The 115,343-nt window shown below is 52.9% G+C and carries 106 protein-coding genes, 10 tRNA genes, 1 rRNA gene and 3 pseudogenes (1 of these 120 running past the window's edge); 106 read left to right on the forward strand and 14 right to left on the reverse strand.

Going from position 1 to position 115,343, the window contains the following annotated elements:
• The first annotated feature begins 150 nt into the window (after positions 1 to 150).
• From rrf to glmS, 18 genes are all read left to right on the forward strand, one after another.
• Positions 151 to 267 (forward strand): 5S ribosomal RNA (gene rrf / locus H7B67_RS04055).
• A gap of 15 nt (positions 268 to 282) precedes the next feature.
• Positions 283 to 358 (forward strand) — tRNA-Thr (locus tag H7B67_RS04060).
• An 11-nt stretch (positions 359 to 369) separates the two neighbouring features.
• A tRNA-Glu gene (locus H7B67_RS04065) sits at positions 370 to 444 on the forward strand.
• A gap of 36 nt (positions 445 to 480) precedes the next feature.
• Positions 481 to 556, forward strand: a tRNA-Val gene (locus H7B67_RS04070).
• A gap of 12 nt (positions 557 to 568) precedes the next feature.
• Positions 569 to 643 (forward strand) — tRNA-Gln (locus tag H7B67_RS04075).
• A gap of 7 nt (positions 644 to 650) precedes the next feature.
• Positions 651 to 726, forward strand: a tRNA-Lys gene (locus tag H7B67_RS04080).
• An 11-nt stretch (positions 727 to 737) separates the two neighbouring features.
• A tRNA-Leu gene (locus H7B67_RS04085) sits at positions 738 to 820 on the forward strand.
• A 7-nt stretch (positions 821 to 827) separates the two neighbouring features.
• A tRNA-Gly gene (locus H7B67_RS04090) sits at positions 828 to 902 on the forward strand.
• A 6-nt stretch (positions 903 to 908) separates the two neighbouring features.
• A tRNA-Arg gene (locus tag H7B67_RS04095) sits at positions 909 to 985 on the forward strand.
• A 16-nt stretch (positions 986 to 1,001) separates the two neighbouring features.
• Positions 1,002 to 1,078 (forward strand) — tRNA-Pro (locus tag H7B67_RS04100).
• Positions 1,079 to 1,084: 6 nt separating this feature from the next.
• A tRNA-Gly gene (locus H7B67_RS04105) sits at positions 1,085 to 1,158 on the forward strand.
• A gap of 387 nt (positions 1,159 to 1,545) precedes the next feature.
• Positions 1,546 to 4,344, forward strand: coding sequence for a phosphoenolpyruvate carboxylase (gene ppc / locus H7B67_RS04110; protein ID WP_185118532.1), 2,799 nt, complete (start codon positions 1,546 to 1,548; stop codon positions 4,342 to 4,344).
• Between the two features lie 262 nt (positions 4,345 to 4,606).
• Positions 4,607 to 5,164, forward strand: a complete 558-nt coding sequence (gene sigW / locus H7B67_RS04115; RefSeq protein ID WP_425353924.1) for an RNA polymerase sigma factor SigW — start codon at positions 4,607 to 4,609, stop codon at positions 5,162 to 5,164.
• A 106-nt stretch (positions 5,165 to 5,270) separates the two neighbouring features.
• A complete protein-coding gene (locus tag H7B67_RS04120) occupies positions 5,271 to 5,882 on the forward strand; it encodes a zf-HC2 domain-containing protein (RefSeq protein ID WP_185118534.1) in 612 nt (203 codons plus the stop codon).
• A 184-nt stretch (positions 5,883 to 6,066) separates the two neighbouring features.
• On the forward strand, positions 6,067 to 6,897 hold the full coding sequence (gene cdaA, locus H7B67_RS04125; RefSeq protein WP_185118535.1) for a diadenylate cyclase CdaA: 831 nt from the start codon (positions 6,067 to 6,069) through the stop codon (positions 6,895 to 6,897).
• Entirely contained in the window at positions 6,890 to 8,434 is a 1,545-nt protein-coding gene (locus tag H7B67_RS04130) for a CdaR family protein (protein WP_185118536.1), read from the forward strand. Before cdaA ends, H7B67_RS04130 begins: the two co-directional genes overlap by 8 nt.
• A gap of 71 nt (positions 8,435 to 8,505) precedes the next feature.
• Positions 8,506 to 9,846: a phosphoglucosamine mutase gene (gene glmM / locus H7B67_RS04135; protein ID WP_185118537.1), complete on the forward strand. Its 1,341-nt coding sequence runs from the start codon at positions 8,506 to 8,508 to the stop codon at positions 9,844 to 9,846.
• Between the two features lie 589 nt (positions 9,847 to 10,435).
• On the forward strand, positions 10,436 to 12,271 hold the full coding sequence (gene glmS / locus H7B67_RS04140) for a glutamine--fructose-6-phosphate transaminase (isomerizing) (protein ID WP_185118538.1): 1,836 nt from the start codon (positions 10,436 to 10,438) through the stop codon (positions 12,269 to 12,271).
• Positions 12,272 to 13,038: 767 nt separating this feature from the next.
• Here the strand turns inward: glmS and H7B67_RS04145 are convergent.
• Positions 13,039 to 14,139: a hypothetical protein gene (locus tag H7B67_RS04145; RefSeq protein WP_185118539.1), complete on the reverse strand. Its 1,101-nt coding sequence runs from the start codon at positions 14,137 to 14,139 to the stop codon at positions 13,039 to 13,041.
• Positions 14,140 to 15,216: 1,077 nt separating this feature from the next.
• Between H7B67_RS04145 and H7B67_RS04150 the strand changes: the two genes are divergently transcribed.
• The 10 genes and pseudogenes from H7B67_RS04150 (at position 15,217) to H7B67_RS04195 (ending at position 24,488) form a co-directional block, all read left to right on the forward strand.
• Positions 15,217 to 16,734: a hypothetical protein gene (locus H7B67_RS04150; protein WP_185118540.1), complete on the forward strand. Its 1,518-nt coding sequence runs from the start codon at positions 15,217 to 15,219 to the stop codon at positions 16,732 to 16,734.
• A gap of 649 nt (positions 16,735 to 17,383) precedes the next feature.
• Positions 17,384 to 18,021 (forward strand): annotated as a pseudogene (locus H7B67_RS04155) (Vat family streptogramin A O-acetyltransferase).
• Between the two features lie 21 nt (positions 18,022 to 18,042).
• Positions 18,043 to 18,948: a Vgb family protein gene (locus H7B67_RS04160; protein WP_185118541.1), complete on the forward strand. Its 906-nt coding sequence runs from the start codon at positions 18,043 to 18,045 to the stop codon at positions 18,946 to 18,948.
• A 131-nt stretch (positions 18,949 to 19,079) separates the two neighbouring features.
• Positions 19,080 to 19,361 carry an ArsR/SmtB family transcription factor gene (locus tag H7B67_RS04165; RefSeq protein WP_185118542.1) on the forward strand — a complete coding sequence of 94 codons (282 nt, stop codon included), beginning with the start codon at positions 19,080 to 19,082 and terminating at the stop codon, positions 19,359 to 19,361.
• 62 nt (positions 19,362 to 19,423) lie between these two features.
• A complete protein-coding gene (locus H7B67_RS04170) occupies positions 19,424 to 20,470 on the forward strand; it encodes an Atu2307/SP_0267 family LLM class monooxygenase (protein WP_185118543.1) in 1,047 nt (348 codons plus the stop codon).
• An 84-nt stretch (positions 20,471 to 20,554) separates the two neighbouring features.
• Complete coding sequence (locus H7B67_RS04175; RefSeq protein ID WP_185118544.1) at positions 20,555 to 21,724, forward strand: MFS transporter; 1,170 nt, start codon at positions 20,555 to 20,557, stop codon at positions 21,722 to 21,724.
• A gap of 96 nt (positions 21,725 to 21,820) precedes the next feature.
• Entirely contained in the window at positions 21,821 to 22,459 is a 639-nt protein-coding gene (locus tag H7B67_RS04180; RefSeq protein ID WP_185118545.1) for an HD domain-containing protein, read from the forward strand.
• 82 nt (positions 22,460 to 22,541) lie between these two features.
• Positions 22,542 to 23,006, forward strand: coding sequence for a VOC family protein (locus tag H7B67_RS04185; RefSeq protein WP_185118546.1), 465 nt, complete (start codon positions 22,542 to 22,544; stop codon positions 23,004 to 23,006).
• A gap of 156 nt (positions 23,007 to 23,162) precedes the next feature.
• Entirely contained in the window at positions 23,163 to 23,609 is a 447-nt protein-coding gene (locus tag H7B67_RS04190; protein ID WP_185118547.1) for a GNAT family N-acetyltransferase, read from the forward strand.
• 54 nt (positions 23,610 to 23,663) lie between these two features.
• On the forward strand, positions 23,664 to 24,488 hold the full coding sequence (locus H7B67_RS04195; RefSeq protein ID WP_185118548.1) for a PPK2 family polyphosphate kinase: 825 nt from the start codon (positions 23,664 to 23,666) through the stop codon (positions 24,486 to 24,488).
• 74 nt (positions 24,489 to 24,562) lie between these two features.
• Here the strand turns inward: H7B67_RS04195 and H7B67_RS04200 are convergent, their stop codons facing one another.
• The gene (locus tag H7B67_RS04200) at positions 24,563 to 26,257 is read right to left on the reverse strand and encodes a M3 family oligoendopeptidase (RefSeq protein ID WP_185118549.1); all 1,695 of its coding nucleotides are present in this window, start codon (positions 26,255 to 26,257) and stop codon (positions 24,563 to 24,565) included.
• A 135-nt stretch (positions 26,258 to 26,392) separates the two neighbouring features.
• On the opposite strand from H7B67_RS04200, the gene H7B67_RS04205 reads away from it, so the two are divergent.
• The 7 genes from H7B67_RS04205 to H7B67_RS04235 all read left to right on the forward strand — a co-directional run bounded on the left by H7B67_RS04205 (position 26,393) and on the right by H7B67_RS04235 (position 33,110).
• Positions 26,393 to 27,373, forward strand: coding sequence for an arsenic resistance protein (locus H7B67_RS04205; RefSeq protein ID WP_185118550.1), 981 nt, complete (start codon positions 26,393 to 26,395; stop codon positions 27,371 to 27,373).
• Between the two features lie 86 nt (positions 27,374 to 27,459).
• On the forward strand, positions 27,460 to 28,083 hold the full coding sequence (locus tag H7B67_RS04210; protein ID WP_185118551.1) for a GyrI-like domain-containing protein: 624 nt from the start codon (positions 27,460 to 27,462) through the stop codon (positions 28,081 to 28,083).
• Positions 28,084 to 28,110: 27 nt separating this feature from the next.
• Positions 28,111 to 28,443, forward strand: coding sequence for a winged helix-turn-helix transcriptional regulator (locus tag H7B67_RS04215; RefSeq protein ID WP_185118552.1), 333 nt, complete (start codon positions 28,111 to 28,113; stop codon positions 28,441 to 28,443).
• Between the two features lie 187 nt (positions 28,444 to 28,630).
• Positions 28,631 to 29,353, forward strand: coding sequence for an NAD(P)-dependent oxidoreductase (locus H7B67_RS04220; protein ID WP_185118553.1), 723 nt, complete (start codon positions 28,631 to 28,633; stop codon positions 29,351 to 29,353).
• A 193-nt stretch (positions 29,354 to 29,546) separates the two neighbouring features.
• Positions 29,547 to 29,951 (forward strand): VOC family protein, encoded by a 405-nt coding sequence (locus tag H7B67_RS04225; RefSeq protein ID WP_185118554.1) that lies wholly within the window; start codon positions 29,547 to 29,549, stop codon positions 29,949 to 29,951.
• 268 nt (positions 29,952 to 30,219) lie between these two features.
• Positions 30,220 to 30,978, forward strand: a complete 759-nt coding sequence (locus tag H7B67_RS04230; RefSeq protein ID WP_245364093.1) for a formylglycine-generating enzyme family protein — start codon at positions 30,220 to 30,222, stop codon at positions 30,976 to 30,978.
• 239 nt (positions 30,979 to 31,217) lie between these two features.
• Positions 31,218 to 33,110, forward strand: a complete 1,893-nt coding sequence (locus H7B67_RS04235; RefSeq protein WP_245364092.1) for a transglycosylase domain-containing protein — start codon at positions 31,218 to 31,220, stop codon at positions 33,108 to 33,110.
• Between the two features lie 182 nt (positions 33,111 to 33,292).
• On the opposite strand, the gene H7B67_RS04240 is transcribed toward H7B67_RS04235, so the two are convergent.
• Complete coding sequence (locus H7B67_RS04240) at positions 33,293 to 33,793, reverse strand: MarR family transcriptional regulator (protein ID WP_185118556.1); 501 nt, start codon at positions 33,791 to 33,793, stop codon at positions 33,293 to 33,295.
• A gap of 272 nt (positions 33,794 to 34,065) precedes the next feature.
• On the opposite strand from H7B67_RS04240, the gene H7B67_RS04245 reads away from it, so the two are divergent.
• The 10 genes from H7B67_RS04245 (at position 34,066) to H7B67_RS04290 (ending at position 44,201) form a co-directional block, all read left to right on the forward strand.
• Positions 34,066 to 34,509, forward strand: coding sequence for an SgcJ/EcaC family oxidoreductase (locus tag H7B67_RS04245; RefSeq protein ID WP_185118557.1), 444 nt, complete (start codon positions 34,066 to 34,068; stop codon positions 34,507 to 34,509).
• Between the two features lie 166 nt (positions 34,510 to 34,675).
• Positions 34,676 to 36,622 (forward strand): multicopper oxidase family protein, encoded by a 1,947-nt coding sequence (locus H7B67_RS04250; protein WP_245364091.1) that lies wholly within the window; start codon positions 34,676 to 34,678, stop codon positions 36,620 to 36,622.
• A gap of 407 nt (positions 36,623 to 37,029) precedes the next feature.
• Positions 37,030 to 37,506, forward strand: a complete 477-nt coding sequence (locus tag H7B67_RS04255) for a hypothetical protein (protein WP_342592633.1) — start codon at positions 37,030 to 37,032, stop codon at positions 37,504 to 37,506.
• Entirely contained in the window at positions 37,503 to 38,531 is a 1,029-nt protein-coding gene (locus H7B67_RS04260) for a CehA/McbA family metallohydrolase (protein WP_185118560.1), read from the forward strand. Before H7B67_RS04255 ends, H7B67_RS04260 begins: the two co-directional genes overlap by 4 nt.
• Positions 38,528 to 39,241, forward strand: a complete 714-nt coding sequence (locus tag H7B67_RS04265; protein ID WP_185118561.1) for a glycerophosphodiester phosphodiesterase — start codon at positions 38,528 to 38,530, stop codon at positions 39,239 to 39,241. Before H7B67_RS04260 ends, H7B67_RS04265 begins: the two co-directional genes overlap by 4 nt.
• A gap of 5 nt (positions 39,242 to 39,246) precedes the next feature.
• Positions 39,247 to 40,248: a LacI family DNA-binding transcriptional regulator gene (locus tag H7B67_RS04270; protein ID WP_185118562.1), complete on the forward strand. Its 1,002-nt coding sequence runs from the start codon at positions 39,247 to 39,249 to the stop codon at positions 40,246 to 40,248.
• 21 nt (positions 40,249 to 40,269) lie between these two features.
• Positions 40,270 to 41,094 (forward strand): ABC transporter permease, encoded by an 825-nt coding sequence (locus tag H7B67_RS04275; RefSeq protein WP_185118563.1) that lies wholly within the window; start codon positions 40,270 to 40,272, stop codon positions 41,092 to 41,094.
• A 12-nt stretch (positions 41,095 to 41,106) separates the two neighbouring features.
• Complete coding sequence (locus H7B67_RS04280; protein WP_185118564.1) at positions 41,107 to 42,150, forward strand: ABC transporter ATP-binding protein; 1,044 nt, start codon at positions 41,107 to 41,109, stop codon at positions 42,148 to 42,150.
• Positions 42,151 to 42,165: 15 nt separating this feature from the next.
• Positions 42,166 to 43,359: an extracellular solute-binding protein gene (locus H7B67_RS04285; RefSeq protein ID WP_185118565.1), complete on the forward strand. Its 1,194-nt coding sequence runs from the start codon at positions 42,166 to 42,168 to the stop codon at positions 43,357 to 43,359.
• Positions 43,356 to 44,201: an ABC transporter permease gene (locus H7B67_RS04290; RefSeq protein ID WP_185118566.1), complete on the forward strand. Its 846-nt coding sequence runs from the start codon at positions 43,356 to 43,358 to the stop codon at positions 44,199 to 44,201. The genes H7B67_RS04285 and H7B67_RS04290 overlap by 4 nt, the downstream gene beginning before the upstream one ends.
• A gap of 271 nt (positions 44,202 to 44,472) precedes the next feature.
• Here the strand turns inward: H7B67_RS04290 and H7B67_RS04295 are convergent.
• Both H7B67_RS04295 and H7B67_RS04300 read right to left on the reverse strand, forming a co-directional pair.
• A pseudogene (locus H7B67_RS04295) lies at positions 44,473 to 44,814 on the reverse strand (carbohydrate ABC transporter permease); the annotation flags it as partial.
• A gap of 112 nt (positions 44,815 to 44,926) precedes the next feature.
• Complete coding sequence (locus tag H7B67_RS04300) at positions 44,927 to 46,414, reverse strand: MDR family MFS transporter (RefSeq protein WP_185118567.1); 1,488 nt, start codon at positions 46,412 to 46,414, stop codon at positions 44,927 to 44,929.
• Between the two features lie 170 nt (positions 46,415 to 46,584).
• Between H7B67_RS04300 and H7B67_RS04305 the strand changes: the two genes are divergently transcribed.
• From H7B67_RS04305 to H7B67_RS04325, 6 genes and pseudogenes are all read left to right on the forward strand, one after another.
• Positions 46,585 to 47,481, forward strand: a complete 897-nt coding sequence (locus tag H7B67_RS04305) for a TetR/AcrR family transcriptional regulator (protein ID WP_185118568.1) — start codon at positions 46,585 to 46,587, stop codon at positions 47,479 to 47,481.
• 244 nt (positions 47,482 to 47,725) lie between these two features.
• Positions 47,726 to 48,295 carry a dihydrofolate reductase family protein gene (locus H7B67_RS04310; RefSeq protein WP_185118569.1) on the forward strand — a complete coding sequence of 190 codons (570 nt, stop codon included), beginning with the start codon at positions 47,726 to 47,728 and terminating at the stop codon, positions 48,293 to 48,295.
• Positions 48,296 to 48,557: 262 nt separating this feature from the next.
• Positions 48,558 to 48,950, forward strand: a complete 393-nt coding sequence (locus H7B67_RS04315; protein WP_343069197.1) for a MerR family transcriptional regulator — start codon at positions 48,558 to 48,560, stop codon at positions 48,948 to 48,950.
• The gene (locus tag H7B67_RS31240) at positions 48,947 to 49,312 is read left to right on the forward strand and encodes an SDR family oxidoreductase (RefSeq protein WP_342592632.1); all 366 of its coding nucleotides are present in this window, start codon (positions 48,947 to 48,949) and stop codon (positions 49,310 to 49,312) included. The genes H7B67_RS04315 and H7B67_RS31240 overlap by 4 nt, the downstream gene beginning before the upstream one ends.
• 12 nt (positions 49,313 to 49,324) lie before the next feature.
• A complete protein-coding gene (locus H7B67_RS31245; protein WP_342592631.1) occupies positions 49,325 to 49,777 on the forward strand; it encodes a Rossmann-fold NAD(P)-binding domain-containing protein in 453 nt (150 codons plus the stop codon).
• Between the two features lie 10 nt (positions 49,778 to 49,787).
• Positions 49,788 to 50,135, forward strand: a pseudogene (locus H7B67_RS04325) (copper amine oxidase N-terminal domain-containing protein); the annotation flags it as partial.
• Between the two features lie 263 nt (positions 50,136 to 50,398).
• Here H7B67_RS04325 and H7B67_RS04330 read toward each other — a convergent pair.
• A complete protein-coding gene (locus H7B67_RS04330; RefSeq protein WP_185118572.1) occupies positions 50,399 to 51,607 on the reverse strand; it encodes an IS110 family RNA-guided transposase in 1,209 nt (402 codons plus the stop codon).
• A gap of 589 nt (positions 51,608 to 52,196) precedes the next feature.
• Entirely contained in the window at positions 52,197 to 52,778 is a 582-nt protein-coding gene (locus tag H7B67_RS04335) for a TetR/AcrR family transcriptional regulator (RefSeq protein ID WP_185118573.1), read from the reverse strand.
• Between the two features lie 162 nt (positions 52,779 to 52,940).
• Here H7B67_RS04335 and H7B67_RS04340 point away from each other — a divergent pair, with 162 nt between their 5' ends.
• The gene (locus H7B67_RS04340; RefSeq protein WP_185118574.1) at positions 52,941 to 53,807 is read left to right on the forward strand and encodes a ketopantoate reductase family protein; all 867 of its coding nucleotides are present in this window, start codon (positions 52,941 to 52,943) and stop codon (positions 53,805 to 53,807) included.
• A gap of 171 nt (positions 53,808 to 53,978) precedes the next feature.
• The gene (locus H7B67_RS04345; protein WP_185118575.1) at positions 53,979 to 54,281 is read left to right on the forward strand and encodes a hypothetical protein; all 303 of its coding nucleotides are present in this window, start codon (positions 53,979 to 53,981) and stop codon (positions 54,279 to 54,281) included.
• 477 nt (positions 54,282 to 54,758) lie between these two features.
• Here H7B67_RS04345 and pdxR read toward each other — a convergent pair whose 3' ends face one another.
• Together pdxR and H7B67_RS04355 are read right to left on the reverse strand one after the other, a co-directional pair.
• Positions 54,759 to 56,198, reverse strand: a complete 1,440-nt coding sequence (pdxR, locus tag H7B67_RS04350; protein WP_185118576.1) for a MocR-like pyridoxine biosynthesis transcription factor PdxR — start codon at positions 56,196 to 56,198, stop codon at positions 54,759 to 54,761.
• A gap of 46 nt (positions 56,199 to 56,244) precedes the next feature.
• Positions 56,245 to 56,910 (reverse strand): GntR family transcriptional regulator, encoded by a 666-nt coding sequence (locus H7B67_RS04355; protein ID WP_185118577.1) that lies wholly within the window; start codon positions 56,908 to 56,910, stop codon positions 56,245 to 56,247.
• A gap of 177 nt (positions 56,911 to 57,087) precedes the next feature.
• Here H7B67_RS04355 and H7B67_RS04360 point away from each other — a divergent pair, with 177 nt between their 5' ends.
• The 24 genes from H7B67_RS04360 (at position 57,088) to H7B67_RS04475 (ending at position 79,721) form a co-directional block, all read left to right on the forward strand.
• Positions 57,088 to 57,618, forward strand: coding sequence for a YbhB/YbcL family Raf kinase inhibitor-like protein (locus H7B67_RS04360; protein ID WP_185118578.1), 531 nt, complete (start codon positions 57,088 to 57,090; stop codon positions 57,616 to 57,618).
• 170 nt (positions 57,619 to 57,788) lie between these two features.
• On the forward strand, positions 57,789 to 58,496 hold the full coding sequence (locus tag H7B67_RS04365) for a metal ABC transporter ATP-binding protein (protein ID WP_185118579.1): 708 nt from the start codon (positions 57,789 to 57,791) through the stop codon (positions 58,494 to 58,496).
• Complete coding sequence (locus H7B67_RS04370) at positions 58,442 to 59,335, forward strand: metal ABC transporter permease (protein ID WP_185118580.1); 894 nt, start codon at positions 58,442 to 58,444, stop codon at positions 59,333 to 59,335. The genes H7B67_RS04365 and H7B67_RS04370 overlap by 55 nt, the downstream gene beginning before the upstream one ends.
• A gap of 56 nt (positions 59,336 to 59,391) precedes the next feature.
• Positions 59,392 to 60,384: a metal ABC transporter substrate-binding protein gene (locus tag H7B67_RS04375; protein ID WP_185118581.1), complete on the forward strand. Its 993-nt coding sequence runs from the start codon at positions 59,392 to 59,394 to the stop codon at positions 60,382 to 60,384.
• Between the two features lie 93 nt (positions 60,385 to 60,477).
• Positions 60,478 to 61,650 carry a GTP-binding protein gene (locus tag H7B67_RS04380; RefSeq protein ID WP_185118582.1) on the forward strand — a complete coding sequence of 391 codons (1,173 nt, stop codon included), beginning with the start codon at positions 60,478 to 60,480 and terminating at the stop codon, positions 61,648 to 61,650.
• A 40-nt stretch (positions 61,651 to 61,690) separates the two neighbouring features.
• On the forward strand, positions 61,691 to 62,140 hold the full coding sequence (locus tag H7B67_RS04385) for a Fur family transcriptional regulator (RefSeq protein ID WP_185118583.1): 450 nt from the start codon (positions 61,691 to 61,693) through the stop codon (positions 62,138 to 62,140).
• Between the two features lie 94 nt (positions 62,141 to 62,234).
• Entirely contained in the window at positions 62,235 to 62,384 is a 150-nt protein-coding gene (gene rpmG, locus H7B67_RS04390) for a 50S ribosomal protein L33 (RefSeq protein WP_136369992.1), read from the forward strand.
• Positions 62,385 to 62,424: 40 nt separating this feature from the next.
• Entirely contained in the window at positions 62,425 to 62,694 is a 270-nt protein-coding gene (rpsN, locus tag H7B67_RS04395; protein WP_185118584.1) for a 30S ribosomal protein S14, read from the forward strand.
• Positions 62,695 to 62,727: 33 nt separating this feature from the next.
• The gene (locus H7B67_RS04400; RefSeq protein ID WP_185118585.1) at positions 62,728 to 63,060 is read left to right on the forward strand and encodes a DUF3024 domain-containing protein; all 333 of its coding nucleotides are present in this window, start codon (positions 62,728 to 62,730) and stop codon (positions 63,058 to 63,060) included.
• A gap of 92 nt (positions 63,061 to 63,152) precedes the next feature.
• Positions 63,153 to 64,361, forward strand: a complete 1,209-nt coding sequence (locus H7B67_RS04405; protein WP_185118586.1) for a GTP-binding protein — start codon at positions 63,153 to 63,155, stop codon at positions 64,359 to 64,361.
• Positions 64,362 to 64,374: 13 nt separating this feature from the next.
• Complete coding sequence (locus tag H7B67_RS04410) at positions 64,375 to 65,364, forward strand: CobW family GTP-binding protein (protein ID WP_185118587.1); 990 nt, start codon at positions 64,375 to 64,377, stop codon at positions 65,362 to 65,364.
• Positions 65,365 to 65,398: 34 nt separating this feature from the next.
• Positions 65,399 to 66,526, forward strand: coding sequence for an NAD(P)/FAD-dependent oxidoreductase (locus H7B67_RS04415; protein ID WP_185118588.1), 1,128 nt, complete (start codon positions 65,399 to 65,401; stop codon positions 66,524 to 66,526).
• The gene (locus H7B67_RS04420; RefSeq protein ID WP_185118589.1) at positions 66,520 to 68,172 is read left to right on the forward strand and encodes a nucleoside recognition domain-containing protein; all 1,653 of its coding nucleotides are present in this window, start codon (positions 66,520 to 66,522) and stop codon (positions 68,170 to 68,172) included. The genes H7B67_RS04415 and H7B67_RS04420 overlap by 7 nt, the downstream gene beginning before the upstream one ends.
• Positions 68,173 to 68,355: 183 nt before the next feature.
• On the forward strand, positions 68,356 to 69,240 hold the full coding sequence (locus H7B67_RS04425; protein ID WP_185118590.1) for a histidine racemase CntK family protein: 885 nt from the start codon (positions 68,356 to 68,358) through the stop codon (positions 69,238 to 69,240).
• Positions 69,203 to 69,997, forward strand: a complete 795-nt coding sequence (locus tag H7B67_RS04430) for a class I SAM-dependent methyltransferase (RefSeq protein WP_185118591.1) — start codon at positions 69,203 to 69,205, stop codon at positions 69,995 to 69,997. Before H7B67_RS04425 ends, H7B67_RS04430 begins: the two co-directional genes overlap by 38 nt.
• Positions 69,998 to 70,022: 25 nt before the next feature.
• Positions 70,023 to 71,333, forward strand: coding sequence for an opine metallophore biosynthesis dehydrogenase (locus H7B67_RS04435; protein WP_185118592.1), 1,311 nt, complete (start codon positions 70,023 to 70,025; stop codon positions 71,331 to 71,333).
• A 1-nt stretch (position 71,334) separates the two neighbouring features.
• Positions 71,335 to 72,957, forward strand: a complete 1,623-nt coding sequence (cntA, locus tag H7B67_RS04440) for a staphylopine-dependent metal ABC transporter substrate-binding lipoprotein (RefSeq protein WP_185118593.1) — start codon at positions 71,335 to 71,337, stop codon at positions 72,955 to 72,957.
• Positions 72,958 to 73,018: 61 nt separating this feature from the next.
• Positions 73,019 to 73,951, forward strand: a complete 933-nt coding sequence (opp1B, locus tag H7B67_RS04445; protein WP_185118594.1) for a nickel/cobalt ABC transporter permease — start codon at positions 73,019 to 73,021, stop codon at positions 73,949 to 73,951.
• Positions 73,952 to 74,845, forward strand: a complete 894-nt coding sequence (gene cntC / locus H7B67_RS04450; RefSeq protein ID WP_185118595.1) for a staphylopine uptake ABC transporter permease subunit CntC — start codon at positions 73,952 to 73,954, stop codon at positions 74,843 to 74,845. It begins immediately after the preceding gene.
• Between the two features lie 7 nt (positions 74,846 to 74,852).
• Positions 74,853 to 75,674 carry a staphylopine uptake ABC transporter ATP-binding protein CntD gene (gene cntD / locus H7B67_RS04455; protein ID WP_185118596.1) on the forward strand — a complete coding sequence of 274 codons (822 nt, stop codon included), beginning with the start codon at positions 74,853 to 74,855 and terminating at the stop codon, positions 75,672 to 75,674.
• Positions 75,661 to 76,404: an ABC transporter ATP-binding protein gene (locus H7B67_RS04460; protein ID WP_185118665.1), complete on the forward strand. Its 744-nt coding sequence runs from the start codon at positions 75,661 to 75,663 to the stop codon at positions 76,402 to 76,404. Before cntD ends, H7B67_RS04460 begins: the two co-directional genes overlap by 14 nt.
• A gap of 22 nt (positions 76,405 to 76,426) precedes the next feature.
• Positions 76,427 to 77,620 (forward strand): staphylopine family metallophore export MFS transporter CntE, encoded by a 1,194-nt coding sequence (gene cntE / locus H7B67_RS04465; protein WP_185118597.1) that lies wholly within the window; start codon positions 76,427 to 76,429, stop codon positions 77,618 to 77,620.
• 153 nt (positions 77,621 to 77,773) lie between these two features.
• Positions 77,774 to 78,679: an alpha/beta hydrolase family protein gene (locus H7B67_RS04470; protein ID WP_185118598.1), complete on the forward strand. Its 906-nt coding sequence runs from the start codon at positions 77,774 to 77,776 to the stop codon at positions 78,677 to 78,679.
• 169 nt (positions 78,680 to 78,848) lie between these two features.
• Positions 78,849 to 79,721: a YitT family protein gene (locus H7B67_RS04475; RefSeq protein ID WP_185118599.1), complete on the forward strand. Its 873-nt coding sequence runs from the start codon at positions 78,849 to 78,851 to the stop codon at positions 79,719 to 79,721.
• A 315-nt stretch (positions 79,722 to 80,036) separates the two neighbouring features.
• On the opposite strand, the gene H7B67_RS04480 is transcribed toward H7B67_RS04475, so the two are convergent.
• Complete coding sequence (locus H7B67_RS04480; protein ID WP_185118600.1) at positions 80,037 to 80,408, reverse strand: DUF1801 domain-containing protein; 372 nt, start codon at positions 80,406 to 80,408, stop codon at positions 80,037 to 80,039.
• A gap of 177 nt (positions 80,409 to 80,585) precedes the next feature.
• On the opposite strand from H7B67_RS04480, the gene H7B67_RS04485 reads away from it, so the two are divergent.
• From H7B67_RS04485 to H7B67_RS04520, 8 genes are all read left to right on the forward strand, one after another.
• Positions 80,586 to 81,608 carry an ROK family transcriptional regulator gene (locus H7B67_RS04485; RefSeq protein ID WP_185118601.1) on the forward strand — a complete coding sequence of 341 codons (1,023 nt, stop codon included), beginning with the start codon at positions 80,586 to 80,588 and terminating at the stop codon, positions 81,606 to 81,608.
• 12 nt (positions 81,609 to 81,620) lie between these two features.
• Positions 81,621 to 82,832, forward strand: a complete 1,212-nt coding sequence (locus tag H7B67_RS04490; protein ID WP_185118602.1) for an MFS transporter — start codon at positions 81,621 to 81,623, stop codon at positions 82,830 to 82,832.
• Between the two features lie 101 nt (positions 82,833 to 82,933).
• Positions 82,934 to 83,449, forward strand: a complete 516-nt coding sequence (locus H7B67_RS04495; RefSeq protein ID WP_185118603.1) for an RNA polymerase sigma factor — start codon at positions 82,934 to 82,936, stop codon at positions 83,447 to 83,449.
• Positions 83,446 to 84,603: a DUF4179 domain-containing protein gene (locus tag H7B67_RS04500; protein WP_185118604.1), complete on the forward strand. Its 1,158-nt coding sequence runs from the start codon at positions 83,446 to 83,448 to the stop codon at positions 84,601 to 84,603. The genes H7B67_RS04495 and H7B67_RS04500 overlap by 4 nt, the downstream gene beginning before the upstream one ends.
• Before the next feature lie 46 nt (positions 84,604 to 84,649).
• Positions 84,650 to 86,797: a winged helix-turn-helix domain-containing protein gene (locus H7B67_RS04505; RefSeq protein WP_185118605.1), complete on the forward strand. Its 2,148-nt coding sequence runs from the start codon at positions 84,650 to 84,652 to the stop codon at positions 86,795 to 86,797.
• A 67-nt stretch (positions 86,798 to 86,864) separates the two neighbouring features.
• The gene (locus H7B67_RS04510) at positions 86,865 to 87,545 is read left to right on the forward strand and encodes a DUF4386 domain-containing protein (protein ID WP_185118606.1); all 681 of its coding nucleotides are present in this window, start codon (positions 86,865 to 86,867) and stop codon (positions 87,543 to 87,545) included.
• The gene (locus tag H7B67_RS04515; RefSeq protein WP_221468670.1) at positions 87,542 to 88,405 is read left to right on the forward strand and encodes a protein phosphatase 2C domain-containing protein; all 864 of its coding nucleotides are present in this window, start codon (positions 87,542 to 87,544) and stop codon (positions 88,403 to 88,405) included. The genes H7B67_RS04510 and H7B67_RS04515 overlap by 4 nt, the downstream gene beginning before the upstream one ends.
• 14 nt (positions 88,406 to 88,419) lie before the next feature.
• Positions 88,420 to 88,800 (forward strand): glyoxalase superfamily protein, encoded by a 381-nt coding sequence (locus H7B67_RS04520; protein WP_185118607.1) that lies wholly within the window; start codon positions 88,420 to 88,422, stop codon positions 88,798 to 88,800.
• A gap of 121 nt (positions 88,801 to 88,921) precedes the next feature.
• On the opposite strand, the gene H7B67_RS04525 is transcribed toward H7B67_RS04520, so the two are convergent.
• Positions 88,922 to 89,809 (reverse strand): LysR substrate-binding domain-containing protein, encoded by an 888-nt coding sequence (locus H7B67_RS04525; RefSeq protein ID WP_185118608.1) that lies wholly within the window; start codon positions 89,807 to 89,809, stop codon positions 88,922 to 88,924.
• A gap of 113 nt (positions 89,810 to 89,922) precedes the next feature.
• Here H7B67_RS04525 and H7B67_RS04530 point away from each other — a divergent pair, with 113 nt between their 5' ends.
• Positions 89,923 to 91,314, forward strand: a complete 1,392-nt coding sequence (locus tag H7B67_RS04530; protein ID WP_185118609.1) for an MFS transporter — start codon at positions 89,923 to 89,925, stop codon at positions 91,312 to 91,314.
• On the opposite strand, the gene wrbA is transcribed toward H7B67_RS04530, so the two are convergent.
• The gene (gene wrbA, locus H7B67_RS04535; RefSeq protein ID WP_185118610.1) at positions 91,285 to 91,905 is read right to left on the reverse strand and encodes an NAD(P)H:quinone oxidoreductase; all 621 of its coding nucleotides are present in this window, start codon (positions 91,903 to 91,905) and stop codon (positions 91,285 to 91,287) included. The genes H7B67_RS04530 and wrbA overlap by 30 nt on opposite strands.
• Positions 91,906 to 92,045: 140 nt before the next feature.
• Here wrbA and cdaS point away from each other — a divergent pair, with 140 nt between their 5' ends.
• Genes cdaS through H7B67_RS04550 form a run of 3 tightly spaced genes read left to right on the forward strand, consistent with a single transcriptional unit; the run spans position 92,046 to position 93,769 of the window.
• Positions 92,046 to 92,666: a sporulation-specific diadenylate cyclase CdaS gene (gene cdaS, locus H7B67_RS04540; protein ID WP_185118611.1), complete on the forward strand. Its 621-nt coding sequence runs from the start codon at positions 92,046 to 92,048 to the stop codon at positions 92,664 to 92,666.
• Between the two features lie 13 nt (positions 92,667 to 92,679).
• Positions 92,680 to 93,297, forward strand: a complete 618-nt coding sequence (locus tag H7B67_RS04545; RefSeq protein WP_185118612.1) for a diadenylate cyclase — start codon at positions 92,680 to 92,682, stop codon at positions 93,295 to 93,297.
• Between the two features lie 25 nt (positions 93,298 to 93,322).
• Positions 93,323 to 93,769: an SRPBCC family protein gene (locus tag H7B67_RS04550; RefSeq protein WP_185118613.1), complete on the forward strand. Its 447-nt coding sequence runs from the start codon at positions 93,323 to 93,325 to the stop codon at positions 93,767 to 93,769.
• Between the two features lie 133 nt (positions 93,770 to 93,902).
• Here H7B67_RS04550 and H7B67_RS04555 read toward each other — a convergent pair whose 3' ends face one another.
• Positions 93,903 to 96,068, reverse strand: coding sequence for a carbohydrate-binding protein (locus H7B67_RS04555; RefSeq protein ID WP_185118614.1), 2,166 nt, complete (start codon positions 96,066 to 96,068; stop codon positions 93,903 to 93,905).
• Positions 96,069 to 96,271: 203 nt separating this feature from the next.
• Here H7B67_RS04555 and H7B67_RS04560 point away from each other — a divergent pair, with 203 nt between their 5' ends.
• The 7 genes from H7B67_RS04560 to H7B67_RS04590 all read left to right on the forward strand — a co-directional run bounded on the left by H7B67_RS04560 (position 96,272) and on the right by H7B67_RS04590 (position 106,636).
• Positions 96,272 to 98,077: a sensor histidine kinase gene (locus H7B67_RS04560; RefSeq protein WP_245364090.1), complete on the forward strand. Its 1,806-nt coding sequence runs from the start codon at positions 96,272 to 96,274 to the stop codon at positions 98,075 to 98,077.
• Entirely contained in the window at positions 98,074 to 99,669 is a 1,596-nt protein-coding gene (locus H7B67_RS04565; protein WP_185118616.1) for a response regulator, read from the forward strand. The genes H7B67_RS04560 and H7B67_RS04565 overlap by 4 nt, the downstream gene beginning before the upstream one ends.
• Positions 99,670 to 99,876: 207 nt before the next feature.
• Positions 99,877 to 101,202 carry an extracellular solute-binding protein gene (locus tag H7B67_RS04570; RefSeq protein WP_185118617.1) on the forward strand — a complete coding sequence of 442 codons (1,326 nt, stop codon included), beginning with the start codon at positions 99,877 to 99,879 and terminating at the stop codon, positions 101,200 to 101,202.
• 80 nt (positions 101,203 to 101,282) lie between these two features.
• Entirely contained in the window at positions 101,283 to 102,194 is a 912-nt protein-coding gene (locus H7B67_RS04575) for a carbohydrate ABC transporter permease (RefSeq protein ID WP_185118618.1), read from the forward strand.
• Positions 102,195 to 102,208: 14 nt separating this feature from the next.
• Positions 102,209 to 103,039, forward strand: coding sequence for a carbohydrate ABC transporter permease (locus H7B67_RS04580; RefSeq protein WP_185118619.1), 831 nt, complete (start codon positions 102,209 to 102,211; stop codon positions 103,037 to 103,039).
• Positions 103,040 to 103,074: 35 nt separating this feature from the next.
• Positions 103,075 to 105,282 (forward strand): alpha-galactosidase, encoded by a 2,208-nt coding sequence (locus H7B67_RS04585; RefSeq protein WP_185118620.1) that lies wholly within the window; start codon positions 103,075 to 103,077, stop codon positions 105,280 to 105,282.
• A 43-nt stretch (positions 105,283 to 105,325) separates the two neighbouring features.
• Positions 105,326 to 106,636, forward strand: a complete 1,311-nt coding sequence (locus H7B67_RS04590; protein ID WP_185118621.1) for an ABC transporter substrate-binding protein — start codon at positions 105,326 to 105,328, stop codon at positions 106,634 to 106,636.
• A gap of 83 nt (positions 106,637 to 106,719) precedes the next feature.
• On the opposite strand, the gene H7B67_RS04595 is transcribed toward H7B67_RS04590, so the two are convergent.
• The gene (locus tag H7B67_RS04595; protein WP_185118622.1) at positions 106,720 to 107,451 is read right to left on the reverse strand and encodes an alpha/beta fold hydrolase; all 732 of its coding nucleotides are present in this window, start codon (positions 107,449 to 107,451) and stop codon (positions 106,720 to 106,722) included.
• A gap of 279 nt (positions 107,452 to 107,730) precedes the next feature.
• On the opposite strand from H7B67_RS04595, the gene H7B67_RS04600 reads away from it, so the two are divergent.
• The 10 genes from H7B67_RS04600 to H7B67_RS04645 all read left to right on the forward strand — a co-directional run.
• Positions 107,731 to 108,510, forward strand: coding sequence for an IclR family transcriptional regulator (locus H7B67_RS04600; RefSeq protein WP_185118623.1), 780 nt, complete (start codon positions 107,731 to 107,733; stop codon positions 108,508 to 108,510).
• A 159-nt stretch (positions 108,511 to 108,669) separates the two neighbouring features.
• A complete protein-coding gene (locus H7B67_RS04605) occupies positions 108,670 to 109,659 on the forward strand; it encodes a carbon-nitrogen hydrolase family protein (RefSeq protein WP_185118624.1) in 990 nt (329 codons plus the stop codon).
• A 29-nt stretch (positions 109,660 to 109,688) separates the two neighbouring features.
• The gene (locus H7B67_RS04610; protein ID WP_185118625.1) at positions 109,689 to 110,015 is read left to right on the forward strand and encodes a nitrile hydratase; all 327 of its coding nucleotides are present in this window, start codon (positions 109,689 to 109,691) and stop codon (positions 110,013 to 110,015) included.
• Positions 110,015 to 110,368 (forward strand): hypothetical protein, encoded by a 354-nt coding sequence (locus H7B67_RS04615; protein ID WP_185118626.1) that lies wholly within the window; start codon positions 110,015 to 110,017, stop codon positions 110,366 to 110,368. Before H7B67_RS04610 ends, H7B67_RS04615 begins: the two co-directional genes overlap by 1 nt.
• A gap of 47 nt (positions 110,369 to 110,415) precedes the next feature.
• The gene (locus tag H7B67_RS04620) at positions 110,416 to 110,817 is read left to right on the forward strand and encodes a RidA family protein (protein WP_185118627.1); all 402 of its coding nucleotides are present in this window, start codon (positions 110,416 to 110,418) and stop codon (positions 110,815 to 110,817) included.
• A gap of 21 nt (positions 110,818 to 110,838) precedes the next feature.
• Positions 110,839 to 112,338 carry a monooxygenase gene (locus tag H7B67_RS04625; protein WP_185118628.1) on the forward strand — a complete coding sequence of 500 codons (1,500 nt, stop codon included), beginning with the start codon at positions 110,839 to 110,841 and terminating at the stop codon, positions 112,336 to 112,338.
• A gap of 15 nt (positions 112,339 to 112,353) precedes the next feature.
• Positions 112,354 to 113,268, forward strand: coding sequence for a DMT family transporter (locus H7B67_RS04630; protein WP_185118629.1), 915 nt, complete (start codon positions 112,354 to 112,356; stop codon positions 113,266 to 113,268).
• Between the two features lie 35 nt (positions 113,269 to 113,303).
• The gene (locus H7B67_RS04635; RefSeq protein ID WP_185118630.1) at positions 113,304 to 113,789 is read left to right on the forward strand and encodes a MarR family transcriptional regulator; all 486 of its coding nucleotides are present in this window, start codon (positions 113,304 to 113,306) and stop codon (positions 113,787 to 113,789) included.
• 101 nt (positions 113,790 to 113,890) lie between these two features.
• A complete protein-coding gene (locus H7B67_RS04640) occupies positions 113,891 to 114,124 on the forward strand; it encodes a TIM-barrel domain-containing protein (RefSeq protein ID WP_185118631.1) in 234 nt (77 codons plus the stop codon).
• Positions 114,125 to 114,330: 206 nt separating this feature from the next.
• Positions 114,331 to 115,343, forward strand: the 5' portion of a protein-coding gene (locus tag H7B67_RS04645; RefSeq protein WP_185118632.1) for a sensor histidine kinase. It continues 757 nt past the right edge of the window; only the first 1,013 of its 1,770 coding nucleotides appear in the window; it begins with the start codon at positions 114,331 to 114,333; its stop codon lies beyond the right edge, outside the window.

Here is a 115,343-nt window from a genome sequence, read left to right on the forward strand (position 1 = left end):
AGCCAGCACGGCAAGTGAGATGCTAATGAACGCTAACTCGTTTCGTATCCGGTTATCAGGGCGCAATAAAGTGCCTTGAAAAAAAGAAATAAAAAAGCTTTACAACAACGTGATGATGTGATAAGATATTATCCGTTGCTGAAAATTCGGTCCGGTGATGATGGCGGAGGGGTTCCACGCGTACCCATCTCGAACACGACCGTTAAGCCCTCCAGCGCCGATGGTACTTGGACCGCAGGGTCCTGGGAGAGTAGGACGTCGCCGGGCCGGATCACAAAGCTTGCTCTCATAGCTCAGTAGGTAGAGTGCATCCATGGTAAGGATGAGGTCACCGGTTCGATCCCGGTTGAGAGCTCCAGAAATTCTCGTGGCCCGTTGGTCAAGCGGTTAAGACACCTCCCTTTCACGGAGGTAACAGGGGTTCGATTCCCCTACGGGTCACCATTCACCTTAATAAGTGAATAATCGCTAGCGTGTCATGGAGGCTTAGCTCAGCTGGGAGAGCATCTGCCTTACAAGCAGAGGGTCGGGGGTTCGATCCCCTCAGCCTCCACCATGATCTTATCGCTGGGGATTAGCCAAGCGGTAAGGCAACGGACTTTGACTCCGTCACTCCAAGGTTCGAATCCTTGATCCCCAGCCAACTTCATGAGCCATTAGCTCAGTTGGTAGAGCACCTGACTTTTAATCAGGGTGTCGAAGGTTCGAGTCCTTCATGGCTCACCATCGTAAGACATGCGCGTGTGGCGGAATTGGCAGACGCACCAGACTTAGGATCTGGCGGGCAACCGTGGGGGTTCAAGTCCCTCCACGCGCACCACTTATATGCGGAAATAGCTCAGTGGTAGAGCATCTCGTTGCCAACGAGAAGGTCGCGGGTTCGAATCCCGTTTTCCGCTCCATCATATGCGCCCTTAGCTCAGCTGGATAGAGCGTCAGACTACGAATCTGAAGGCCGGGAGTTCGAATCTCTCAGGGCGCGCCACTTAACTTAATATTGTCGGGACGTAGCTCAGCTTGGTAGAGCACCTGGTTTGGGACCAGGGGGTCGCATGTTCGAATCGTGTCGTCCCGACCATCTTTCGCGGGTGTAGTTCAATGGTAGAACTTTAGCCTTCCAAGCTAATAGCGTGGGTTCGATTCCCATCACCCGCTCCATTAAGTAAACGACGAACCTTCTGTCTTGGACAGGAGGTTTTTTTGCGTTCTTGGATAATGGATTGGGTTCATCATGGGCAATGCCGGGTAATCCATGATGGCGGGATATCGGAGTCGATGCCTATAAAGCGGATAGCGAGGCAGCGAGGGCCGTCCTGCAACCGTTGAGGAGAAGAACGCTGCCTTCCGGTCGGAATGGATCTGGAAGGAAGGAAAGCCCCTCAGAGCGGCGATGGAACGGTCAACTGGCTGAAAGCTCTCCATTTTCCAACAATTCGTGACCTTCTCCCAACATCATTTTTGCCCCGGGGGCAGATTTTCGGGTTTATTTGTAGTATGATAATATGAAGAACTTGTGACAGAGACGCTTTTCATGGGGTGAGTGAGATGACTGAACTGGCTACTGCTAGCCGGCCGTCCTCGAACCATCTGCTTCGCCGCGACGTTCGTTTCCTAGGAAACATTCTGGGCGAAGTTCTGGTTCACCAAGGCGGTCGTGAATTGTTCGACAACGTTGAGAAGATTCGCGAAACAAGCAAAGCCCTCCGCGCGGATTTCGTGCCGGAGCTGTACGAAGAATTCCTAACCACCATCAACAAGCTGAATCCGGAGATCCGACACCAAGTCATTCGGGCGTTCGCGATCTACTTCCAGCTCGTTAATATCGCGGAACAGAACCATCGGATCCGCCGCAAGCGCGATTACGAAAGATCGGCCGGAGAAGCGGTTCAACCGGGCTCGATCGAGAGCGCCATCCAGGATCTTAAGACGAAGAACCTTCCTATCGAAGATGTCCACAAGCTGCTTAACGGCATATCCCTCGAGCTTGTGATGACAGCCCACCCGACCGAAGCCATGCGCCGCGCCGTATTGGATATCCATAAGAGAATCGCCGATCAGATGATGGAGCTGGACAATCCTTCCCTTACCTTCCGGGAAAGGGAGAAGCTGCGCGATCAACTGCTGAACGAGGTCCTGACTCTGTGGCAGACCGACGAGCTGCGCGACCGCAAGCCTACGGTCATCGACGAAGTCCGCAACGGCATGTACTTCTTCAACGAGACCCTGTTCGACGCTCTGCCGGACGTTTATGACGAGCTGGAACGCTGCCTGGGCAAGTATTATCCGGAGCACGACTGGCATGTTCCGACGTACCTTCGCTTCGGCTCCTGGATCGGCGGAGACCGCGACGGCAACCCTTCGGTTACGGCTAACGTCACCTGGCGCACGCTGAACATCCAACGCGGCTTGGTCATTCATAAGTACGAGAGCGTGCTAAAGAATCTCATCCGCAAGATGAGCTTCAGCACGAGCATCGTCGAAGTGACGGACGAGCTTCTTCAATCGATCGAACAGGACCGCGAGGCGGTCGAGCTGCGCACGATCGATCCTTGGACGAACGAGAAGGAGCCATACCGCATCAAGATTACGTACATGCTGCAGAAGCTGCAGAATATGCGGGGCGAACAGTTCAAGGGGACGAACCAGCGCTACAATTCCGTCGGCGAATTCATCTCCGAGCTGCAGCTGATCGAGAGAAGCCTGCGCCACCACTACGCGGACTTCGTGGCGGACAGCTACCTGAAGAAGCTGATTCGCCAAGTCGAGCTGTTCGGCTTCCATCTGGCGGCGCTGGACGTTCGGCAGCACAGCAAGGAGCACGAGAACGCGATGACCGAGGTGCTGGCGAAGGCCGGCGTCGCAAGCGATTATCCGTCCCTCAGCGAAGAAGCGAAGATCGAGTTGCTGAACAAGCTGCTGTCCGATTCCCGTCCTCTGCTCCACGAGAACGCGACCTTGACCGATTCGACGAAGGAGATCCTGGACGTCTATCGGACGATTTACCGCGCTCAGCAAGAGTTCGGACGCGATTGCATCAACAGCTATCTGATCAGCATGACCTGCGGCGCGAGCGATATGCTCGAAGTGATGGTATTCGCGAAGGAAGCGGGCCTGTTCCGCCGCAACAGCGACGGGTCCATCGAATGCACGATTCAATCGGTGCCTCTGTTCGAGACGATCGACGACCTTCATGCAGCGCCTCAAATCATGAGCACGCTGTTCGAGCTGCCGATTTACCGCGAGACGGTCGCGGCGATGGGCAACCTGCACGAGATCATGCTCGGCTACTCCGACAGCAATAAGGACGGCGGCATGGTGACGGCGAACTGGGAGCTGCGCGTCGCGCTGAACGAGCTGACCGCGATGGCCGCCAAATACGACGTGAAGCTGAAGTTCTTCCACGGACGCGGCGGCGCTCTCGGACGCGGCGGAATGCCGCTGAACCGCAGCATTCTGGCTCAGCCTCCGCATACGGTAGGCGGCGGAATCAAGATCACCGAGCAAGGGGAAGTACTCACTTCCCGTTACTCCATGCAAGGAATCGCGTACCGCAGCTTGGAGCAGGCGACAAGCGCGCTCGTGAAGTCGGCTTACCTGGCGATGAAGCCGGAGGAAGCGCAGGACAACTCGCAGGAAGCGTTCTGGGATGAGCTTATGCCGTCCATCTCCGAGACGGCCCAGACGAAGTATCAGGATCTGATCTTCCGCGATCCGGGCTTCATGTCCTTCTTCAAGGAATCGACCCCGCTGTCGGAGGTAGGCGAGCTGAACATCGGCTCCCGCCCGTCGAAGCGGAAGAACAGCGAGCGCTTCGAGGATCTGCGGGCGATTCCGTGGGTGTTCTCTTGGACGCAGAGCCGCTATCTGCTGCCGGCTTGGTATGCGGCGGGTACGGCGTTCAAGAACTTCGTGGGCGGCGATGCGGCCAAGCTGGAGACTCTTCGCGACATGTACCGCAACTTCTCCTTCTTCGGAACGCTCATCGACAACCTGCAGATGGCGTTGGCGAAGGCGGACCTGCTGATCGCAAGCAAGTATGCGGACATGATCAAGGACAGCACGATCAAGGATCGGATCTTTACGCTGATCTCGGAGGAGTTCGAGACGACCAAGGAGATGATCCTGGCGATTACCGGACAAGAAGAGATTCTGGACAACGTTCCGGTTATCCAAGAGTCGATTCGCCTGCGCAATCCGTACGTCGATCCTCTTAGCTACATGCAGGTTCAACTGCTGAGCGAGCTTCGGGAGAAGCGCGCGAACGATCAAGACGATGCCGAGCTGCTTCGCGAAGTGCTGCTGACGATCAACGGCATTGCCGCCGGCCTTCGCAATACGGGCTGATAAGAGATAATAAGAAACATCCGGGGACGCCAAGCAGAAGCGACTTGCTGCCGCGCGACCATGGCGGAATCTGGAGCTGTCCTCAGGCCTTGAAGGCCTGCGGGGCGGCTCTTGTTCTTTTCTCCGAAGGATGCGGGCGCCCAAACTGGCGTAATAACGTCGTACCCTTGCTTTTTGGAGAGGGGTCGTTTACCATTTTGATAGAGGATACAGGCGTTGCTGCTTGAGAGTGCTCGTATGTGGAGGATTGACGGTGAAGCCAATTGAGACGCGGCTGGCTCGGTTAGCCCGCAAGGGAGACCAGCGCGCATTCGCGGAGATCGTGGATTTATACAAGGATAAGCTTTATCACCTCGCCTACCGGATGATGAACAATCGTCAGGAAGCCGAGGATGTGGTCCAGGAGACATTCCTGCGGGTCTATAAGAACTTGGATCGCTACGACGAGGATCAGAAGTTCTCTACCTGGATTTACCGGATCGCCACGAACTTATGCATAGACAGACTGAGAAAACGCCGTCCCATCTATTCCCTCGACGCGGAGTCCGCGGATCACGAAGGGCTTGACGGCTATGCGATGATGCCGAGCGACGATCGCACGCCGGAGAGCGAGCTGATCCTGTCGGAAACTCAGCGCATTATTCGCGATGCCATCGAGACGCTGCCGGCCAAATATAAGTCCGTCATGGTCTTAAGGTATCTGCAGGACATGTCTCTTCAGGAGATATCGGACGTCCTGGACATGCCGGTGACGACGATCAAGACGCGCGTGCACCGCGGGCGCGAATTCATGCGGAAGAAATTGGAGAACAAATTGTGAGGGGACGGAGCCCGCAATTGTTGAAACCGGAGCTCTTCTTCAGCGTAGAGTATAGAAGCATTGCTACGGAGTTTAAGCTCCGGGGGAGAAAGGGATGGCTTAGCCTATGAATTGTAAAGTCGCCATCGCATTCATGCACGATTATTTGGACAATGAGCTGTCGCGCGAGCAATCCGCGGAGCTGAGTCGGCATCTGGAGCAATGTCCGGAATGCCGCAAGCGACTGGAATCGCTCGAGAGGACGGACGCTCTGCTCCATTCAGTCCCTGCTGAACGCGCGCCTAACTATATGGCTTACCGCGTGATGAAGTCGCTGCCCAAGACGCGAAGCCCCAAGGCTTGGACAACTTGGGTTCGCCGTCACCCGGCGTTCTCGGCAGCGGCGATGTTCCTTGTCGTCATGGTGTCCAGCTTCGTCGCCATGTGGAACCAGAGCGAACAGCTTACGGTCCGCGGAGCCGATCTGGAGCACGTCGTCATCGAAGGCAATACCGTCATTATCCCGGCGGGTCAGAAGGTTGCGGGGGATCTGACGATAGAGAACGGAGTCGCCCAGGTGCTTGGAGACGTAGAGGGGAACCTGACGATCATCGACGGCAACGTAACGCTAGCTTCAACCGCTCATATCGCAGGGAAGGTCAAGACCATCGATCGGGCAATGGATTGGGCATGGTACAAGGTCACTTCCTGGTTCGACACGCTCGCGTACGGATCCTGATTCGAATTCGCTTCTAGCGGAAGTCCGCTTCGATTCGGGAGGCCTCCCTAGGACTTAGGGAGGTTTTTTTGCGTTCTTGACAGGAATTCGGTATAGGAGTAGAGAAGTGAATAAAGATATATCCTAAGCGTATATTGACAAGAATCGGGAAATCCGATCGAGACGCCAAATCGGGGGGTGCGTCTTGGAAGCATATTTTCAAACGTTAACCTTAAGCAAAGCCATCAAGGATGCCATCGACATCCTGATCGTAAGTTATTTAATCTATAAGATGTTCCAGCTCGTCAAAGGAACGAGAGCGGTACAGCTGCTCAAAGGGATTTTCCTTCTCGTGATCACGTGGGCGCTCAGTACCTGGTTGAATCTGTACACGCTGAAGTGGCTGATGAATCAGATGTTTACCTTCGGCGTTCTGACGATCGCGGTTATTTTCCAACCGGAGCTCAGGCGGGCGCTGGAGCAGCTGGGGCGCGGCAAGCTGTTTAACCGCTCCGATGCCGATTCCGACGTCAGCCAGCAGATCAACGGGGTTATTAAGTCTATTAACCATATGGCGGAGAGAAAAATCGGAGCCCTGATCGTGTTCGAACGCAAAACGGGACTGACCGATTACATCGAGTCCGGAATCAAGATGCAATCGACGATCAGCTCCGAGCTGCTCATCAACATCTTCATTCCGAACACGCCTTTGCATGACGGGGCCGTCATCGTGCGCGAGTCCCAGATCATGGCCGCGGGCTGTTATTTGCCTCTGTCCGAGAATCCTTTTATCAGCAAGGAGCTGGGGACTCGGCACCGGGCGGCGATCGGGATCACCGAGGTGTCGGACGCGATCTCCGTCATCGTGTCGGAGGAGACGGGACAGGTCTCCCTGGCGATGAACGGGCAGATCGTTCGGGACATCAAGGAAGAGTCGCTTATCTCGAAGCTGTTCGAGGAGCTGCGTCCGCAAGCGAAGAGCAATACGCAGAACTGGGCCTTCTGGAAGCGGAAGGAGGGCGATCGCCGTGGATAAATGGCTGAACCATCCGACCGCGATGAAGATCATTTCCCTGGCGCTCGGCATCATCCTGTGGGCGGTCGTGCACTTCGATGAATCCCAGCCGACGACGACGGTGCCTACTTCCAATTACGAATACAAGACGGTCAACTCCGTCAGGATTCAGGCAACGGGACTGAACGCTCAGAATTACGTTCTCCAAAGCATGAGCGCGGATAGCGTTAAGCTCTATGTTCGGGGCAGCAAGACGGATCTGCTTCGGGCAAGCTCGGACGACTATACGGTATACGTCGATTTAAGCACCGTGACGGAAGGCCAGCATACGCTGAGATTACAGACGGAGCTGCCGCGGGGCGTGGAGCAGGTCTCCATTACGCCTAGCACGGTCACGGTGGCAGTGGAAGAGCTCCAGACGAAGGAATTCGAAGTGGAGGTCACAACGAAGGGAACCCCCGCGAAAGGATATAAGGCGGGCATTCCCGTCCTCAGCCCGACGAACCGGGTGCACGTCACGCTGCCGTCCAGCGGTCTCGCCAAGGTGGAGCGGGTAGGCGGAACGGTGTCCGTCGAAGGGGAGAGCAAGACGATCAAGAGCAAGAGCGTCAAGCTTGCGGCCTACGACAGCGAAGGCAACGTCATCGAAGGGGCGGTGCTCGATCCGGCCGTTCTCGAGGTGGAAGTGCCGATTACGAATCCGTACAAACTGGTGCCCCTGCAGTTTAAGCTGATCGGACAGCTGCCGTCGGGATTAAGCATCGCGTCCTTCAAGCCGGAGACGGAGCAAGTGACGATCTACGGTCCTCAGGACGTTCTGGATACGATCGAATTCGTGGAAGCCGACGTTAATCTAAGCGAATTGACTCAGACCGGCGAATTCGCGGTTCCGATCAAGGGAGTCGCTTCGATCACCGAATTCTCGCCGGCGGAAGCGAAGGTAAGCGTCGAGATCGTGCTGTCGCAGATTCGATCGCTGCAAGGCTTGCCGGTGACGATCGAAGGAGTCGGAGACGGGCTTGCGGCCAAGATCGTGGAACCGGCGACGCAGGTGGTCGATATCACGGTCAGAGGGGCGCCTGCGATTCTGGATAAGCTTCAGCCGGGCGACGTCGACGTGGTCGCGGACCTGAGCGGACGAGGGCTTGGAAGCTACACGGTGCCGCTGACGGTCAACTCGCCGAGGTTCGTCGACCAGGCAGGAGGCAACTTGACCATTACCGTGGAGATCACGGAGGCGGCAACGGAGGAGCCTACCGACGAGACGGCGGCGACGGATGGCACGGAGACCGGCGCAGGCGAGACCGGAAGCACGGGTTCCGGAGGCGCAGGATCCGGAAGTACGGGCTCCGGAGGCGCGAGCTCGGGCAACTCGGGTTCGGGCAGCACGGGGACGGGGACATCCGGCTCGGGTGGCGCCAGCTCGGGAAGCTCGGGCTCGGGCAATGCCGGCGCCGGGAACGAAGCTTCGCAGGCGGACGGCGCGTCCGGAGCGGGCGGAGCCGAGACCGATCAGCCGACTACGAATCAGGAATCCCAAGCCCCGGCTAGCCATTAGGACGTATTCGTTAGAGCCTGGTTATAGCGGGTGCACGGGAAGACAGAATGTGAAGGAGAATATACGAAGCTATGGGCAAATATTTCGGAACAGACGGCGTTAGAGGTATCGCGAATCAGGAGCTGACGCCGGAATTGGCATATAAAATCGGCAGATGCGGAGGGGTGGTCTTGGCCGGGCGCGCGGAGCGTCCGCGGGTGCTCATCGGAATGGATACCCGGGTATCCGGTCCTCTCTTGGAGAGCGCGCTTATCGCGGGATTGCTCTCGATCGGCGCCGATGTCATTCGCCTCGGCGTGGTAAGCACGCCGGCCGTCGCTTACCTGACGAGAACGATGGGAGCCGACGCGGGAGTCATGATCTCGGCTTCCCACAATCCGGTGCAGGACAACGGCATTAAGTTCTTCGGCAGCGACGGCTTCAAGCTGCTCGACGAGACGGAGGCCGAGATCGAACGGCTGATGGACGCGGAAGAGGATGCTCTTCCGAGACCGATCGGCGGCGGGATCGGAACGGTCACGACAGATCTGGAGCTTAAGCATCAATACGTCGACTTCTTGAAGACGACGGTTCGCCATTCCCTGTCGGGTCTCAAGATCGTGCTGGATTGCGCGCATGGCGCCGCTTACGAGCTGGCTCCGGAAGTATTCCGCGAGCTGGGGGCGGAGGTTATCGTCTATGGAGCCAAGCCTAACGGCCTTAACATCAATGATGGAGTCGGATCGACCCATCCCGAGATGCTGGCCGAGAAGGTGAAGGAGCATGGGGCCGACCTCGGCCTTGCGTTCGACGGCGATGCCGACCGCTTGATCGCGATCGACGAGAACGGCGAGGAAGTCGACGGAGACTACGTTCTGTGCATCTGCGGAGATGCGATGAAGCGGGAAGGAAGACTGAAGCACGACACGGTCGTGACGACGGTCATGAGCAACATCGGCTTCTTCAAGGCAGCGGAGAAGATCGGCCTTAAGACCGCTCGAACCGCGGTCGGAGACCGTTACGTCATGGAGGAGATGGTTCGCGGCGGGTATAACCTGGGCGGCGAGCAATCCGGCCATGTGATTTTCCTCGATTACAACACGACCGGAGACGGCATCCTGACCGGCTTGCAGCTGGCGGATACGCTTAAGGCATCCGGAAGCAAGCTGAGCGAGCTCAAATCGGTCATGCGCAAGTACCCCCAGGTGCTGGTCAACGTTCGGGTCGCGGACAAGTCGCGTTATCCGGGCAACCTGGCGATCTCCGAAGCGGTCGCGACGGCGGAAGAGGCGCTTGGCGACAACGGGCGCGTCCTGGTGCGTCCTTCCGGAACGGAGGCGCTGATCCGCGTCATGGCGGAAGGGCCGGATCGCTCCGAGATCGAAGAGCACGTGGAGAAGATAGCGAACGTCATTCGACAAGAGCTTGTATAAAGCGCGTAGAGGGTCCCTTGGTATCTAAGATGCCAGGGGACCGTGTCATTTCCTGGGGAATAAGCAGGTTTCAGTTGCAAGACGGCATGAAAACGAATATGATAAATAGATATTCCAGAATGGAAAGGCAGGGTAGGGACGAATAAGCACGAAAAGCGCCAGAACTTGTCGGCTGCACGAGGGCGGTTGCCGGAAAACGGAATTCCGCGCAACATGCGTTTATGCGCTCGGGGTTATGCGGCAAGTTGACGAGGTGGAGGTGTTCGGAACGTTCGGCGGGGACCTCCCGGCCCGCATCGGGGCCGTAAGACGGAAGACAAAACGCTCAGGGCAACCGGGCGGCCAATATTCCGAAGAAGATGAGAGCAAACTATCGCCAAAAGCGGTTTTAGCGTCTTGGAACGCTGAAGCGGGCGGGACGGCGAGAAAACGTTCAAGGATCGAGAATGTCCGGCGGGCCGAGCCAGGCCGCTTGCGGACCTGTTAAATGATGTTTAATTAGGTGAGTACAACTGCATGCGGCTGCGACTCGGAGCGTCTACGGGCATGGCTCGGACGACAATCATCCGAATCGGAGGTCTATTTAACTATGTGCGGTATCGTTGGATATATTGGCAATCGGGAATCTCAACCCATCCTGTTGGAAGGGCTCAAGAAATTGGAATATCGCGGCTATGACTCGGCCGGAATCGCGGTATTCACGGAGCAAGGCCTGGAAGTGACGAAGACGGTCGGCCGTCTGGCGAACCTGGAAGGACGTCTGCAGGACGATCCTCTTCGCGGTACGGTGGGCATCGGCCATACCCGTTGGGCGACGCACGGCAAGCCGTCCGACGTGAACTCTCACCCGCATACGGATAACTCGCTGAAGTTCTCCGTCGTGCACAACGGCATTATCGAGAATTATCTGGAGCTTAAGGAAGAGCTCATGCATCAAGGGCACCGCTTCCTGTCCGAGACGGATACGGAAGTGATCTCCCACTTGATCGCCGTCGAATATGAAGGCGACATCGTCAAGGCCGTTCAGAAGGCCGTCCGCAAGATGCGCGGCGCGTTCGCGCTGGGCGTGCTAACCGAGCATGAGCCGGACCGCTTAGTTGCAGTACGTTATGCCAGCCCGCTGATCATCGGGGTCGGCGATGGCGAGAAGTTCATCGCGTCCGATATTCCGGCCATTCTGGAGCATACTCGCGACATCTACATTCTGAACGACGGAGAAATGGCGGTTCTGACCCGCGACGGCGTCGAGCTGATGACGATCGAGGGCAACTTTATCGCCAAGGAAGTTTTCCACGTGGATTGGGATCTGATGACGGCCGAGAAGGCGGGCTTCGATCACTTCATGCTCAAGGAGATCCACGAGCAGCCGAAGGCTTATCGCGACACGATGCGCGGCCGCGTCAGCGAGGACGGCAAGTCCGTCTCGCTCAGCGAGCTGACGACGATTACTCCGGAAGAGCTTCGCAAGTTCAATCGCGTGCATATCGTCGCTTGCGGCACCGCGATGCACGCCGGCATGGTCGGCAAGACGATCATCGAGCAGCTCGCCCGCGTTCCGGTCGAGACCGACGTCGCGTCCGAGTACCGCTATCGTTCGCCGATCATCACGCCGGAGACGCTCGTCATCGTCGTGAGCCAGTCCGGCGAAACGGCCGATACTTTGGCCGCCCTGCGCGAAGCGAAGCGCAACGGCGCCCGCGTTCTCGCGATCACGAACGTCGTGGGCAGCTCCGTCGCCCGCGAAGCGGATGACGTGATCATCACGCTCGCCGGTCCGGAGATCGCCGTCGCTTCGACGAAGGCGTACACGTCCCAACTGATCGCGTTCTACCTGTTCGGCTTGCACTACGCGCAGGTGCTCGACACCAAGGACGAAGCGTTCGTATCCGGCGTCCTGGCCGCGATGGATTCGCTGCCGGAGCAAGTGGAGAAAATTCTCTCCCAGGCCGAAGTCATCAAGAAGATCGCCGAGTCGATCTCGCGCCACTCGAATCTTTTCTTCATCGGCCGCGGACTCGACTATGCCGTCGCCCTCGAAGGCTCCCTGAAGCTGAAGGAGATCTCGTACATTCACTCGGAAGCCTACGCGGCCGGCGAGCTGAAGCACGGCACGCTCGCGCTGATCGAGGAAGGCATTCCGGTCATCTCTCTGATCACGCAAGAGGACCTGCAGGAGAAGACGCTTAGTAACATCAAGGAAGTCAAAGCCCGCGGCGCCGACGTGTTCGCGATCGTGAACGACGGCAACGAGGAAGAAATCTCGAAGTCGGTGGACTCTGTGTTCTCCATCCCTCGCACGCTGAGCTTGCTGACTCCGGCTCTGTCGGTCGTGCCTCTGCAATTGCTGTCTTACTACGCTTCCCTGGCTTTGGGGCATGACGTAGATAAGCCGCGGAATTTGGCTAAGAGCGTTACGGTGGAGTGAGGCTAGGGCGATAGCGAACAAGATGTTCAGTGAGATTAAACTTAGTGACTTTGCAATATAGTCAGTACCTTTGCAAAATAGATGGTTCTTTACCAATATAGTTGGTTTTTGTACCTAGAAGCACATTCTAAAAACACCATGAGGCAACCTGAATTGATAAGGGGTTGCCTCCTTTTTTTAGAGGTCGATTAAAAATGGACTCAATTGGAAAACGTGTGAAAAGATACGTAAAGAGAACGAAATGATTCAGGTTGAATTCTCTTCGGCATTAGGAATATCGCAAGGAAGACTGATTGAAATTTAAAAGGATATTACTAAGCCTTCGGCAGATACTTTAATCGCCCTAAGAAAGCGATTTGAGGTTGACTTAAATAAACTTTTGCTTGATGACAGTTGAGTGGGTGATTGAATTGAAATCAGCAGACATATTAGAAAAAATATTTAAGAAAAGTGCAATCTCGGTGGTGCATTGTAACATTCGAGGCTTTTTATAGTGTTTAAAGAAGTCTTTAGGCGATTAAACTAACGGAGAACGTTAGTTAAATAAACAGCAGCAGTCTAGGACGTTATTTTCTCGTCGATGATTGCTGCTGTTCAGTATTCAGGGGGCAGTCAAAGTCTGAAGGTTTTGCAGTTAGATTCACTGTACGAATTCAATACATCCAGTCTAATACTTTATTTTATTAAGATAATGTGTAAATAAACAATTGTAACAGGCTTCTAGCACCACGAACAATCTAGGTCGATCTGTTTAAGCTGATCCTTTATTACATTGGTTTTCTTTGTTTCAAATCGAGGAGAACCATGTTTGCAGTACTTTTGATTCCATGAGAGACAGTGTCTTCTTGAACAATTTCATCCGAGCTGCAGCTGTAATAATCTGCAATTTCACGAAGGCTCCATCTTTGTATTTGATAATGAAGAAGCCATTTAAAGTGGTTTAGATTCCTTTTTTCTTTTTCCTTTACGTATCCTCTACTCAATAGAAAATCTTCTGCACGTTTACGATACAACTCTTTGTATTCTGCAAAAGCCTGATCAATTCGATTCTCAAATTCTTGCCAAGTGTCTGTCCTTGGATCCCATGCGAGTCCAGTAAAGCTGGGAAGTGTAAATGGTTCGTTTTTTTGAAGCGCCTCTTCCTTCTTTCTGTCATATATACTAAGCATTAATTCATAGTGGTTTCGTATTTCTTCATACATATATTCGTTTTTATCTTTCGTGTATGCCAACATAGTATCCGGGGAGAAAACAAAGGGATTCGTTGTTTGAAAAAAGGAATCATGAATGGATTCGCCACGATCAATGCTTTTACTTAGTTCTATATTGTCAGGCTCATCTTCATGAAATACATTTTCCGCCAAAACAAGCCTTTCTTCATATGGCCAAGTATTTCTGAACCGCTGCGAATTACGAACAACTTCCAATGAAACATTATACCGTTTGGCAAGCTCCTTATACTCGTTTATTCTCTTTTTCCGTTCGGATTCTTTGCAGTCGTTATAGAAGAATGAAAGTGATACCAGACCCAAAGATTTATAGAAATCAGACTCCCCTAAAAGATTAAACTTGTGGGCCCAAGCATTAATTGCTTCTTTCAATGGAATGTAATTTGGACAATTGTCGCTGCTAGCTTGGCTAACGATTCCCCACTCAGACGGCCATAATTGACTTCCTTTGTGATGCTTACGGAACCAGCGATCAGCTTCAGCATAAATATCATAGATTTCCCTGAGCTCATCTAATACTTCGGGTGTGGTTTCCTCGAGTAATTCCAAAAAGTATTTGATAGCTAAATATGTGCCGCTGTCCGTAATCGTTGACCCACCGTATGTAACTCTCTTTGGATGATAATATAAACCCTTCATATTCAATCAACTCCTATGATAGTCTTAACATGACTCATCATATAGAAACCACTTTATAGTTTACATGAAATAAGCAACGGTTGCTTAAATTCAATAAACTAAGTCCAAACCAACCGGCATAAAGAAAAAGAAGAACAGAGCAGTACTCCGTTCTTCTCCTTGAATCTATATTGGGTTTACTCGCTTAAGAGGTTAGCCAGATTAACGAACAACATGGGCAGCAATAGTAGGTCCAAAAGCCTATTTGACTGCACCGTCTACGCCAAAACGCCCCGTATACACTTTCCCGGCCTTTGTCTTATAAGTCTTGGTATACTGCTGAACGAAATTATACAAATTTTGAAAAATGAGAACGCCTGGATTCGACCGCATTGCGTTTGCTGCACGCTCATTCACGGTATTACCTGGATACGGAAATGAGCCCAGAAGATATTAAACAAATGAAAGAAATTTCCAAAGACAAATCCTATCACTGTCCGGAGCCAATTTTACTTATTATCGGAGGAAACCCCAATAATGCTTACTCAATAAGTATTACTGTTTTTAATAGTAATGGTGGATCGGTCGTACTAACAGAGCACACTATAGAATACTTGTAGTTCTAGTTCTCTAAAAATAGTGAAGGATCTTCTAAAGAATTAAGCATAAACGGCAATAATCTCCACTTTTTTATGGGTTGCTCATTTTTTAATGCGGTATCAATAACATTCTATCTTTGAAAGATCTTCAACGGAATTTCTTTGTCGAGGTAAGTGTTCGAAGAAAATAAAAGTGTTGGACAGAAAAATAGGGAAAATAACGTTGTAAACGTGCTCCTAGCATAATTGGCGGTACTCGTGGGATAAAGTCGGCCGGTTTGGACTTAGAATATGTACTACCAAAAAGTAAACGACCTGTGACCTGCATCTCTATTATGGAGCGATGCAGATCGCAGGCCAAGTGAATTTTCATTCATGGTGGTGACCACTAGGCCATGGTGGTTTGGTACAGCCTCTACTAGATTTAAGGTTGGAGTCTTTAAAAAAGAGTGTTAATCTATGATATATGTAGCTATTATGGCATATCGGTGGTGTTTTTTTGGAGGAGACAAAAGAGCGTGCGTTATTAAAGTTAAAAACGGAGATTGATAATGATATTTCAAAGATCGTGGGCTATGCAAAAGAATGTACATCAGTAGAGTTATATTTTCTTATTTACTTACTTAGAAATGTAAGAATTTTAAGGTTAAATCCTTCAGATCATCCTCCATTTCGGGCTGTATATATTAGTGCAGTGACAGCTGTATATGAAGAAGCTTTGAAATATTCCATTCAGCTCGTTTATAAATATGGCAATCATGCTCCCTCTATCGAGGAGGAAGGTCTGCCACGTTTCAATAACCCACTTTCTATTGCAGTGCATAAAACGGCTTCGATATTGAACAGCAAATTCGAAACGACATCATTCTTTGAACTTTTTGACATAAAACTTAATGGTGATCAAGATCGGTACGCTGAAATCAATATGAAAGCCTTATTCGAAAATGATGATGTTAAGAAATTCTTTGATTATTTTCTACGCATTGATTTGTCTTCCCAAAAGGAAACACTACGCACACTTAATGATCATCTTGAACATTTTCGGTCTGAATTCGATGGTGTTTCCGATCTATTTCGAGCGGAGTTTGGAGTAACATTTGAAACATATATCCGTTTTTACTATTATATCGGAAATAAGTTATTGAGGAAGTTAACCGAGTTTTTTGCTTCAGCGCCAAAACTGGAAAATGGAAATATGGCACCATTTGCATTAAGTTCAATCTTAATGTTTACGCCACACATAATGATAAGTGAAAAAGAGATAACAGACGCTTTAGGAGAAAAGATACGCCCTCTCATTAATCGTCTCATACTTTCACCAGAGGAAATAAATGAGAAAGAATTACGATTCTATGCTCTCAATAGAAAGCCACTATTACGAGCAATTACAGGACATTTGATTGTTTCTCCTGAACTTTTTTTAGATGGATTATTCACAAATACGCACTATTCTTTCTTGGAAGGCAAACATAAGGAAGCTTACAAAGCTAAAACAAGTGATCTTTTTCTTGAGCGTATAATTAATATCTCCCGTAAATTTGGTTATCGAGTACTCAGACGAAATCTGGAACTTTTTGAAGGAAAACAGCAGATAGGTGATCTCGATATTGTACTTAGGAATCGCGACGGGCATACCTTATTGATTGAGGCAAAGAAGCATTCATTGCCTTTAGAAGTGTATTTTAAAAATGTACAAGCTGTAGCAGATCGGCTAAGCTATCTTCATAAGGATTGGGAAAAAAAGGTGAATCGAAGAATTGCTCATCTTTCTTCTAATTACAGTCGTTATAAAATCGAAAAATCTTTCGCATATATAATCGTAACGAAGAATCCAGAAATTATATCCCACTACTCAAATCTGATGTGCTTAACTATTGAAGAGCTTGAAGTATACTTATCTAGCGGTAACTTAACATTATCATTCAACGATGTGTTTAATATTATGAATAGACAAAGTGAACTTAATGAAGCGGAGCTCGAAATGATAAGACAAGAAGATTTAACGTCATTTATCTAAAATGCATTTGAAAGCGATGCGTATTATAACGAAATCGATCAATACTATGGCGGCCATATGCATATTTCCTCACAACTATTGAAGGTGCATCGGCATAAGTCGTGCTATATGAGCCCCCAAGGAAAAGGCCTTTTACAGCCTTTCAGTGTGCCGCCAGGCTTTATCTCGATCGCCTGATTAAATGAAGAACCAATTTTAATGTAAATATGAGACAAAAACATTAATGTAATCGAGGTTGAAAGAGGTTTTTCTGAGACACCAACAATAATGTAACTTTAAAAATAAGCTAAAATTACTAAAATCCTTGTTATTGCTGGATTCTTTAGACACCAACAATAATGTCACTGAACAAAGATTTGTTAGAAGAAAATCTAGTTGTAGACTATGCGTTTATGGTATGATTCTGGTAATTAAAGGCGAAAGGGTGATTTAGCCCATGATCTATTAATCCTATCCGTTAAGAAAACCTCGGCAATTATTGGTTTTCTGGATAGGAGAGGTCTGGGCTTTTTGCACCCTTTGAAAGGGTAAATGCCGCTGTTTGTATTCGCAAAAGCGCGCATTTTCTTTCGGTGCTACGACCTCCTGTCCATGTGGACCAGGAGGTTTTTTTGATGTTTAAAATTCCCATTGAAAAAGGAGAGTGATTATTGTGCTAGGGCCGAATCCGAATGAAAAGTACCCTATACCGGGAAATCGCAATGTACAATTTATCAGTAATACGATTACTAGACCCAACATAGTAGCGGGTGAATACTCATACTATGATGCCAAAGATGGTGAATTGTTCGAAGAGCAGGTGTTGTACCACTATGAAGCAGTCGGCACCAAGTTAGTGATCGGGAAGTTTTGCTCAATTGCTGCCGAAACGACATTTATTATGGGAGGCGGCAATCACCGGATGGATGGCTCGACCTACCCTTTCAACATTTTTGCTCATGGTTGGGAGGCATATGTGCCTATGATGGAACAGCTATCCATCAAAGGAGACACCATAGTTGGAAATGACTATGGGTCGGTCGAGGGGCAACGATCATGCCGGGTGTCTCGATTGGGGACGGAGCAATTATTGGCGCACGTGCCGTCGTAGTTAAAGATGTACGACCCTATACCATCGTCGGCGGAAATCCAGCGAGAGAAATTCGACAACGATATTCTTCGGAAGTGATTGACGAGCTTCTGAAGATCCGATGGTGGGATGCCAAGATGGAGCTGATTAACCATTATATGGGGGCTATTGTTAGCGGCAATCTGGACAAGCTTTTGGAGATGAAAACAAAGATGTAAAGGGCAAAGGAGTGTTAGCGCATGGAAGCCAAAATTTTAGAGTTCAAGGTTCCCGAACCAGACTCAGGGCCATATGGGATCACATTTGGACCGGACGGGGCATGTTGGTTCACAGAGCAGAGAGGTAATCGAATTGGACGTATGACGGTCCAAGGAAAATATTCTTCTTACCCGGTTCCGACGCCCGAGGCCGGTGTCATGTCGATTGTGGCCGACAGGAAGGGGGACTTATGGTTTACGCAATATAAAGCGAACAAGATCGGCCATTTAACCCCAAATGGCCGTCTGACTGAGTTCGAAGTCCCGACACGCTCCGCATCGCCGTTTGGCATCGCAGTAGGACCGGATCAATCCGTTTGGTTTACGGAAATGTCGGGCAATAAAATCGGTAAAATATCTATCGATCACAAGATCATCGAGTATACCCTGCCTCAGGAAAACTGCTACCCCTCATTCATAACAAAAGGGGCTGATGGCGCCATGTGGTTTTCGGAGAACCAAGCCAATCGGATCGGACGCATCACTCCGGATGGAGAAATTCATGAGTTCCCAATCCCGACGGCAAACGCCTGTCCTGTCGGCGTAGCATGCGGTTCAGACGGGGCGGTGTGGTTCGTCGAAATCCAAGGCAATAAAGTAGGAAGGATAACGACGGATGGGCAAATAACCGAGTATGAGATTCCAACCAAAGAAGCCCGACCTCATGCAATCACGCCAGGCAAGGAAGGCGAATTGTGGTTCACGGAATGGGGGCGAAATCAAATCGGCCGTATTACCACTAGCGGCGTGATTACGGAATACTCTATTCCGACTCCGAACGCGGAACCTCACGGCATTGTTTTCGGGCTGGACAACGCCGTTTGGTTTGCCGAAGAGTGCGACCAGATAGGGAAGCTCATCCCTCCAAACGCAGCGACTTTCGACTAACGGGGAACGTGGTTCAAAAATAGGCAGAAGTTTCATGACTCATGTCGAGTCCCTTTACATTTACTCAATAAGGTGCTAAGATCAGTTCTACACTTATAGAAATGTAGAGCTATGCCAGGAAGGAGATCGTCATGGCAGAAAATGAAATGGAAATGGGTCAGGCTGTCAAAGTATATAAAGCTTTAGGCGAACCCACGCGTTTAAAAATCGCATTGATGCTGGCGAAGGAAAGCAATCAATGCTTTACTGCTATCGGCGAGAGACTGGAGACGGTAGCCGGTTCAACGTTGTCGCATCACTTGAAGCAATTAACCGACTCCGGCATCCTCAATTCCCGCAAAAGTGGATCCTATATTCACTATAGCGTGAATCAGGAAGTGGCCGAGAAATTTGCGCCTTATTTGTTGGCGTAAATTTTTTTGACCATCATTTCTACATTTCTAGAAGTGATGAAATTAAAAGGAGTGGACTAAATATGAAAGAGAAGCCAATGATGGAGTTGGGAATAACCACCTTTCTCCATACAAAGCCCGAACATGGCGGCGTCTCGCCGGCAGAGAGGCTGCGCCAAGCGATCGAGGAGATTCGATTGGCCGATCAGGTCGGGCTCGACGTGTACGCTATTGGGGAGCATCATCGGATCGACTACGCCAGCTCGTCGCCGGCGGTCATTCTTGCCGCCGCAGCACCAGCAACCAAGCGGATTCGGCTATCTAGCGCGGTAACGGTGCTCTCCTCGGATGATCCGGTCCGTGTTTATCAGGACTTTGCAACGCTGGATTGTCTATCCGAAGGTCGAGCCGAGATCATGGCGGGGCGCGGCTCCTTCGTGGAGTCGTTCCCGCTGTTCGGGTATGACCTAAACGATTACGAAGAGTTGTACGAAGAGAAGCTTGAACTTTTATTAAAAGTACGGACTACGGAGAAGGTCACCTGGGGGGGCGGACACCGTCCTGCCATTCATAATATGGGCGTATATCCCCGAGCGCTGCAGGAACCGCTGCCGGTTTGGATTGGCACAGGCGGCAGCCCGGAGTCAGCTGTTCGGGCCGGCACGCTGGGACTTCCTGTTATCTTCTCGATTATCGGCGGGATGCCGGAGCGGTTCGCCCCTTTGGTGAAGCTCTATAAGGAAGCCGCCAAGAGGGCAGGGCACGATCCCGACATGCTGCAGATTGCAACGCATTCCCATGGTTTCATTGCGGATTCGTTTGAAACGGCCGCTGAACGGTATTTTCCCGTTATGGCCGGGCAGATGAACCAGATTGGCCGGGAACGCGGGTGGCCGCCTTACACTCGCGACACGTTCCATGCAGCTTGCGACCTTCATGGAGCTCTATATGTCGGAGATCCGGAATATGTGGCGGAGAAGATTCTGCTTGCGCAGAAGAATTTAAGCCTGACCCGGTTTCTTATGTACGTCGATTTCAGTTCGCTGCCTCATCGGGAATTGTTGCGGACGATCGAACTTCTCGGTACTAAAGTCGCCCCTATAGTCCGTAAAGAACTGGCAAGACAATAAGGACTTGGATCCTGAAAAGGTGAGTTTTTTTAATCATTAATTCCACATTTCTAGAACAGTGGAACCGAATTGGGAGGGACTTATATGATAAATTCATGGAAAATATACATTCTGGCCATCGCCAGTTTCTTAGTAGGGACATCTGAGTTTGTTATCGCCGGCATCTTGGATAGGGTAGCAAGCGATGTCGGAGTAACGCTGGCAGCAGCTGGGCAACTTATCACCGTCTACTCGCTCGCATACGCGATCGGCACGCCGATTCTGATCGCCATTACGGCAAGAATAGATCGAAGAACGCTCATGCTGGCTGCATTAGCGCTATTTTTCATAGGGAATCTGGCCACGATTGCTTCGACCGGCTTCGCCATGCTGATGGGAGCTCGAATTATTCTGGCGATCGGCACAGGCGTCTTTATGGTGGTTGCCCTAACCGTTGCGGCTAGCCTCGCTCAGCCCGGCAAGCAAGGCAGCGCGATTGCCACGGTTCTCTTAGGCTTTAACCTGGCGCTTATTCTCGGTGTGCCTCTCGGAAGAGTAATTGCCGGGTCCTATGATTGGAAGATCATATTCACGGGGATCGGCGTGCTCAGCCTGATAGCAATGGTTGTTCTTCGGTTGACCATCTCCAAGTCAAAGGGAGAGACTCCTGTTCCCATACGGGAGCAGCTTTCCCTGCTTAGGACCCCTCGAATCTCTATCGCCTTGTCCATAAGCTTTTTCTGGATACTTGGTTATACCGTCATTTACACTTATATTTCTCCATTCCTTCTGGACATTACCGGAATGAGCGACCGGATGATCAGCGTCGGTCTGTTCGCATTCGGAATTGCCAGTCTTCTTGGATCGCAGGTTGGCGGCTACGGCGCGGATAAATGGGGCATTCCCCGTACGATGATCGGGGGCCTGCTTTTCCACTCCGGGATTTTGCTTCTCATCACGGCATTCGCCCATTCTTCCGCGTTCGTGCTGCCTTTACTGATGTTGTGGTCCTTTTTTGCCTGGTCGACAGGCCCTGTCCAACAGGTCTATCTGATTGGCATGGCACCGAAAGCCTCGGGAATCGTCCTGAGCTTAAACACTTCTATCGTACAATTGGGGATGGCCGTTGGTGCCGTAATCGGGGGGATGGTGGTGGAAAACATATCGCTTCAAGCCGTCGGTTGGATGGGCGCCATCGGCGTTGCGATCGGAATCCTTCCGGCAGCGGTATCTTTATCCATGCGTAGCCAAGTTAGCGTAAACTCCAAAAATTAATTGTCACGGATAGGTTCCTATAGTTGTCTTATTTTATGTATAAACTAAAAGCAAACTGGAGGAACCATTTCATGAGAATGAAGGAGGATGTTGTCGATGACGAATTTTGTCGCTGATATAAAGATTCCCGATAGTCAACTAGCCAGGGAAGCTGCCGAATTATTGCGCGAGCATGGCGACGAGCTTCTATGGAACCACTCGAACCGGGTATTTCTGTTTGCGGCTATGAAGGGGAACCTGAATCAAATCCAATACGATTCGGAATTGCTTTATATCAGTTCGCTCTTCCATGACATCGGTCTTACTCCCGCATACCGAAGCGCGGACAAACGCTTTGAGGTCGATGGGGCTAATGCAGCCCGCGATTTTCTTAGAAGTCGCGGCGTCCCGGAGGATTCCGTTCGGCTGGTATGGGATGCGGTTGCCCTGCATACGACCATCGGTATCGTCGAGTATAAGGAAGCCGAAGCGGCGCTTATGAATTTCGGCGTCGGCTATGATGTGGTCGGGAAGAACTTCGATCTTATCTCGGCGGAAGCGCGTCAGAAGGTCGTCGAGGCTTTTCCACGCGATCGGTTTAAACACGACATCTTGCATGCCTTCTTGGAAGGCTTCAAACACAAACCGGAAACGACATACGGGACGATTAACGCCGACGTGTGCGAATGGCTTCTTCCGGGATATAAGCGCCCCAACTTCTGCCACCAGGTCCTTCATTCCAAATGGGATGAGTAATGGACTTGTGCAGGAAAATATAGGAACAATATTGAATATATCTCTCGCGGTTTATGTTCGAACGTAGAGGGAGGAAACGGATGTGCGGGCGAATGGGGAAATCAAAGGGGAAGCAAGACTGGAAGACATTACGGGAATAACTTGCATTTACGTGCCGGTAAACGATGTTTACGAGTCTATGAAATGGTACCAAAAGAATTTAGGGTATCGGCCTGCAAACGAAGAGCGCGTTGAGCCTGGGATGGCGACGGCCGTATTGAATGTTCCCGATCGGAATGGCAACCTGCCCTCGCCCGGATTAAGGCAAGTCGTACCCGCCCTATTCCTTCACAAATCGGATGAAGAAGGCGGTCGATTACGCTTCTCGTGGTCATTGGACAGCGGCAGACCCCACGCCATCGCCTGTTTCATTACTCCGCGGATCGAGGAGCTGCTTGAGCGTTTCAAGGCGAACGGAGTGAATATTTTAGGAGAACGGATGACCAGTGGACCCAACATAACGTTCGCCGATCCCGACGGCAACATATGGGAGGCTTGGCAGCCCTAATCGATTAAACTGATCTATTACGCTAACGAGGAATGCTTAGAATGTTCACTACGGCAGCTAAGGACTATTTTTAGTCCAAAGCTGCCTCTTTAATTATTTAGTTGACGTTAGGTAAAGCTTAAAGGAAAATTTAACTAGGCTGAAGGAGGTTGGACTATGCTAAACCAAATTGTCCCTTATCAAGAAAGCTACCATGACAAGTTGATCGATATTTGGTACCGAGCGGTGAAGCTTACCCATACCTTTCTCACGGATGAGGATATTGAGTTTTATCATCAGATGCTTCAAAGCGGAGCGTTGAGGCAAGTCGAGATTTGGTTGGAATTAAGCGAAAATAAGGAACCATCCGGGTTTATCGGGCTTGATGGAACGAAGATAGAGATGTTATTCATCGATCCCGACTATCATAGGAAGGGGATCGGCAGTCGGCTGATCAAGCATGCAGAAGCAATAAAAGGCAGTCATCTCCAAGTCGATGTAAATGAGCAAAATGATGCGGCCTACGCATTCTATAAGGGATCGGGTTTCGTACAGACCGGAAGATCGGAGCTGGACGGCTCGGGACGCCCTTTTCCATTGCTGCATTTAGAATTAAAAAGTTGAGCCGGCACGACAGTATTTTTGAAGACTGGGGTTTAAACTCAAGGAGGGTTTCTCATGTTGAGTGACTACCGGCTGACCAAAGCGGACAAGCGCGGTCTGAGCCGCTTCGATCCGAATGATACGGGCGGCTTCGCAAGTAAAAAAGAGATTCAAGACGAGTTTGAACAAATGGAACGGAAGCTTCGCAATCTGCAGGACAAGCTGTTCGCCTCGAAGACGAACGGCGTGCTTGTCTTGTTCCAGGGGATGGATTGCAGCGGCAAGGACGGCGTCATCAAGAAGGTTCTGTCCAACCTGAATCCTCAGGGCTTTCGAGCGGAGAGCTTCAAGAAACCGACGGTCGAGGAATCCGCTCATGACTTCCTGTGGAGAACGCACAAGGTTGTCCCGGCTAAAGGCTATATTACCGCGTTTAACCGTTCTTACTATGAGGATGTGCTCATTACCCGGGTGCACGGCCTGATTCAGGACGAGGAAGCGGCAGCCCGAATGAAGCATATCCGGCATTTCGAGAAGCTTCTAACGGACAATGGCGTGCTGCTGATCAAAATTTTCTTGCATATTTCGCCCGAATTCCAGCTCGAGAAAATCCGCGAACGGCTGAGCAACCCGGAGAAGCTCTGGAAGTTCGATCCGAGCGATCTTAACGAGCGGCATTATTGGGATTCCTACATCGACGCATACGAAGATGTCTTCCGGAACACGTCAACCCCTCACGCCCCGTGGCATATCGTCCCGGCCAATGAGCGTTGGTTCCGCAACTACCTGGTGCTCCGAATTATTTTAAGCTCCCTAGAGAAGCTGGACCTCTCTTATCCGGAACCGGATATCGAGACGCGAAAGCTTCTGGAGCAGCTTCAAGCCAACGATCTCCTGTAAAAATTAAAGCACCGGACAACCGTTTGAAGAAGAAAAGGAACCCAGGCGGGTTCCTTTTTTGCCTGCGAATCGCCTTACAGAGATTTGTCGTCGACGCTGTCCAGCCACGCCTCGATGGTGCCGATGACGGAGGCGACGCAGCCGTCTTCGAACGGCGAGATCAGGCCGGCCGCGTTAACGAGCTCCGTGAAGGAGAGGCTGCCGCCGAGACGGCATAGGCCGAGGTAATCGTTCCACGCGGCTTCGCGGTCTTCGCGGGACTTCTTCCAGAACTGGAACGCGCAGAGCTGGGCCAGCGTGTAATCGATGTAGTAGAACGGCGAGTTGAAAATATGCCCCTGCTTGTGCCAGAAGCCGCCTGCCGCCAAGTATGAGTTGTCCGCGTAATCGCGGTGAGGAAGGTACTTCTTCTCGAGCTCGCGCCACGCTTGCTTCCGCTCGGTCGGCGTCGCCTCCGGATTCGCATAGACGTAATGCTGGAATTCGTCTACGGTTACCCCGTAGGGAATGAAGATCAGCGAGCTGGCGAGGTGATCAAACCGGTATTTGTCCGCTTCCTCCTTGAAGAATAGCTCCATCCACGGCCAAGTTAGGAACTCCATGCTCATGGAGTGGATTTCGCAGGCTTCATAGGTAGGGAAGGCATACTCGGGCACCGCATAGCCGCGGCTCTCGTACACCTGGAACGCATGCCCGGCCTCGTGCGTCAGCACGTCGATATCGCCGGAGGTGCCATTGAAGTTGGAGAAAATATACGGCGCCTTGTGCTCGCTGATATACGTGCAGTAACCGCCGCTTTGCTTGCCCTTCTTGGCGACGAGGTCCATCAGCTCGTTGTCCTGCATGAACCGGAAGAACGCGTCCGTCTCCGGCGACAGCTCCGCGTACATCTTCGCTCCGCCGGCCACGATCCATTCCGGATCGCCCTTCGGCGTCGCGTTGCCGGACAGGAAGGCAAGGTTCTCGTCGTAATAGAGCAGATTGTCGACCTCGATACGTCTCCGCTGGCGTTCCTTGAGTTTCGTCGCGGCCGGGACGATATGGTCCTGCACTTGCTTGCGAAAGTTAGCGACCATGTTCGCGTCGTAGTCGGTCCGGCTCATGCGGGCATAACCAAGCTCGATGAAGTTGCCGAAGCCGAGCTTCTTGGCGATGCGAGTGCGGACCTTGACCAGATCGTCATAGATGCGGTCAAAGGTCGATTCGTTCTCCGCCATGAAGCCGGAGGACGCTTCGGCGGCGCGTCTACGCATATCCCGGTCGGTCGATTGCTGGAACGGCCCGAGCTGGGCGAGCGTTCGCTCTTCGCCTTCGAACGGGATTTTTGCGGAAGCGATCAGCTTGGCGTATTCCGTCGTTAATTTGTTCTCCTGCTGGAGATCCTCGATAACCTCCGGGCTGAACGTCTTCAGCGACAGCTCGGCGAGCCGGAACAGCTGCCGTCCCCACTTGGCCTCCAGCTCGGGACGGAACTTCGAGCCGACGAGCGCCCGGTAATAATCCGTCACGAATTCTTGCACGACCGGGCCGTTCTCGTCGAAGAAGTCCTGCTCGGCTTTGTAGAATTCGTCGTTCGTATCGATGGAGTGGCGAATGCTCGCGATCGTCTGCATCGTTTCGAACTCACTGCGGAGCTTGTTCATTCCCGCCATCGCCGCGTCCTGCTTCTCGTAGCTGTCAGCCGCGGAGAACACGCCAAGCAGCTCCTTGAATTTCGCCTCGAACGCTTTTACGTCCGGCCTCTCGTATGTATATTCGCTAAATCTCATGCTCCATGCACCGCCTTCCAGTTATTAAGACTAAAGCGGCTGCGCCCAGCCACGATTCCATTATACCCCATTCCCTTATCAAGGCGGGTTGAATATATGATATAGTCAAGCGTAGGCTAAATGTTGGAGGAAAAGATGAATTCAAGGGAAAAGTTAGAGGAGAATCAAGTTTGGCTATATGCAATTACGCTGGTAATTGCAACTGGCGTTGGTTTGCTCTTTTCTGATTTAGGCTCAAGCTTGGATAAGCTTATATCCTACGTGCTCGCTGTTTTGATGTATGGGATGTTTACGCAAATTCCATTTCTCAGGCTGAAGGAATCGTTGTCCAATCGCCGTTTCCTGTATGCCCTGCTCACCATGAATTACATCGTCGTTCCCATTGCGGTATGGGCTCTGACTCGATTCCTCCCGAACGATTCCGCTTTACTATTGGGTGTATTCTTAGTATTGCTGACACCGTGCATTGACTATGTCATTGTCTTTACCCAACTGGGCCGCGGCAATGAAAAACTCATCCTAGTATCCACGCCGCTCCTTTTTATATCGCAAATGATCTTGTTGCCCGTTTATTTATGGCTTTTCCTAGGCAAGGAGGCCATGAGAATCATTCATGTCGAACATTTTGTCGAAGCCTTTCTCGGCCTTATTTGTCTTCCTCTAGCATTGGCGCTTATCACTCAACTGTGGGCAGGCAAACATAAGTCGGGCGAACGGTTCCTTAACGCGGCTGCGTGGCTTCCGGTACCTTTTATGGCGTTAACCCTATTTGTTATTGTCGCCTCGCAAATCAGCCGATTGTACGATTCTTTCGATGTCATTGTTAAGGTCATTCCGATCTATGCTGCCTTTATGATTATCATGCCGATCCTTGCCCGTATTTGCTCTCGACTATTCAGATTGGATACGGGTGCAGGACGCGCTCTCATATTCAGCTCAGGCACGCGTAATTCCCTGGTCGTTCTTCCCTTTGCACTGGCTCTCCCCGAGCCGCTCAATAGCTTAGTTCCTGCTGTCATCGTGACGCAGACCCTTGTGGAGTTAATTGGCGAACTCCTGTACGTACGCCTGGTTCCGAACGTTTTACTTCGAGGAACTATTGCTCAAGATAACTGACAACCTGTTGTCAGTAACGGCCATGTATTCTGAGAACGAAGGTTCCATTAACCCATTCCGGAATCGGATAAAGGGAGAGGTTGGCGTTGGGTAAAAAGGTAGAGTATAAAAGAGATTTTAAGCACCTCTATATAGCGAAAACGAATCCAGAGGTGGTGGAAGTGCCGAGGATGCCCTTTTTTACCGTCAGCGGTTCAGGAGATCCTAACGGCGAGGAGTTCGCCAAGGCAACGGAAGCTTTGTACAGCATGAGTTATGCCGTGAAAATGTCCTACAAAAGCGAGGATGTACCCATAGGTTATTATGAATATACGGTGTTCCCTCTTGAGGGGGTATGGGACTTGATCGATTACTCAAAGCCCTCAACGGACAAAAGTAATTTTAAGTACACTATCATGATACGCCAACCCGACTTTCTGACCGAAGAGGGGTTCGAACGGTTCTTGGAACGGACGAAGCGGAGGAAGTCAAACCCGTACCTGGACGGAGTTCGCTTTGAATATGTCGAAGATGGGCTGAATTGCCAAATGATGCATTTAGGCCGTTTTGAAGACGAACCGGCAAGCTTCGCGCGAATGGAAGCCTATTGTACGGAACATGGCTATCTCCGCGCAAGCAAAATACATCGGGAAATTTATTTATCCGATCCTCGCAAGACGGAACCGTCAAAGTTGAGAACGGTGTTAAGATTCCCTGTCGTAAAGACCTGATATCGAAGTGGAAGGGGATGATTGATTATGATTCATCAACGCGAATGTCCGGTGGAGACGATCCTTCATGTTCTGGGCGGCAAATGGAAACCGATGATTTTATGGAACCTGATCCAATCCAATAAGCGATTCAACGATCTGGAGAAGCTTATACCGGATGTTTCTCAAAAAATGCTTTCCCAGCATCTGCGGGACTTGGAACGAGAGGGCATAATCGATAGAACGGTCTACCCCACCGTCCCTCCCAAGGTAGAATATTCCCTTAGCGAATATGGCAAGACATTGATTCCTGTCGCGGAGGTCATGTGCACTTGGGGAGAAAACCATAATAAACGGAAAAATGAGGAGTCTGCTTCTTAAAGCGGGTGCCATACAAAAGCTGCCAAGGGATTTTTCCTGGCGGCTTTTTGCTTTTTACCGCAATGCTTACTTTTAAGTAAGGACCCTACTTTAAAGTGGGTTCTTATAAAGAGATTTAAACGATGCTAAGCTTGAGTCATTCCAGAGATGAAATATCGGGAGTCAAGGATAAAAGGAGGAACAAACGATGAAAATCATTGTTTTCGGAGCAACGGGAAATACGGGGAGAAGAGCGGTGGAGCAAGGGCGCAGAATGGGGCATGAAATGACCGCCTTCGTGCGAAACTCCGAGAAGTTTTATGAACAACAAGGAGAGCGAGCCGAACAGGTAAAGGTGGTCGCGGACGATATCCTAAACCCGGTAAGCGTCGCCGAGGCGCTCTCGCATCAAGACGCCGCTATTATTGCTGCCGGCCATGCGGGTCAGGGAGAGGAGTTCGTTCGTCTCGTGGATAACATTATTAGCCAATGCGAGATCCACCCTAGTTTCGCCGGGAGGGTATGGGTAATGGGAGGCGCCGGCCTGCTGGATATTCCATATACCGATCATATGGGCAACAACCTGCCCGGATTCCCGCCCGCTTTTCAAAATCACAACCGGAATTATGAACGACTGCTGCGGTCCGAGCTTGATTGGTCCATTATGTGTCCGGCAACTATGCTTGATTCGATAGCATCTCCGGCGTCGGTTCATCTGCATGTAACAACGGATACCTTGCCCCTATCCGTACCGAAGACGATCAAGGAATTATCCGAGGCCGATATAGCCGGTTACTTGTTCAGCAGGCTTCAAGAGATGGATGTTGCTTATGAGGATGTCGTGCAATGCATGCTGGACCATATGGAGCTCGGAGGACCTTTTCATAGGAAAAGGGTCGGGCTCGCCTATCAAAGCGAGATTCCGCAGTGACTACGGAGCCACGAGGGAGATGGTGAGTTTGTTTGGTTGGATCCATAACCGTACTAATGGTCCTTAAGCCATTCTGAAGAAGCCTCAACCCATTCGCCAAACGCTACTGACATAACGTTGTCAGTAGCGTTTTTTTATAATCGGTCATGTAAACGTAAACGAATAAATTAAAGATTTGGAAGGATGATATTTTGTGAATTTCGCTTCTGTACGCATCATTACGGACGACGTGGATCGTCTCGTCGAGTTCTATGAGAAAGTCATGGGGGTTTCGGCGGAGCGGCCCGCGCCCGTATTTGCCGAACTCGTTATGCCGTCCTGCACCCTTGCCATCGGCCACTCCCAGACGGCGCAGCTATTCGGCGCCGGCTCCGTAGCGGGGGCTAACAACCGCACGGTCATCATCGAGTTCCGCGTCGACGATGTCGAGGCCGAATACGTGCGCTTGAAGCCGATTGTCGATAATTGGGTACAGGAACCGACCACGATGCCGTGGGGGAACCGTTCAATGCTGTTCCGCGATCCCGACGGCAACCTTCTTAACCTCTTCGAGCCGGTGACCGAGGATGCGATTAAACGGTTTAGAGGCAGACATTGACGGGCAGTAAAGATGGCCATTAAACTTGCCGTTACAGTCAGGGCGGGGAACCGATTCATAAATGACGCGATTTAGGCGGTTGAAACGATCGATTCCTTGAAAAAACAGGCGTAAAATAGCAATAAGACCACCCGAATCGAGGATGGTCTTATTGTTATTTTCGATAGAATGATCTAGATAGGTGTACCGTAGCGGAGAAGTAAGCAGGAAAATATCATTTCCGGGTGGAATTTGTTGGCGACAAGTTAGAGTGGGGGTCAATAAGATCATGGAAAAGTACGGAAGTGACAAATCCCGTTTTCTAAAAGAAATAATGGATTTAATGGTATCAATAAAAGGCGGAACAATTGAACTACGCGATTTTCATAATACGGATAAGTGGCTTAGTACTGATTACACTTTATCGAACCCAGGAAGTAATAAAGAGGCTATAACATGGACGGAAACGATCGAGCCTTTCCATGTAATGAAGTATCCGGTAACCCGGCAGTTGTATCATTTTGTCATGCATGAAGAAGAAATAGAGCCGAGCGTGAGCAAGTTGCCCATTACGGAAGTTTCGTGGATGGACGCTATTGCCTTTTGTAATGAATTATCTAGAAAGCTTGACAGGACGGAATGCTACACAATCACAAATGAAAGCGAGAACACAATATATAACAAAACAGCGAATGGATTTCGATTATTATCAGACGCTGAATGGCAATATGCGTGCAAAGCTGGAACCGCGGGATATCGGTATGCAAGAATCGATCAAATTGCATGGTATCAAGAAAACTCCAATGGAACTGTTCATCGGGTAGGACAACTGCTTCCTAATCCATGGGGACTTTATGATATGATTGGGAACGTATGGGAATGGTGCTGGGATCTATATGATACTGAGCGATATGGGAACTACAGAGTTTTCCGGGGAGGCAGTTGGGCCGAAGTGGAGAACAATTGTGGTTCTACGAGTAGAAGGAAAAGCATGCCCGATTTCAAAATAGATGATCTCGGCTTTAGAATAGCACTTACAAATCCTTGAATAACGACGAACGATAGTCGAACAACCCAGCTATACGTACAGAAAAACGATCTCGCATCCGAAATACTATCCTCATGAGATCAATCCTTAATCAAAAAAGCAGAAAACCAAAGACAGTATGGAAGTGGAAAAAGACCTTAGTTGCCCTCCTGCTGGGTGCAGTTGCGCTGGCCCTTGCGTGCATCGTCATCTTTAACATACTGGTTGCCCGTCAGGATGTGTCCCTACTGGAGGAGCCATTGCCCGCGTCAACCATCGTCTATGATCAGAACAAGGTAGAAGTGCTCCGTCTCTCGCCGAGCAAGGCCGAAGCCGTCAGCTACGATAGCTTGCCCGATTCGTTGATCGAAGCGGTCGTAGCCGTTGAGGATAAGCGATTCTTCGAACATAGCGGTACGGACCTCCAAGGCATCGCCCGAGCTCTGATCGCCAATATGTCGAGCGGCAGAACGGTACAAGGGGCGAGTACGATAACGCAGCAGCTGGCCAAGAACGTTTTTCTATCGCAAGAACGAACCTGGACGAGAAAATGGAAGGAGCTTCTGCTTGCCGAGAAAATAGAAAGGAATTACGACAAGCAGCAAATTATAACCTTCTATCTGAATCAAATCTATTTTGGCGAAGGAGCTTGGGGGATCAAGAAAGCGGCCGAAGTTTATTATGGCAGGCCGGTTCATAAGTTGACGCTGTCGGAATCCGCGTTGCTTGCGGGAATCATTAAAGCGCCGTCAGCTCTGTCCCCATACCGACATCCGGATGAAGCCAAAGCCCGCAGGAACGTTGTCCTGCAGCTCATGAAGAATCAAGGGAAAATCGATCAAGCCGCTTATTCCGCTGCCATAAACGAGCCGCTTTCTATTCTCGCTTCTAAGCCGGACAGCGGCAATGGGATGAAGTATCCCTATTACATCGATCAGATGATTCGCGAAGCCGGCGATAAATACGGACTCACGCAGAATGAAGTTCTTCACGGGGGACTTCGCTTCTATACGACTCTAAATAGCCAAATGCAAGAAGCCGCCGAGCGCGTTTATGCGCAGGATAGTAATTTCCCGGCAAGCGGTTCCGACCAGCTCATTCAAAGCGGCGCCGTATTGGTAGACCCTCGGGACGGAGGAATTAGAGCGCTTGTCGGCGGCCGCGGCGAGCAGCCTTTCCGTTCGTTTAACCGCGCCGTTCAATTAAAACGTCAACCTGGCTCGACAATGAAGCCCATATCGGTGTACACGCCGGCTCTAGAGCACGGTTACTCTCCGGATGATACTCTGATCGACGAACCGGTTAACTTTAATGGCTACCAGCCGCGAAACGCGGGCGGTAGCTACCATGGCGAGGTCTCGATCTATGAATCGGTTATTCATTCCTATAACGTACCGGCAGTCAAGCTGCTGAATGAGTTGGGAATTGACGCAGGGATGGAATCGGCTAACCGATTCGGATTAGAGCTCACGGAGGCAGACCGGAACCTGGGGCTTGCTCTTGGCGGTCTCCAGGAGGGGGTATCTCCGCTTGAAATGGCCGAAGCCTTCAGCGTATTCGCGAATGACGGGACGCGAATTCCAGCCCACGCCATTACCCGTATCGAAACAGCCGATGGAGAGATTGTGGCGGAGCACGATCCGGATGACGGGATAAGCGTAACCGATCCCGCGGTAGCCAGAACGATGACCTCCCTGTTGGAAGGCGTCGTGACCGAAGGAACCGGAGTCGCGGCGGCGCTGGAAGGCCGACAGGTAGCCGGCAAGACGGGGACGACCGAAATGCCCGGAACGGGCGGACAAGGAATGAAGGACAACTGGTTCGTCGGATACACGCCCCAGCTCGTCGGCGCGGTATGGCTCGGTTATGACCGCACGGACGCAAGCCATTACTTGACGACAACCTCCAAGGCTGCAGCCGCCGTATTCCGAACGCTGATGAGCGAAGCGCTTAAGGATGAACCGGTTATGAATTTTCCTAAAGTGCCGGGGACGGCGAAGAAAAACGATAATCCGAAGAAGCAAGAGAAACCTAAACCCGATAAAAAAGATAAGAAGGACAAAGAAAGCAAGAGCGATGATAAAAAACACGGAGATGGACCGGGGAAGGGAAAAGGGAAGGATAAGGAAAAGGATAAGGATAAGGACGACTAAATAAAACGAAGAGTTCAATAAGCAAGCTCCCAATCGGCAAATGGAATTTCCATTCAAGTCGATTCGGAGCTTATTTGCGTTAAAATCTCCAACTAATTGACCACCGACTAACGACACCCGCTTTGTTTTCGGGATTTTTCTTTTCTGGCTGGTACGTCCGCAGCACTAGCCCTTTTTTGGGGCTAATCGCTGTTGGAATCTGCCTGATTCTTCAATTTATCCATTTCAGCAAGCGTCATTTCGTTGCACAGGCGGATGAATTCAAGGATCAGAGACGTTTGCTGCTCATCATACCGGGACAGGATCTGAAGCGTGGACTGCATAACCGATTGGAACAGAGGGGAGATTTGGGCCGAACGCCCTTCCGCAGGCTTGACAACCACTCGTCTCCGATCGTTCGGATCCTTATCCCTGGTGACATAGCCGGCCTGCTCTAACCGATCGATAACATTGGTTACGGCGCCTGTCGTCAAACCGGTTAATTGGGCCAATTGTCCGGCGGTTACGGCTCCGGTACGGTTTAAAAAGTCCAGACACTTGTGATCGGTCGCATTCAACCCCAATTTTTCCGAAATGAGTTGGTGAAGCATAACGGCTCGCGCGCTGTTTTGGCGCAATTCGTTAAGCAAAGCCTGTTGCGATGGAGATAGGTCATGAAATTCAAGGGAACTGCCTCTTGACATAGCGAAACCCCCAAGGTAAGATTAACTTATCTTAATGAATTAAGATATATAATTGATTAAGAAAATCAGTTAATTAAGAATTGTTATGAAGTCAGTATATCACAATGTCAAATGTCCGCAAAATATTTTTGATGAAGAACGGAGGGATTGGGACCAGCCCGGATAACGTCGCGAATCTGATCCTTTCTCTGGGATCGGCGGCGAACAGCTTTCTAAATGGTGAAGAAATCCGCGTCACCGCCGGAAAATAACAATGAGGAGCGTGCATAATCATGGAAAATCGCAAAGTACAGGGCGTAAGCGAGATCGAATATTTGTTTGAGAAGCTAAAGCTGGCCTGGGACAGAGGGGATGGAGAGGCCTATGGGGCTTGTTTCACGGAAGATGCCGACTATGTCACGTTTCAGGGGGAGCATCTGCAAGGAAGAAAAGCGATTGCCGATACGCATCGGCAGCTCTGGAACAGCGTGCTGAGAGGATCGACTTTGGAAGGCGAGATTAAGAAGATTCACTTCATTACGCCGGAGTTCGCCATTTTTCATGGATTGGGCGCGGTCAAACTGAGATGGCAAAAGACGGCGCCGAAGAAAAGAGACTCCATTAACACGAATGTCGCCGTAAACCAAAACGGCGAGTGGAAAATAGCCGCTTTCCAGAATAGTCGAATCTCGGGTCCGGGCCTTATGCAAAAAATATTTACTAAGCTCAGCAAATAAACTCTGCCCGTAGAGAGGAAGAAACGCATTGTTCGTAACCGTTGCGAGTATGATGGTAACCTATGCGATGACGGTACTATGGTCTATCGCAGGTATGGGAGTCACGGGACTTCCTTATGTTAAAAGCCATACTCGACTGAAAACCTCGAGAATGCTGTTGCTTTGGATGAGTTACGCAGGGGCTTTGTTGGCCTCGATATGGCTCGCTCTGATCATCATTCTGTACGTTAGGAGCGGCTGGTGGTCCGTTGAAGGCATCGTGAAGACGATTCTGCCCGTCGTGCTGGTCGGCTATGCTCCCGTGTTCTTGTATGCACTGCCTCGGTTAAGAGGCTTGCGCAGATCCGTTCCCGACCAAGAGACGCTGATCCGAACAGCCCATCCGATGCTGATCATCCCGAATTACGCAGCAGCGCTTGCATCCGGAATTGCCGCATACCATACGGTCTTCTCGCAACCGACTCTTCCGAGTCTGTTGGAAACGCTGGGCATACTTCTTCTTTTTCTGCTTGTGCTAGTTGTCCCGTCTCTATTCGTTTTTAGAAGATACCAGGCGATCCGGGAAGGAACGTTCACGGCGTCTCCTGCATGGAAAAGGCTGTTGAAATTCGCCCTCGCAGGAGCGACGACGGCGGTTGTGGCGATCGCGATCCTGGCTGTTCAGGCATGGACAGACTACCGTACATCCATCCTGCCGGAAGCTTCGGGCATGATGAATCACGAGCGGATAGACACGGGAGGCGGGGCGCCGGCGATGATGCTCGGTCATCAGGCCCGGCATAACCATACCGGTATGGTTGCAGTGGCTGCGTTGACGGGAGATTTGTCTGCGCCTGTAGATATCCAATACGAGCTCGTCGCGCAGAAACGCCAAATCACGCTTGCTTCTGGCGCCAAAGTCGAAGCTTGGACGTACAACGGCGAAGTTGCTCCCCAGCTTCGCGCGCGGCAAGGAGAGAATGTGGAAGTGAAGCTGATCAACCGGGATATCGACAAAGGCGTAACGATCCACTGGCATGGATACAACGTGCCTAATGCGATGGACGGCGTGCCCGGCATGACCCAGAATGTCGTCCGTCCCGGGGAGTCCTTCACGTATCGATTCCGCGCCGAACAAGAGGGGACGTACTGGTTCCACTCTCACCAGCAGGCGGCAGAGCAAGTACGCAACGGCTTGTTCGGATCCTTTATCGTCGAACCGCAAGAGGAGACGGCGAACAGCGACGAAGAAGTCATCCTCATCAATCATAACTGGACAACCGATCGAGGGGAGAAGACCGCATTCGGAGACCAGGATCTTATGCAGCGGAAGCAGATAATGCCCGGGAAAACCGTAAAGCTAAGACTCATCAATGCCAATAATCAATCCCAAAAATATATGCTGCTGGGAAGCGACTACAGCATCACGAGCATTGACGGCACTCCCGTTCGGCAGCCTGATTCGTTGTCGGGTCAAACCGCATTCCGGCTCGCGGCCGGCGGAAGGTACGACGTATCGTTTACGATGCCGGATCATCCCGTCCAGTTCAAACTGGGAGAAACAATCGATCTTGAGGGGCCGGGCATCCTTTTTTACACGAATTCGCTGCCGAACCGGCCGAGCTTTCAAGCGGCAACCGGCCTGTTTGATCCGTCCGAATACGGAGAGCCGGCCGTAAACGAAGTGACCGCCGCAACCGAGTTTGACAAGGAGTTTAGGATGATATTGGGCAACCGAATGGGATTCTACAACGGGGAATTCCATTTCCTATGGACCGTTAACGGGGAAGTTTATCCGCATACGCCGACCTTTGTCGTCAAAGAAGGCGAGACCATTAAAACGACCTTTATCAATAAAAGTTTATCGGAGCATCCGATGCACCTTCACGGACATCATATGACGGTGCTTAAGAAAAACGGCAAACGCGTCAAGACGCCATGGGTGACCGATACCTTAAATGTCGAGCCGGACGAATCGTACGAGGTGGCGTTCCTTGCCGACAATCCGGGCATGTGGATGGATCACTGTCATATCCTGGAACATGCGGCAGTGGGAATGGTCCTACATCTCATGTATGACAATGTCATGCCTTCCTATGAAGCGGGCATGCGATCGGGAAATTTGCCGGAGTAGCGCGGCGCACTCTATGTCCGGCGGCTCCGCGGGCGATTTATGAACTGGACGTAATCCAAATTGAATATAATGGATGGAATGGATGCGGCTAGATATACATCGGCCAATCCGCACATTCAGAAACCCCAGGAACCCTAAATCCGGAAGAAGTAATTTAACCAGGTCGAACATTGGGTATTCCTCCCAGGAACCAAGATAGGTGAGGGGGAAAATAGATTCTCTTAACGGCAGCCGACCAATGAGTCGGCTGCCGTTTCTTAGGTATGTGAAGGGGAGCGCCATGATTTACACAAAGTTATTACTTCGGACACACTGCACGAACACTCGGGCTTTAAAGTGATAGATGTGAGATCGTTCCCATGTGAGATCGATCCCATAGACCAGGCCATCGGGAGGTTATGTCGAGAGTGTCCATCGATCTGCTTATCGACCGAACCGGTTCCTTATCGCCGGACGATTCCAAGACGCATCTGCGTTTCCCGTTTCGCTTGGACAGGGAATGCGCGAATCTTCATATCGAGTTCGACTACTCGCCGAAGCTGCTGGAAGACGAGGAGCGGGCAAGGGAGCTGCTGGACGCCGCCTTCGAGCTTTATGTCGAGCCGGCACGCAGAGCCGCGGCAAGAGCGAACGCGGAGCGTTATCTGCCGCTAGCCAATCTAGTAACCGTATCGGTAGACGATCCGAATAGGTACCGTGGAGCCTGCCATCGCCAAGATCCTATGCAACGCCTCCATTTGTCCGCAGTCGAAGCCTCGCCCGGTCTTCTGCCCGGCAGGATCGAAGAGGGAGAATGGACCTTGACGCTTAGCGTTCACGCCATCGTCACGGAGTCGTGCTCATACCGGCTCAAGGCGTGGGCGACCGGGGAGGACAACGAATGAGATGGCTCGCTTGCGAACTTCATACTCATACGCTTCATAGCGACGGCAAGCAGACGCTGCGAGAATTGGCGGACGGCGCCGCGAAGCTAGGCTTCGAATGCATCGCCCTTACCGACCACAACACCATGTCGGGTCTCGCGGACAAGGATGCCGTCGAACGGGAGACGGGGCTCGTCATCCTTCCCGGCATGGAGTGGACGACGTTCCACGGCCACATGGTCACGATAGGGGCGAGCGAGTTCGCGGATTGGCGGCTGGCCGAGCCCGGCAATCTGCGGGAAGGAACGGCCGCGGTTCGCCGGCGGGGAGGCCTCGCCGGTCTAGCCCACCCGTTCCGCATCGGCAGCCCGGCTTGCACCGGCTGCTTCTGGGAGTTCGAGATCCGGGACTGGTCCGACTTGGACTATATCGAGGTCTGGTCCACGACGTTCGCTGCGATCAAGGAAGACAACCGCCGGGCGTTCGAGCTTTGGACGAGCCGCTTGAACGCGGGAGACCGGATCGCCGCCACGTCGGGCCGGGACTGGCATGAGCAGAAGGAGACCGACGATCCGCTGTCGGTCACGTATCTCGGTCTCGCCGACGAATCGGCGCCCTTACAAGAAGAAGCGCTGCGGGCGCTGCGGGAAGGCCGAGTCGCCGTGACGATCGGGCCGTTGCTGACGCTGACGGTCGTCGAAGAGGGCGACAACGGCGCGGTCTACGCGCTCGGCTCCGAAGTTCCGCTTGCAAGCGGCGCGGGCGCGCGGCAGCCCCTCAAGGCCTGCGCCGACTTGCGAGCCTCCGTCCGCGAAGGGCTATGGGAGCTGCATCCGCAATCCGGCCGGCTTGTGCTGACGAGCAACAAGGGCGACCTGCTGGAGCTCTCCGTCCATCTCGCGGAAGGGGACTCGCGACATTCGTTCCCGTTCGATCGGGAAGGCCTGCTCTGGATCCGCGCGGAGCTGTGGGGCGTCGTCCGCGGCGTCCATGCGCGAATCGCCTTTACGAACGCCATTTATTTCGAACGGGGGGACGGACGATGACCTTTCCGCTTATTACCGCCCATACGGGCAACATGGGCACGGAGGACAACACGCTGGCGTCCGTCCTCGCCGGGTTGGCGCACGGAGCCGACATCGTAGAAGACGACATTCGAACCGACCGCGACGGAACGCTCGTATTGGCCCACGATGAAGAGGTTCGGCTGCCCGGGGGACGAATCGGCCGGTTGGCCGATCTGACCCTGGAAGAGCTGGCGGAGCGACCGACCCTGTTGAACGAGGCGATCGGGCCGGTGCTGGAAGCCGGCAAAACGATGAATTTAGACGTGAAGACGGACGCCTGCCTGGAGCCGATCGCGGAATGGGCGTCGAAGCTGGGGCTGTACGACCGGGTGTTCCTGACCGGTTGCGGCTACGCGAGAGCCGCCCTCGCCAACCGGATCGATCCGCGTCTCCGCAAGCTTCTTAACGTCGACGCCGATTCGTTCTCGCGGCTGCCATTCGCGGAAGCGACCCGCGAGGCTTGCGCGGCCGCACTTAACACAGGCTGCTACGGGCTGAACGTGCCTTACCCGCTGGCTATGCCTTCGTTGCTCGAATACGCGGCCGATCGGGGCTTGCCGGTCTACGTGTGGACGATCGACGACCGGCAGCAACTGGAGCGTTTCGCGGACCTGGAAGTGCGCTCCATTACGACGAGGGATGTGGCCATGCTTGCGGATATCAAACGAAATCGAAGTCGGGAGCGCTGAGACGGATGGGTTCCAACATCAAAGAGATTGCGACGCTGGCGGGCGTATCCCGCTCGACCGCGTCGCGGGTCATCTCCGGGAAGGGCTATGCCAGCCCGGAGGTGCGCGAGCGCGTCATGGCGGTCGTGGAGAAGCTGCAATACAAGCCCAGCGCCGTTGCGCGGGCCATGGTCAACCAACGGACCCACAACATCGGAGTGATCGTCTTCCGGGAGCAGCAGCCGATCGTCTCCCACCCGCTGTACGGCAAGCTTATCGATTCCATCCTGGCGGCGAGCGAGGCCTGCGGCTACTCGGTCTTCTTGAAGACGGATCAGGAGATGTCGCTTCGCTCGACCGACTATTTGCTGGAGCAGCGGGTGGACGGACTTATTCTGATCAGCCGGTTCCGCAAGAACGTCATCGATCACGTCAAGAAGTTCGGCGTTCCGTATCTCATGGTGAACGGAACGACCGACGATCCGGACGTCATCCAGCTCGTCAGCGACGACGAGGAAGGCGGGGCCAGCGCGGCCGCCCATCTTCATCGGCTCGGCCATCGCAGATTCCTCGTCATCGCGGGACCCCAGGAGCACCGCAGCCACAACCTGCGGCTGGAAGGATTCCTGCGCGGCCTCGGAGGCTTCGGTCCGAGCGTCGATTGCGAGGTCGTGCTGTCCTCCGACTCGACCTTCGACCAAGGCCGCCGGCTGATGAGCCGGCACGCGGAAGAGTTCTTGCGGGCCGGCCGAACCGCCCTGTTCGCCACCAACGACATGCTGGCCCTGGGCGCGATGAGGACGCTTCTCGGACTCTCCGTCCGGGTGCCCGAACAAGTCGCCGTCATGGGCTTCGACGACATCGGCCCGGCGGCGATGTACACCCCGGCGCTGTCGACGGTTCGCGTGGATACCGATCGGATCGGGAAGGACGCGGTGGCGATGCTCGACCGGATCATCCGCGGGGAGAAGGATTTGCCCAAGCTTAATGTATACGCGAGCGAGCTGATCGTTCGCCAATCGACTTGACGAATCGGGGGGATCACCGCTATGGGTTGGTATTTTCGCGCGGTCGGGACGAGAAGAATCGTCGAATTTCTGCTGCTGACCGCGTTCGTCGCGTTTTTCGCCGGACCGCTTCTGAATTTGGCCGTGCTCGCCTTCAGCGGGCAATGGAGCTATCCGGACCTGCTGCCCCATCAATGGTCGCTCAAGTGGTGGAGCTTCGTCCTGAGCAAGGACGACATCGCGAAGTCCATCGGCTTGTCGTTTCTGATCGCCGCTATCGTCACCGCGCTGTCCATCGTGATTTGCATCCCGGCCGCCTATGCGTTCGCGCGAATCCGGTTCCCTCTCAAACGCTTCTTTCTGTTCTCGTTCCTGCTGACGCACGCTTTTCCGAAGATGGGCCTGTACGTCTCGATCGCGGTTCTATTCTACCGGCTTGGCCTGATGAACACGCTGCTCGGCGTCGTCCTCATCCATATGATCAACGTGCTCATGTTCATGACGTGGATTCCGACGGCGGCGTTCCGCAACGTTCATGCCGCGCAGGAGGAGTCCGCGAGGGATGTCGGAGCTACCCCGTTCCGCGTCTTCCGCAGCATTACGCTGCCGATGGCGATGCCGGGCATACTCGTCGCTTCGGTCTTCACGTTCCTGAATTCGCTTGACGAGGCGCAGGGGACGTTCCTGGTCGGCATTCCGGATTACAAGACGATGCCGATCGTCATGTATTCGATCATCTCGGACTTCCCGAGCAGCGCGGGCGCCGTGTTCTCCATCATTCTGACGGCGCCGACGATCCTGTTGCTGCTGGCGGCGCAGCGCCTCGTGAGCGCGGATGTCATGGCCAGCGGCTTCCAAGTCAAATAAGCAGGAGGAATCATGAGTCTTCAATTATCCGTTCGAGATGTGACGAAGCGGTTCAAGACGGGCGAGGGCGTGACCGGCATCAGCCTCGATGTGACGAAGGGGGAGCTCGTGACCCTGCTCGGTCCGTCCGGCTGCGGCAAGACGACCGTGCTGAGAAGCATCGGAGGCTTCCTGAAGCCGGATTCGGGCGACATCCTGATCGAAGGCCGAAGCGTCGTTGCGCTCCCGCCGGAGAAGCGTCCGACCTCGATGGTGTTCCAGAGCTACAATTTATGGCCGCATATGACCGTTTATGAAAATCTGGCCTTCGGCCTTAAAATACGCAAACTCCCCAAAGCGCAGATCCGTGAGGCGGTCGCGGACGCGCTTCGGCTCGTGCAGCTGCCGAACTCGGAGAAGAAGCTGCCCGGCCAACTGTCGGGCGGCCAGCAGCAGCGCGTCGCCTTGGCCCGCTCCTTGCTGCTGAAGCCGGCGGTGCTGCTGCTGGACGAGCCGTTCTCCGCGCTGGACGCGAAGCTTCGGCAGGAGATGCGGGAGGAACTGCGGGAGATTCAGACGCAGACCGGCCTTACGATGGTCTTCGTCACGCACGACCAGGAGGAGGCGCTGGCCTTGTCCGACCGGATCGTCGTCATGAACCATGGGCACATCGAGCAGGCGGCCGCTCCGCGGCACATTTACGACCGTCCGTCCACGTTGTTCGTCGCGCGCTTTATCGGGAAAATGAACTTTTTGGAGGGGGTGGTGGAGGGGAGCGGAATCCGGGTCGGCCCGTTCGTCTTGCCTAACGAAGATCGAATCGAGGGCGAGACGCTCGTCGGCGTAAGACCGGAGGACGTTATCCTCAAAGCGGCGGAAGCGGGAGAAGGCATGAAGGGCCTTATCAAGCAGATCATGGTGCTGGGTCATTATGCAGAGATATCGGTTGAGCTGGAAGGCGGCGGCACCGTCCGCTCGTTCCAGCCGAAGGACGCCGTCCGGGAACTGACAGCGGGACAACAAGTGGCTGTCGCATTTACCAAATCGATTGCCTATCCGAAGATAGGCGACAATTAGGAGGATGAACCATTCATGATCCGAGTGAAAAAAGGGTTGACCGCTGTATCCGCAATGACTCTGTCTCTGGCCGTTCTGGCCGGCTGCGGCGCCAATAACGACAACACGAACGACGCCTCGTCTCCGTCCGCATCCCCATCCGCCTCGCAAAGCGCCTCCGCGCCGGCTTCCGGCGAGCCCGTCGAATTCCAGTTTTATTTTACCGGGTCTCAGAACGTTAAGGATCTATGGGATACGCTTATCCCGATGTTCGAGAAGGAGAATTCGAACGTCAAGGTGAAGCCGGTCTACATTCCTTCCGGCACGGGCGCCCAACCGACGTACGACCGGATTCTGGCCGCCAAGCAGGCGGGCAAGGGCTCCGGAGACATCGACCTGTACGAGGACGGCGTCAACTACGTCACCCTGGGCGGCAAGGACGACGTCTGGCAGACGCTTGACGCTTCGGCCATCCCGAACTTGTCCAACATCGACCCGAAGACGATGCAGGACGTGACCAATCTCGCCGTTCCGTACCGATCCTCCGCCGTCGTTCTCGCGTACAACAGCGAGAAGGTGACGAACCCGCCGACGACGCTCGACGGGCTGCTCGACTGGATCAAGGCGAATCCGGAGAAGTTCGCGTACAACGACCCGTCCACCGGCGGCGCGGGCAGCTCGTTCGTCTCGACGGTGCTCTACAAGGACTTGCCGGAGGACGCGATCCACGACTCCGATCCGGCCATCATGCAGCAATGGGACTCGGGCTTCAATACGCTGAAGGACCTGGGCAAGTACGTCTACGGCAAGGGCATCTACCCGAAGAAAAACCAAGGCACGCTCGATCTTCTTCAGAACGGCGAAGTGGACATGATCACGGCGTGGTCCGATATGGTGCTGCAGCAGCAGAACGAAGGCCTGCTGTCCAAGAGCATCAAGATGCAGCAGATCACTCCCGGCTTCAACGGCGGCCCGACGTACCTCATGGTGAACAAGCTGTCCGACAAGAAGGACGCCGTCTATCAGTTCCTGAACTTCGTCCTGTCGCCGGAAGCGCAGGCCGTCATCGTCGACAAGATGAACGGGTTCCCGGGCATCGAGCTGTCGCGCATGTCCCAGGAGATGCAGGATAAGTTCAAGGGCGTGTCCGAAGGCTTCCGCACGTTCAACCTGGGCGACCTGGGCACCGAGATCAACAAGCGCTGGCAAAGCGACGTCGCGGCGCAATGAGCAAGGGACAGGGGCGCAAGCAAGCGATTCTGGGGCTGATTATGGTCAGCCCCTCGTTCCTTCTTCTGCTGATCGTCGTCGTTCTGCCGATCGCGCAGTCGTTCGTCGTCAGCCTCCGCGAGGAGTCCGGGGGGATCGGGCTGGGCCGGTACGCCTACCTGTTCGAGGACAAGGGGATGCGCGACAACCTGATCTTCACGCTGCGAATCACCCTCGTCTCGTGCGCGCTCGTGCTTGCCGTCAGCTACGCGATGGCGCTGTACATGCGCTTCAGCGACGGGCGGCTGGTCGATTGGATCCGCCGAACGTACATGATTCCGTTGTTCATCCCCGGCGTGATCGCCACCTACGGTCTGATGAACCTGCTCGGCAATCACGGCTGGCTATCCCGGTTTCTGCTGGTTTTCGGGATCGAGCTGCCTCGCATCATTTTCGACCAGAAGGGCATTATCATCGCGAATTTATGGTTCAACATCCCGTTCGCCACGATGCTGCTCAGCTCCGCCATGGCGGGCATTCCGGCGTCTGTCATCGAGAGCGCGAGGGACGTGGGAGCGGGCAAGCTCGCCATCTTCTTCCGGGTCATCTTCCCGCTGTCGTTCAAGACCTTCCTCGTGGCGCTGACGTTCGTCTTCATGGGTGTGATCGGGTCGTTCACGGCGCCGTTCCTGCTCGGACCGAACGCCCCGCAGATGCTCGGGGTGTCGATGGAACAAATCTTCGGCGTGTTCCGGGAGCGCGAGCAAGCGGCGGCACTGGCGTTCTTCACGTTTCTGCTGTGCTCGGCGCTCGGTTACTTCTATATCCGCTCGATGGCGCAGGAGGAGGCCTCCCGGTCCTGACGCTCGCGAGCAAAGAAAGACGCGCCTGACGGCGCGTCTTTTAGATAGTCGAAAAAATCGACTAACGGAGCATCGAAGGAGACAGGTGAAGGCTAGATAGTCGAAAAAATCGACTAACGGAGCATCGAAGGAGAAAGGTGAAGGCTAGATAGTCGAAAAAATCGACTAACGGAGCATCGAAGAGGATCGTTCCGGGCGCTGCCGCCCCGCAACCAACAACAAGCAGGCCGCCTCCCCGAGGGAGACGGCCTGCTTGGGCAGAACGTTGCGATCAGCCCTTAACAGCCCCGGCAACAACGCCTTTGACGATGTACTTCTGCAAGAAGATAAACACGATGATCGAAGGCAGGACGGCCAGCACCATGGCGGTCATCGCGTACTGCCAGTCGGACGTGTATTGACCGACGAAGGTGTACGCGGCGAGCGTCAGCGTCTTGGTCGAAGGCGAGCCGTTGACCATGAGCAGCGGGAGCAGGAAGTCGTTCCGGATCCACATGACGCCGATGATGATGATCGTCGTCGTGACCGACTTCAGTTGCGGGAAGATGACGGAGAAGAACAGGCGGAAGCCGGAGGCTCCGTCGATCGTCGCGCTCTCGTCGATCTCGCGCGGGACTTCGTTCTCGACAGCTTGAAAGACGCGCCCGACGGCGCGTCTTTCTTTATCTTTTTATAAATCATCAGAGTCCGTCAGCTTCTGACCATTCTTAATCGAGCGTTCGGCGTCAGTGTCCGGCCAGCATGCTCTCCTCCGCCCGTACTTCGCCGGATCCGCTCTTCTGCGCGGCCGGTTTGACGCGGCGGATGAACAGGCTGAGCACGAAGCCGACGATCGCGAAGCCCGAGGTCAGAAGGAACGTGTCGCCGAACGCGCCGACGGCCGCCTCGAGCGGGTTAGGGCCTTTGTAGGCGGCCATGACCTTATCGCTATGCGTGGACAGATAGCCGGTCAGACCGGCGACCGCGAAGGAGACGATGACCTGCTGGGCCGAGTTGGTGAGCGGCGTGACGCGGCCGACCAGATCCTTGGGCGCCGTATTGAGGATGTAGGTGTTCATCGTCATCATGGACAGCCCCATGCCGCAGCCGAGCAGGAACAGATTCAGCATGATAACGTAAAGCGGACGGTCGAGCGTGATTTGCGACATGATCAGCAGCGCCGCGGAGATGAACAGCGTGCCGGTGATGACGATCGGGCGCGCGCCGATGCGGTCGAACAGACGGCCGCCTATCGGCATGCAGAGCATGGAGCCCAGTGCCTGAGGCAGCAGGATGAGACCGGTCTCAAGCGGCGTGTAGCCCTTGACTTGCTGCAGCATGAGCGGGAAGAGAATGATGGAGCCGAACAGCGCCGCATATAGAATCCAGGACAGGATAATGCCCTGCGTGAACGCGAAGGTGCGGAAGACGCGCAGCTCCAGCAGCGGCTGACGGTGCCTCAGCTCGACGAAGATGAACAGCAGCAGACTGACGCCGCCGACGATCAGGCCGGTCAGCGTACGGGAGGAGCCCCAGTCCGTGCCGCCCTCGCTGACGCCGAACGCGAGCATGGCGAAGGCGACCGGGCCAAGGATCATGCCGAGAATGTCGAGCGCCGGCGGTTTGCCGCGTTCGAATACGGGCAGGTAGCGCCATGCGACGATCACGGCGGCGACGCCGATCGGCAGGTTGATCAGGAAAATCCAGTGCCAAGAGACATACTCGACGAAGTAACCCGACAAGACCGGTCCGAGCGCGGGCGCGAGCAGAATCGGGATGCCGAGAACGCCCATGACGGCGCCGCGCTTCTCGGGCGGCGAGATGCGGAAGACGAGCGCCATGCCGATCGGCGCGACCATGCCGCCGCCGATCCCCTGGATGATGCGGAATACGACGAGCTGCTCCGTGTTCGTCGCGAGCGCGCAGAGAGCGGAGCCGAGCGAGAACAGCACGATCGTCGCGATGAAGATGCGCTTGGAGCCGAACTTGTCGGTCATCCAGCCCGCGAGAGGGATAACGGCCGACAGCGCCAGCGTATAGCCGGTGACGGCCCACTGCAGATGATGCAGGGTCGTGCCGAAGTCGTCGACCAGCGTCGGGATCGCTACGTTGACGACGGTCGTATCAAGGATAACCATAAACATGCCGATAATAACGGCGAGGAGCGGCGGCAGCAGCTTGAGCAGCGAGAAGGGCGCTGCGACGTCAGGCGAAGCCGAACGCGAGTTTGCCATATGAATTCCATCCTTTCCCAAATAACGGACTGAACCTTGACGGAAGCATGATTTTCCGTTAACGTTATGACTAATCAGTTTTAACAAAAACCCTTCAGTCATAAAAGGCTACAGGCCTATTTGTATCGCGTTTGGCAACCTTTGTCAATCCTTATTTTTCGGGAGGGCCTATGAGTATTCTCAAAAATAAAATCGTGGAGTCGGCCGAGCGGCTGTTCGCGGAGAAGGGCTACGAGGCGACGTCCATCCAGGATATTGCGGACGATTGCAGCATCGCCAAGGGCTCGCTGTACAAGTTTTTTCCTTCCAAGGAGGACCTCTACATCGAGATCATGGAGGTGCATTTCGCGCGGATCATGGAGGAATCCGCGCGGATCCGCGAGCAAAAGGAGCTGTCGCCGCGCGAGCTGTTCGTCGAGGAGATCCGGCACCAGCTCGATTATTTCTTCCATCACGGCTTGTTCGTGGCCAATTCGCTGAAGGAGAAGCCGCCGATCTCCGGCGACAAGCTCGGTCCGCTGCTCTTCCGCAAGCGCGCCAGACTGCTCAACTTCAATCGCGGGGTGCTGCAGCGCCGCTATGGGGAGGCGCTCGAGCCGCACGTCTGGGATGCGGTCATGATCCTGAACGCGATGGCGAAGGAGTACCTTCACCTGATGAAGACGTCCGCCAAGCCGCTCTCGATTCCGGCGCTGGCGGCGTACTTCGCCGATCGGATGGACGATCTGGTTGCGGGCTTGCTCGCGCGGAAGGCGGAGCCTTTGCTCCCTGCCAGCCTGATGAAGGAATTCGAGTCCGAGCAGCCGGAGACGCTGCGGGAATCGATCGAGCGCTGCGGCGCCGTGGTCCTCGAGCGGGCGGCCTCCACGATCCGCGAGCTGAGCGTGCCCAACGCGCGCAAGCGGGAATTGGAGCAGATCCTGGAGCTGCTTCGGGAAGAGGGGGAGAAGGACGAGCCGAGGCGCTTCCTCGTCACGGCGCTGCTGAACGAGCTGGCTACCGAGCACGAGCTCGCGCCTTATGCCGCGCGCATGCGTCTATGGTCGGAGCAACTGCTTAAGTCTTAGGGCAGCTTATCAAGAACATACCTGAAACATTAGAATCCGCGCCATGCGCGGGTTTTTTTGCATCCAAGTCGGCAATAAACGAACGGGCAGTTTGGCGCAACATGGCTGTCCGCAATTAATTTCAGGTTTACCCCTTGAACCTTACGTAACGTAATGATTTATTGTGAACGTAACAGCAGGACAAACACAGGACAACAGACCAAACATTGCACAAGATAAATTCGAAAGCGGAGGAGAAACGGACATGAGAAAACTCGTATTGTTCATGCATGTATCGCTCGATGGGTATGCGTCGGATTCGAACGGAGGACTGGATTGGATTCCGTACAACGAGGAATTAGAGAAATACGCCGAGGAGGTCGTAGCCGAAGTCGGCTCTCCCGTATACGGGCGTACGACGTATCGGATGATGGAGAGCTACTGGCCCGCGGTGCTGGAGGATCCGAATGCGTCGAAGCACGAGTTGGAGCATGCCAAATGGCTGCAGGATGTTAAGAAGATCGTCATCTCCGGCACGATGGACAAGGCGGAATGGAACCATACGATGCTGATCAAGGACAATATCGCAGAAGAAATCAAGGCGCTAAAGGAGCAGCCTGGCCAAAATCTCGTTATCTTTGGCAGCCCGGGGGCTGCGAAGACGCTTCTTGAGCTCGGCCTGATCGACGAATTCCTGCTGACGATTTGTCCGGTCGTCCTGGGCGGAGGAAAATCAGTATTCGACGGCGGCGTCGAGAAAATCAGGCTCAAGCTGCTGTCCAGCCGAACGTTCAAGTCGGGCATTATCGCGACCCGCTATGAGTTGGAGAAATAGTCGTGCCGTACAAGGTGTTCCGCTCTAACGGGAGCTATAGCTCAAAATGCACCACGGCAGCCAGCCAACAAGCGCGGCTGCCGTTTTCATTCAACTAACGGGCAGTTTAACACAGCAAATATTATGAAACCGAACAACATCCTGCGAGTTATGACTAGACTAATTGCCTTCCCCTAAAGGGCTATTTTTTATTTAATCTTTTTTCTTGACCTTTACATTAATGTGAAGCTTTATAGTTAAGCTAACGTTCCCAATCGATGAGGTGATCGTTTTGAAGATCGGAAAGGTAAGAAAAATAACTGGCGTTAGTGCCCGTTCGATTCGTTATTATGAGGAGAAAGGATTGATCCAAACATCTCGTCAAGAAAATAATTATAGAGAATATGACGAGAAGACAATCGAATCCATTAACACAATTCAACTTTATTTAGGATTAGGGCTGACAACTGACCAAATTCGGGACATTATCTTCTGTAGATTTCCTGAGCGACAGGAGCATAAAGATAAAGACGTCTATTGTGAGGAATTGCTGCTTATGTATCAGTCGAAAATGCACGAGATTAACCAACAATTAGAGGCTTTAACCAAAGCGAAGTTCAATTTGGCTGAAAAAATCAATCGGATGGTGCAAAAACGGAAGGAGGATAATGAATGACTATATTAGTTGCTGGGGCAACGGGAACCGTAGGGCGGCATGTCGTGGACCAACTTCTTCAAAGGGGGCAAAAGGTACGTGCATTGACACGTAATCCGCAGCTAGCCAATCTTCCTCATGGTGTAGAGGTTGTCGCGGGAGATTTAAGTGATCCAAATACGCTAGTTTCTGCGTTGGTTGGCATCAGCGGCATGCATTTAATTACAACAGGTGCCGAATATGCCCCGTTACAAACAGGACCAGAAATCGTTGAGCTTGCTGAGAAGGCCGGGGTGCGAAGGGTTACAGTTTTGTGGAACGGAGAGAAGGGCCCTTTTGAGAAGGCGGTTGAGTCAAGCAGTCTGGAGTGGACTCAGCTTTAAGCTTTTGAATTTATGGCAAACGCACGGAAATGGGCGAACTCTATACGCTCCGAGGGGGTTGTTCGAGACCTGTTCGGAGGAACACTGATTGCTCCTGTTCATGAAGCCGATATTGGAAGAGTCGCAGCAGTTGCACTAACTGGGGAAGGTCATGCAGGTCATATATATACATTAACAGGGCCTGAGAGTTTGTCGGTTCAAGATAAAGTTCGGATAATCAGTGAGGTTATTGGACGTGAAATTCAATTTATCGAAAGCTCTGAAGAAGAAGAACGTGAACAGATGAGGAAAATGGGTGTTCAGGAGGATGCAATAGATTACGTGATTCGTTGGCACCTTAATCCGCCTAAATCTGCTTATACCGTTATGTCGACAGTGGAGGAAGTAACAGGACACAAACCGTATACGTTCGCAGAGTGGGTTAGGGAGAATGCAGGATTTTTTATCAATTCGGATAATGCTTGAATCTATGTAAAACCGAACTATGGTACCTCTGCGTGTTATCAGTGAAAATCTGGGAGTTACGGTCAACTGGTTGGATTCGGCAGTCGTGCTCACAAAAAGCAATGTGGAGGTAATTTTACAGCTGAATAGCAATAAGGCAGTCATAAATGGTAAAACGGTGCTGTTTGATGCTAAACCCTATCTAAAGAATAATCGCACGATGGTTCCGCTTCGTTTTATTGCAGAGGCGTTCGGTTGCGATGTCAGTTATAGCAACAATGCAGTAACCGTCGAAACCAAGCCATTGATTATCGATGGTGTGACGGTCAAAGCATTGCAACAAGAATACTATCTGACTATGGGGAGCGTAGTAAATCAAGGGTACGACAGCTTAATGACCCAAGAAAACGAGGCTGCCGATGGGATTGATCAGCGGCCATTGTTGCGCTAACGGGAACTATAGCTCAAAATGCACGACGGCAGCCAGCCAACAAGCGCGGCTGCCGTTTTCATTCAACTATACCAGCTAATAGCTTGTCAACATTACCAGTAAAGTTAACTGAGTTCATATGATATATTGAAAAATAAGCACGTCAAATAACCCTCCAACTTGACTTGGAAGGTTATACCAATGGTTTTTTGTTATGCATCACGAAAGGTCTTTTTGCTTTTTAGAATGGCGTGTAACCAATGAACTAGCTTATTAGCGCATGCAACTAGAGCCACCTTGTGAGGCTTTCCCTCAGCTCTTTTACGTTCGTAGAACTCTTTCAGGCGCGTATTACGTGAACGAATCAGTCCGCACTGTACAGCCATAACTAGGGCATAACGAAGTTGTCGTGAACCACGTTTGGTGATTCGGTTTCGAGTTGCTGTGAATTTCCCTGAAGCAAAGACACTTGGATCAATTCCAGCAAAAGCGACTAGTTTTTTGGGATGATCAAATCGGTCGATTTCCCCAACTTCGGATAAAATTGTTGCAGCAATTTTATGGCCAATACCGGGAATCGACTGGATTAAATCATATTCTTCAATTTCTTTTGCCAGGGCATCTATGTTCTGTTCCAATTCAGCGAGATGCTCTTGGTATTGAAGAATAATTGAGATTAAGATCTTCAAATTAATTAAGTGGCTTGCATATAGTGTTTGTTGAAACGGATTTTGTTTTGCAGCATCTAGCATCCGCTGAGCGCGTTCGTTAATCCAGTTCTCTGAACGCCCTCGTTTAGATGGGAGAAGTGCTTTAATCTTCGTTTTAATCGTCTCTTCATCGGATTGCAAAACCGAGTACGATGTTGGGAATTCATATAATAATCGCAGTGAAACACTTGAATACATAGCCCCAAAGACGCCCTTGTAGGCAGGGAATACTTGATCTAAAACAGCTTGGAATTGTAATTTAGTCTGCACGCACATCTTCGAGAAGGATTCAAATTGCCGCGTCAGATAGCGCAAATCAAGTAACCGCACGCCTCTTTTTCTAAACGGTTCGAACTCTTCTTTGTAGTGAAGCTCACCAAGAAGATAAGCATCGGCAGCATCCGTTTTTACTTTACGGAGATTTGTTTTTCTTAGTCGATTTGAAATGAGCGGGTTAATCACGATGTAAACATACTGGTGCTCCTCTAAGAATTGAACAACAGGACTTTGATAATGTCCGGTCGCTTCAAGAATAAGCGTTGGACGTTGACCAGATTCGCGCTCAACATCATGAATAGCTTGAAGCAATTGCAAAAGTCCATCTCGTGTATGAGCGAATTGAAAGGTCCCTCTGAAAGGTTTTCCCCGATCTAAAAAGGCCTGTCCATGGCTTTCTCCTTTTGAAATATCTAGCCCTATTACAGGATTCATTCGATCTCTCCTTGATGTGAATTTACCGGTAGCCCCTATGACTTTGCTTGTCGCTCCATAGCATCGCATGTGATACGGGATCCATGTCCCAACCAGCCTCAATCATGGTCATGACAAGTAGGGGTGAACATTATAGCGCTCGGGATCAAGTCCCACGGGCAGGTACGTTCGACCCGGCCACCTTCAATCCTCCAACCAAAACAAAAAAGGATCAACCAGTAAGAATTGGTTGACCTCATAATACGAACGGGCAGGATAGTTCAGCAAAGAAATGTAGTTCTTAGAGGTCGAGGCTGTCCAGAAAGTCCGTTTTGGAGGGGGGCGGGGCGGCTAACGGACACCAGAGACGCTTAAAATCTTAAAACCAACCTACGAAAAATCTAACGGTCACCAGGAACCCTTAGAGCTCAAAAATGGCTGTCCAAAGCAGGAAAACACACTCTAAGCGTCGCTAATGTCCGTTATATTTTGAAAATGTCTTTTTTGCGCTTCTAAGCGTCTCTTATGTCCGTTAGACTGTGAATTCACTTCTTGGAGCCGCAGGAATCCTGCCGAAGCGAATGAATTCCAAATGAAAAAAGCCTCCGACTCAGAGGCTTTTTCCTTTTGCCTGTTCATTTGGCATCGCTCCATCAGCTATAGACGATATTCCCGATGTAAATAGCCTTTCTATCAAACGAATTAATTGATCCGGGGGCAAATCTTTTTGCCTGCGTTGCCAAAGACGAAGAAGTGAAATAGAAGTTGAGAGGTGAAACTCTAATAAATAGGGGGTGACTGGACTATCTTCAGGCGAACAATAGTTCCGCCCATCGCTAAAAAATTCGTTTTTCAACTTTTCTATAAAGCGGATATTGCCGTAATCGCCTAGTAAAGCATTTAGGTATGCCCCTTTTTCCTCGAAAAGCAGGAGCAAATCTTGCGGTTTTATATCCGCTTGCTCTGTGTTTTTCAATTTCTCCCGGATAAAATCCACTATTTCGCTTTCGACGATTCTAAGCAAATCGTAAACATCGGTAAAGTACTGATAAAAGGTGCTTCGGTTATATCCGGTCTTGTTTGCAATTTCCCGTACGGTGATTTTCTCTATCGGTTTTTGGCCATAAAGTTCGCAAAAAACGCCGATAAAGGCTTGCCTTGTTTTTTCCGTTATTTCAGGCTGCTTTTTCATCTCTTGCTCCTTTCGCAAGCAAAATATCATCCGACAAACGAGATGAAATTGTTGGTTGTTGAGTTTGTAACAAAGTCGTATGATTCATCATACAACGCGTTGTCTTATAGTCAATAGAGGAAGATATCGTTTAGAAAAGAACGTACGAAAGTAGGTTGTCATATGAAACTGCTAGTCTACGGCGCGGGGGTTCTCGGCAGCCTGTACTCCGCCCGCCTGCATGAGGCCGGGCACGATGTCTCGCTCCTCGCCCGGGGCAAGCGCCTGGCCGCCCTGCGCAGGCATGGAGTGCAGCTCGCCGAGGGAGACAGCCCGATCGTCAGGAGCGTACCGGTGCCGGCGGTCGAGCACCCAGTCGGCGGGTATGACCTGATCGTCGTCTTCGTCCGCACCCATCAGGTGGATGCGGTGCTGGAGTCGCTCGCCGGTCTCGAAGGCGACGTGCTGTTCATGCTCAACTGGGCAGCCGGCGCGGAACCGCTGGGCGCGGCGATCGGCCGAGAGAGAGTGCTGCTCGGCTTCCCCACGGCCGCCGGCACGATGGACGGCGACGTGGTCCGCTACCGCCCGACCAACATCGCGACCCGCCTGTTCCCGACGCCGATCGGCGAACCCGACGGCCGTACCACCCCGCGACTGGAACGGATCGTACGGGAGTTCCGAACCGCCGGGATTAATGCCAAGGCAGAGCCGCAGATGGATACCTGGCTCAAGACGCACGCCGCGTTCGAGGTGCCGCTCTTGCAGGCGGTCAACGCGGCGGGCGGCCCGGTGGCGCTGGCCGACGATCCTAAGGCGGTCCGCGGCATGATCCGCCTCATGCGGCAGAACCTGACCGCCTTGCCGACGCCGCCGGTCCCTCGCGGGTTCGCTGCGTTGCGGATTCTGCCGGAAGGGCTGCTCGCGGCCATGCTGCGACGCTTCTTGCGGAGCCGGACGGCCGCGCAGCTCGACAATCCCTCGCCTGCGGCGACGGCCGAACTCGAGCGGCTGGACGAACAGGTTCGTGCCTATGCGAGGGTCCAGTAGGCGAGGTAGGCGGCTGCGCCTTCCCGGCGGGGGCCTAGGCGGCGCTGCGCACGGGATTCTTTGGATTGCCTCTCACTTCCAGGATCGAGCGGCATTTGCTTCCTTTGCCAACCAAGCGACGTTCGGCTACAATGAAGCTTCGCAGAAATTGCAAGGCGGAGGAGCAGGAACGTGAGCATTAAAAGCAAGGATCAAGCGGAACTTATGGGGCTCGTCAAAAATATTCGATTGGGCATGGCAACGGCGGAGGCGTCCGCGCTGCGACTAAGAAAAAGCGGCGACACGCGTTTCGAGGACAAAATGATCGGTCTTTTTCTACATGAAATCGGAGGGCGGATTCGCCAAAGCTACGGCCAAGCGTTCAAAAAGGAGCTGGACCGCTACTCCAATTTGGATCTGGTCCAATTTTATATTAGCGCCGGCTTTGATAGAGAAGTCGAGGAGCTGCTTACGTTAGATGACCGCCTATCCTAGGCGGTTTTTTTTGCCCATGGGGTGAAATCGAGAAATTGGATGGTGAGAATTAAGCCGAGATTGGATGGTCACGCTCCGAGGAAATGTTGCTATATTAATGGTGCTTCACCGAGGATAACGATCCGCGGTCATTTCCCGAGAGGAGGGCTTATTATGTATTACTTAATAGGTCTAGTAATCATTGTGATAGCGGCAGCCGCGGTTGCGACTATTTTAATCGGACATTCTTCGGAGAATAAAAGAGAGCATACGGGCTACGGCCGCGGAACGACGAGGAAATGGCGACGGCTTCTTGTTATTTACGTTCTTGGCACCCTCCTTGTTCTTGTCGCGTTCCTGTTGCTTTTAACTCGTTAAGGATTGGAAAGGTTGTGAACATTATGTTTTATATAACGATGATTTCGCTTCTCATTGTTGCAGGTATCGTTGTTATTTACGTTGGCGGCAAATCGGCAATCCAAGCGGAAGAAGACTGACTTACGGAGCCATTAGCTTCCTGACAGACCGGGCGAATCCGGCAATCCCGGTTTGAATATCTTGACTATTCGGCCTTGCGTAGGTGAATCGGGCAAACCCTGAGTTCGATCCATACACGCTGCCGGGAACGTAGACGACCCCGTTTTTGATCGCCTCATCGAGCAATTTGCCTTCATGAACGTAAGGAATCAGTTTGATCCATAAGTGTATGCCCCCTTGAGGAGCGTTATAGGCAACCAAGCCGGAAAGCTCGTTCTGCAAAGCTTCGATAAGCAAATCGCGATTAAATTGCAATTGGATCCTTAAACGCTCTAAATGGGCCACGAAAGAATCGGATTGAAGAAATCGCGCGACGACTCCTTGGGGAATAACGCTAGGTCCGAAGTCCATCTGCTGCCTAGCGTCCGCAACCCTTTGAATGACGGAGTGCGGAGCAACCATCCAACCGATGCGCAACCCCGAAGCGGCGATTTTGGAAAAGGAACCGATATATATGATGCCGCCGTTCGAATCCATCGATTTAAGCGACGGAAGCGGGAGCCCATCGTAGGCAGTCAAACTGTAGGGGTCATCCTCCACGATAGGAAGACCCAGCTCGCTTGCGATATCCAGCAGCTTTTTCCGACGTTCTTGGGCTAAAACCGTGCCAGTAGGATTTTGAAAATTAGGATTCAAAAAGATCATTTTAATACGATTTTCTTTAAACAAACTGCGAATATCATCCGGGCTAATTCCTTGATCGTCCATGGGCAATGGATATATTCGAAGCCCTGCCGATTGAAACAGAGGGAGCGAATAGCTATAGGAAGGATCCTCTATGGCAACGGCATCTCCCGGAGACGTTAAACACTGCGTAATCAGAAATAAAGACTGCTGGGAACCCGATGTAATCATGATCGAAGACTCGCTCGTACGAATCCCCCTATATTGGTAAAGATACTCTACTAACGCTTGCCGGAGCGGAAGATACCCTTGAGGATTGTCGTATCCGAAATAGGCAAAGTTGCTTTGTTTGTTTAGGATGGCATTTATTTCATCGATGGGAGCTAAATCCGCCGAAAGCTCGCCGCTTGCAAAATCGATCATGGAAGGATCCTGAAGCAGAGCCTCCCGAATTTTCCGCAAGAAGGGCAAATTAGGCAGAAAGCCGCCATTCTCCGCGTATCGTTTCCAGTTGGGCGTATGTCTCGTTATATTCCCCCTCCAAGCATCGGCTACGCGCGTTCCGCTTCCCGTTCTGCTCTCGACGATCCCCATCGAACGAAGCTCCGCGAACGCGAGAATAACGGTACTTCGGTTGACGCCCAATTGATTCGCAAGCTTCCTCTCGGATGGAAGCAAGCTGCCGGGCGGGAACTCTCCGGTGGCAATCCGCTGCTCGATATGATCGGCAATTTGTTCATATAGAGGCTTCTTGCTCTTCCGATCGAGAGTCCACATCGTTTCACACATCCTTTATTGATTCCATCGAACATATCCAAACCTCTTATGGATTGTTGAACAGGTTGTCCGCGGTGAGTTGGATGTGCGCCCTGAAGATCTTGACGGCACGATCGCTGTCGCGGCTAAGAACGGCATCCATTAAGGCCTTGTGTTCGGCACGGCCATCGCGAGTTTGCTGATGCGGGGTCGGATAATGCCGATAAAATTCGCTCAAATCCCAAAGGCGCCTGCAGATATCCAGAAGAACCGGATTCGGACATGCGGCGATAAGCTCGTAATGAAACTGACGGTGGATGTCGGACCACTCTTCGCTAACGGCAAGCTTCTGGTTCACTTCCCTGTACTCGGCCGTCTGGGACAATTTGTGGTGAACGGCGATGACATTGGATTCCCATGTGAGATCGCCATAGGCGATGGATAGGCGCAAGGCTTCGGATTCATTGAGCGACCGTGCCTGAATGATGTTATTCAGTTCTTCTTCCGACGCCGTCTTCACGGAGAATCCGTGGTTCGGGTTTTGCAGGACGAGGCCATGGGTGGCCAACCGGGTCAGCGCTTCCCGAACGACGGCGACCGAGACCTCGAAGCCTTTGGCAAGCTCCGACACGGTTAAGGGAGAGCCCGGTTCATATTGTCCGGCCAGAATATCGGACTGCAGCTTCTTCGTGACATTTTCGCTTAAAGTGGACGAACCGTTTCTTTTGGCCATGAAGCCAGCACCATCCTTCATGCGCATAGGCATTATACACGTTTCATTAATTTACATCGAATAGGATAAAAAAACAAGTTGAAATTCGACAACGATTAAAATAAACGATTTATATTTACAGAATCGATTCTAAATAATATAATCGAAACTGCATTCGACAAAAGGAGGTAGTTTACAGTGAGCAACAACCCATTTGCCAAATTGGCGGAAGTCGCAAGCTTTCAGGTGACCAGCAACGATATTTCGGAGGGCCTTCCCCTACCGCCCCGGCACTACTCGTCGGGAATAGAGGGCGGCCAAGATCTGTCGCCCCATTTGAAGTGGTCGGGCGCGCCCGAAGGGACGAAGAGCTTCGCCGTTACCGCGTATGACCCGGATGCCCCGACCGGATCGGGCCTCTGGCATTGGGCCGTCATCGACATCCCTGCCGACGTCACGGAGCTTCCGACCGGAGCAGGCGACGAGCAGGGCAGCGGACTGCCGCAAGGCGCTATGCAACTGCCGAACGACGTGCAGCTCAAACGGTTCATCGGCGCGGCTCCGCCGGCGGGTCACGGTCCTCATCGGTATTATTTTGTCGTTCATGCGCTGGATGTCGAGAAAATCGGCGTCGGCCCGAATGCCACGCCGGCTCTCTTAGGCTTCACCATGCAGAGCCATACGTTAGGAAGAGCGGTGCTCATGGCGACGGGAGAGACCGATAAATAAGTTAGCTAGGTAAGAATGCGGGTTGACGAATGTCAACCCGTTCTGGTATTCTTCCTTAAGTGTAATAATTACGTACAACGAGGTTGGTTCTTTTATTTGACCATTAATCGTAATTATTACATACATCTCAAGGCGATTGATTTAACTTCCGAGAGGAGGACGGGAAGGATATGAGACTAGCCACCCTCCAAGATGTCATGTTCGGGTACGACGACGTTCCATGTCTTGAAGACGCGAATGTCGAAATCAACTCCGGCGAGTTTATCGCCGTCACCGGCCCCAACGGAGCTGCGAAGTCAACGCTTCTTAAGCTGACGCTGGGCTTGCTCCAGCCATGGAGAGGAAAGGCCGAGCTTTCCTCGCATAACAAGGACGGGAACAAGCTTGCCATTGGGTATGTGCCGCAGCAGATCGCATCGTTTAATGGAGGTTTTCCGAGCAACGTACAGGAATTCGTTTTATCGGGGCGATACGGCGCGGGCTCCTGGTGGAGAAGAATGGGCAGGAAGGATCTGGAGGCGGTAGAGCGGGCGTTACTACATACGGATACGCTGAATCTGCGAAACCGCAAGATCGGGGAGCTGTCTGGCGGACAGAAGCAGCGGATCTGCCTGGCAAGAGCTCTTGCCATGTCTCCCGATTTATACGTGCTGGATGAGCCGACGACCGGAATGGATCAAGAGAGCCGGGAACGGTTTTATGATTTGATGCGGAACGAGGTTCGGGCGATGGGCAAAACCGTCGTCATGGTGACGCACAACCTGACGGAGGTCGAGCGCGATTTGGACCGCGTCGTAACGTTGGTAAGAAAGGAGGAAAGCGGATGGAAATGCTGCACTACGACTTCATGCAGCGGGCATTTTGTGCCGGCGGGTTAATCGCGCTGTTGGCTTCGGCGCTAGGCGTATACTTGCTGCTTAGGCGTCAGGCCTTGATGGCCGATATGCTGTCCCATGTGTCATTGGCAGGCATAGCGGGAGGGGCATACTTCCAGGTCAATCCGACGATGACGGGATTCCTCGTTGCCGTTTGCGGCGCCGTCGTTGTCGAGTACCTCCGAAGGGCCTATCGCACGTATAGCGAAATATCCGTGGCCATTATTATGGTCGGAGGATTATCTTTATCCGTCATCTTAATGAGTTTAAATAAATCGATAAATATCAGCTTCTCGTCGTACTTGTTCGGTTCCGTCGTGGCGGTGAACCGGACCGAACTGATTATCATGCTGGCTACGGCCGTAATCGGCGCGTTGTTCTTCTACTTTCTTCGAAGGCCGCTTTATTTAATTTCATTCGATGAAGAGACGGCCAGGACAAACGGGATTCCCGTCCCTTGGATCTCCCTCGGCTTCAGTATCCTCACCGGAATGATCGTTGCCGCGGCCATGCCGATTGTCGGCGTTCTGCTCGTGTCTTCGCTGATCGTGCTGCCTGCCTCGTTGGCCATCCGAATATCCCCTAGTTTCTCCGCCGCGATATTTATCTCGATGGGAATCGGGTTGTTAGGCGTATTTACAGGATTAACGGCTTCTTATGAGTTAAGCACCCCTCCGGGAGGAACGATTGCCTTCGTTCTGCTGACGTTTCTCGTTATCGGGATAACGGTCAAAAAAACGATCCATAAGCTTGGAGCGAAAGCTCGAATGACTGCCAAGCAAGCGGAAATGCCCGTCACTCGCCATAGGGCAACCAGAGCAGAAGAATGGTCGAACCCTTGAAGGAAGCGACGTACGGATTTCATACAACAATTTATATATGGAGGTTTTAAGCAATCATGAATTCTTGGGTAACCAAAACAATGGTATTGGGTACGGGACTGGCACTGGTGCTGTCCGGTTGCGGCAATAAGAACGAGGAAGCTCAGGCGGACAAAATCAAAGTCGTCACGACGTTCTATCCGATGTACGAATTCAGCAAGCAAGTGGCGGGAGAACATGCGGACGTCGTAGCGCTTATCCCGTCCGGCGTCGAGCCTCACGATTGGGAGCCGAGCGCGAAGGACATGGCTGCGATCAAAGAAGCCGACGTGTTCGTTTACAACGGCATCGTGGAGGGCTGGGTAGACGATGCGCTATCGAGCGCGGCAAACGACGATCGCCTTGTCGTCGAAGCGAGCCAAGGAATTTCGCTGATGGAAGGCGTAGAGGACGGACACGATCACGGGCACGAGGAAGACGCCGAGCATGCCGAAGAGGAAGAACATGCGGAGGAAGAGGGGCATGAGGAAGAAGGCCATGACCATGAGTCGGACCCTCACGTCTGGTTAAGTCCGGTATTGGCCCAGAAGGAGGTTGCTGCGATCCAGGCCGCGCTCGAGCAAGCCGACCCCGCGCATAAGGACGATTATAAGAAAAATGCCGAGGCTTATATCGCCAAACTGAAGGAACTCGACCAAGAATACCGGGATGGGCTCAAGGAGGTTAACCGCAAGGAATTCGTCACTCAACATGCCGCATTCGGTTACTTAGCCAAGGAATACGGACTGACGCAGGTTCCGATCTCCGGCTTGTCGCCCGAACAGGAGCCGTCGCCTGACGAGATGGCCGAGGTTGTCGAGTTCGCCAAGGAACACCAGGTCAAAACGATTTTCTTCGAAACGCTGGTCGATCCCAAGGTAGCCCAAGTCGTCGCGGACGAAATCAACGCCAAGACGGACGTTCTCAATCCGCTTGAAGGACTGACGGACGAGGATCTCAAGAATAATCTGGACTACATCGGCGTTATGAAGCGGAATCTGGAGGCTCTCCAAAAAGCGCTGAACGAATAGTTCCCGATATTCGGAAGAATCGATAATCGATATACGCTGGGCTCGGCGGAATATAAATTCGTAATAATTACAATATGGATTGGAGTCATGTAAATGAATAAAATACCGGTAACCGTACTAAGCGGTTATCTGGGCGCCGGCAAAACGACCGTTCTAAACCACGTGTTGAACAACCGGGACGGCCTAAAGGTCGCCGTCATCGTCAACGATCTAAGCGAAGTCAATATCGATGCGGAGCTCGTAAGGGAAGGCGGCGGGCTATCGAGAACGGAAGAAAAATTGGTCGAGATGTCCAACGGCTGCATCTGCTGCACCCTTCGGGAGGATTTGCTGCGGGAAGTGGAGAGGCTGGCCCGCGCGGGTCGATTCGATTACATTTTGATCGAATCGACCGGAGTCGGGGAACCGGTTCCGGTTGCCCAAACCTTCACGTATATGGACGAAGAACAGGGGATCCATCTCACGGAGCTATGCCGGCTCGATTGCATGGTAACCGTAGTCGACGCTTATCGATTCTGGCATGATTTCTCCTCCGGAGAATCGCTGCTCCAAAGAAACCAGGCCGTTGGCGAGGACGACTCCCGGGATGTCGTGGACTTGCTCATCGATCAGATCGAATTCTGCGATGTGCTCCTGCTTAACAAATGCGACATGCTCGAGAACGACGAGCTTAATCAACTGGAGGCCGTACTCCGCAAGCTGCAGCCGCGCGCCAAGCTGATCCGAACCGTTAAGGGGGAGGTCGCCCCCGCGGAGATCCTGAATACCGGATTGTTCAGCTTCGAGGAAGCGAGCCGATCCGCCGGTTGGCAGAAGGAGCTGGAGAAGCCGGTTCACGTGCCGGAGACCGAAGAGTACGGGATCTCCTCCTTCGTATTCGAGAGAGCGAGACCTTTTCACCCAAGCAGACTGATGGATTGGATGGAAAATTGGCCTGCGGAGGTTGTTCGCGCCAAGGGGATCATGTGGGTGGCGACCCGGAACGATATGGGCCACAGCATCAGTCAGGCCGGACCATCCATTCAATTCGGTCCTTCCGGCTACTGGTTGGCCGCGCTGCCGGAGGAAGAACAAGAAGCGTACCTGCGTGATGACCCCGAGCTGGGCAAGAACTGGTCGGAGCCGTTCGGGGATCGAATCAACAAGGTTGTGTTTATCGGCATTGACTTAGATACCGAGCAATTAACCGCTTCGCTCGATGCCTGCTTGTTGACGGATGCCGAAATGAGGAGCGATTGGAGCCGGTTTACCGATCCGCTGCCTTAATCCTAGCCATATCACTGAATTGCCGGGCGGGTGATGACGGTTGAATGCCAGGAAATACGTGGATAGATGTCTGATGGAGCTGTTCAATAACGGGATGCGCGTCACCGAGCAGCGGAAACGAATGCTCTCGCTCGTCGCGAACTCGAAACACCCGCAAACCGCCATGGAGCTTTACAGGAAGATGAAGAGAACGTTCCCGGGCCTGAGCTACGAAACGATCTATCTCAACCTCAAACTGTTTATGGACTTGCGATTTATCGAGACCATTTTATTGGGGAACGAGGTTCGGTACCGGGCCCTCCCAGCCGTTCATGCCCCTCTTGTCCAATACATCTGCATGGATTGCAAGAAAGCGATTCAGGTTTCCTTCGATCCGTCCCATCCGGCATTTCCGATGCCGGAGCAGTTTAAATCTGTCAATTATAAGCTGGACATATTCGGTTATTGCAGGGATTGCTGCGATAGGGGAGGGTCTCCGGCCGTGCAATAAGGTTGCTACTGTACGCGCCTTTATCGTAATAATTACGTTTTGACCCGATCTGAACAAATACAAATCCGCATTTACATGAAGGGAGGCACCGAACATGAGAGTAACCGTTACCCTTGCTTGTACCGAAACGGGAGATCGAAATTACACGACGACAAAGAACAAAAGAACTCACCCGGAGCGCTTGGAGTTAAAGAAATATTGTCCGCGGCTGAAACGCTATACCTTGCATAGAGAAACCCGTTAATAGATCATTTTTTCCATTAGGAATTGAGGAGGCAAATAGAATGGCCAAAAAATCGAAAGTGGTTAAAGAGCTGAAGAGGCAAGCGACTGTTGCTCATTTCGCGGAGATTCGAAAGCAACTAAAGGCTAATAAAGATTATGAAGGCTTGAAAAGATTGCCCAGGGACGCATCGCCGACCCGGCTTCATAACCGATGCGAGCTAACGGGGAGACCGCATGGGTATCTTCGCAAGTTTAAGGTGTCGCGGATCGCGTTTCGGGAATTGGCTTATAAGGGGCAAATTCCCGGCGTGAAGAAATCCAGCTGGTAACTTCGGCAGGTGTCGTTATGAGGAGATGAAGGAATGGATGCCTTTACGGTTCGCAGAATAGAGAAGATTCTTCAATGGTACATCGGTCAAAAGATTCCTCTGCGCATGCGTTCGTCCGTTCGATTGGCATACGAGTGGGAAGGAACCAACCTGACTCTTTGCGAGGAAAGACCCGATCAGAGGTATCGAGAATGGATAGGGCTGCCGATCGTGCAATTTCGCTTCCTGCAGGATAAGTGGCATGTTTATGCGATATCCAAAAAAGGAACGTGGGAGAGTCCGGCAACGATAAAACCGCATGAGGATTTCGAACGTCAACTGGAACTGGTGGAGTTGGACCGGGAAGGCATATTCTGGACCGCATGACCCCCATCCGTTTCATGTTGTACATTAGTCGTAATAATTACGATTAAATGAAGCTGATTTTCTATGAAGATACTCATTTGGAGGAATCGATCATGAATCTTCAGGCCCCGGACAACAAAATTCCCGTAACCGTTCTTAGCGGATATTTAGGCGCAGGGAAAACGACGATATTAAATCACGTGCTTAATAACCGCGACGGATTGAAAGTAGCCGTCATCGTGAATGACCTAAGCGAAGTTAACGTCGATGCCGATCTGGTCAGGGACGGCGGAGGTTTGAGCCGCACGGAAGAGAAGCTGGTCGAGATGTCCAACGGCTGCATCTGCTGCACGCTTCGAGACGACCTTCTCAAGGAAGTCGAGCGCTTGGCCAAGGAACGGAAGTTCGATTATATCCTTATCGAATCGACCGGCGTCGGAGAACCTCTGCCCGTGGCCCAGACGTTCACCTATGTGGATGAGGATCTGGATATCGATTTATCCAAGCTGACCCGCTTGGATTGCATGGTAACCGTCGTAGACGCGTACCACTTCTGGAAGGATTACCATACGCGCGAGACCTTGAAGGATCGTAATCAGGAAGCCGGAGAGGACGATATGAGGGGCGTCGTCCATCTGCTGACCGATCAAGTGGAATTCTGCGACGTGCTCATCATCAACAAATGCGACATGGTCGGCGAAGAAGAGCTGACGAAGCTGGAAACGGCCCTGCGGGCGATGCAGCCTCGCGCCAAGATGATACGCGCCACGCACGGCAAGGTCGATCCGAAAGAAATTCTAGATACCCGCTTATTCGATTTCGAAGCCGCGAGCCAATCGGCCGGATGGATTCGAGAGCTGGAGAAGGATCACCATACGCCGGAGACGGAGGAGTATGGCATTTCTTCGTTCGTCTATCGGAGAAAAATACCGTTCCATCCGGAGAGGCTCCTGAAGTGGGTGTCCGATTGGCCGAAGGAGATCGTTCGTTCAAAGGGGATCCTATGGCTCGCCACCCGCAACAATATGGCTTTATCGTTCAGCCAGGCGGGAGTCTCCCGGCAATTGTCTCCGGCTGGGCTGTGGGTGTCTGCTTTAACGGACGACGAGAAGTACGCGTACTTCGGAAGCGGCGAGGTTCCCCGTTCCCCCGATTGGGATGAACGATGGGGCGATCGGGTCACGAAGCTCGTCTTTATCGGAATCGGAATCGATCGGGAGAAGATTGCCTCCTCTCTCGACAAAGCTTTGCTTACGCCGGAAGAAATGAGAGGCAATTGGCGCGAGCTGAAGGATCCGCTGCCCAAATTCGGACAGAGGTGAGCGAGGGAAGAAGATGACGAGCCCAATTCCTATGTACATCCTCTCCGGATTTCTCGGAAGCGGCAAGACTACGCTTCTTCGCCTTGCCGTCGACGCCCTCGTCCAATCGGGTCTCAAGCCGGCCGTCATCATCAACGAGATCGGCGACGTCGACATAGACGGTCGGATCCTGGAACGCGACGTGCCCAGAGCAGAAGTATTAAGCGGATGCGTTTGCTGCACGGTAAGCGGAGACGTGCCTTTCGTCGTGGAGAACTTATGCAAGGAGCATAGCCCCGACGTCATTCTGCTCGAAGCGAGCGGAGTCGCGAATCCGCTGTCGATCGTCGATAGCGTGACGGAGGCTTCTTTCCTTCGGGAAGTCGAATTCTATCGCATGGTCACGGTCGTTGCGGCTCCTTCATTATCTGCCATGCTTCGCAACCGTACCCAAGGAAGAATGTTTCGGCTTATCAGGGATCAAATAAAAGCCGCGGGCTCGATAGTCCTTAACCAAGTCGATCGCGTCGGGCAGGAGGAGCTGACGGAGCTTCATCTTGCGATAAGAGAGTGGAACGCCGGAGCGTCGTTAATCAATACGGAGTATTGCAGGGGAGGCGCTTCTTTCCTTCTTGAAGCAAAGTCCGCGCGAACGGAGAACCGGAGGTTCTCTCCGTTGCCTATCCTTACGGAGAATGGCCATCTTTCCTGTTCGATAAGCGCCCCCGGCCATGCCGCCCATTCTTTCCTTAAGGCGCATACCTATTTTTTCTCCAAACCTCTGTCCCGAGAACGGTTCGAGGCTTACCTGGACACCCTTCCCGATCCTATCTACCGTGCCAAGGGAATTGTCCGATTCAAGGAGGAAGGCGCCTTGTCCCTCGTTCAATACGCCTACGGACAATCGCATCTATCGGTCATACGCCCTTTGCAAGAAGTTCGGGAGGTCATCGTGCATATCGGTCAAGGCTTCTCGGAACAAGCTATCGAGGAAGCCCTAAAGAAGATAGAATGCGAGTCTTGAATCTTGAATGTTGAATAGAAAAGGAGGCTGAACCTTGGCTGCATACGATTGTTTGGTTATCGGCGGAGGAGCGGCCGGAATCGGGATAGGCTGCGTCTTGAAGGACTTGAAGGTCCGTTCGTTCCGAATCCTGGAGCGGGGCGAGGTGGGCGCTTCCTTCCTGCTGTGGCCGCCGGAGATGAGGATGATCACGCCTTCGTTCACGAGCAACGCTTATGGCATGCTCGATTTGAATGCGATAACCCTCAACACCTCTCCCGCGTATTCGCTTAATACGGAACATCCGACCGGCAAGCAATTCGCCGAATACTTGCAGGCCGTCGCGGATCACAAGGAGCTCCCGATACGACGAGGAGTCGATGTCGCCGCGGTACGGCCGTTGCCGGCCGGCGGGTTCGAAGTCGACACGTCCGAAGGCACGCTTCGCAGCCGCTTCGTGATCTGGGCCGCCGGAGAGTTTCAATACCCGAAGCTTGATGCTTTTCCGGGGTCCGAACACGCCATTCATACCAGCCTGATCCCGAACTGGAACGACCTTGAGGGCGATGAATTCGTCGTCATAGGAGGATACGAGAGCGGCGCGGATGCCGCAATAAACCTTGGCAAGCTAGGGAAGAAGGTAACCCTCATCGACCGAAGCGGCCGATGGACCCATAAGGGAAGCAGCGATCCGAGTGTAGAGCTGTCTCCATACACGAAGGATCGCATCCATAGCCTCGAAGAGGGACGAATTCGGCTGATGGGGCGGCATGAGGTTCACGAGATCGAGCTCTCCGGCCAAGGAAGCTATCGAATACGCTGCGTCAGTTCGTCCGGAAGAGCGACGACCGTAACCTCCGTTTCGCCTCCCTTATTGGCGACCGGGTTCCATGGCAGCCTGAGGCTTGTCGAAGATTTGTTCGAGACGGGCTCGAACGGAGCTCCGGCGCTGAGCGGCAACGACGAATCTACGATTACGCCGGGTCTTTATTTATCCGGTCCCGCGGTTAAACACGGAGATCTGCATTTCTGTTTTATATATAAATTTCGCCAGCGTTTCGGGGTGATCGCGAATCATCTCGCTTCCAAGCTGGGGTTGGATGCTTCCGTTCTGGATGAATACCGGAAACAAGGCTTCTTCCTGGACGATTTATCCTGCTGCGGAGAGAGCTGCGAATGCTGAACGGCGCGATGTCGCAACCATCCTCCATGGCGCTTATCGGCTTCGAATCCTCCGGCAAATCCGCCCTGTTCCGAAGCTTGACGGGAGATTCTTCATCCGAGGTAGCGAATTTCAGAGGCTCGACCGTAATGGCGAGAAGAGGCTCCCTTGCTCCCAACCGCCAAATCGTCGATTTGCCCGGGATCAGGCTTCAAGACGACAGTGTAACGACGCGGTTGGCCTTGGAGGAGCTAAACCAGGCGGATATGGCGTTGCTGGTCGTTCGGGCGACTCACTCGGCCTCGGAGCTCCCGCATTTGCTCGAGCTGGTCCGAGCCCGTCCGATCCGGGTGGCTCTCTTGCTCACATTCGCGGATAAAGTTCCTTCAAGAGTCCAAACGTTGGTTCAGACGTATAAGGAGCAATTAGGAATTCCCGTTTACGCCGCGGACGCGCGGTTTCTGGATTCGGCCTCGAGGGAGCAGATATTGGAGTCGGCGGCCAATGCCTCGACTCTTCGCCGGCAAGCCGCGGCAAGGTCGCCCATGGAATTTATGGACATGGAGCCGCCGACAACCTGGCTTGAGATTCCGGTATGGGGGCGCCTGTTTGCTATTCTGCTCCTCCTATCGTTATTCGCTTTCCCTGTCTTTCTAGCCTATCATCTGTCTTCTTGGCTGCAGCCAATCGTAGACGGCGTCTTGGTTCCGTTCGTCGTAGACCGATTGTCCACGTGGCCGGAGCCGATGGCTTCCCTGCTGATAGGCGATTATGGGGTCATTACGTTAGGCTGGTACTCGTTTCTATGGGCCTTTCCGGTCGTTCTGCTTCTTAGCGTAACGATCGCGATCGGCGAGGAGAGCGGGATTAAAGATCGAATTACGGACTCCCTGGATCCTTGGATGAGGGTCGTCGGACTCAGCGGCAGGGATCTGGTTCCCGTTCTGTCGGGGTTCGGCTGCAATGTGGTAGCCGTTCATCAAAGCCGCGCTTGCAGCGCTTGTTCCCGCAAATCGTGCGTTTCGTTGATCGCCTTCGGATCGGCCTGCAGCTATCAGATCGGAGCCTCTTTATCCTTGTTCAGCTCGGCCGGCCATCCTGTGCTCTTCCTGCCTTACTTGCTCCTCTTGACTATCGTCGGCGCGATCCATACGAGAGTATGGAACCGGCGTCCGTACCAGGGATTGCATTCGATTCAGCCCGGAACAACCTTCCTGCAGGTTCCTGCTCTTAAGGCGGTCCTCTGGCGAGTACGCAACGTGCTGAAACAGTTCTTGCTGCAAGCCATGCCTATCTTCCTGCTCTTATGCATCGTATCGACGATTTTGCAGGAGACGGGAGTCATCGGGTTTCTCACCGAGCTATGCGCTCCGCTGATGCAATTGCTTCATCTGCCGGCCGAAGCGGCAGGCGGAATCTTGTTCTCTATCCTTCGCAAGGATGGCCTGCTTGTATTGAATCAGGATAACGGCGCTTTCTTAAGCGGGCTTCATGCGGGACAGCTATTTGTGCTTGTCTATCTGGCTTCTACGCTCACGGCTTGCCTGGTGACCTTGTGGACGATCCGCAAGGAGATGGGGCTGGCGTTCGCGGCTTCGATGGCATCGAAGCAAGCGGCGACTTCCGTCATCTCGGCAGTTGTTCTCATGCTGTTAGTAGGCAGGTGAATTCCGTATTTGGGGAAAATGAGGATCCGCGACAAGGAATGGAATTGACAAGTGTTTCCTTTATTGCTATCCTCAAATCGTAATGATTACAATTATGAAGAGGGATATGGTTCGATATTCCTGAGACGATTTAACCTGCACTTAAATCGTAATAATTACATATAAGAGCAAAGGGCTGGTGAAATGATGCAAGAAATCGATTTTGTGAAATTCAACCCGACGCAAAATATGACCATTCTTGTGAAGTCGAATCATCCTGCGGAAGACTACAAGCATATCGCTTCGCAATTAATGTCCTACGACAGCCTGCATGCCGAGCAAGTCGGGTTTATTAACCGCTCGAGCAACCCGGTCGCGGCGGCAAGCCTGCAAATGGCCGGCGGGGAGTTCTGCGGCAACGCTTGCATGTCGATGGCTGCCTACCTAGCGGCCAACAGCGGCATGGAATCGGATGGCGTCATGGAGATTAAATTGGAAACCTCGGGAACGAATCAATTAGTCTCCTGCCGCGCGAGAAGGGAAGGGGACGTCTACCTCTGCCAAGTTGCTATGCCCTTGCCTTACGCAGTCGAATCCAAATCCGCGACTTATGGAGGGGAAGAGATACCGCTTGTTTTGGTGAAGTACGAACGTGCTTTCCACGTCGTCATCGAGGCGGACCGATTCTCCGAGGAGTGGATGAGGAAAGCCGAAGGGTTGGCCAAACTGCTTGGCCTCGCGTTCGATTCCGGATTAATCGGCATCTTGATGTTTAATTCGGAAACATTTGAAATGGCCTCGCTTATTTACCTCCCGGGACTGGACAGCATGGTCTGGGAGAAAGGGTGCGGCTCCGGAACGGCTTCGGTGGGAGCGTACTTGTCCTGGCGGAACAAGGAGAATGTCAGCGCGCGAATCAAACAGCCGGGCGGCACGATTCAAGTATCGGCGGAATACGGCGGACAGAAGGTAACAAGCCTTCAAATCGAGGGCGCCGTAAGCATCGTGGCTCATGGCAAAGCGTTTATCGATACGGAAAGGAGCAGGCAGAATGGATGCATACCTTCGGCTGCGCCGATCTTTAACTGATTTTCTCGAGAAGTTCTCCTCCTTAGCGACTTCATCCCCCGATAGCTTCCGCGGAAGCTCGGAGTTGGAGAGGGTCATCGACGACTATTCGAGATTTATCCTCGAGGAGAGGAACCGAACCGAATGGGGGCAGTTGGAACCTCATCAAGCAGCCGAGCTATCTCCGGTTGCAGACGAGTTAAGGGAAACGTCCGCCCTATGCGTGGCCATGATGGAGAAGCATCGGGCATGGAAGCTGCTCGGCGGAGAAGAGGACCATACCGAATACTTCGATAATATCGAGGCCGGCATCCAGGAAGAATTCGGAAGATTTTATCTGGATTCCGACTCCAAGGTCTTATTGGTGGGCTCGGGTGCATTCCCGATGACTCCGCTGTATATCGCTAGACGAACGGGAGCCGAGGTCCTGGGCATCGATATCGATCAAGACGCCATTGAGCTGGGAAGGAAAGTTATCGCTAGACTAGGCGGCGGCTTGCGAATACGGCTTGAGAACAGGTTCCTTGAACAGCTGGAAGGGATCGGCGAGTTCACGCACATTATCTTTAGTTCAACGGTTGCCCTTAAATACGAGCTGCTGGATCAATTGCATTCTTTGACGAAAGCGAACGTTGCCGTGGCGATGAGGTTCGGGAACGATTTGAAATCCTTGTTCAATTATCCGATGCAAGAAACCGACCCCCGGAAGTGGCAGCTTGCCGACGTTGTTCTGCATCCCGATCAAGTCTTTGATATCGCCTACTATAAGAAGCCTTGAAATAAAGGGAGAATGGGAGGTCTTTATGAGCGATTTGAGCCGGGTATTGGTATTGGGGACGGGACCCGTCGGCATTCAGATGGTCCTTCTACTGAAAAAATACTTAAAGAGCTACGTTGGAATCGCGGGACGGGAGTCCATTCGATCCGCTCCGTTCTTTGCGGCCATGCGGGAGAACGATCAAGAGATTCGCGTCGAGATTCAAAATGAAAAACACGGCCGATTGGAAGGGAGGTGTAAAATCGATCAAGTCTTTCATGGATACGCGGCCGTTAATGGGGAATGGGATACCCTGATGATGGCGGTTACGACGGATTCCTACATAGAGGTTCTGAGTCAACTGAACGGACAGCTTCTACGGCAAGTCAAATGCATCGTCTTGATCTCTCCTACCTTCGGATCGAATAGCTTGCTGAAACAATACATGAAGGAGATCGGCTCCTTCCCGGAAGTGATCAGCTTCTCCACTTATCTGGGAGATACCCGCTGGCTTGATGGCGCGCCTTCCAATCAAGCGAAGACGACCGGCGTCAAGAAGAGATTGTATGCCGGATCCTCGCATCGTCCATCCGGCAATCTCGACAAGCTTTGCGACTTATACTCGCAATTAGGAATCGCTCTCGAAATCGTGCCTGCTCCGATAGAAGCCGAGTCGAGAAACATTTCCTTATACGTCCATCCGCCGCTATTCATGAATGAGTTTTCTTTAAGCGTCGTCTTTAAAGAGGTCGAATCCAAGAAATACGTTTACAAGCTTTTTCCCGAAGGCCCCATCACGCCGCAGCTTATTCGCGACATGAGGGCGTATTGGCAAGAGATCTCATCCCTGCTGGAGAAGATGGGGCTGAAAGGCCTTAATCTCCTCAAGTTTATGACGGACGATAATTATCCGGTAAGACCGGAAAGCTTATCCCGACGCGACATCGATAACTTTACCCGTCTCGATGCCATTCACCAAGAGTACTTGTTGTACGTCCGCTACGCTTCCTTGCTGATCGATCCCTACTCTCAGCCGGATCGGGAGGGGAGATATTTCGATTTTTCGGCGGTTCCCTTGCGTCCCATTTTCGTCAACAAGGATGGCTATTGGGATATCCCGAGAATGCCCAAAGAAGATTATTACCGGATTAAAATCATTCAAGGCATAGCAAGAACCGCGGCTATTAGGACACCGACGATGGACCGATTTATAGAGACCTATGAAAGCAAAATCGAAGAAACCGCGCAAAGGCTAAAGGATGAACCGTTGTCCGAGGCATTCCTCGTTCAAAGCTTCGAAGAGGATCTGCGGAGGATTGTCGGCGAGTCGGTTAGCAGGGAGATCAGGAGGCATTGAAATGGTAAAGAAACAAGTCGTTCCCTTTCTTGTATTGGTAGTCGCGGCCTTGTGGCTGGCGGGATGCAGCAGCTCCGCTAATAGCGAGAAGGAGAGCTCGGCGAATTCGGCGGCGTCCTCTTCGGCGAGAGATGAACTGGTTTACGCGACGGCCAAAGACATCAACGACATGAACCCTCATTTGTATGCGGGCTCTATGCCGGCGCAGGGTATCGTCTATGAATCATTGGTGGAAAACACGGCGGAAGGCATTAAGCCGCTGTTGGCGGAATCGTGGGACATCTCCGAGGATGGCAAGATCTATACGTTCCGCCTGCGGCCAAACGTCACTTTCCATGACGGCGAGCCTTTCAACGCCGAAGCGGTCAAGCTCAATTTCGACGCCGTCCAGAGCAACGCTTCCAAGCATGCGTGGATTAAATTGTCCTCCATGCTGACGGAAACGAAGGTAATCGATGAATATACCGTGCAGCTGGAGCTTTCGGAGCCGTATTATCCCGCGCTGCTCGAATTGTCGATGACCCGGCCGTATGTGTTTCTCTCTCCTAAGGACTTTATCGACGGCGAAACGAAGGACGGCGTAAACGGATACAACGGAACCGGTCCTTATAAGCTCACGGATCATAAAACCGATCAATTTGCCGTCTTCGAAGCGAACGAGAGCTATTGGAACGGCGCTCCTAAGCTGAAGAAGATTACGGCTAAAGTACTTCCGGCGGGCGAAACGACCTTCTTGGCCCTTCAGAAAGGGGAAGTCGACTTCGTGTTTACGGATGACCGGGGAGCGGACAGCATCGACGTGGAGGCGATGAACAAGCTGGCCGAATCGGGCGACTTCCAGATCGTCAGAAGCGAGCCGATGAACACCAAGATGATCGTCGCCAACAGCAGCAAGAAGGACAGCCCCGCCGCGGATGCCGCCGTACGCCAAGCCATCTGGCATTCGATCGACAGAGAGACCATCGGCGAGGCCATCTTCAATGGCACGGAGTCCGCGGCCGATACGCTCTTCTCCTCGAATGTCAATTACGCGAACGTCGAGTTGCAGAAGCGCGACTACGACCTCGAGCTGGCCGAGAAGCTGCTGGAGGAGAATGGATGGGTAGGAGAAGGCATTAGGGAGAAAGACGGCCGAAAATTAACCATGAACTTGTATTACGACGTCAATTCCTCGTCCCAGAAGGCCCAGGCCGAGATGATTCAGAACGCGGCGAAGAATATCGGCATCCAACTGGAGCTGTTCGGCGAGGAATCGACCTCTATCGCCAACAGAAGAACGACCGGCGACTACGATCTGCTGTTTAATCAAACTTGGGGTCTCGCGTACGATCCGCAGAGCACCATCGCCTCCTTCACCTCCGATTCGGCCTACCGTCATACGACGAGCGGCATTCCGGAAGCCGAGGAGCTATACCGAAAAATCGGGGAAGTTATGGTGTCCTCCGATGAAGAAACCCGGAAGGCCCTGTATCAAGATATCCTGACCATCGTCCACGACGAAGCGGTGTTTATTCCGCTAACCAACGGCAGCGTTACGATCGTGGCGCCTAAGGACCTGCAGGGCATCTCTTTCAAGCAAACGCAGTTCGAGCTTCCGTTTGAGCAAATGTCTTTTAGCCGGTAGGCGACTCGGCAAGCAAGAGGGGGGAATCCCCCCCTTTTTACTTGTCATAAAGGAGACTTTCATGGGGAGATATATTTTCAAAAGAGGGCTGATCTCGGTTCCGCTGCTGCTCGTCGTTTCTTTCCTGACCTTTATTCTGAATTCGCTCTCTCCGATGGATCCGGCCGAAGTCGTGCTTCATGCCCAAGGCGTGCCGAGAATTACCGACGAGTTGCTGGAGGAAACGAGGTTGGCCCTGGGCTTGGACCGCCCTTTGCTCGTCCGTTATTGGAACTGGTTCCTCTCCTGCTTGAGGTTGGACTTCGGAGACTCCTACGTGACGGGCAAACCGGTGTGGTCCTTACTGGGACCCGCCTTCTTAAATACGTTGAAGCTAACGATGGTGTCGGTCGTGGCCATTATTATCTTGTCCATCGCTTTAGGCGTTCTCTGCGCCCTTAGGGAAGGAAAGCTGCTGGATAAGTCGATCCGAGGGATCTCCTTCGTTCTGACCGCTATGCCCTCCTATTTGTTGGCGTCCCTATTGGTGTTGTACTTTTCCGTCAAGCTGGATTTGCTGCCTACGAACGGCATGGACACGATCGGCAGCTATATCTTGCCGGTAACCGTCATTACGATTAGCTATGCCGGGATTTACTTCCGCATCGTAAGAAGCTCCATGCTGAGCAGCCTTAACGAGGATTATGTGCTGTACGGCAGAGCGTGCGGCTTGCCGGAGCGCAAGATCACGAGGCGCATTCTCCGAAATTCGCTTCAGGTGGCCGTCTCGGTATTTTGCATGGCGATTCCTATCATCCTCGGAAGCACGGTTGTCGTGGAGAATATCTTCGCTTGGCCGGGGTTGGGGACGCTAAGCGTCAATTCCATCCTAAGCCGGGATTTTCCGATCATTCAAGCGTACGTGCTCATCCTGGCTGCGTCTTTCGTCATCGTCAATACCTTCTCGGACATGGTCAACGCTTGGGTGAATCCTAAATTAAGGGAAGACGGATAAATGAGACGATTCCATTATTTTCTCAAAGACAAGTTAGCCGCTTTATCGTTGGCCATTATCTCGATTACCGTCATCGCCGGGATCTTCGCGCCTTGGATCGCCCCGAACGATCCGGAAGAGGTCCATATGGAGCTTCGCTTTGCCTCGGCATCCTGGGAATACCTGCTGGGCAACGATCATTTGGGACGATGCATTCTCTCCAGACTCATCTATGGGATCCGTCCAAGCGTGCTGTGGGTATTGGTCGCATTGGTCGCCTCCGTGGGGATCGGAGCGGTTATCGGATTTATTGCCGGGTACTTCAAAGGGAGAATCGATGCTTTCCTGATGAGAATCTGCGATGTCATGCTGTCCTTTCCCGGCTACGTGATGACTTTGGCGATCATCGGCATTCTCGGCGTGGGACTCGAGAATATTCTGCTTGCGTTCGTCTTGATGAAGTGGGCCTGGTTCGCCCGCATCATCCGAACGTCCGTCATGGCCTATGCCGAATCCGATTACGTGAAGTTCTCCAAGGTGCTTGGCATGGGCAGCCTCCGAATCATGAGGAAGCATATCTTGCCGGTCTCGCTGCCGGACATTGCCGTGACCTCCAGCAGCGCCTACAGCTCCATGGTCTTGCAGCTTTCCGGCTTCTCTTTTCTGGGGCTAGGGATCCAAGCGCCGCATGCGGAGTGGGGGATGATGCTGAACGAGGCAAGGGAAGTCATGTTCTCAAGACCGGAAATGATGCTTGCTCCCGGGATAACGACCATTCTCTTCGTGACGGCCGTCAACTTCTTTACGGACTCGCTCCAGGTCGCCCTGGATCCCAAGCTAGGGATATCCGGCAAGAAACGGCAGGGCCGTCCGGACTCCGTGGCCGGAAGAATCCAAAGAAACGAGGTGGCGTGATTCCTCTATGAATCTATTGGAAGTGAGGAATTTGAGGGTGTGGGACGGTCGGGGAGGGAGCGTGCTCGTCTCGGATAGCTCGTTTCAGTTGAAGAAGGGAAGCTGCTTGGCCATTATCGGCGAGAGCGGGAGCGGCAAGTCGCTGACCTGCAGGGCGATTATGAGATTAAACGGGAGAGGGCTTCTTCAATCGGGGGAGATCCGGTTTAAAGGAGTCGATTTAAACGAACTGGACGAACGCGAGATGAGAAGCCGACGAGGGAAGCAGCTCTACATGATCCTCCAGAACGGAATGCGCGCTTTCGATCCGTCGAGCGTCATCGGCGTTCATCTCAGGGAGACTCTCGCCCGCCATTACCGTTGGAACAAAAACGAAACGACGGAGAAGCTGAGGCAAGCCATGCAAAGCGTAAGGCTTCAAGACCCGATCGGCATTCTGAATAAATACCCGCACCAATTGTCCGGGGGCATGCTGCAGCGCGTGATGATCGCTTTGGCCCTTCTGTTGGAGCCGGACGTCATTCTTGCCGACGAGCCGACTACCGCGCTCGATACGGTGTCCAAGTTCGAGGTCGTGGAACAGTTTATTCAATTAAGGGAGAGGACGGGGTGTTCCATGATCTTCGTCTCCCATGAGCTGGGCGTCGTCAGGAAACTGGCGGACGAAGTGATGGTGATGAGAGCCGGAAGCGTTATCGAGAGCGGGACGGCAGCAGCCATTTTCTCGAATGCGCGTCATGATTATACCCGTTATTTGACGTCATCGCAGCGGAAGCTGAACGACCGGTTTCAGGAGCTGATGGGAGGTGCCGGAATTGCTGACCGTTGAAGGAGTCTATAAAACCTATCGCAAGGGAGGCATGTTCTCAAGGGAACGACAGCAAATTCTGAGGGACATTAGTTTCGAATACAAGGAAGGGGAATGTCTGGGCATTATCGGGGAGAGCGGCAGCGGGAAGTCGACGTTGGGACGCCTGCTGCTCGGCATCGAGAAGCCCGACCGCGGTACGATTTTGCTTCAGGGGGAAAGCGTGGAGAAGAGAGGAGGGAGACGGGGGAGAATCAGCGCCGTCTTTCAGGATTATACCTCCTCCATCAATCCTTATTTTACCGTCGAACAAGCGATTCTGGAGCCCTTGACCCTGCAGCCGGACGGAATGGAAGCCAAGCGCGACAAGGTCGGTCGACTCTTGCGCCAAGTCGGTTTGGACTCGTCGTTCCGCTCCAAGTACCCCCATGAGCTGTCGGGCGGACAAATCCAGCGGGTGTGCATCGCAAGGGCAGTCGCGACGGAATCGCCGTGCATTCTTCTGGACGAAGCGATCAGCTCCTTGGACGGATCCGTTCAGATGCAGGTGTTGGAGCTGCTCAAGGAGTTGAAGGACTCGTTCCGTCTGGGCTATCTGTTCATCACCCACGATATCCAATCCGCCGCTTATTTGTGCGACCGGGTGCTGATCCTCAGAAGCGGTCAGATCGAAGAGATCGTTGATATTAAGGAATTAAAAAACGTTCAGTCGCCTTACGCGCAAAAGCTGCTGCGGATGATGATTACTTAGCGGGATGGAGGAAGGAGCAAGGATGGCAAAAGGAGCTTTGTCATGGCCGTTTCTGCGTTTATATTTATTAACCATCATCTATTTCGGAGCCAATTCCATCCTGAATGTCATGATTCCGCTTCAGGGAGATTCGTGGGGCGCAAGCAATACGGAGATCGGGATCGTGATGGGAGCCTATTTGTTCACGACGATGTTTTTTAGACCGTGGGCGGGCCGAATCATTCATCGGCAGGGACCGGTTCGCGTGCTGCGCATCATCCTGGTCATCAATGGATTGGCCCTGCTTTTATATACGTTTACCGGCCTGGAGGGGTATTTCGCGGCCAGGATGCTGCAGGGGGCATGTACGGCCTTCTTCTCCATGGCTTTGCAGTTGGGCATTGTCGATGCGCTGCCGGAGAAGGAACGTTCTCAGGGAATATCGCTGTATTCCCTGTTTGCCTCGATCCCTACGATTATCGGGCCGCTGCTGGCCGTCGGGATGTGGCGCTCCGGCGATTGGACTTGGTTTGTCGTGAGCATGATTGCCTTCGCCATGATAACGAATATGGCCGGCTTTACTGTCCGAATGAATGACTCCCAAGCGTCCGTAACGGGGCCATCTCCGCAAACCACATCATTTCTGCAAGAACTTCCTCAGTTATACCGGAATCCAGACCTATTTAAGTGCAGCCTGTTGATGCTTGTCGCTTCCGTCGTTTTCGGAGCCGTGACAACCTTTATTCCTTTGTACGCCGAAGAGATTCCAAGCGCCAGCGCCGCCGTCTTCCTGATGCTTCAGGCGGTTACGATTGTCGCGGCCCGTTTCTTCTTAAGGAAAAAAATCCCCTCCGACGGAAAGTGGCATTCCGCTTACGTCATGGTCATTCTGATGAACGCGGCGGCGGCTTCGTTGTGCGTCAGCTTAAGCCCTTCGGTCTCGGGAGGCTTCGTTTTGTTTTATTTGGGCGGCTGTTTGATGGGAATCTCCCAAGCGCTGCTATATCCTACGTTAACGACTTATTTGACCTTCGTGCTTCCGCAGCCTAGCCGCAATGTCTTGCTGGGCTTGTTTCTGGCCATGGCCGACTTGGGCGTCTCGCTGGGAGGGGCCGCGATGGGGCCGTTGGCGGATCTCTCGTCCTATTCGTTCCTTTATTTCATTTGCGCTATTCTTGGAGTCGCGATGTCGGGGTTCGTTTATTACAGGAGGCGTCAAGCGAATGCCTCTCCATGAATACCCTGATAGACTATATTAACACCAATTTTTTGATTTAGTAGTTTCCGTGAGATATAATCCAATTACTTACAAAATTTCCTGTACGGACGATTGCGGAAATCCGGGTGCGGAAATCAAGTAAAGGAGGATATCCCAATAAAACGTGCGGTATTGCTGATTTCTTTATCTATCATGATCTTGGCCACCCTGCTATCCGGCTGTCAATCCGCTTCAAACGACGGGGAAATCATCTCGAAAGAATTAATCAAGGTGCCTGGACAGAACCCGAAAGTCAATATCTACCAAGTATTCTACTATAGCGAAGGCACGAAGGTTGAGGCTCTGTTAACCGAACCCATCTGGTCCGGCGAATATCCGTTGGTCGTTAACCTTCACGGAGGAAGACTCTTTAGAGAAGAGTCCATCACCCATTACGATTTCGGTTACACCGCCGAGTCGATCAGCAAGGCATCCCATCGAGTGATTACGCTATACCCGAATTATCGCGGATATATGGAAAGCGAAGGACATGTGCAAGGGCTGGCAGACAGTACGCTGGATGCACAGAATGCGGTTAAAGCAGCCAAGTCCATGTTGGGCAAGAAAATAAAAGCTGATTCAACCTATCTGCTTGGCTATTCGTTTGGAGGCGGCGTCGCGTTAAGAATGGCTTCCGAACGTCGCGATGTTAAAGCCGTTGCTGCGGTCAGTCCTTTTGTCGGTTCGGACGAATACATCCGGTGGCTCGACGAGAATCCCAAAAATTCATCTATTCTTATTGCAGGTTGGAGAAATAATCTTAGAGATTTAAATGATGATGTACATAAGAATAACGGCTCTTTATTGGACCGAATTCCGGATATAGAGGCGCCGGTTCTTTTCTTGCAAGGAACAGGCGATGCCAATGTCATCTGGCAAACCGTTCAACAATACGCCGATGATATGGAAAAGGTGGATAAAACCGTCAATTTGGTTATGTTTCCGAATGGCAATCATGCACTGGATGATCAAAATCGAGAAGCAGCGAATGAAGAGATCGTGCAATGGTTCCAAAAGTATGGCCTTTCGAAATGGTAATAGAGAAAGCGGCAGCCTTGGATGCTTTCGAGTCCGAGGCTGCCGCTGTTTTATGCCCCGCATCGCCGTTGGATTTTTATAACAATTGTTTTATTTTCAACGCTCTCAACGGGTATAATAAACTTTGGTGTTCGATTTACGGGCAATCAAACGGAAATGAGGTTAGTAGATGAAGAGTGCGCAACAACAGCAATCGGTCGTATTAAAGAAGGTTTTACGAGGACTTGCCGTCATTATCGGAGCGTTCATAACGGCCTATGGGCTAGAAACCGTATTAATTCCCAACAACGTATCCGATGGAGGCGTGACGGGTCTGAGCATCGTGGGGTCGGAGTTTATCGGACTTCCGCTGGGACTTCTGATCGGGGTTCTTAATATACCGTTTATTTTTCTAGGATATAAGCAGATCGGGAAAAGCTTTGCTATCTATTCCGTGCTCGGCATTGCCTCCTTGGCCGTCGGAACGGTCGTCATGCATCACCTGACGCCCATCATCGAAGGAGATACGCTGCTGGTAACCGTCGTGGGCGGTATCATTATCGGCTTCGGAATGGGTCTGGCCCTGCGCAATGGCGGCGCCTTGGACGGAATCGATATGTTGGCCGTACTGCTGTCTCGCAAGCTGCCGTTCGGCACAAGCGATCTGATCCTGTTCTTGAATATGTTCGTGTTTATCGTCGTTTCGACCGTATTCGGCCTTCAAGGGGCTATTCTGTCAGGTATCGCTTATTTTATCGCCTCCAAAGTGATCCATATCGTCGAAGAAGGCTTAAGCGGCGCCAAAACCTTCAAAATCATCACGAAGCATCCCGAGATCATGGTCGAGACGATTCGCGATCGCCTAGGGCGAGGCGCTACCTATAACCTCGTGGAGGGCGGCTATTCCAACGAACAGTTCAAAGAAATTACTTGCGTCATTAACCGACTGGAAGAAAGCAAAATGAAAGAAATCATCCATGAGATCGACCCGGGCGCCTTTATTATGGTGTACGATGTCGCCGAGGTGAAGGGCGGCAACTTCAAGAAGCACGATATCCACTAAGGGGTTTCGAGATAGAAATAAAAAGAGAACCGCCGCCAAAAACGGTAGTTCTCTTTTCTTTAGAAAAATAATAGAAGGGAAGAACCTTCGTCTAAGTGGATAAGCATGAAATATCATGTTTATTTTTCGCCAGAGGGCTCAAATGAGGGATTGTAGCTGAAAAATCATGTATAATCTGCTTTATTTTGAAAAACAGGGCCGTTATAGATGAAATTTCATGTACATTGAGCTCCATATCGAATCATGGACAGATTATAGATGAAATTTCATGTACAATGTAGTTTTTTAAGCCCTCCAAGGGCTCCTACAACCCTTCTATTTCCGCCAGAAAGTCGTGCAGTCGGCCTTGTCCTCGATATTGAACTCGATGAGCTTCTCAAGCAAGGAGAAATCCACCGGCTCGTTCCACCGGATGCGGATCAACCCCTTGGTATGACCGTAGCCGCTCCGCTCGATCTCCTCGGCGAACCGAGCCATGGCGGCTTCCTCCGGGGCAACGGCCATGTGCTGTTTGGCGACGCTGAAGCCGATGATAAAGGTGCCGTGATCGGTAAACATCGGCTGATTCCACGCGATCTTGGGCTCTAGGGTCGGGAATTTCGATAAGATCCAAGCAAACACGTCTTCCATTCGGACTCGATGCTCCGGATTGTCGATACGGTTCAGAAACGGCTCCAACACTTCCACGTTGACCCCTCCATACGTCGGACAAAGTTATTTTCATCATATCAGCTGGCCCATCCTCAAACAACTTAATCCCCCGTATTGCCGATAAGCGCGGCGTCTGCTAAGATGATCTAGACTTATTAAATTGCTTTAATAAGTGTCCAAGCGCCCACCCTTAGCGGTGAAAGGTTGATCGACATGACGAACGTATTCAAGACTCAGAACGATTTCAAGGAACCGTTACTCTATCGAATCCGAGCGGGACTCATCATGCTGGGAAGCGCCACGAAGGCGGAGCTCAGCCAGCGGCTGGGGATCAGCTTTCCGACGATAAGCAAGTTCATCGCCCAGATGGAGAAGGACGGAGAGATCCGCTATTCGGGCGATGACGATTCCAGCGGAGGCCGAAGAGCGAAGCGGTATACGTACGATCCGGAATACATGCTGGGATTGGCTATTTTCATAGAGAAGAACGAGACGAGTTATTCGATCTTCAACTGCATCGGCGAGCTCAAGGAACGGGGGACCAAGCCGAGCGTGCTGGAGCAGGATGCGCAGCTTCTGGCGGACCTTATCGAGTCGCTGATCGAGAAGTACCCGAGGCTTCGTTCCATCGCGATCGGAGTGCCCGGCGCCGTGAACAACGGGAGAATCATCTTTATCCCTCCCTATCAGCAATTCCTCGACTACGATTTAAAAGGGGAATTCGAAGCCCGGTTCCAGCTGCCGGTCGCGGTCGAGAATGACATGAACGCATCGGTGCTGGGGTACGCGTCGAACTTCGAGCTCGAGAACGAGTCGCTGGTTTACCTGTATTTCGGCCAGAACGGACCGGGCTCCGGCATCATGATCAACGGCGATGTCGTTCGAGGCAGCACGTTTTTCTCGGGAGAGATTTCGTTCGTGCCTCAGTACGATAATCAATCCTTCTTCCAAGCGCTTCAACTGGAAGGGCAAGATCGCCGGATCGTATTGGCAGGGGAAAAGCAGGTCGACGCGGTCGCCCGTCTGATCGCCACGTTCGCCGCCATTCTCAATCCTCGGGCCGTCGTGTTTAACGAGGAGGAAGTGGACGTCTCGCTATTGGCCAAGATCGCGGAGAGAAGCTCGGCCTACATTCCGAAGGAACATTTGCCCTTGCTGATGATGAGCAATTGGAGACAGGATTACTTGACCGGCTTGCAGCAATTAGCGTTGAATTTGATGATTACGGAAGGCTGAGGGAGGGGCAGGATGGCAACCTTTTTTCTAGCGATTATTTATTTGGCCTTTATTAGCTTAGGAATTCCAGATTCCCTGCTCGGGTCGGCTTGGCCTTCGATGCGGCTCGACATGGGGGCATCGTTCGGCTTCGCGGGAGTCTTGTCCATGATCGCGGCCGGAGGAACCATCGTGTCCAGCCTGGCGAGCGGGAGTTTGGTTGCGCGGGTCGGAACGGGGAAAATCACGCTGATCAGCTGCTGCCTTACGGCGGGAGCGCTGCTTGGCTTCTCCGCGGCTCCTTCGCTGATCTGGCTTGTCTTGCTGGTCATTCCGCTGGGCTTAGGCGGAGGAGCCATCGATGCGGCGCTGAATCATTATGTCGCCGACCATTACAAAGCCCATCACATGAACTGGCTGCACTGTTTCTGGGGCGTAGGGGCTACGATGGGACCGATCATCATGTCTTATTTTATGACAGAGCATAACTCTTGGAGAGAGGGGTATGCCGCCGTATCCATGATCCAATTCTCGCTCGCGATTGTTCTGCTGGTTACGCTCCCCCTTTGGAAGCGCGTCGCCGCAAACGGAGAGGTCGAGAACCGCGAGGAGCTTCCCGACCAAGCCGCATCGGAGAAGGGACGATCCGCGGGCGGCTCCAAGGGCAACGTGCTCCGGATCAAAGGGGTTAAGCCTACTCTTAGCGCGTTTTTATTCTATTGCGGGGTCGAAGCCACGGTCGGATTATGGGGAGCCAGCTATCTGGTAGGGGCAAGGGACATGACGGCCGAGTCGGCCGCCGGTTGGATCTCCTTATATTATGGCGGAATAACGGTCGGAAGGCTGATTACCGGCTTCATCACTTTGAAAGTCAACAATCGCGTGCTGATCCGCTGCGGCCAGATGATCGCCATTGCGGGCGGGGTGCTGCTCTTGCTTCCGCTGCCATCGCTTTTCCTAGCCGGGCTCGTTCTGATCGGACTCGGGTTAGCTCCCATCTACCCCGGCCTCCTTCATGAAACTCCGGCGCGTTTCGGCAAGGAGAACTCCGCCAAGCTGATGGGCTACCAGATGGCGGTCGCCTATACGGGAGCGACCTTTCTCCCTCCGCTGTTCGGAGTCCTTGCCGCGCAGACGAGCATCGTTTTATTGCCGTTCATCGCGCTTGCGTTCCTCGTTATGATGTTGTTAAGCGCCGAGAAGGTGAATCGCGTGTTGCATCAGGGCGTATATCTCCGAGGATAGGAGATATGCGTTCTTTTTTTTCGGCTGCAAGACTGCTAGGGAACCATTGCCCGAGTTATGACCATATAGAGGTGAATGATCATTCGGAGAGGAGAAGCGGCTTGGATATCGAAGAGCTCAACGATCTGATCGAACGGCACGGCAAAGCGTTATACGGTTTCTGCCTTAGACTGACGTCGAACCGGGCGGATACGGACGATCTCTATCAGGAAACCTTGCTTAAAGCGATAGAAACGAGAAAGAAGATGGACGGCAACCGCAATCCGAAAGCCTTTCTCCTGTCGGTCGCGGTCGGGCTGCGCAAGAACCAGCGCCGGAAGTTCGCCTGGAGACAGAGAATCGCGCCCACGGCGGAATACAGCGACGAGTACAATGCTATATTTACGGACGAGTCCCCGGAAGATGCCCTGCTGTCTTCGGAGCGGCGCCGCCAAATCCAGGAGGCCGCGGACCGTCTTCAGGATAAGCTCAAGATTCCGCTTTATATGTACTATACCGCGGAGCTGTCCATCGAGGAGATCGCGTCGGCATTGAGGATTCCGTCCGGAACGGTCAAGAAGAGGCTATATCAAGCCAGACAGGCGATGAAGAAGGAATTGGAGGTGGAGTCTCTATGAGCGATTCCGATAAGTGGGACCGCATGCTTCGCCAAGCCCTGGCTTCGGAGGCGGGGCCCGATGAACGATTGAACCGAAACGTCATTCATCGGTATAGGGAGAGAAGCGAAGCGAGACCTAAGGGGAGGAAAAGGATATCGATAGGCGTGCTGGCGGCCGTCTTCACGCTGCTCCTGTCGGTATCCGCGTTCGCGGCCGTAAAGCTGTTAAGTCCCCAGCAGGTAGCCGAGCATCTCGGCAATGGACCGTTGGCGGAAGCTTTCGCGAGCGGCGACGCTGTCGAAATCAACGAATCGGTCGTGTCCGGAGGTTACGAGATTACGCTGCACGGACTTGTCTCCGGAGCGGGGCTGAACGGGCTGGAGGACCTGTCGAGCGACATTTCCCCCGAGAAAACGTATGCCGTCGTATCCATAGCGAACGCCGACGGAAGTCCGATGCCCAAGACGAGCGATCCGGAATACGGGGAAGTGCCCTTCTACGTGTCGCCTCTTATGCGAGGCTTAAAGCCTTGGCAGGTAAACATCTTTAGCATGCACGGCGGTTATAGCGAAACCGTTCTGGACGGCGTCATGTATCGGCTCATCGAATGCGACGGAGTGGAGATGTTCGCCGACAGAGGCGTCTATCTGGCCGTCGTCGGCGGCACGGCGTTCCCCAGCAACGATGCGATCGCCTACGACGAGGAGACGGGCGAGATCAGCCTCCGGCCGGATTACGAGGGAGCAGCCGCGTTGTTCGAGCTTCCGCTGGATAAGTCCAAAGCCGATCCGGCCAAGGCGGAAGCGTATTTGCGGGAGCTGCCGAAGGAGCCGGAGGAGAAGGAGACGGCTGCCGAGAACGATGCGGCAGCGTTGCTGGAGAGCAAGTCGGAGGAGATGGCGACGAAGTCCGCAGAGCGGAAGAAAAAAGTTCCCGAAGGCACGACGATCCTCGAGTCCGTCCAAAAGTTGACCCCCGACGATCGGGGAAGAGTTCACTACAAATACGACGTCTGGAACGTCACGCTGACTCCCGATTTATTCTTCCCGGAAGGGCAGACGGGCGATTATCCCTTCCAATTCAGCGAGAGAGACGGAAAGGTATTGGCACTGGTCTTTACGGTAGATAGCCTGGGCGACGTTACCGGCAAGGTCGTGGAGCTCGATCCTTAGCGAATTGCCAATTGATGGTTATAACCGGCCATGGTAGGATAAAACCATGTCTACTCCTATCATGGCTACCAAATTATATATTCCCAAGCCTCGGCCGCAAGCGGTTCTCCGCCCGCGATTGACCCAGAGGCTCAGCAAAGGCTTATACCGCAAGTTGACCCTAATCTCCGCGCCCGCGGGCTACGGCAAGACGACTTTGGTTGGCGAATGGCTCGCGGAATGCGGAAGGCCGGCCGCATGGCTGTCGCTCGAGGAAGGGGACAACGAGCTAGCGCGCTTTATCACCTGTATGATCTTCTCTCTGCGAACGCTTGAGGGGAATATAGGGGAAGGCGCGCTTGCCATGCTGCAAACTCCTCAGCCTCCGCCGGCCGAGTCGATCCTGACCGTACTCTTGAATGAGCTCGCGGCCCTCCCGAACCCCTTTATCCTCGTTCTGGACGATTACCACGCCGCGATGTCGGCGCCGGTCGACGATGCCGTGTTTTTCCTGCTCGACCATCTTCCCGCTCAGATGCATCTTGTCCTGACAACCCGCGCGGACCCGGGTTTTTCGCTCGCCCGGTTGCGGGTCCGGGACCAATTGACCGAGCTGCGCGTTGCCGACTTGAGGTTTACCCGGTCCGAATCCGAAGCTTATTTGAACCGCGTAATGAGCCTTAACCTGTCTGCGGATATAATCGCATCGCTGGAATCGCGTACCGAAGGGTGGGTTGCGGGTCTGCATCTGGCCGCGCTCTCCATCCAGGAAGATCGGGACGCCGATCGGCTTATTCAGGCTTTTAACGGCAGTCATCCTTACGTGCTGGATTACCTGGTGGAAGAGGTCCTGCAGCGGCAGCCCGAAGCCGTTCAAGCCTTCCTGCTGCGGACCTCGATTCTCGATCGCCTGTGCGGATCTCTGTGCGATGATCTTATGCTCGATCCCTCGGTTCCCGGGAAGGACACGTTAATGGAGCTTGAGCGCAAGAACCTGTTCGTCGTTTCCCTGGACAACGAACGGCGGTGGTATCGCTATCACCATTTGTTTGCCGACTTGCTCCGCAGAAGGCTGGAAGAAAGCGTCGGCGGGAGCCGTATCGCGGAATGGCATAAACGGGCAGCCGTCTGGTATGAGGCGAACGGATTCGATATAGAAGCGTTCCGTCATTCCGCGGAATCCCGGGACATCGAACGTGCCGCTCGTCTGCTGGAAGGCAATGGGTTGCCTCTGCATCTTCGCGGGGCTGCCGGCCTTGCGCTGAACTGGCTGAAGACGTTGCCTGCCGCCGAATTGGATGCTAGACCCTCGTTATGGGTGATATACGGTTCGGCTCTGCTGATGGCGGGCAGGCTGACGGACGTGGAAAGCAAGCTGCAAGCGGCGGAGACGACTTTGGCGGGAGAGGAATCGAACGCCGGCGTCAGGGACCTGCTCGGACTCATTGCCGCGACCCGGGCTACATTGGCGTCCTTGGAGTCGACCGGCCATCCTTATCCTGGAGGCGCCGATCGCAAGCTGCGGGCAGCCGAAGCGGTCATGGAGAACGCGCCGTCCGACGACAAGACCGAAGAGCTTGTCGGCTTGATTGCCCCTTCAAGCGAGGAGCGGATAAACGGAGGATGGCAAGAAACGGACAGAATAATCGAACAGTCCCGTCTTGCGCTTGCGTACTTGCGACCGGACAATCTCCCGGTTCGGACGGCGGCCGCCTGGATGCTGGGCGTCGCTTGCCAGCGGCGCGGAATTTATCCTTCGGCTCGCGAGGCCTATAACGAAGTCATCTCGAATAGCCGAATAATGGACCATCGGCTGATGGCCGTCATGGCCATGATCGGACTGGGTCAAGTTGAGGAAGCCGAAGGTCAGACCGATTCGGCGGCGGAATTTTACCGAGAGGCCCTTCGATTGGCAGGCGATCTGCCGCTTCCGGCGCTCCGCGAAGCGCGGCTGGGTCTGGAGCGCCTTCTCAAATCAGACGACGGGCAGGGCAGCCTAATTGAGCCGCTCAGCCGGAGAGAACTCGAGGTGCTGGAGCTGATCGCCCAGGGGCTCTCGAACAGGGAAATCGGAGAGAAGCTCTTCTTGGCGTTGGACACGGTCAAAGGGCACAACCGCCGGATCTTCGAGAAGCTTCAGGTGCAACGACGCACCGAAGCGATCGCCCGCGCCAGAGAATGGAATTTAATCCCGAACACCCGCAAACCACACTAAAGTGTCTACGGCCCCCTGCCTCTTCAAGCTAAACTGGATGTAAATTCAGCAGAAGAGGGAGATAGGCATGAAGATGACGGCAAGAGCGGCAGGGGTATTGTTTCTGATATCGACGGTGGCTTATCTGATAGGAAGCGGGCTTATGGATTCGGTTCTCGATCGGCCGGATTTTCTCGCCCGACTATATCCGGACCGGGCAAGCGTGTATGCGGGATTGTTCCTGGAGCTGATAAACGCCATGGCGGTGGCGGGGATTGCGATCCTTCTGCATCCCATCTTAAAGCAACATAACGAAGCGTTTGCGCTGGGGTACTTCGGTTCCCGAATTCTGGAGTCTGCTCTGCTTATCCTAAGCGCTATCGCTCCGTTCCTGCTTGTCGCGCTGAGCGATAACTCCAACTCCGCGGATGCCGCTACCGCGGGTTCGCCCTTTGCAGCGATAGGAGACTTATTGGTAGAAGCGCGTTCCGTGCTCTTCGAGATGGCCATGATCGTGCTGAGCTTGGGCAGCTTGCTGCTTTGCCGCATCCTCTATCGATCGAGGCTGGTTCCGCGAGCATTGTCCGTCATCGGCTTCGTCGGGTATGCCGCCTTGTTGGCGAACAGCTGTCTGGCGATCCTCGGCCAAGAAATCGGCCCCGTTCTGTTTGTTCCGGGAGCTATCTTCGAAATCGTATTTCCTTTATGGTTAATCATGAAGGGACTCCATCATAAGGAGAAAATAATCGAGAACGGAGGGTCAAGTTGATCGTAACTTACGAGGAGATCACGCGGAAAGGCGTGGGCTTGCTAAACGAGGATGCCATTATTTCTCGTCCCCAAGCCAATCTATATGGAGTTCTGGATGGGGTATCTTCTTTGGTACCCTATCTGAATTCCAAAAAGGAAACCGGCGGTTTTATCGCAGCGAATCTGGTGAAAAACTACTTTGAATCGGTTGCCGAACTTGGAAGCCTAGCGGACCGCTTGGTTGAAGCCAACGATCTTCTAAGGGAGCAAATGATTCTTGAAAATATAGATCTGAGGAAAAAAGATGAGCTTTGGGGGGCGGCAGCGGCAATCGTTCGCGTTCAGGATGACGGCGTGGAGTTCATACAGACGGGCGATTGCATGATTTTAGCCGTGTATGATGACGATGAGGTTCGACCTTTAACTAGGAGACAGGTTTCTCACTTGGAAGCTCCCGCATTCGCCAAATGGCAGGAAGGAATAACCAAAGGCTTAAAAAGCCGGAAAGAACTTCATGAAACCATTATAGAGACGATAAAAAAGAATCGATATCAGTCAAATACAGACGGTGGTTACGGAGTTCTAAATGGGGAAGAGAGCGCGGTTCGTTTTTTCGAATACGGGAAAATCAATCTGACCTGTCTAAAACATATTCTATTATTGACGGATGGGATGTTCTGGCCCTCCAGTATCGTAATGGAACAAAGCTCGTATTGGACCGCTGTTGCCCATAAGATATTGAACAGGGGTCCCCATCTTTATGCTCAAGAGCTAATAGAACTTGAAGAAAACGATCCCGAGTGCCTTGCCTATGCCCGCTTTAAGAAATCGGACGACAAGACCGCCGTTGTGATTAATTTTAGTAAGATTGCGCCTTAATAGGGAGAGTCCATATGCAAAAGGTGATTCCTGCGCTCCGTATAACCGACTATGCAAGAAGCAAGGCTTTCTACGTGGAGGGAATGGGGTTTCAAATCGACTGGGAGCATCGATTCGAACCGCATTTCCCCGTTTTTGTTCAGATCACCAAGGACGAAATGACTCTTTATTTGACCGAGCATACGGGGGACTGCCAGGTCGGCGGATTGATTCATTTTTTTGTTTCGAACGTGGATAGCTGGTACGACGAATTAAAGAGCAAGAAGGATATCCGTATTATAGAGCCTCCGAATGAGGAGCTTGAAGGGCTTCGCATGATGAAAATCGTAGATCCGGACGGTAATCAGTTACGGATCTGCACTCTTGTAGAAGAGCTTGATGAAACGATCGGTTAACGATATCGTTAACCGATCGCGTTCAGCAGATCGTTCAAGGCCTCGGCCATCGACGGATGCGTAAAGATCGTGTCGCGCAGAACCGTATACGGTTGCCCGGAATTCATGAACATCGATTGAATTAGGTATCCGCTTGGGAGAGCGTCCCAAAATACTTTACCACGACATCGCGGAAATCCAGAGCCGCACGCGAAAGATAGCGGCTCTTGTGCCATAACAAGGCGATTTCCCGTGCCATTCGATCGTTCTCTATTGCCAAATAGTCGATCTGTTCATAGGAATTCCTTGCCGTGCTCGGCATGAAGGCCACTCCGATTTCGGCTTCCACAAGGGCGCTCAGCCTAGCCGGTTCATCTCCCTCATACACGTACCGGGGTTGAAACCCGGCCGATCGGCAGATCGAATCCACGAGGCTGCGAATTCCGTAGCCCTGCTTGACGCCGACGAACCATTCCTCCCGCAGCTCCGTCAAGGATACGCTGCTCCGGCCCGCCAGCCGATGCCCTTTGGGAACCGCCAAGAGGACGGGGTCGACCATCACGATCCGGCACTCGATCTCCTCCTCCTGAATAGGCGGGGAGGACAAGCAGAAATCGACCTCTCCCCGATGGAGAAGCGTCACCATCTCCTGCATGCTTAGCATTTGCACGTGAATTTGGACGTCGGGCCGCTTCTTCCGGAACTCCCGAAGAATAGGAGGCAGCGTGCTCGCGGTGGTCACGGCCAATTCGAGCGTCCCCTGTTCCGGGCCGGACCTATCGCTCATCTCCTGTTTGCCCTGTTCCAATTCGAACAAAGCCCTCTCCGCGCGGCTACGGAACCGGCTTCCGAGCTCGTTCAAGCGCATTTTCCTCCCCGTTCGGTCGAACAGAGAGACCCCCAGATCCTCTTCCAGGCGCTGAATCGTTTTGCTTAGGGACGATTGCGTCACGTGCAGCCTTCGCGCGGCTTCGGTCACGTGCTCGGTACGGGCTACCTCGAGAAAATACTGCAGCTGAAGAAGCTCCACGGCCAACCTCCATCCATTCCTTTGGGTCAATGACATTATAACTTAAAATGCGTTGGAGTGAATAAAAGGGAGGAGGTAAGATAGCTTTATCGCAGATGAGAGGGGCTTGAGCCATGAATGCAAGAAGCAGATGGCTGATGATTGCCGTCGGACTGGGGATCCTATTAAACCCATTGAACTCTTCCATGATTTCCGTTGCCATCGCAAGGCTGCAGCAGGAGTTCGGCCTCGACTTTACCGACGTCTCCTGGATTATTTTTTCTTTCTACATCGCGAGCGCGATCGCCCAGCCCGTTATGGGCAAGGCCAGCGATTTATTCGGCCGCAGGAAGATCTTCCTGGCGGGGCTGGTCGTTTCCCTCGCGGCTTCTTTGCTGGCTCCGTTCTCGCCAACTTTCGGATGGCTTCTTGTATTCCGCGTTGTCCAATCGATCGGAACCAGCATGATGGTTGCCGTCGGAATGGCGATCGTCAGGATCCATATCGCGGAGAAACAAGGGACCGCTCTGTCCGTTTTGTCCATTTTTTTATCCGGGGCGGCGGCGATCGGCCCTTTCGCGGGAGGGATGCTACTGGAGTGGGGGGACTGGCCCGCGATCTTTATCGTCAACGTTCCGTTCGTGGCGGCGAGCTTTGTCTTGGCCTGGAGGATGATTCCGAAGGACGGACAAGCGGCACCCGCCGCGAGCAAGATGTCTATTCGCCAATGGTTGCACGCGATCGATGCGCCCGGGATCCTGCTCTTTACGGTGGGCCTTGTTGCTCTGCTCATCGGCTTGCTGTCCGCGGAATCGTCCGGACAGGCGTCCCTATGGAGCGTCCTTGTCGGCTTGATCGGCCTCGCGGCGCTGACAGTCTTCGTGCGGCATGAATTAAGTACGGCGTCGCCTTTTATTCCTCTAAGGACGTTCGCCAAGTATCCCGCCATGACGTGGGTCAACGTTCAGTTCATTCTCGTCAACTTGCTTTTTTATGCTCTGTTCTTCGGTCTGCCCTCTTATCTGCAGATGGTGCGTCACGTCAGCGAGTTCCACACGGGGATTCTTATGCTGACCTTAGGCCTAAGCTCGCTCGTCGCTTCTCCGATAGCGGGCAAATGGATCGATAAATCGGGGCCCAGGCCCGCCTTGATCGTAGCCGCCATCCTGATGACGCTGGGATCCGTATGGATCGTCACCTTAAACGAAACTTCCCCGGTGATCGGCGTAAGCTTGGCGCTCGTTGCCTTCGGCTTCAGCAACGGGTTGAACGCCGTAGGAATGCAGGCGGCCCTGTTCGCAAGCTCTCCCAAAGAAATAGCCGGCGTCGCTTCCGGGCTATTCAATACGTCGAGGTATCTGGGGACCATTTTGTCCTCCTTGTTGACGGGCATCATCATGGGGGATTCGTTCAGCTTTGCGGGATTTCGGCTGCTGGGGATTGTCCTCGCGGTCATTGCGTTGGCTCTAATCATGATGAGTCTACGACAGAGTCGTTCACCAGTCGGATCGGAGCCCTCTCTTTAACGCTTCCGCAATGGCGACCACTCGTTTGGCCTGGTGCTGGACGGCTGCCCGCACCTCCTTCGCTTTCTTTTCCAACTCGTCCGTACTTACGCTGACTCCGTAGGGATTGCCTCCCGCGGCGTACAAGGATTGGTCGGTATACCCCGGGGCGACGACGACGGCTCCCCAATGGTACATGGTCGTATACAAGGAGACGACGGTCGTTTCCTGGCCCCCGTGAACGTTCGAGGCCGAGGTCATCGCGCTGACGACTTTGTTGACGGTCTGTCCGCTGAACCAGATCTTCCCCGTCGTATCCAGGAACATCTTCATCTGCGCGGCTATATTGCCGAAGCGGGTAGGCGTGCTGAAAATAATGGCGTCCGCGGCAACGATATCGTCCGCGGTGGCGATCGGAATCTCTCGGGTGGCTTCCAGATGGGCTTTCCACTTCGGATTCGCTTCGATTAAGACGGGGGAAGCGATTTCTTCCACCCGAAGAAGCTTGACGTCGGCGTCGGCCTGCTTCCCTCCTTCGGCCGCCCACTGCGCGAGCTGATAATTCACCCCGGTCGAGCTGTAATAGACGATCGCCAGTTTGACCTTGGACATGTTCCCCACCTCCGACCTTTTATTCCCTCAGTATCCCATCCCCCGACAAGGCTTATTCCGCCATGGAAGCGGGTCTGGCTGCGCGTGATAAAGAATCCAGCCTTGGAGAAAATAATCCAATAAGAAGGGGGGGGCATCCCATGGAATGTTCGAGCGAAGGCTTGTCCGAGCAATCAATCGACCTTAGAAGCCGATTCCTGGCCTTTACCGATCATGCCAGGGCCGCTCTCGTTTCGCTTAACGAGGACGGAGGCGACCTGTTGGGAGAGCTTAGGCACCTCTCCAAATCCTTCGCGGATATCGCCAGAGCGGCTTCGACGTATCATTTAACGAGGCTGCTTAATCCTTATACCCGTAAGTGCAACGAGATTTTTAAGGCGGTCCGGAATCTAAGCACCATGCGGACGGGAGCGCTTATCGTTATCCAGAGAGAAGCTTCCGTGGAAGATAGGATGACGGCCGGCATTCCCTTGGGGGCGGAGATAACGTCCACGCTGCTGGAATCCATCTTCAACGTGGGCAGTCCGCTTCACGACGGCGCCGTCTTCATCCGGGACGACGGCATCGTATCCGCCGCCAACGTGCTTCCCTTAACGAAGAAAGTGTATCGAACGAGGAAAATGGGAACCCGGCATCGTGCCGCGATCGGTCTATCGGAGCATACGGACGCCTTGGTATTCGTGGTATCGGAGGAGACGGGCACGCCATCGTTCGCCTTCGACGGATCCCTTTATCCTTTTTATTTCATGGATCGGGAGTAGGAGGGCTGAGCGCTTGGAGCTTAACGCGGTTAACGGCGACTTTGCCTCGTTGCGGGCCGAGCTTGCCAAGATGCTTACGGACATATCCGAAACGTTGAATGTCGAGCTGTCGCAATTCGAACCGGGCCATATTCGGCTCCTTAACGTTATAGGGGACATCTCCAAGAAATTCTCGGCCATGGAGTCGCTAACGTCCACGTACTACCTGGAAGGGCTATTATCCGAGCATACGGCGAGCAATAAAGAAATCTCCCGAGCCGTTCATCGGTTGAGCACCAAAGGCCATGCGGCGTTAATCGTAATCGAGAAGAACGATTCCGTCCTTCCCTACCTAAGCGGGGGAACGCCGATCCAGGCTAGAATCTCCAGCCAGCTCTTGGAGACGCTGTTCCATCCGGCAAGCGAATTCCATGAAGGCGCGGTTCTGATTCAAGGGGAAACCATCGTATCCGCGGGCCATGCGCTCCCGCTTACGGAAGAGATCTTCTGGGATCGGATGTATGACGTCCGCGAGCTGTCCGCCGTCGGCTTGTCGGAGCGATGCGACGCTCTTGTCCTGCTAGTCTCGGATAGCGGGGCGACTTCGGTCGGGTCGGACGGGAAGCTGATTCCGGTGTCGATCTCGTCGTAAGGGAAGATGAAGCGGGAGGTTCAAGATGGTAGACGTTCTTACGGAAACGATCATTCGGCGACCGCGCGATCAAGTCGCTGCCTATGCGGCCGACCCGGATCATGCCCCGCAGTGGTACGCCAACATTCGGTCGGCGGAGTGGAGGACGCCGAAGCCGTTGGCGGCGGGCTCCCGGATCGCCTTTAAAGCAAACTTCCTCGGACGAGAGCTCGCTTACGTTTATGAAATCGCTGACTATGAGCCAGGCGAACGGTTGGTCATGAGAACGTCCGAGGGACCTTTTCCAATGGAGACGACGTACACATGGGAGACGGTCGACGGCGGCGCTACCCGAATGACGCTGCGCAACCGAGGCAACCCGAAGGGGTTCTCGGCCTTGTTCGCCCCCTTCATGTCCATGATGATGCGGCGCGCGAATCGCAAGGATTTGCTCGCGATCAAGACCATACTGGAGGCGTCTAACAGTGGGTGACCTTCCGTTTGCCAGGTTGCCTCAGCATCTAAAGAACGATAAAAGCAATGTCAAGGCGGCAGCCGGCCAAGAGGCGCGGCTGCCGTTTGCTTAGAACTCAAGGGTTGAAGAACGAAGAGAGTCTTTTTTAAGCTTAGTCTCGAGCTTTTGCAATAGAGATCTGGTCGATATCCGGCGCATAGGCCGTGGAATTTGAAAAGCGAATCGTGTTATTTCCGGCATTCAGTTGTACATCAACTACTGTCGTGTAGAAGGTCGTCCAGCTCAGCGTATTCCGGAAATAGTGCCGCTGCGCCGTTCCTCCGTTAACGCTGATGTCGGCGAAACGGTTCACGATGTTATTGTTATAGGCATGAGTCCCTACGACTTCGGCGTTGGCGTACGTAACGACCATGCGGTAAAGTCCGGCTGTCGGCACGTTGATGGAATTGAACTGGAGGTAATTGGCCGTTCCTCCGCCGATCCAGCCGACGACGCTGCCGCCTGCCGCACTCGCATTGCTGGAGATGGCGGCAGCTCCACCGCGCGTATGGCCCGACGCTTCTGCTTGGTAAGTCGTCATCGTGCCCGAAGCCGAAAGGACGTCGATGTAGTCGATGTTGACGGCATCCGATTCGTCGTTCGTATAGGCCTTCAAGCTAATCCGGTTAATGCCCGCGGTCAGGAAGACGCGGATCGTCGAATCGTTCCAGGTATCCCAACTGGCTGTTGCCGGAAGAGAGAGGTCCGTCAGAGTGCTGCCGTTCAGATCCATGCGAAGGGAACGAGTGGAGGGGGCGCTGCCGAACGGTCCGGCCGCATAACGAACCGTGACGTCATAATAGCCGTTCGAAGCGGCGTTGACGACGAAGTTCGTGCTCGCGTTGTTCGTTCCGCCGTAGCCCTCGACAAACGAAGTGCCGGAGTAGCCGCCCGTGGAGCCGTAAGTAATGGAGGCCGTGCCCGATATATCGGCATATTCCGCTTGGTAGCGGGTGCTGCTGCCTACTGTGGACAAGTCTTTGTCCGGCGTAATGATCAGTTGATAAGCCGACAGTGCCTTCATTCCGTTCACGGGCACGGCGATTTGCCCGTTCACGATCGAATAGTCTCCCTCTTGCACGACATACGGAACGCCTGCAGGGTTGGTGCCCGTATTGTCCGTGCCCCATACCGTAACGTGGGCGGCGTTGCCGAAGTAAGGTGCGGAGCCGAAGCCCTTAATGACCACATCGGTGCCGAAAACGTCCGAGCTGTTAACCGATCCGCCCAGAATAACGCGTGCTTGCTTCTTCGAGCTGTCGAGCGTAGCGACGCCCTGAAGGGAACCGTTCTGCGCAGGCGGCGTTACCTGCACCGTGTTGCCGGTCATGTCGCCGTACCACTTGTAAAGCCACCAGGCGCCGGTTGGGCGATTGTTCTGCGTGACAAGGTCGTTCAACCCGCCGGCCGTCGTCCAATAGGCGATATTGCCGCCTACTTTGCTGTTCTCGAACTTGGAGATGAATTGAACGAGATTGCCCGGGACGCCGATATCGGTCGACGCTCTTCCATATTCGTTAATGATGATAGGCCGCGGGGTAATGCCAAGGCTTGTTTCGATGCCTCGGTAATGGTTGTAGTGCGTATTCCAGTCCGTGAAGAAGGAGTTATCCAACTCATGCCAAATCATGATATCGGGGAGAACATTATTGTTCTTGGCGAAGGTCATGAACTGGCTGTATACGTCGGCATGATAGTAGGCATAAGCGGGACCCGCGATCTTGGCAGCAGGATAGATCGATCGTATGCGTTGATAGACCGTCTTCCAGTCGTTAAAGAAATTCTGAAGCTTATCGGTCGAATTGTACCAAATCCAGTTCGGCTCGTTGAAGGGGATAAAGGCGTAAATGCTCTTATTAGGATCGGCAAGCACCTTGTTCACAATCGTATCGACTTTCGTCAGGTAGTCGGCGAGACCGTTATTCTCATAAGGCCAGTTCTGATAAATGTCTTGCATCTCGATCAGAATCTGGCTTCCGCCGGCTCGGATAAATTGGGGAGCGACGACCAAAGCATCGCCGTTCGGATGCTGCAAGCCGTCCGGCGCTTTCTGGGAGATCGATTGAGGCTTGAGCGGGATAAGCATATTGTCGCTCGGAATGCCCGGATCGCTGAGTCCGTACAGGAAGCCGGAAGCCCCATGCTGGATGGCGCCTGTATTCACGGATAGATCGACAAGGAATTGCGGGTTTGCGGCATGTCCAGTCTCCGCGGGCAGCAAGCCGAGAACTAGGGTGGCACCAAGGAACGCCGACATCCATTTGGATCTCTTCATCATTTACCTTCCTCCATTTTGTAGAAATAAACTCTTTTGAAAGCACTTTCATTTTTTAGCTTATCGACGGAGGAAACGGATGGAAATGAAAGAATTTTACAACCTGCGTTTCTTTTTTTACCCATTCGGTTCCTCGGGTAGCCAAGCTTAAACGATAGGGACTATCATAGAGACGAAGGATGACAGAGGCCATGGAGGTTCTTCGCTTGTACCGTAAATTCAAATTCGTAAGCATTAAGAACAAGATGGCGGTACTCTTCATCATTTCGATCTTGATCCCTATCCTTATCCTGTTCATCAATTCTTATCTATCCTCGCAGCAAATGCTTGAGAGCAAATATACCGATCTATTGGAAGATATCACAAGGCAATCGAATATCCGCATCGAGGAATTCCTGGACGATACCGAACAAATCTCCCTTATCTCCAGCTATGGAATCAACAGCTATGTGTCCGCCGTCTCCCAGGAGAATTATCCGGTGCAAAATTATTTAAGGAATGCTTCGCAAAGCAACGAGAATCAGGCAACGCAGCTGCTGATGAACTACATCACGATGAAGGAGCGGGCATTCTCGGTTTATATCTATAATCTGAACGGCGGCCAGGATCTGCTCGTCAGCACGAACAAGCCGGTGGATTACACGTATCACCCTCGCAACGAGAGCTGGTTCCGAGATTTTCTGGCTTCCGAAGACATTACTAGGGATCTGCCTACCCGGATCGATCTGCAGACGAAGCAAGAGAACAATTGGGCGATTTATCACTTGCGGAAAATATTCGATCTCGAGAACGGCAAGCTGCTCGGACTCATGGTGATCAGCATCGATATCGACTTCATCAACAAGGTGAACAAACGCCTGCAGGAGAGCAGCCGTTCCGCCTTCACGATCGTCGACGAGAACGAAAGAGTCATCTTCAACAGCGATTATTCTCGAATCAATCGCCCCTTCAGCGAATTGTTCCCCCTGAAGGCGAAGATCGATAAAGACACGGCCAGAGAGGTCGTGAAGTCCGGAGGCAAGAGCTATATTCTTATTCATTCGGCGTTCGAAGCCCATAACTGGACGACGTATATTTACATGCCCGTGGAAGAGCTCGCCGTCGAGGGCAACATCCTTATGCGTAATCTATGGATGATAGTCATGGCGCTTGTGCTGTTCGCCATTATCAGCTCGTTCTACTTATCCAATCTGATCACAAGGCCGATCAAACGGCTGATGAAGAATATGACGCTCGTCGAGCAAGGGAGATTCGACAATCTGCCCGCCGTCAAGTCCAACGACGAGATCGGACTTCTGGCGAAGCGGTTCGAACAGATGTCGTCCGAGCTGAAGCAGCTTGTCGAACGGATCTATCACGAGCAGGAGGAGAAGGCGGAGGCGGAGATCCGGGCGCTTCAAGCGCAGATCAATCCTCATTTTCTATACAACACGTTGAATTCGGTGAAGTGGATCGCGTCCATGCAGAGAGCGGACAAGATCGTCGAGATGACGGAGGCGCTTATCTCCATCCTGCGTTATTCCTCGAAGGTCGAGAACCGGATGGTGCCGATTCGCGAAGAGTTCGACAACATCGCTCACTATCTCACGATTCAGAAGGTACGATACTTCAATCGAATAGCGGTAAGTTATCGGCTGGATGAACGGTTGCTCGATTACGAAATTCTTAAGCTAAGTATCCAACCGCTTGTGGAAAATGCGATTTTCCACGGGATTGCGGACCAGGAGGACGGCACTTTAACGATAGAGGTGACCGCTTGCGGGGAGAATGACATCGCGATCCGGGTAGGGGACAACGGAGCGGGGATGGAAGAAGAAGCTTCCGCTGCTTTAAGGCAAAGACTGAAGGAAACGGACGGTCACTCCGGCAGCATCGGCGTCTTCAACGTGCACAACCGTATACGAAGAGTGTTCGGCGAGAGATACGGGATTGATTTCGCCAGCAAGAAGGGGAAGGGAACGACGTTCACGATAACGATTCCCAGAACCAAGAAAGGGGAGATCGAGCAATGAATAAGGTGCTCATCGTCGATGACGAGCTGCTTATGCGAATCGGATTGAAATCGATGATCGATTGGGAGGAGCAGGGCTTCCGGATTGTCGGGGAAGCGGCGAACGGCAAGGAAGCGCTGGAGCTTGCGGAAATTCATAAGCCGGATCTCATCATAACGGATATCAAGATGCCCGTCATGGACGGGCTCGACCTTATTAGGTCGAATTCTCGCAAGCACGAGGGCTGCCAATACGTCATTCTCAGCTGTCTGGATGAATTTCAATATGCGCAAGAAGCGGTTAGACTCGGAGCCGCGGATTATTTGATCAAGAGCGACATCAGGCCGCAGCAGCTCAAAGACGCGCTCGGCAACATCCGGAGGCGCATTGCCAAGGATTCCGCGCATGAAGAAGCCGCGGTCCTTAAAGAGCAGGTGAGGGAGGGCATCGGCTATCTGAAGGAGACCCTGTTCAAGGAACTGATCAGCGGCTTCCGCGAAGAAGAGGAGATCTTGGAGAGAATCGAGGCTTTGAAGATTGCTCTTGTCCAAGGGCCGATGATTCTGGCGAAGCTGAGGGTGGACCGTTTCGAACAGATCCGCAGGAAGTATATAGAGCAAGACGAGAAGCTGCTGAGGTACTCCGTCGTCAACATCATGGAGGAGATCGTTTCCCGGCGAAGAGGCCGCGAGATTATCGTGGAGAATTCCGCCGAATATTTGCTCGTCCTGAATGCGGATGGAGAAGTCATGCATGAAGAGGAGGTCGATTCGTACAATCGATTGTTCGCCAAGATTCAGGCTTCTTTCAAGGATTTTCTCAACATTACAGTCGCGATTGGAGTAAGCAGGGTCTCCCCCGGCTTCGGGGGCCTTAAGAAGGCGTATCGGGAAGCCGATGCGGCGGTGAAGAGCTTGTACTTCGAGGGACGAAGCCGAATTGCGTACTACGATAGAATCCCGAAGAAGATCCGGGAGTCGGAAGTCTATCCGATCTCTCAAGAGGACGAGAAGAAGTTCCGTCTGGAAGTGGAATGTTCCGGAGACGGGGCGGTCCCGTTCATCGATTCCGTAAGACAAGGGCTGCGGCAGGGAGACTATTCGGAGCAAGCGGCTCGCAAAGCTTATATCTCCATCTTGTCGTTGATCTCCTCCTGTTATCCCAGTCTGCCGGTCATGGAAGGAGAAGGGCGCACCGTTTATGAGCAGCTTCTTCAAGAGGAGACGTTGGACGAAATGCACGAGCTTGTCCTTCGTTTCTTGGAAGCATGCGCAAGACATAACCAGAGCCGATCCGAGCGTCCTCAGAGTTATGCGGAACAAGCGAGATCCATCATGCTGTCGCAGTACGCGGAGGATATCTCGCTGCAATCCGTTGCGGACCAGATCAACGTGAATTCCTCGTATCTAAGCCGGATATTCAAGCAAGAGACGGGCGAGAATTTCGTTAATTTTCTTACCCGGATTAGAATGGAGAGGGCTCAGTCGCTTCTGAAGGACAAGAACATTAGAATCTACGAAGTAGCGAATCGGGTGGGCTATCCGAACACGACTTATTTCAGCAAGTTATTCAAGAAAACGACAGGGCAAAGTCCGGAAGAGTATCGAGGATGAGACTGGAAGAATCGGCATGGTAAAAAAATGAACGGCAAAAGTCAAAGAAGTGCATAGGGAGCTATGCGCTTTTTTTGTTTCGGAGCGAAGCAGTAAAGAAAGGAAATACGACGGTAAAGAAGCTTGATTTAGCTCCCGCGGGGGATCGGCTAACATGAATCGTGTACCAAGGTTGTTAATCAACTATCGATTTAGGGGGTTCTCTCGGTGAAAAAAAGTTTATCCGTAGCACTAACTCTTGGACTAGCGGCGTCCGCTCTTGCGGCATGCGGCAGCAACAACAATAATTCCGGCTCTTCCGCCAGTCCGTCGGCTACGCCGTCCGCATCGCCATCCGCGTCGTCGTCCGCTCCCGCAAGCCAAGCGGCAAGCGGAGAGAAGGTTACGCTGACCTACGCAATCTGGGATTCCAACCAGGAGAAAGGGCTGCGCACGATCGCGGACGAGTTCGAAGCCGCAAATCCGAACATCAAGATCAACATCGAGGTAACGGGCTGGGCCGATTACTGGACGATGCTTGAAGCGGGAGCGACCGGAGGCTCGCTGCCGGATGTCTTCTGGATGCACTCCAACGAGATTTATCGTTACGCGTCTAACGGAATGCTGCTCGACTTGAATGACCGAATCGCGAGCAGCCAAGCGGTCAAGCTGGAGAACTTCCCGGAAGGCTTGAATCAAATCTACAACTTCCAAGGCAAGCAATACGCGGTTCCGAAAGACTTCGACACGATCGGCTTATGGTACAACAAGACGATGTTCGACGCGGCAGGCTTGAAGCATCCGGACGAATCCTGGACGTGGGACGATCTGTACAGCGCGGCGAAGGCGCTGACGAAGGACGGCGTCTACGGCTTCCTCGCTCCGCTGCACAATCAAGAAGGCTATTATAACTTCGTCTATCAGAACGGCGGCACGATCATCACGGACGACAAGAAGTCGGGCTATGACGATCCGAAGACGATCGAAGCGCTTGAATTCTATGTCAACTTCGTCATAGAAGGCCTCTCTCCCGCCGTATTCGACGACGCCGAACGCGCCGAGCTGATCCAGAACGGCAAGGTGGCAATGGGTTACTTCGGTTCATGGAACCTGTCCGGCTTCACCGCGAACGAATTCATGGCGAAGAACTTCGACGTCGCCGTTCTGCCTAAGAAGGAGAAGCAGGCTTCGATCTATAACGGATTGGGCAACGCAATCGCATTCAATACCAAGCACCCGGACGAAGCTTGGAAGTTCGTCGAGTACCTAAGCTCCAAGGAGGGACAAGATCGTCAAGCCGAGCTTGGCGTCGCCATCTCGGCCTACAATGGCGCGGCGGATCTATGGGTATCCTCGAATAAGACGTTCAATATCAAAGCGTTCGTCGATATGGTCGACTACGGCGTTATCCGTCCTTACTCGAACACGACGGCCGTATGGGAAGACAAGGCCTATGAAGCACTTGGACCGGCGTTCACGGGCAAAGCTACAGTTGAAGAAGCGGCCAAGAACGCGGCTAAGATCATGAACGAAAGCCTGGCTCAAGAGAAGTAATACGAATGGGCGGGAAATAAGAAGCCACACCTCATTGCGGCAGCCTTCCGGTTGCCGCAATTTGATAGGAGAGGGAACCAATGAACAAACAGATAGCCAGAAGAATCTCCAAGCAAACATGGGGTGAATGGTCCTGGGGCTGGTTCTTGATCGCGCCGACGATCATCGGACTTATCGTGTTGAACATCATCCCTATCATTCAGACTGCTTATTTAAGTCTCTTCAAGAGCGGGGATTTCGGCCGCGGCAATATCTATGTCGGCCTAGACAACTACCGCAAGATGTTCTCCGACGTTCAGGTCTGGCATTCGGTCGGCAACACGCTGCTTTATGCCCTGCTTGTCGTTCCGACCAGCATCGCTATCTCCCTGATTGTAGCTGTCTTCCTCAACGGGAAAATCTGCGGGAAGTCGATTTATCGTACGATCTACTTCATCCCGATGGTTGCCGCGCCGGCTGCGGTGACGATGGTGTGGAGATGGTTGTACAACGAGCATTTCGGGTTGATCAATTACCTTCTATCCCGAATCGGCGCGGACGCCGTCGATTGGGTAGGTAGTCCGAAGCTTTCCTTGATCTCGATCGCGATCATCGGAATCTGGAGCGTCATCGGCTACAACATGGTTCTGCTTCTGGCGGGGCTGCAGGAGATTCCCAAAGACTTCTATGAAGCCTCCGACATCGACGGAGCCAGCCGGTTCCGGCAGTTCTTTGTCATTACGCTTCCGCTGTTGTCGCCGACGCTGTTCTTCGTTGTCGTAACTTCGATCATTCAGGCCATGCAAGTGTTCGACGTGATCTACATGATGATCGACGTGACGAGCCCGGCCTATGAACATACCGTTTCTCTCGTGTATCTCTTCTATAACAATTCCTTCAAGTATTCGAACAAAGGATACGGATCCGCGATCGTCATTCTGCTGCTCGCCATCATCCTGATCATTACCTTCATCCAGATGAGGGCGCAGAAGAAATGGGTCAACTACATGTAAGGAGGTCGAATCCTATGGTCAGGACGAATCGAATGCCCCGATACTTTGTTCATCTTCTGCTCGTTGTCGGCGCTATTCTCATGATAATGCCTTTTGTCTGGATGCTGCTCACTTCGTTCAAGTCCGTCACGGAATCTACTTCCATGAATCCGTTCGTCTTCTTCCCATCGGCGTGGAAGTGGGAGAACTATTCGGAGGTGCTGCGGCAGAACAACTTCCCACGGCTTTATTGGAACACGTTCGCCATGGTCGCGCTGCGAGTCGTCTGCTCCATCGTGTTTAGCGCGATGGCCGCTTATGCGTTCGCCCGCCTGAAGTTCCCCGGCCGCAACTTCTTCTTCGGGCTCGTCCTCTTCCAGATGATGGTCCCTACCCAGATCTTCATCATCCCGCAATACCTGATGGTCGACTCGCTCGGCATGCGCAATACGATCTTCGCGCTGCTGTTCCCGGGACTCGTGAGCGCGTTCGGCACCTTCCTGCTTCGCCAGTTCTTCATGGGATTGCCGAAGGAGCTGGAGGAGGCGGCTAAACTGGACGGCTGCAACATCGGGCAGACGTTCGTCCGAATCATGCTTCCTCTCGTACGTTCGGGGATGGTCGCGCTCGGGATTTTTACCGCGTTGTTCGCCTTTAAGGACCTGATGTGGCCGATGATCGTCAACACGAATTCGAACGCGGCGACCTTGTCTTCCGCGCTTGCGAAGATTCAGGGAGCCTATTCGGTCGATTATCCGGAACTGATGGCGGCCTCCGTGCTCGCGATCGTTCCTATGCTGATCCTGTATGTGATCTTCCAGAAGCAATTTATCGAAGGGGTCGCGACTTCCGGCGGCAAGCTGTAGGGAGTCGACGAATCCGTCTTAACAGGAGGAGAAAAATGTCCATTCTCTATTGCGAGTCTTCCCGAGAGTTCCACTTATTCAACGACAGCATCAGTTACATCGTCAAGATTCTTCGCAACGGGCAGCTCGGCAATCTCTACTTCGGCAAGAAGCTGAAGCACCGGGAATCGTTCGGCCATCTCCTTCAGGGAGAGCTTCGGTCGCTTGCCGCCTACGTGTTCGAGAACGATTACGAGCTGTCCCTTCAGCATACGAAGCAGGAATACCCTTCCTACGGGACGACGGACTTCCGGTATCCGGCATTCGAGATTAAACAGGAGAACGGAAGTCGGATTACCCAGTTCGAATATCGCTCCCATGCTATTTTCCAAGGGAAAAAGAAGCTGGCGGGTTTGCCGGCGACCTACGTGGAGGAACCTGAGGAAGCGGAAACGCTCGAGATCGCGCTCTATGATGCCTTGATCGATGCGGAGCTTATTCTTAGCTATACGATCTTCAGGGATGGACCGATTCTCGCGCGGCATGCCCGATTCGTCAACCGAGGAAGCCGGCCGCTCGTGTTGACTCGCGCGCTTAGCCTCTGCGTCGATCTTCCGGACGACGACTACGAGATGGTGAACCTCGCCGGAGCCTGGAGCCGGGAACGGCATGTCGTCGCCGGCAAGCTGAAGCAAGGAGTGCAAGGGATCTATAGCCTTCGCGGGGCAAGCAGCGCGGAGCATAATCCTTTCCTTGCGCTGAAGCGTCCGAATACGGATGAGAATTCGGGAGAGGCCTTAGGCTTCAGCTTCGTTTACAGCGGCAACTTCCTAGCGCAGGCGGAAGTGGATACCCATCATTCGACGCGTCTGTTAATGGGGATTCATCCCGACGGTTTCGAGTGGCCGCTCGCTCCGGGGATGAGTTTTCAAACTCCGGAAGCCGTCATGGTTTACTCGGACTCCGGCCTGAACGGAATGAGCCAAACTTTCCATCGCTTATACCGAACAAGATTAGCGCGAGGCCTCTGGAGGGATCGGGTACGGCCGATTCTTATCAATAATTGGGAAGCGACCTCATTCGATTTCGACGAAGCGAAGATTCTGGGCATTGCCCGTACGGCGAAGGAGCTTGGAATCGAGCTGTTCGTTCTCGATGACGGATGGTTCGGCGCTCGCGACAACGATCGAGCGGGGCTCGGCGACTGGAGCGTGAATCGGAAGAAACTTCCGAACGGCATTCAAGGGCTCGCAAGCCAGATCGAAGCGATGGGAATGAAGTTCGGTCTTTGGTTCGAGCCGGAGATGGCGAATAAGGACAGCGACTTGTATAGGGCTCATCCGGATTGGATTATCCAAACGCCGGGCCGCGCGGCTTCGCCTTCCCGCAATCAGCATGTTCTGGATTTCTCCCGCCGGGAAGTCGTGGACGAGATTTATCGCCGGATGTCCGTGATTCTTAGGGAAGCGTCCATCAGCTACGTGAAATGGGACATGAACCGGTATATAACGGAGTGCTATTCGGCGACGGCCCCTTCTTCCGAGCAGGGGATGGTCTTCCATAAATACATCATCGGAGTGTATGATTTATACGAACGCTTAACGACGGAATTCCCGCATATCTTATTCGAATCGTGCTCGAGCGGAGGTGCGCGCTTCGATCCCGGCATTCTTTATTACGCTCCCCAGACGTGGACCAGCGACGATACGGATGCCGTCGAACGCTTGAAGATTCAATACGGCACTTCCTTCGTCTATCCGCTGAGCAGCATGGGAGCCCATGTATCCGAGGTGCCTAATCAGCAGTTGGGTCGGATTACCCCTCTAGAGACCAGAGCGAATGTCGCTTATTTCGGCGCGTTCGGCTATGAGCTTGATTTGAACCATCTCACCGGCGAGGAGAGGGAGGCCGTCCGCAAGCAGGTCGCTTTCGCCAAGCGGCATAGGGAGCTTATCCAGAAGGGGATCTTCTATCGATTGCTCAGTCCGTTTAAGGGCCAGTCGACCGGTTGGATCGTTGTCTCCGAGGACCGAACCGAGGCGCTCGTCGGTTATTATCAAGTTCTGAACGGCGTCAACGAAGGCTGGAAGCGTCTGAAGCTGGCCGGTCTCGCCGCAGAATTCGATTATCGTATCAACGACGATCCCGAACGGGTTCACTATGGCGATGAATTAATGAACGCGGGAATCGTCATTCGCAAGGGAGAACTGTGCGGCGGCGGGGGCGACTTTGCTTCTGGTCTCTATTATTTAAAGAAACAGTAACGGGAATCGGGCAAAGAAGGATGGCCAAAGGAGTCTTCGCATCATGAACGCAAAAAGCTGGGGACGGCTTGCAAGTATCGCGCTTATCGCGCTGAATTTGTCTGCATGCAGCAATACGGGCGGCAATGCGGATACTTCGATGATCGGCGGAACCGAGAACGGGGAGACGTCGGATAAGCGGGTTACTCTGCGTTATTCGAGCTATCTGCTGGATACGGCTCAAGCGGGCAAAGTCTATTACGACGCGATCAAGCAGTTCGAGGAACAGAATCCGACGATCAAGATCGAGGCCGACTTTATCCAGAACAACAACTATACGGCCGGGATCAAGATCCGATTGCTCGGCGGCGAACAGATGGACGTATTCGATACCTGGTCTCCCAGCCTGTTCGAGGAGTTCAGGGCGCTCCGGGGCGACATGTATCTGGATCTTACGGATTCCGAGTTCTTGGCCGATTTCTTTCCCAATTCCTTAAAGCCCGTAACGATAGACGGCAAGGTATATGGCGCTCCCGAAGTCATGCATAGCGACGGGCTGCTTTATAACAAGACGTTATTCGATAAGCTCGGCCTTGAGGTGCCGCAGACTTGGGACGAGTTCCTACTCGTCTGCGAGAAGCTCAAGCAAGCGGGAGTAATCCCGATCGCCATGGACTCGGAGTGGTCGACCGCCCAATTCTTCTGGGGATCCATCATGTCCAATAACGGAGCGGACGAGGAATGGACGCGGAAGCTGGAAGAGGGAGAAGTCCGCATCGCGGACCCGATCTTCGTCGAGGCCATTAAGATGCATAAGGACATCATCGACAGAGGGTTCGTTCCGCCCGATTGGCAGAACCTTAAGCATGAACAATCGAAGGACCTGATCGGTCAAGGCGAGGCGGCGATGATCATAACGGGGACGTGGGACATTCCAAGTATCCAGGAGCGCAATCCTGGCAATGACATCCGCTTTATGATGGTTCCGGGACGGGAGAAGACGGTCCCTAACATAAATGTAGGCACTTATCGCGTTATTAGCTCCAAGACGAAATACCCCGAGGAGGCGAAGAAATTCGTCGCCTTTATGACCGGTAGAGCCACTCAGGAGAAGCTGGCCGCAGGCGCTTCGGCCGTTCCCTCCGTTGTGTCTGCGCACATAGACAACCCGGTAGCGGCCGAGATCGCGAACGCCGTGACCCGAGAGGACGCCGCCCTCTATTGGCCGCATACGGTTTCGACCGAAACGCTTCAGACGCAGATCCAAGAAGCGGTCAATCGCTACTTAGCCGGACAGAGCCTGGAGGCTGCTCTGAAGGAGATTCAGCTTGTTATCGACGAGGCGGCCGAGAAACGTCGGTTGGCTAATGAGTGATTAAGGATATCGAAAAGATTCAAACTTGCGAGTAAATGACCGCTGCCTATCCGGTATCGATCTCGTCGTAGAGAAGATGAAGATCATTTTAATCGGATCGAAGCCTTAATCAAGTCGGCGATTTGTTTCGGATGAGTGATCGGAGCCAAGTGACCTGCGTTGATTTCTAAGCTATGCCAACCTTGTGCGGCTGCGCTGGAAGCCGTTTGATGGAACATGGGGAATTCCGTGCAACGAATATAAGTACGGGACACTTGCGCTTGTTTATCCATGGAATAGTTGAGCTTCTCCATATGAGTGGCAAGCGGCATTCGGGTTAGGTAAGGAGCGATGGCCGCAGAGATTGCGGGATCGTTCAGTCCGAATGTCTCCAGGGGCGGAGGCTCAACCAAGGAGGGGTCCGCGGACAAGAAATACCGCATGAGGGAGTATACATCCGGATAACGGTCTACGACAGACTCGCCGGGTTCGGTAATAAACCCGTCTACGATAACGATATCGCAACGGACCCGATCGAACAAACGGTCGGCGGCGCCCGCGGCAACCATTGCGCCATAGCTGTGACCGACCAGCACAACGTTCTTCCTGTCTTCGAACAAGACGAGGTTTACGATATCCTCGATATGCGCGGATAAATTAATGTCCCCGGTCAGCAAATGGCTGCGGTCGCCAAGCCCGGTTAAAGTAGGGGTTAAAACGCGGTACCCTTCGGCTGTCAATCGACTGCCGACCTCTCTCCAACTCCATCCCCCTAGCCAAGAACCATGAATGAGAACAACCGTCGGTTTCTTTGAATTCTCTGCATCTTCAAACAAAGTACGTTCACTCCTCCATTATCGTTCACTATAAGTGTACTAAAACACTATATGTGAATGTTTTTAACATCATTATATAGGCCAATATTAATTTTGCAACAATTTTCAATATGGATGTCAACTTAATTTACAAGAGCGAGAGTCGAGACGAGAACCTATCGGGATGGCCTTAAATCATGCCAATGTCCTTTCCTTGCGCAGGAATATCAAATCCATTACTATTTAGACAACCTCAACATTTAATTGGGTTAGAACAATACTGCCGAGCAGGGTGAATGTATGAATGAGATGGAAGCTCCAACTCGATCAAGCTCCTCCTCTCAGGGAATCCAATCCCTAGAGATCGCGTTTTCCATACTGAAATGTTTTAAAGAGGCGAAAGCTCCTTTGTCCGTATCGGAGCTGTCCAAACGTTTGGAGATGCCGAAGAATAAAATTCACAAGTATCTCGTTAGTTTTATAAGAGTCGGCGCTCTTATTCAGAATAAAAAAGACTCGACTTACGCGATGGGGCCTGCGTTAATCGAGTTGGGCCTGGTCGCGCTCCAACAATACGATGTTGCCAAGATCGCTAAACCTCATATTCGCGAATTCAGCAAACAGATCAATCACTCCGTCGCGCTTGCGATCTGGAGCGAAGAAGGCCCGATGATTGCCGAATACGAACGGAGCGATAAGCCGATACAAGTCGAAATTCAAGCCGGATACCGTTTTCCCTTGTTAATGACGGCTCTTGGCAAGTGCTTTGCCGCCTTTCTCCCTTCCGCGCAGGTTCGGCCGTTAGTCCAACGGGAGATCGACAACTATCAACTCGATGAGCAAACGGTAAATCAGGAATTGCAAACGATTCGCGAGGAGCGGGTGTCCTTCCGGAATACGCCGTTTGCGGGTATACCGGGGAGCATGTCGGTAGCAAGCCCGATTTTCGACTATACGGGCAACATGGTTGCCGCTCTTTGCCTCATCGGATTCGCAGGCGAGATCGATATTAGTCCAACATCCGATGATGTGCTCAAGCTCAAGGAGAAAGCCTCTCAGATAACCAAACAACTGACATAGGGGATTAGGCACTGCGGTCATGTCGACCGGCGGTGTCTTTTTTTATGTAAGTTTTCCTTGCATGAAATACCAAGTTAAATTATACTGAGCTCAAATCACATATGGTGTATCGTATTCACCAATAGTGAATAATTAAAACGGAATAGGAGTTGTTGGAAAATGAATCAAACCTTCAAAGCCGCTGCCGTTCAAGCTGCCGCCGTCTATCTGGATCTGGAGGCCACGATCGACAAAACATGCGGACTCGTGGACGAGGCCGCGGCTAACGGCGCTAAGGTTATTGCATTTCCGGAAGCGTTTGTACCGGGGTACCCTTGGTGGATATGGCTTGGCAATGCCGATTATGGAATGAAGTATTACGTCAGGCTGTACGAGAACTCCGTAGAAATTCCGAGTCCATCCATTCGGAAGCTATCCGAAGCCGCCAAGAGAAACAAGGTTTACTTCTGCGTATCCGTTACCGAGAAGGATCGCGGCTCTTTATATCTGACGCAGTTATGGTTTAACCCTGCCGGCGACTTGATCGGCAAACACCGGAAATTAAAAGCCACGAATGCGGAGAAGGTAATCTGGGGCGATGGCGATGGAAGCATGATGCCGGTGTTCGAGACGGAATACGGCAATCTCGGGGGATTGCAGTGCTGGGAGCATCTGATCCCGCTGAACATCTCGGCAATGGCCTCGATGAACGAGCAGGTCCATGTCGCGTCCTGGCCAACGGGATTACCTTTTGACGGCCATTTGTTCGGCATCGACGTATGCGAGATTGCAACGAAGTACTATGCGATCTCCAATCAAACCTTTTGTTTGTTGGCTTCGCAGATTTGGACGGAAGAGATGAGGGATATGCTCGGGGAAACCGAGTATCAACGAAACTATATGAAGATCGGTTACGGCTTCGCCCAAATCATAGCTCCGAACGGTCAGGTGATCAGCAATACGCTAGAGCATGACGAGGAGGGGATCGTGTACGCGGACATCGATCTCAAACAAATCATACCCGGTAAATTCCTGATCGATCATGCGGGACATTATTCCACTCCCGGCTTCTTAAGTTTAACCTTTGACAAATCCGTTCATGAACCCGTAAAAGTGATAGGCGAATCGAAGCCGAACGTTATCGGTTACGAAGCTATTCATAATAGCTAACGTCAGTTCTCGAGAGGAATTATTAACCCATGAATAGCAGCCTTGAACGGAAAATAACCGAACTCGCTTGGAGAGACCCTTTGTTTGCGGAAATGATCGAAACGGATCCGCATCGAGCGCTGGCGCAAATCGGGGTTGAAGTGCCGGATGGCGTTAAGCTCGACATTCGGCGTCAAAGGAGAGATACGCTTTATTACGTGATTCCGCCTTTATCCGAAGAGCAGGACAAAGCCGAAACGGTCATTAACCAAATGGATTTATGGCAGAGCGCCGAACTGTTCGTTTGGATCATGCCACAGAAGCTGAAGGTTCAGCTCTTGGCGATGCGACAAAGCTACAGGAGGAATAATCCTTAATGGATCAACACGATCTCTTTACCGCCCATTACCGGTTGCTGCAACGCGACCGGGCTGCCCGCCAACGATTAATTACCGATCCCAGAGCAGGGTTGAATGAGTATTATGGGCCAGGTACGGTACCGGAAGGGGAGTTCCGAATTGAAGTCGTTTCTCAGGAACCGGATACGATAACGATCCTCCTCCCGTCGCCCATAGATCAAGATACGAGCGATGAGGCATTGGATGCTTCCTGCCGCCGCATCTATGACATCTTGTTTACGGACGGCGTAGGAGGGTATTTGATCCCGGACGATTCCTTAACCTGGGTTCTTCGAGATATGCGCTCTAACGTAGTCGAGCGATCCCGCTAAACGAACTAATATTGTTTTGTTCGAAACAAAACTGGAGGAATGGATCAATGAAGAAAATAAATCCGGCAACCCTTACGAATACCGTGACGAGCCTGATCTCGCAGATCGTCGTCGCTCCCGTTTCACGGTTGGCCTTTATCTCCGGGCAAGTTGCTCTTAACGAGAAGGGAGAGCTCATCGGAGAGGGAGATTACGGGCTGCAAGCGAAGCAGGTGTTTACGAATCTAAAGCTTGCATTGGAAGCCATCGAGACGGGACCGGAGAATATCGTGCAGATGAAGATCCATGTCGTGAACCATAAGCCCGAGTTGGTCGATTCGATCTTTAGGGCGGGCTTCGAAGTATTCGGCGACCGGTGGCCGCTTACGGCCAGCACCTTTATCGGCGTTCAGGCTCTTGGCTTCGAGGAATGGTTAGTGGAAGTCGACGCGATCGTAACCGTATCTTAACGAAGGGAGGAGAAACGAGAAATGAACTATGACGTTATTGTAATCGGCGGAGGACCGGTCGGAATGATGTTGGCTGGGGAGCTCGCACTGGCCGACGTCAAGGTCTGCGTATTGGAGAAGCTGGAAGCGACTACGCCTTATTCGCGAGCGCTAAGCATTCATCCCCGGACTTTGGAAATATTGGATTTGCGGGGATTGAAATCAGAGCTGCTGAAGATCGGCAAACCGCTCCCAACCGGCCACTTCGCAGGCTTGGAAACCCGGTTGGACTTCACCGTAATCGATTCTTCCTCGAATTATTCCTTGTTTATCGCCCAGTCGGAGACGGAGAAGGTACTGGAGAGGAGAGCGAAGGAATTGGGGGCCGACATTCTCCGCGGAATAGAAGTATTGTCGGTGAATCAAACCCCCGATTCCGTCGAGGTTAGCGCCTTCGGGACTAACGGGCTGATGACATTAACGGCAGCGTACGCGGTTGGCGCCGACGGAGCGGGAAGCTTGGTACGCAAGCAGGCGAACATTGCCTTTATCGGAACGGATGCGACCCTTACAGCGGTACAGGGCGATGTCGTACTCAAGAATCCGCCGCCAACGAGCGTCGTATCCAGCTTTAATGAGAAAGGAATGATTATGATCGTTCCCGTCTCGAAGGAGCTGCACCGCGTCGTCTTTATCGATCCGGACCGAAAATCGATCCCGAAGGACGAGCCCGTCACTCTGGAAGAGCTCCGCGCGGGAATGATCCGCATGCTGGGAGAGGACTACGGAATCTCCGACCCCTACTGGATGACCCGATTCGGCAATGCGACGCGTCAAGCCGAGCGCTATCGGGAAGGAAGACTGTTCCTTGCGGGGGACGCCGCGCATATTCACTTTCCGGCCGGCGGACAAGGCATGAACGTGGGTTTGCAGGAAGCCATGAATCTGGGATGGAAGCTTGCCGCCGAAGTGAAAGGGTGGGCTCCCGAAGGGCTGCTCGATACTTACCAGGAGGAACGGTTCCCCGTCAATACGGCATTGCTTCGGAACACAAGAGTGCAGACCCTGCTGTTCGGAACCGACTTCTCCCCTACAACGATTCACCTGCGCCGATTGATATCGGACTTGTTGGAAAGCCCGGAAGCGAATTACCGCTTAGCGAGCCAGATCGCGGCCGTAGACGTTAAGTATAACGCGGGAGAGAACGTCTCGTCCCATCGACTGAACGGACGCCGTCTTGCGGAGCTTAAATTGCGTTCGGCGAATGGCGATGTATACAGCATTTACGAGTTATTCCGGGACGGGAAATATGTATTGCTGAATCTCGCTTCGGATTCCAATGCTGTAGTCATTGCAAGCGATCAGCCGCATCGCCTATTCAACGTTATAAGCGCAAGCTTGGCTGAACCAGCCAATGATTGGGACAACGTGCATACCGCGTTGATCCGCCCGGACGGTTATATCGCATGGGCCGTCTCGGCGGCCGAAGCCGATATCCTTACCCGAATCGAGCAAGGAATCAAGCAAATCGGCAGAGGCTAAGCCGATGGAATGCTTATGAAGAAAATTCCGGTTGTTTATCTTACGCTCACGTTATCGGCCATTTTTTGGGGAGCAAACTTTAATGCCGGCAAGATCGCCGTAGAAGTGATGAGCCCGACCCAAGTAGCCGCTTGGCGATTTATCATAGCTGGCTTGGTCATTCTCGTTTTATACTGGATAAAGGAACGACCTGCCTGGTCTTCGATAAAGCCCTATGCGTGGATTTATCTCTTAATGGGGCTCATCGGAATCTTCTTAATGAATATTTTCTTGTTTAAAGGGTTAGCGGCCACAAGCCCCATCCATACGTCTTTAATAACGGCCACCAATCCGTTGCTTACCCTTTGCCTGTCCGTCTTCTTGTTAAAAGAGAAAATCAACCTTCGTCAGCTAGCGGGAATCGCAATCTCTTTCTTGGGAGTGTTATTCGTCCTTACGAACGGTTCGCTGACGAAGCTGGAGTTGATCTCGACAGGGGATCTATACGTCTTGCTTGCGACTGCCCTTTGGGCCTTGTATGGAATCCTCGGCAAGAAATACGTCGGCAACGGTTCGCCTCTTGCGACAACCGCCCTAACGATGGCAATAGGTGCCTTGTTCTATCTCCCTTATTCCTCATTTGCGACGGGGGACGCCAGTTCTGCAAAGATCCTGGAAGCATGGTTAGCCGTGATCTTTATGGCCTTGTTTTGTTCCGTACTGGCTTATTTATGGTGGAATCAAGGGATAGCGCGGATCGGCGCTAATCAAACGTCTTTGTTCTTTAATATCGTCCCCATCTCCACGATGGCCATATCGGCATTGTCAGGCGAAAGCATAGGCGTTGCTCAGATGCTTGGCGCCTTAGCCACGATATGCGGGATTTTATGGTCGACGAGAACGGCGAAACGGAGCCGCTCGGAATGTTTCCCTCAAAACAATCATGTATAATGGAGAGGAGAGTCAGTCCAAGGGAGACGAAACGGATGCAACCGGCGGATCTATCTAAACAGTGGATATTCAAGAACTTCATTCATCTTGTCAGTCAGCAGGAGATGAGGGATAGCAAGTTTGCCGTCCGCATGCGCGAAGAAATGCAGAAGTTCGAGAAGGAGCTCGGAGAGAAGAGCCTATTAACGCTGTCGGATATTCACCTTATCGCGTGTATCGGAGATTTCTCTCCTATTAATGTAACCTCCATTGCCGAAAAAACCGGATTAACGAAAGGCTCAATCACCAGAATTAGCAAGAAGCTGTTGAAGCTCGAGTTGGTCAAGAGACAGCAGATTAACGATAATAAAAAAGAAGTGCATTATAGCTTGACTCCAAAGGGCCAGAAGGTTCATCTCATTCACAATCGAATTCATCATGAAATTGAAGAACGATTCATGACCTTTCTGGATAAATACACCAACGAACAGCTTGATTTTGCGAGAAGTCTAATGCAAGACTTAGCGGAGTGGGATTATTAACATGTTGAGCACCGCGCTAATCGAACTTAGAAACCGCCCGCTTGAATCAATTGGAGCATCCTTTCGGTCGGCATCGCTTTTGGCCCATCGGCGAGTCGATCATGCGGCATATGGCGTACGAGTTCCCCGACGCCGGGTTTGAACGGGTGACCGATCAATTCATGCTGGGAAGCGACATCCTGGTCGCCCCGGTCTTGAAGAAGGGGGCGGCAACGAGACGGATTGCTTTCCCGCCCGGCACCTGGTTAGGCGACGACGGCAGACGGGTCGAAGGGCCGTGCGAGCTTGAGGTCGACGCTCCGCTGTCGAGATTGCCGTGGTACCGAAAGCAATAATTCCTTCCCTACAAGCGTGTCGATGGCCTGCCTAGGCGATTGACGCGCTTTTCTCTTTGCCAGCCCGCTACTCGTCAAGTCGAATTTGGCAATCAAACTGGTCGAGATATACATAGCGGAAACGCTTAAAACATTCTATGATTCTATTGAATTGGAAGAGCAGTGATAGGGCAACAGGGAAGTTTAGACGTCGGGGGGCTTCTTGCATGCGCAAGCTGCATATTCAATGGAATTCGATTCGCGTCAAGCTGGTCATCAGCGTATTGTTGGTGACGGTTCCGCTCATCGCGCTGCTGTTTTACAACAACTATTACGCGATCCATGTGGTCCGGGACCAAGTCGCCCATTCGAACAAAAACATGCTGTCTCTCTACATGCGCGAGATCGACAACGGGTTGGAAGACGTCAATAAGTATTTGATTTCGCTAGTCTCTTCCGATATGGACGTGCAGATCATGGATTTGCCCCAGAATTCGGACGATTACATTCTGTCCAAATCGAGATTGTCCGCGAAGCTGTCCAACAATATCTTGATTTACAAGACGGACGCCTTCTTCGTGTACTCGATCGCCGAAGACGATCTGATGGACGTGGCGGACGGACGGATCGATCTGAGCGAGAAGGAAACCGTACGGAAGTTCATCCGCGACGGCGTGCGCTCGGACCCGGAATGGGGAGCGGTCCGCAATCCGAACTGGTTTACCGTAACGATCGGCGGCAAGTTCTATCTGATGCGGATGATGCTAGTGGGAGATATCCTCGTGGGCTCATGGGTCCGGGCGGATTCCATCACGCTCCCGCTCTCGTTGATCCATTTCGGAGAGAAGGGAGGCTCCCTGCTGCTCCGTTCGGACGGCGATGTCATGATCCGGACGAGCCAAGTCCATACCGAAGACATCGACTTCCGGCAAGACATGTCCGGCTACTACCTCTCGGGGTCCAAGGAACAATACTTGGTCGTGGGAGAACGGTCTCAGAACGCCGATTTCACTCTCGTGGCGCTAATCCCCAATTCGGTTATCCTTCAGAATCTGCCTTACCTGAACCGCGTCGTCTTCCTTATTTCCGCCTTAGGAATCGTTCTTCTGCCGGGTTTCCTGCTGTTTCTGAGAAAGGCGCTGCTGATTCCGCTGAGACGAATCGAGGCCGTCATGAAACGGATCGGGGAAGGAAACTTCAAGTTCCGGATCGAGCCTTATCCGACGTCGAACGAATTCAA

This window comes from Cohnella thailandensis (assembly GCF_014212135.1).
Taxonomy (GTDB): Bacteria; Bacillota; Bacilli; order Paenibacillales; family Paenibacillaceae; genus Cohnella; species Cohnella thailandensis.

Coding starts and splice junctions, on each gene's coding strand:
- H7B67_RS04615 (WP_185118626.1), top strand. CDS start 110,015: ATGGATCAACACGATCTCTTTACCGCCCATTACCGGTTGCTGCAACGC.
- H7B67_RS04375 (WP_185118581.1), top strand. CDS start 59,392: ATGAATTCTTGGGTAACCAAAACAATGGTATTGGGTACGGGACTGGCA.
- H7B67_RS04420 (WP_185118589.1), top strand. CDS start 66,520: ATGCTGAACGGCGCGATGTCGCAACCATCCTCCATGGCGCTTATCGGC.
- H7B67_RS04370 (WP_185118580.1), top strand. CDS start 58,442: ATGGAAATGCTGCACTACGACTTCATGCAGCGGGCATTTTGTGCCGGC.
- H7B67_RS04180 (WP_185118545.1), top strand. CDS start 21,821: ATGACGAATTTTGTCGCTGATATAAAGATTCCCGATAGTCAACTAGCC.
- H7B67_RS04500 (WP_185118604.1), top strand. CDS start 83,446: ATGAGCGATTCCGATAAGTGGGACCGCATGCTTCGCCAAGCCCTGGCT.
- H7B67_RS31245 (WP_342592631.1), top strand. CDS start 49,325: ATGGCAAACGCACGGAAATGGGCGAACTCTATACGCTCCGAGGGGGTT.
- H7B67_RS04195 (WP_185118548.1), top strand. CDS start 23,664: ATGTTGAGTGACTACCGGCTGACCAAAGCGGACAAGCGCGGTCTGAGC.
- H7B67_RS04410 (WP_185118587.1), top strand. CDS start 64,375: ATGACGAGCCCAATTCCTATGTACATCCTCTCCGGATTTCTCGGAAGC.
- H7B67_RS04260 (WP_185118560.1), top strand. CDS start 37,503: ATGAGATGGCTCGCTTGCGAACTTCATACTCATACGCTTCATAGCGAC.
- H7B67_RS04300 (WP_185118567.1), bottom strand. CDS start 46,414: ATGGCAAACTCGCGTTCGGCTTCGCCTGACGTCGCAGCGCCCTTCTCG.
- H7B67_RS04340 (WP_185118574.1), top strand. CDS start 52,941: ATGAAACTGCTAGTCTACGGCGCGGGGGTTCTCGGCAGCCTGTACTCC.
- H7B67_RS04530 (WP_185118609.1), top strand. CDS start 89,923: ATGAATGCAAGAAGCAGATGGCTGATGATTGCCGTCGGACTGGGGATC.
- glmS (WP_185118538.1), top strand. CDS start 10,436: ATGTGCGGTATCGTTGGATATATTGGCAATCGGGAATCTCAACCCATC.
- H7B67_RS04240 (WP_185118556.1), bottom strand. CDS start 33,793: ATGTCAAGAGGCAGTTCCCTTGAATTTCATGACCTATCTCCATCGCAA.
- H7B67_RS04335 (WP_185118573.1), bottom strand. CDS start 52,778: ATGAAAAAGCAGCCTGAAATAACGGAAAAAACAAGGCAAGCCTTTATC.
- H7B67_RS04200 (WP_185118549.1), bottom strand. CDS start 26,257: ATGAGATTTAGCGAATATACATACGAGAGGCCGGACGTAAAAGCGTTC.
- H7B67_RS04630 (WP_185118629.1), top strand. CDS start 112,354: ATGAAGAAAATTCCGGTTGTTTATCTTACGCTCACGTTATCGGCCATT.
- H7B67_RS04275 (WP_185118563.1), top strand. CDS start 40,270: ATGGGTTGGTATTTTCGCGCGGTCGGGACGAGAAGAATCGTCGAATTT.
- H7B67_RS04590 (WP_185118621.1), top strand. CDS start 105,326: ATGAACGCAAAAAGCTGGGGACGGCTTGCAAGTATCGCGCTTATCGCG.
- H7B67_RS04245 (WP_185118557.1), top strand. CDS start 34,066: ATGGAAAATCGCAAAGTACAGGGCGTAAGCGAGATCGAATATTTGTTT.
- H7B67_RS04270 (WP_185118562.1), top strand. CDS start 39,247: ATGGGTTCCAACATCAAAGAGATTGCGACGCTGGCGGGCGTATCCCGC.
- H7B67_RS04175 (WP_185118544.1), top strand. CDS start 20,555: ATGATAAATTCATGGAAAATATACATTCTGGCCATCGCCAGTTTCTTA.
- cdaS (WP_185118611.1), top strand. CDS start 92,046: ATGGAATGTTCGAGCGAAGGCTTGTCCGAGCAATCAATCGACCTTAGA.
- H7B67_RS04230 (WP_245364093.1), top strand. CDS start 30,220: ATGGAAAAGTACGGAAGTGACAAATCCCGTTTTCTAAAAGAAATAATG.
- H7B67_RS04510 (WP_185118606.1), top strand. CDS start 86,865: ATGAAGATGACGGCAAGAGCGGCAGGGGTATTGTTTCTGATATCGACG.
- H7B67_RS04565 (WP_185118616.1), top strand. CDS start 98,074: ATGAATAAGGTGCTCATCGTCGATGACGAGCTGCTTATGCGAATCGGA.
- H7B67_RS04265 (WP_185118561.1), top strand. CDS start 38,528: ATGACCTTTCCGCTTATTACCGCCCATACGGGCAACATGGGCACGGAG.
- H7B67_RS04550 (WP_185118613.1), top strand. CDS start 93,323: ATGGTAGACGTTCTTACGGAAACGATCATTCGGCGACCGCGCGATCAA.
- H7B67_RS04405 (WP_185118586.1), top strand. CDS start 63,153: ATGAATCTTCAGGCCCCGGACAACAAAATTCCCGTAACCGTTCTTAGC.
- H7B67_RS04285 (WP_185118565.1), top strand. CDS start 42,166: ATGATCCGAGTGAAAAAAGGGTTGACCGCTGTATCCGCAATGACTCTG.
- H7B67_RS04280 (WP_185118564.1), top strand. CDS start 41,107: ATGAGTCTTCAATTATCCGTTCGAGATGTGACGAAGCGGTTCAAGACG.
- H7B67_RS04160 (WP_185118541.1), top strand. CDS start 18,043: ATGGAAGCCAAAATTTTAGAGTTCAAGGTTCCCGAACCAGACTCAGGG.
- ppc (WP_185118532.1), top strand. CDS start 1,546: ATGACTGAACTGGCTACTGCTAGCCGGCCGTCCTCGAACCATCTGCTT.
- opp1B (WP_185118594.1), top strand. CDS start 73,019: ATGGGGAGATATATTTTCAAAAGAGGGCTGATCTCGGTTCCGCTGCTG.
- rpsN (WP_185118584.1), top strand. CDS start 62,425: ATGGCCAAAAAATCGAAAGTGGTTAAAGAGCTGAAGAGGCAAGCGACT.
- rpmG (WP_136369992.1), top strand. CDS start 62,235: ATGAGAGTAACCGTTACCCTTGCTTGTACCGAAACGGGAGATCGAAAT.
- H7B67_RS04490 (WP_185118602.1), top strand. CDS start 81,621: ATGGCAACCTTTTTTCTAGCGATTATTTATTTGGCCTTTATTAGCTTA.
- H7B67_RS04425 (WP_185118590.1), top strand. CDS start 68,356: ATGATGCAAGAAATCGATTTTGTGAAATTCAACCCGACGCAAAATATG.
- H7B67_RS04555 (WP_185118614.1), bottom strand. CDS start 96,068: ATGATGAAGAGATCCAAATGGATGTCGGCGTTCCTTGGTGCCACCCTA.
- glmM (WP_185118537.1), top strand. CDS start 8,506: ATGGGCAAATATTTCGGAACAGACGGCGTTAGAGGTATCGCGAATCAG.
- H7B67_RS04400 (WP_185118585.1), top strand. CDS start 62,728: ATGGATGCCTTTACGGTTCGCAGAATAGAGAAGATTCTTCAATGGTAC.
- H7B67_RS04435 (WP_185118592.1), top strand. CDS start 70,023: ATGAGCGATTTGAGCCGGGTATTGGTATTGGGGACGGGACCCGTCGGC.
- H7B67_RS04505 (WP_185118605.1), top strand. CDS start 84,650: ATGTCTACTCCTATCATGGCTACCAAATTATATATTCCCAAGCCTCGG.
- H7B67_RS04380 (WP_185118582.1), top strand. CDS start 60,478: ATGAATAAAATACCGGTAACCGTACTAAGCGGTTATCTGGGCGCCGGC.
- H7B67_RS04215 (WP_185118552.1), top strand. CDS start 28,111: ATGATTCATCAACGCGAATGTCCGGTGGAGACGATCCTTCATGTTCTG.
- H7B67_RS04170 (WP_185118543.1), top strand. CDS start 19,424: ATGAAAGAGAAGCCAATGATGGAGTTGGGAATAACCACCTTTCTCCAT.
- H7B67_RS04330 (WP_185118572.1), bottom strand. CDS start 51,607: ATGAATCCTGTAATAGGGCTAGATATTTCAAAAGGAGAAAGCCATGGA.
- H7B67_RS04365 (WP_185118579.1), top strand. CDS start 57,789: ATGAGACTAGCCACCCTCCAAGATGTCATGTTCGGGTACGACGACGTT.
- H7B67_RS04120 (WP_185118534.1), top strand. CDS start 5,271: ATGAATTGTAAAGTCGCCATCGCATTCATGCACGATTATTTGGACAAT.
- H7B67_RS04640 (WP_185118631.1), top strand. CDS start 113,891: ATGCGGCATATGGCGTACGAGTTCCCCGACGCCGGGTTTGAACGGGTG.
- H7B67_RS04145 (WP_185118539.1), bottom strand. CDS start 14,139: ATGAAGGGTTTATATTATCATCCAAAGAGAGTTACATACGGTGGGTCA.
- H7B67_RS04250 (WP_245364091.1), top strand. CDS start 34,676: ATGAGTTACGCAGGGGCTTTGTTGGCCTCGATATGGCTCGCTCTGATC.
- H7B67_RS04190 (WP_185118547.1), top strand. CDS start 23,163: ATGCTAAACCAAATTGTCCCTTATCAAGAAAGCTACCATGACAAGTTG.
- H7B67_RS04310 (WP_185118569.1), top strand. CDS start 47,726: ATGAGAAAACTCGTATTGTTCATGCATGTATCGCTCGATGGGTATGCG.
- H7B67_RS04620 (WP_185118627.1), top strand. CDS start 110,416: ATGAAGAAAATAAATCCGGCAACCCTTACGAATACCGTGACGAGCCTG.
- H7B67_RS04635 (WP_185118630.1), top strand. CDS start 113,304: ATGCAACCGGCGGATCTATCTAAACAGTGGATATTCAAGAACTTCATT.
- H7B67_RS04165 (WP_185118542.1), top strand. CDS start 19,080: ATGGCAGAAAATGAAATGGAAATGGGTCAGGCTGTCAAAGTATATAAA.
- cntA (WP_185118593.1), top strand. CDS start 71,335: ATGGTAAAGAAACAAGTCGTTCCCTTTCTTGTATTGGTAGTCGCGGCC.
- H7B67_RS04610 (WP_185118625.1), top strand. CDS start 109,689: ATGAATAGCAGCCTTGAACGGAAAATAACCGAACTCGCTTGGAGAGAC.
- H7B67_RS04605 (WP_185118624.1), top strand. CDS start 108,670: ATGAATCAAACCTTCAAAGCCGCTGCCGTTCAAGCTGCCGCCGTCTAT.
- H7B67_RS04600 (WP_185118623.1), top strand. CDS start 107,731: ATGAATGAGATGGAAGCTCCAACTCGATCAAGCTCCTCCTCTCAGGGA.
- H7B67_RS04355 (WP_185118577.1), bottom strand. CDS start 56,910: ATGGCCAAAAGAAACGGTTCGTCCACTTTAAGCGAAAATGTCACGAAG.
- cntE (WP_185118597.1), top strand. CDS start 76,427: ATGGCAAAAGGAGCTTTGTCATGGCCGTTTCTGCGTTTATATTTATTA.
- H7B67_RS04575 (WP_185118618.1), top strand. CDS start 101,283: ATGAACAAACAGATAGCCAGAAGAATCTCCAAGCAAACATGGGGTGAA.
- H7B67_RS04625 (WP_185118628.1), top strand. CDS start 110,839: ATGAACTATGACGTTATTGTAATCGGCGGAGGACCGGTCGGAATGATG.
- wrbA (WP_185118610.1), bottom strand. CDS start 91,905: ATGTCCAAGGTCAAACTGGCGATCGTCTATTACAGCTCGACCGGGGTG.
- H7B67_RS04485 (WP_185118601.1), top strand. CDS start 80,586: ATGACGAACGTATTCAAGACTCAGAACGATTTCAAGGAACCGTTACTC.
- cntC (WP_185118595.1), top strand. CDS start 73,952: ATGAGACGATTCCATTATTTTCTCAAAGACAAGTTAGCCGCTTTATCG.
- H7B67_RS04580 (WP_185118619.1), top strand. CDS start 102,209: ATGGTCAGGACGAATCGAATGCCCCGATACTTTGTTCATCTTCTGCTC.
- H7B67_RS04585 (WP_185118620.1), top strand. CDS start 103,075: ATGTCCATTCTCTATTGCGAGTCTTCCCGAGAGTTCCACTTATTCAAC.
- cntD (WP_185118596.1), top strand. CDS start 74,853: ATGAATCTATTGGAAGTGAGGAATTTGAGGGTGTGGGACGGTCGGGGA.
- H7B67_RS31240 (WP_342592632.1), top strand. CDS start 48,947: ATGACTATATTAGTTGCTGGGGCAACGGGAACCGTAGGGCGGCATGTC.
- pdxR (WP_185118576.1), bottom strand. CDS start 56,198: ATGTGGACTCTCGATCGGAAGAGCAAGAAGCCTCTATATGAACAAATT.
- H7B67_RS04205 (WP_185118550.1), top strand. CDS start 26,393: ATGAATTCAAGGGAAAAGTTAGAGGAGAATCAAGTTTGGCTATATGCA.
- H7B67_RS04305 (WP_185118568.1), top strand. CDS start 46,585: ATGAGTATTCTCAAAAATAAAATCGTGGAGTCGGCCGAGCGGCTGTTC.
- H7B67_RS04220 (WP_185118553.1), top strand. CDS start 28,631: ATGAAAATCATTGTTTTCGGAGCAACGGGAAATACGGGGAGAAGAGCG.
- H7B67_RS04475 (WP_185118599.1), top strand. CDS start 78,849: ATGAAGAGTGCGCAACAACAGCAATCGGTCGTATTAAAGAAGGTTTTA.
- H7B67_RS04290 (WP_185118566.1), top strand. CDS start 43,356: ATGAGCAAGGGACAGGGGCGCAAGCAAGCGATTCTGGGGCTGATTATG.
- H7B67_RS04430 (WP_185118591.1), top strand. CDS start 69,203: ATGGATGCATACCTTCGGCTGCGCCGATCTTTAACTGATTTTCTCGAG.
- H7B67_RS04520 (WP_185118607.1), top strand. CDS start 88,420: ATGCAAAAGGTGATTCCTGCGCTCCGTATAACCGACTATGCAAGAAGC.